Source organism: Bacillus sp. SD088 (assembly GCF_017355205.1).
In the GTDB taxonomy this organism is placed as follows: Bacteria; Bacillota; Bacilli; order Bacillales; family Bacillaceae_C; genus Lederbergia.
In genome coordinates this window covers 115,344-230,686 of the sequence record NZ_JADIJK010000001.1, presented here as the reverse complement: position 1 = coordinate 230,686, position 115,343 = coordinate 115,344, and the positions used below count along the sequence as shown (strand labels likewise).

The 115,343-nt window shown below is 39.6% G+C and carries 99 protein-coding genes, 2 pseudogenes and 1 riboswitch (2 of these 102 cut by a window edge); of the genes and pseudogenes, 85 read left to right on the top strand and 16 right to left on the bottom strand.

Annotation, left to right across the window (positions count from 1 at the left end; translation table 11 throughout):
• On the bottom strand, nt 1-327 hold the start of the coding sequence (locus IPU53_RS00940; RefSeq protein WP_207446473.1) for an AraC family transcriptional regulator. Its footprint begins 549 nt before the window's first position; the window shows 327 of its 876 coding nt (coding positions 1-327); its start codon is at nt 325-327; its stop codon lies off the left edge, out of view.
• Nucleotides 328-582: 255 nt separating this feature from the next.
• Between IPU53_RS00940 and IPU53_RS00935 the strand changes: the two genes are divergently transcribed.
• Nucleotides 583-1,896, top strand: a complete 1,314-nt coding sequence (locus IPU53_RS00935) for an ABC transporter substrate-binding protein (protein WP_207446472.1) — start codon at nt 583-585, stop codon at nt 1,894-1,896.
• A 219-nt stretch (nt 1,897-2,115) separates the two neighbouring features.
• Nucleotides 2,116-2,898 (top strand): YhfC family intramembrane metalloprotease, encoded by a 783-nt coding sequence (locus IPU53_RS00930; RefSeq protein WP_242697978.1) that lies wholly within the window; start codon nt 2,116-2,118, stop codon nt 2,896-2,898.
• A gap of 114 nt (nt 2,899-3,012) precedes the next feature.
• Here IPU53_RS00930 and IPU53_RS00925 read toward each other — a convergent pair whose 3' ends face one another.
• Nucleotides 3,013-3,336: a general stress protein gene (locus IPU53_RS00925; protein ID WP_207446468.1), complete on the bottom strand. Its 324-nt coding sequence runs from the start codon at nt 3,334-3,336 to the stop codon at nt 3,013-3,015.
• A 178-nt stretch (nt 3,337-3,514) separates the two neighbouring features.
• Between IPU53_RS00925 and IPU53_RS00920 the strand changes: the two genes are divergently transcribed.
• Both IPU53_RS00920 and IPU53_RS00915 read left to right on the top strand, forming a co-directional pair.
• Nucleotides 3,515-3,805, top strand: a complete 291-nt coding sequence (locus IPU53_RS00920) for a YwdI family protein (RefSeq protein WP_207446460.1) — start codon at nt 3,515-3,517, stop codon at nt 3,803-3,805.
• Between the two features lie 305 nt (nt 3,806-4,110).
• Nucleotides 4,111-4,482 carry a DUF423 domain-containing protein gene (locus IPU53_RS00915; RefSeq protein ID WP_207446458.1) on the top strand — a complete coding sequence of 124 codons (372 nt, stop codon included), beginning with the start codon at nt 4,111-4,113 and terminating at the stop codon, nt 4,480-4,482.
• A 92-nt stretch (nt 4,483-4,574) separates the two neighbouring features.
• Here the strand turns inward: IPU53_RS00915 and gerQ are convergent, their stop codons facing one another.
• On the bottom strand, nt 4,575-5,039 hold the full coding sequence (gerQ, locus tag IPU53_RS00910) for a spore coat protein GerQ (protein WP_396019874.1): 465 nt from the start codon (nt 5,037-5,039) through the stop codon (nt 4,575-4,577).
• Nucleotides 5,040-5,238: 199 nt separating this feature from the next.
• The gene (gene hemQ, locus IPU53_RS00905; RefSeq protein WP_207446456.1) at nt 5,239-5,988 is read right to left on the bottom strand and encodes a hydrogen peroxide-dependent heme synthase; all 750 of its coding nucleotides are present in this window, start codon (nt 5,986-5,988) and stop codon (nt 5,239-5,241) included.
• Between the two features lie 525 nt (nt 5,989-6,513).
• Here hemQ and pta point away from each other — a divergent pair.
• Both pta and IPU53_RS00895 read left to right on the top strand, forming a co-directional pair.
• Nucleotides 6,514-7,509, top strand: a complete 996-nt coding sequence (gene pta, locus IPU53_RS00900; RefSeq protein WP_242697977.1) for a phosphate acetyltransferase — start codon at nt 6,514-6,516, stop codon at nt 7,507-7,509.
• Nucleotides 7,510-7,899: 390 nt separating this feature from the next.
• On the top strand, nt 7,900-8,733 hold the full coding sequence (locus IPU53_RS00895) for a lipoate--protein ligase family protein (protein ID WP_207446454.1): 834 nt from the start codon (nt 7,900-7,902) through the stop codon (nt 8,731-8,733).
• A 443-nt stretch (nt 8,734-9,176) separates the two neighbouring features.
• On the opposite strand, the gene IPU53_RS00890 is transcribed toward IPU53_RS00895, so the two are convergent.
• The gene (locus IPU53_RS00890; RefSeq protein WP_207446452.1) at nt 9,177-9,893 is read right to left on the bottom strand and encodes an RsfA family transcriptional regulator; all 717 of its coding nucleotides are present in this window, start codon (nt 9,891-9,893) and stop codon (nt 9,177-9,179) included.
• 401 nt (nt 9,894-10,294) lie between these two features.
• On the opposite strand from IPU53_RS00890, the gene IPU53_RS00885 reads away from it, so the two are divergent.
• On the top strand, nt 10,295-11,596 hold the full coding sequence (locus tag IPU53_RS00885; RefSeq protein WP_207446450.1) for an HD domain-containing protein: 1,302 nt from the start codon (nt 10,295-10,297) through the stop codon (nt 11,594-11,596).
• Between the two features lie 53 nt (nt 11,597-11,649).
• Complete coding sequence (locus IPU53_RS00880; RefSeq protein WP_207446448.1) at nt 11,650-12,159, top strand: YwgA family protein; 510 nt, start codon at nt 11,650-11,652, stop codon at nt 12,157-12,159.
• Nucleotides 12,160-12,380: 221 nt separating this feature from the next.
• On the opposite strand, the gene IPU53_RS00875 is transcribed toward IPU53_RS00880, so the two are convergent.
• Nucleotides 12,381-12,569 (bottom strand): 2-hydroxymuconate tautomerase, encoded by a 189-nt coding sequence (locus IPU53_RS00875; protein ID WP_207446446.1) that lies wholly within the window; start codon nt 12,567-12,569, stop codon nt 12,381-12,383.
• Between the two features lie 153 nt (nt 12,570-12,722).
• On the opposite strand from IPU53_RS00875, the gene IPU53_RS00870 reads away from it, so the two are divergent.
• Entirely contained in the window at nt 12,723-13,388 is a 666-nt protein-coding gene (locus IPU53_RS00870) for a site-2 protease family protein (protein WP_207446444.1), read from the top strand.
• Nucleotides 13,389-13,397: 9 nt separating this feature from the next.
• Nucleotides 13,398-13,922 (top strand): YwhD family protein, encoded by a 525-nt coding sequence (locus IPU53_RS00865; RefSeq protein WP_207446442.1) that lies wholly within the window; start codon nt 13,398-13,400, stop codon nt 13,920-13,922.
• Between the two features lie 498 nt (nt 13,923-14,420).
• On the opposite strand, the gene IPU53_RS00860 is transcribed toward IPU53_RS00865, so the two are convergent.
• Entirely contained in the window at nt 14,421-16,421 is a 2,001-nt protein-coding gene (locus IPU53_RS00860) for a transglycosylase domain-containing protein (RefSeq protein WP_207446440.1), read from the bottom strand.
• Nucleotides 16,422-16,662: 241 nt separating this feature from the next.
• Between IPU53_RS00860 and IPU53_RS00855 the strand changes: the two genes are divergently transcribed.
• Nucleotides 16,663-17,106 carry a DUF1934 domain-containing protein gene (locus IPU53_RS00855; protein ID WP_207446438.1) on the top strand — a complete coding sequence of 148 codons (444 nt, stop codon included), beginning with the start codon at nt 16,663-16,665 and terminating at the stop codon, nt 17,104-17,106.
• A complete protein-coding gene (argS, locus tag IPU53_RS00850) occupies nt 17,103-18,773 on the top strand; it encodes an arginine--tRNA ligase (RefSeq protein ID WP_207446436.1) in 1,671 nt (556 codons plus the stop codon). Before IPU53_RS00855 ends, argS begins: the two co-directional genes overlap by 4 nt.
• A 358-nt stretch (nt 18,774-19,131) precedes the next feature.
• Here argS and cls read toward each other — a convergent pair whose 3' ends face one another.
• Nucleotides 19,132-20,328, bottom strand: coding sequence for a cardiolipin synthase (gene cls / locus IPU53_RS00845; protein WP_207446434.1), 1,197 nt, complete (start codon nt 20,326-20,328; stop codon nt 19,132-19,134).
• A 328-nt stretch (nt 20,329-20,656) separates the two neighbouring features.
• Nucleotides 20,657-20,835, top strand: a riboswitch (cobalamin riboswitch).
• Nucleotides 20,836-20,947: 112 nt separating this feature from the next.
• Between cls and IPU53_RS00840 the strand changes: the two genes are divergently transcribed.
• From IPU53_RS00840 to IPU53_RS00805, 8 genes are all read left to right on the top strand, one after another.
• Nucleotides 20,948-21,940, top strand: a complete 993-nt coding sequence (locus tag IPU53_RS00840; RefSeq protein ID WP_207446432.1) for an ABC transporter substrate-binding protein — start codon at nt 20,948-20,950, stop codon at nt 21,938-21,940.
• A complete protein-coding gene (locus IPU53_RS00835) occupies nt 21,903-22,958 on the top strand; it encodes a FecCD family ABC transporter permease (protein ID WP_207446430.1) in 1,056 nt (351 codons plus the stop codon). Before IPU53_RS00840 ends, IPU53_RS00835 begins: the two co-directional genes overlap by 38 nt.
• Nucleotide 22,959: 1 nt before the next feature.
• Complete coding sequence (locus IPU53_RS00830) at nt 22,960-24,192, top strand: ABC transporter ATP-binding protein (RefSeq protein ID WP_207446428.1); 1,233 nt, start codon at nt 22,960-22,962, stop codon at nt 24,190-24,192.
• A gap of 375 nt (nt 24,193-24,567) precedes the next feature.
• Entirely contained in the window at nt 24,568-26,682 is a 2,115-nt protein-coding gene (locus tag IPU53_RS00825) for a heterodisulfide reductase-related iron-sulfur binding cluster (RefSeq protein WP_207446426.1), read from the top strand.
• Nucleotides 26,683-27,232: 550 nt separating this feature from the next.
• Nucleotides 27,233-27,430, top strand: a complete 198-nt coding sequence (locus tag IPU53_RS00820; protein WP_207446424.1) for a hypothetical protein — start codon at nt 27,233-27,235, stop codon at nt 27,428-27,430.
• Between the two features lie 170 nt (nt 27,431-27,600).
• Nucleotides 27,601-28,788, top strand: coding sequence for an RNA-guided endonuclease InsQ/TnpB family protein (locus tag IPU53_RS00815; protein ID WP_207446422.1), 1,188 nt, complete (start codon nt 27,601-27,603; stop codon nt 28,786-28,788).
• 547 nt (nt 28,789-29,335) lie between these two features.
• Nucleotides 29,336-29,887, top strand: a complete 552-nt coding sequence (rpoE, locus tag IPU53_RS00810; RefSeq protein WP_242697976.1) for a DNA-directed RNA polymerase subunit delta — start codon at nt 29,336-29,338, stop codon at nt 29,885-29,887.
• 286 nt (nt 29,888-30,173) lie between these two features.
• On the top strand, nt 30,174-31,775 hold the full coding sequence (locus tag IPU53_RS00805) for a CTP synthase (RefSeq protein WP_207446420.1): 1,602 nt from the start codon (nt 30,174-30,176) through the stop codon (nt 31,773-31,775).
• Nucleotides 31,776-31,833: 58 nt separating this feature from the next.
• Here the strand turns inward: IPU53_RS00805 and IPU53_RS00800 are convergent, their stop codons facing one another.
• The gene (locus IPU53_RS00800; RefSeq protein WP_207446418.1) at nt 31,834-32,355 is read right to left on the bottom strand and encodes a DUF2529 domain-containing protein; all 522 of its coding nucleotides are present in this window, start codon (nt 32,353-32,355) and stop codon (nt 31,834-31,836) included.
• 166 nt (nt 32,356-32,521) lie between these two features.
• On the opposite strand from IPU53_RS00800, the gene IPU53_RS00795 reads away from it, so the two are divergent.
• The 40 genes and pseudogenes from IPU53_RS00795 to IPU53_RS00605 all read left to right on the top strand — a co-directional run bounded on the left by IPU53_RS00795 (nt 32,522) and on the right by IPU53_RS00605 (nt 69,369).
• Nucleotides 32,522-32,905, top strand: coding sequence for a response regulator (locus IPU53_RS00795; protein ID WP_207446415.1), 384 nt, complete (start codon nt 32,522-32,524; stop codon nt 32,903-32,905).
• A 147-nt stretch (nt 32,906-33,052) separates the two neighbouring features.
• Nucleotides 33,053-33,907: a class II fructose-bisphosphate aldolase gene (locus IPU53_RS00790; protein ID WP_207446413.1), complete on the top strand. Its 855-nt coding sequence runs from the start codon at nt 33,053-33,055 to the stop codon at nt 33,905-33,907.
• 368 nt (nt 33,908-34,275) lie between these two features.
• Nucleotides 34,276-35,562: a UDP-N-acetylglucosamine 1-carboxyvinyltransferase gene (locus IPU53_RS00785; RefSeq protein WP_207446412.1), complete on the top strand. Its 1,287-nt coding sequence runs from the start codon at nt 34,276-34,278 to the stop codon at nt 35,560-35,562.
• Nucleotides 35,563-35,792: 230 nt separating this feature from the next.
• Nucleotides 35,793-37,076, top strand: a complete 1,284-nt coding sequence (rho, locus tag IPU53_RS00780; RefSeq protein WP_207446932.1) for a transcription termination factor Rho — start codon at nt 35,793-35,795, stop codon at nt 37,074-37,076.
• A gap of 188 nt (nt 37,077-37,264) precedes the next feature.
• On the top strand, nt 37,265-37,471 hold the full coding sequence (rpmE, locus tag IPU53_RS00775; RefSeq protein WP_207446407.1) for a 50S ribosomal protein L31: 207 nt from the start codon (nt 37,265-37,267) through the stop codon (nt 37,469-37,471).
• Nucleotides 37,472-37,636: 165 nt separating this feature from the next.
• Nucleotides 37,637-38,248, top strand: coding sequence for a thymidine kinase (locus tag IPU53_RS00770; protein ID WP_207446397.1), 612 nt, complete (start codon nt 37,637-37,639; stop codon nt 38,246-38,248).
• Nucleotides 38,249-38,386: 138 nt separating this feature from the next.
• Nucleotides 38,387-39,457, top strand: coding sequence for a peptide chain release factor 1 (prfA, locus tag IPU53_RS00765; protein WP_207446395.1), 1,071 nt, complete (start codon nt 38,387-38,389; stop codon nt 39,455-39,457).
• Entirely contained in the window at nt 39,458-40,318 is an 861-nt protein-coding gene (gene prmC / locus IPU53_RS00760; protein WP_207446393.1) for a peptide chain release factor N(5)-glutamine methyltransferase, read from the top strand. It abuts the gene before it with no gap.
• Nucleotides 40,319-40,681: 363 nt separating this feature from the next.
• On the top strand, nt 40,682-41,482 hold the full coding sequence (gene spoIIR / locus IPU53_RS00755; protein WP_207446391.1) for a stage II sporulation protein R: 801 nt from the start codon (nt 40,682-40,684) through the stop codon (nt 41,480-41,482).
• 151 nt (nt 41,483-41,633) lie between these two features.
• Nucleotides 41,634-42,695: an L-threonylcarbamoyladenylate synthase gene (locus IPU53_RS00750; RefSeq protein WP_207446930.1), complete on the top strand. Its 1,062-nt coding sequence runs from the start codon at nt 41,634-41,636 to the stop codon at nt 42,693-42,695.
• A gap of 152 nt (nt 42,696-42,847) precedes the next feature.
• Nucleotides 42,848-43,426 carry a manganese efflux pump MntP gene (locus IPU53_RS00745; RefSeq protein ID WP_242697975.1) on the top strand — a complete coding sequence of 193 codons (579 nt, stop codon included), beginning with the start codon at nt 42,848-42,850 and terminating at the stop codon, nt 43,424-43,426.
• Nucleotides 43,427-43,644: 218 nt separating this feature from the next.
• A complete protein-coding gene (locus tag IPU53_RS00740; protein ID WP_242697974.1) occupies nt 43,645-44,079 on the top strand; it encodes a low molecular weight protein arginine phosphatase in 435 nt (144 codons plus the stop codon).
• Between the two features lie 33 nt (nt 44,080-44,112).
• Nucleotides 44,113-44,463: pseudogene (locus IPU53_RS25715) on the top strand (HAMP domain-containing protein); the annotation flags it as partial.
• Complete coding sequence (locus IPU53_RS00735) at nt 44,455-45,402, top strand: methyl-accepting chemotaxis protein (protein ID WP_441297446.1); 948 nt, start codon at nt 44,455-44,457, stop codon at nt 45,400-45,402. The pseudogene IPU53_RS25715 and the gene IPU53_RS00735, both read left to right, overlap by 9 nt.
• A 304-nt stretch (nt 45,403-45,706) precedes the next feature.
• Nucleotides 45,707-46,174 carry a ribose 5-phosphate isomerase B gene (rpiB, locus tag IPU53_RS00730; RefSeq protein WP_207446387.1) on the top strand — a complete coding sequence of 156 codons (468 nt, stop codon included), beginning with the start codon at nt 45,707-45,709 and terminating at the stop codon, nt 46,172-46,174.
• A complete protein-coding gene (locus IPU53_RS00725; RefSeq protein WP_207446386.1) occupies nt 46,171-46,719 on the top strand; it encodes a TIGR01440 family protein in 549 nt (182 codons plus the stop codon). The genes rpiB and IPU53_RS00725 overlap by 4 nt, the downstream gene beginning before the upstream one ends.
• Nucleotides 46,720-46,964: 245 nt before the next feature.
• Entirely contained in the window at nt 46,965-48,200 is a 1,236-nt protein-coding gene (gene glyA / locus IPU53_RS00720; RefSeq protein ID WP_207446385.1) for a serine hydroxymethyltransferase, read from the top strand.
• A gap of 181 nt (nt 48,201-48,381) precedes the next feature.
• A complete protein-coding gene (upp, locus tag IPU53_RS00715) occupies nt 48,382-49,011 on the top strand; it encodes a uracil phosphoribosyltransferase (RefSeq protein ID WP_207446383.1) in 630 nt (209 codons plus the stop codon).
• A 118-nt stretch (nt 49,012-49,129) separates the two neighbouring features.
• Nucleotides 49,130-50,272 (top strand): annotated as a pseudogene (wecB, locus tag IPU53_RS00710) (non-hydrolyzing UDP-N-acetylglucosamine 2-epimerase).
• Nucleotides 50,273-50,698: 426 nt separating this feature from the next.
• Complete coding sequence (locus IPU53_RS00705; protein ID WP_207446381.1) at nt 50,699-51,076, top strand: ATP synthase subunit I; 378 nt, start codon at nt 50,699-50,701, stop codon at nt 51,074-51,076.
• A gap of 22 nt (nt 51,077-51,098) precedes the next feature.
• Nucleotides 51,099-51,809 (top strand): F0F1 ATP synthase subunit A, encoded by a 711-nt coding sequence (atpB, locus tag IPU53_RS00700; RefSeq protein WP_207446379.1) that lies wholly within the window; start codon nt 51,099-51,101, stop codon nt 51,807-51,809.
• 62 nt (nt 51,810-51,871) lie between these two features.
• A complete protein-coding gene (gene atpE / locus IPU53_RS00695) occupies nt 51,872-52,084 on the top strand; it encodes a F0F1 ATP synthase subunit C (protein WP_057982634.1) in 213 nt (70 codons plus the stop codon).
• Between the two features lie 205 nt (nt 52,085-52,289).
• The gene (gene atpF / locus IPU53_RS00690) at nt 52,290-52,796 is read left to right on the top strand and encodes a F0F1 ATP synthase subunit B (RefSeq protein WP_207446377.1); all 507 of its coding nucleotides are present in this window, start codon (nt 52,290-52,292) and stop codon (nt 52,794-52,796) included.
• Between the two features lie 2 nt (nt 52,797-52,798).
• Nucleotides 52,799-53,335 (top strand): F0F1 ATP synthase subunit delta, encoded by a 537-nt coding sequence (locus IPU53_RS00685; protein WP_207446375.1) that lies wholly within the window; start codon nt 52,799-52,801, stop codon nt 53,333-53,335.
• Between the two features lie 32 nt (nt 53,336-53,367).
• Nucleotides 53,368-54,876, top strand: a complete 1,509-nt coding sequence (atpA, locus tag IPU53_RS00680; RefSeq protein ID WP_207446373.1) for a F0F1 ATP synthase subunit alpha — start codon at nt 53,368-53,370, stop codon at nt 54,874-54,876.
• 113 nt (nt 54,877-54,989) lie between these two features.
• Entirely contained in the window at nt 54,990-55,847 is an 858-nt protein-coding gene (locus tag IPU53_RS00675) for a F0F1 ATP synthase subunit gamma (RefSeq protein WP_207446371.1), read from the top strand.
• Nucleotides 55,848-55,880: 33 nt separating this feature from the next.
• Nucleotides 55,881-57,302, top strand: a complete 1,422-nt coding sequence (gene atpD, locus IPU53_RS00670; RefSeq protein WP_207446370.1) for a F0F1 ATP synthase subunit beta — start codon at nt 55,881-55,883, stop codon at nt 57,300-57,302.
• Between the two features lie 18 nt (nt 57,303-57,320).
• Entirely contained in the window at nt 57,321-57,722 is a 402-nt protein-coding gene (locus IPU53_RS00665; protein WP_207446369.1) for a F0F1 ATP synthase subunit epsilon, read from the top strand.
• 257 nt (nt 57,723-57,979) lie between these two features.
• Nucleotides 57,980-58,216 carry a DUF1146 family protein gene (locus tag IPU53_RS00660; protein ID WP_207446368.1) on the top strand — a complete coding sequence of 79 codons (237 nt, stop codon included), beginning with the start codon at nt 57,980-57,982 and terminating at the stop codon, nt 58,214-58,216.
• Between the two features lie 299 nt (nt 58,217-58,515).
• Nucleotides 58,516-59,214: a YwmB family TATA-box binding protein gene (locus tag IPU53_RS00655; protein ID WP_207446367.1), complete on the top strand. Its 699-nt coding sequence runs from the start codon at nt 58,516-58,518 to the stop codon at nt 59,212-59,214.
• 32 nt (nt 59,215-59,246) lie between these two features.
• Nucleotides 59,247-60,554, top strand: coding sequence for a UDP-N-acetylglucosamine 1-carboxyvinyltransferase (murA, locus tag IPU53_RS00650; RefSeq protein WP_207446366.1), 1,308 nt, complete (start codon nt 59,247-59,249; stop codon nt 60,552-60,554).
• Nucleotides 60,555-60,788: 234 nt separating this feature from the next.
• Nucleotides 60,789-61,814, top strand: coding sequence for a stage II sporulation protein D (gene spoIID, locus IPU53_RS00645; protein WP_207446363.1), 1,026 nt, complete (start codon nt 60,789-60,791; stop codon nt 61,812-61,814).
• 369 nt (nt 61,815-62,183) lie between these two features.
• On the top strand, nt 62,184-63,101 hold the full coding sequence (locus IPU53_RS00640) for a M23 family metallopeptidase (protein ID WP_207446361.1): 918 nt from the start codon (nt 62,184-62,186) through the stop codon (nt 63,099-63,101).
• Nucleotides 63,102-63,987: 886 nt separating this feature from the next.
• The gene (gene spoIIID / locus IPU53_RS00635) at nt 63,988-64,275 is read left to right on the top strand and encodes a sporulation transcriptional regulator SpoIIID (RefSeq protein WP_207446359.1); all 288 of its coding nucleotides are present in this window, start codon (nt 63,988-63,990) and stop codon (nt 64,273-64,275) included.
• 368 nt (nt 64,276-64,643) lie between these two features.
• Nucleotides 64,644-65,645 (top strand): rod shape-determining protein, encoded by a 1,002-nt coding sequence (locus IPU53_RS00630; RefSeq protein ID WP_207446358.1) that lies wholly within the window; start codon nt 64,644-64,646, stop codon nt 65,643-65,645.
• A 76-nt stretch (nt 65,646-65,721) separates the two neighbouring features.
• On the top strand, nt 65,722-66,507 hold the full coding sequence (locus tag IPU53_RS00625; RefSeq protein ID WP_207446357.1) for a flagellar hook-basal body protein: 786 nt from the start codon (nt 65,722-65,724) through the stop codon (nt 66,505-66,507).
• 31 nt (nt 66,508-66,538) lie between these two features.
• On the top strand, nt 66,539-67,360 hold the full coding sequence (locus IPU53_RS00620; RefSeq protein ID WP_207446356.1) for a flagellar hook-basal body protein: 822 nt from the start codon (nt 66,539-66,541) through the stop codon (nt 67,358-67,360).
• Nucleotides 67,361-67,511: 151 nt separating this feature from the next.
• Nucleotides 67,512-67,808, top strand: coding sequence for a DNA-directed RNA polymerase subunit beta (locus IPU53_RS00615; protein ID WP_207446355.1), 297 nt, complete (start codon nt 67,512-67,514; stop codon nt 67,806-67,808).
• A gap of 98 nt (nt 67,809-67,906) precedes the next feature.
• The gene (gene fabZ, locus IPU53_RS00610; RefSeq protein ID WP_207446354.1) at nt 67,907-68,335 is read left to right on the top strand and encodes a 3-hydroxyacyl-ACP dehydratase FabZ; all 429 of its coding nucleotides are present in this window, start codon (nt 67,907-67,909) and stop codon (nt 68,333-68,335) included.
• A 698-nt stretch (nt 68,336-69,033) separates the two neighbouring features.
• Complete coding sequence (locus tag IPU53_RS00605; RefSeq protein WP_207446347.1) at nt 69,034-69,369, top strand: hypothetical protein; 336 nt, start codon at nt 69,034-69,036, stop codon at nt 69,367-69,369.
• Between the two features lie 204 nt (nt 69,370-69,573).
• Here the strand turns inward: IPU53_RS00605 and IPU53_RS00600 are convergent, their stop codons facing one another.
• Nucleotides 69,574-70,611, bottom strand: a complete 1,038-nt coding sequence (locus tag IPU53_RS00600; RefSeq protein WP_207446345.1) for a metal ABC transporter solute-binding protein, Zn/Mn family — start codon at nt 70,609-70,611, stop codon at nt 69,574-69,576.
• A 350-nt stretch (nt 70,612-70,961) separates the two neighbouring features.
• Here IPU53_RS00600 and IPU53_RS00595 point away from each other — a divergent pair, with 350 nt between their 5' ends.
• The 3 genes from IPU53_RS00595 to IPU53_RS00585 are packed head-to-tail and all read left to right on the top strand — an operon-like array spanning nt 70,962 to nt 73,945.
• Nucleotides 70,962-71,939, top strand: coding sequence for a CobW family GTP-binding protein (locus IPU53_RS00595; protein ID WP_207446343.1), 978 nt, complete (start codon nt 70,962-70,964; stop codon nt 71,937-71,939).
• Between the two features lie 26 nt (nt 71,940-71,965).
• Nucleotides 71,966-72,967, top strand: coding sequence for a permease (locus IPU53_RS00590; RefSeq protein ID WP_207446340.1), 1,002 nt, complete (start codon nt 71,966-71,968; stop codon nt 72,965-72,967).
• A 9-nt stretch (nt 72,968-72,976) separates the two neighbouring features.
• The gene (locus IPU53_RS00585; RefSeq protein WP_207446338.1) at nt 72,977-73,945 is read left to right on the top strand and encodes a TIGR03943 family putative permease subunit; all 969 of its coding nucleotides are present in this window, start codon (nt 72,977-72,979) and stop codon (nt 73,943-73,945) included.
• A gap of 491 nt (nt 73,946-74,436) precedes the next feature.
• Here the strand turns inward: IPU53_RS00585 and IPU53_RS00580 are convergent, their stop codons facing one another.
• Nucleotides 74,437-74,877 (bottom strand): YwpF family protein, encoded by a 441-nt coding sequence (locus IPU53_RS00580; protein ID WP_207446336.1) that lies wholly within the window; start codon nt 74,875-74,877, stop codon nt 74,437-74,439.
• A gap of 233 nt (nt 74,878-75,110) precedes the next feature.
• On the opposite strand from IPU53_RS00580, the gene ssb reads away from it, so the two are divergent.
• Both ssb and IPU53_RS00570 read left to right on the top strand, forming a co-directional pair.
• On the top strand, nt 75,111-75,452 hold the full coding sequence (gene ssb / locus IPU53_RS00575) for a single-stranded DNA-binding protein (protein WP_207446918.1): 342 nt from the start codon (nt 75,111-75,113) through the stop codon (nt 75,450-75,452).
• 49 nt (nt 75,453-75,501) lie between these two features.
• A complete protein-coding gene (locus tag IPU53_RS00570; protein WP_207446335.1) occupies nt 75,502-75,693 on the top strand; it encodes a hypothetical protein in 192 nt (63 codons plus the stop codon).
• 91 nt (nt 75,694-75,784) lie between these two features.
• On the opposite strand, the gene IPU53_RS00565 is transcribed toward IPU53_RS00570, so the two are convergent.
• The 3 genes from IPU53_RS00565 to IPU53_RS00555 all read right to left on the bottom strand — a co-directional run bounded on the left by IPU53_RS00565 (nt 75,785) and on the right by IPU53_RS00555 (nt 81,011).
• Nucleotides 75,785-76,129: a hypothetical protein gene (locus IPU53_RS00565; protein ID WP_207446334.1), complete on the bottom strand. Its 345-nt coding sequence runs from the start codon at nt 76,127-76,129 to the stop codon at nt 75,785-75,787.
• A gap of 501 nt (nt 76,130-76,630) precedes the next feature.
• Nucleotides 76,631-79,444, bottom strand: coding sequence for a DEAD/DEAH box helicase (locus tag IPU53_RS00560; RefSeq protein WP_207446333.1), 2,814 nt, complete (start codon nt 79,442-79,444; stop codon nt 76,631-76,633).
• A complete protein-coding gene (locus tag IPU53_RS00555; protein ID WP_207446332.1) occupies nt 79,434-81,011 on the bottom strand; it encodes an SWIM zinc finger family protein in 1,578 nt (525 codons plus the stop codon). Before IPU53_RS00555 ends, IPU53_RS00560 begins: the two co-directional genes overlap by 11 nt.
• Before the next feature lie 328 nt (nt 81,012-81,339).
• On the opposite strand from IPU53_RS00555, the gene IPU53_RS00550 reads away from it, so the two are divergent.
• The 13 genes from IPU53_RS00550 (at nt 81,340) to IPU53_RS00490 (ending at nt 105,225) form a co-directional block, all read left to right on the top strand.
• Nucleotides 81,340-81,957, top strand: coding sequence for a YesL family protein (locus tag IPU53_RS00550; RefSeq protein WP_207446331.1), 618 nt, complete (start codon nt 81,340-81,342; stop codon nt 81,955-81,957).
• 21 nt (nt 81,958-81,978) lie between these two features.
• A complete protein-coding gene (locus IPU53_RS00545; RefSeq protein WP_207446330.1) occupies nt 81,979-84,240 on the top strand; it encodes a helix-turn-helix domain-containing protein in 2,262 nt (753 codons plus the stop codon).
• A gap of 644 nt (nt 84,241-84,884) precedes the next feature.
• Entirely contained in the window at nt 84,885-85,847 is a 963-nt protein-coding gene (locus IPU53_RS00540; RefSeq protein ID WP_207446329.1) for an ABC transporter permease, read from the top strand.
• Between the two features lie 14 nt (nt 85,848-85,861).
• Nucleotides 85,862-86,767: a carbohydrate ABC transporter permease gene (locus tag IPU53_RS00535; protein ID WP_207446327.1), complete on the top strand. Its 906-nt coding sequence runs from the start codon at nt 85,862-85,864 to the stop codon at nt 86,765-86,767.
• A gap of 177 nt (nt 86,768-86,944) precedes the next feature.
• Nucleotides 86,945-88,558, top strand: coding sequence for an extracellular solute-binding protein (locus IPU53_RS00530; protein ID WP_242697971.1), 1,614 nt, complete (start codon nt 86,945-86,947; stop codon nt 88,556-88,558).
• A gap of 313 nt (nt 88,559-88,871) precedes the next feature.
• A complete protein-coding gene (locus IPU53_RS00525; protein ID WP_242697970.1) occupies nt 88,872-90,482 on the top strand; it encodes an extracellular solute-binding protein in 1,611 nt (536 codons plus the stop codon).
• A 135-nt stretch (nt 90,483-90,617) separates the two neighbouring features.
• A complete protein-coding gene (locus tag IPU53_RS00520) occupies nt 90,618-92,225 on the top strand; it encodes an extracellular solute-binding protein (protein ID WP_207446325.1) in 1,608 nt (535 codons plus the stop codon).
• Between the two features lie 453 nt (nt 92,226-92,678).
• Nucleotides 92,679-94,088, top strand: a complete 1,410-nt coding sequence (locus tag IPU53_RS00515; RefSeq protein ID WP_207446316.1) for a sulfatase-like hydrolase/transferase — start codon at nt 92,679-92,681, stop codon at nt 94,086-94,088.
• 34 nt (nt 94,089-94,122) lie between these two features.
• Nucleotides 94,123-95,403 (top strand): sulfatase-like hydrolase/transferase, encoded by a 1,281-nt coding sequence (locus IPU53_RS00510; protein ID WP_207446314.1) that lies wholly within the window; start codon nt 94,123-94,125, stop codon nt 95,401-95,403.
• A gap of 164 nt (nt 95,404-95,567) precedes the next feature.
• The gene (locus IPU53_RS00505) at nt 95,568-96,956 is read left to right on the top strand and encodes an alpha-L-fucosidase (RefSeq protein WP_207446899.1); all 1,389 of its coding nucleotides are present in this window, start codon (nt 95,568-95,570) and stop codon (nt 96,954-96,956) included.
• 25 nt (nt 96,957-96,981) lie between these two features.
• A complete protein-coding gene (locus IPU53_RS00500; RefSeq protein WP_207446312.1) occupies nt 96,982-100,095 on the top strand; it encodes an alpha-mannosidase in 3,114 nt (1,037 codons plus the stop codon).
• 186 nt (nt 100,096-100,281) lie between these two features.
• Nucleotides 100,282-102,816, top strand: a complete 2,535-nt coding sequence (locus IPU53_RS00495) for a beta-mannosidase (RefSeq protein WP_207446310.1) — start codon at nt 100,282-100,284, stop codon at nt 102,814-102,816.
• Between the two features lie 180 nt (nt 102,817-102,996).
• Nucleotides 102,997-105,225, top strand: a complete 2,229-nt coding sequence (locus IPU53_RS00490; protein WP_207446897.1) for a glycoside hydrolase family 3 N-terminal domain-containing protein — start codon at nt 102,997-102,999, stop codon at nt 105,223-105,225.
• A 236-nt stretch (nt 105,226-105,461) separates the two neighbouring features.
• On the opposite strand, the gene araC is transcribed toward IPU53_RS00490, so the two are convergent.
• The gene (gene araC, locus IPU53_RS00485) at nt 105,462-106,292 is read right to left on the bottom strand and encodes an arabinose operon transcriptional regulator AraC (protein WP_207446307.1); all 831 of its coding nucleotides are present in this window, start codon (nt 106,290-106,292) and stop codon (nt 105,462-105,464) included.
• An 82-nt stretch (nt 106,293-106,374) separates the two neighbouring features.
• Here araC and IPU53_RS00480 point away from each other — a divergent pair, with 82 nt between their 5' ends.
• Complete coding sequence (locus tag IPU53_RS00480; protein ID WP_207446305.1) at nt 106,375-107,199, top strand: phytanoyl-CoA dioxygenase family protein; 825 nt, start codon at nt 106,375-106,377, stop codon at nt 107,197-107,199.
• Between the two features lie 221 nt (nt 107,200-107,420).
• Entirely contained in the window at nt 107,421-108,839 is a 1,419-nt protein-coding gene (locus IPU53_RS00475) for an alpha-L-fucosidase (protein ID WP_207446303.1), read from the top strand.
• Nucleotides 108,840-108,971: 132 nt separating this feature from the next.
• On the opposite strand, the gene IPU53_RS00470 is transcribed toward IPU53_RS00475, so the two are convergent.
• Complete coding sequence (locus tag IPU53_RS00470) at nt 108,972-109,196, bottom strand: hypothetical protein (protein ID WP_207446301.1); 225 nt, start codon at nt 109,194-109,196, stop codon at nt 108,972-108,974.
• 290 nt (nt 109,197-109,486) lie between these two features.
• On the opposite strand from IPU53_RS00470, the gene IPU53_RS00465 reads away from it, so the two are divergent.
• From IPU53_RS00465 to IPU53_RS00445, 5 genes are all read left to right on the top strand, one after another.
• Nucleotides 109,487-110,017, top strand: coding sequence for a GNAT family N-acetyltransferase (locus tag IPU53_RS00465; protein ID WP_207446299.1), 531 nt, complete (start codon nt 109,487-109,489; stop codon nt 110,015-110,017).
• A 1,437-nt stretch (nt 110,018-111,454) separates the two neighbouring features.
• Nucleotides 111,455-113,071 carry an extracellular solute-binding protein gene (locus IPU53_RS00460; protein ID WP_207446298.1) on the top strand — a complete coding sequence of 539 codons (1,617 nt, stop codon included), beginning with the start codon at nt 111,455-111,457 and terminating at the stop codon, nt 113,069-113,071.
• A 231-nt stretch (nt 113,072-113,302) separates the two neighbouring features.
• Nucleotides 113,303-114,232 carry an ABC transporter permease gene (locus tag IPU53_RS00455; protein WP_207446896.1) on the top strand — a complete coding sequence of 310 codons (930 nt, stop codon included), beginning with the start codon at nt 113,303-113,305 and terminating at the stop codon, nt 114,230-114,232.
• 30 nt (nt 114,233-114,262) lie between these two features.
• Nucleotides 114,263-115,159 (top strand): carbohydrate ABC transporter permease, encoded by an 897-nt coding sequence (locus IPU53_RS00450; protein ID WP_207446295.1) that lies wholly within the window; start codon nt 114,263-114,265, stop codon nt 115,157-115,159.
• Nucleotides 115,160-115,308: 149 nt separating this feature from the next.
• Nucleotides 115,309-115,343 carry the beginning of an extracellular solute-binding protein gene (locus tag IPU53_RS00445; RefSeq protein ID WP_207446293.1) on the top strand. 1,579 nt of this gene lie beyond the right edge of the window, so only the first 35 of its 1,614 coding nucleotides appear in the window; its start codon is at nt 115,309-115,311; its stop codon lies beyond the right edge, outside the window.

Here is a 115,343-nt window from a genome sequence, read left to right as displayed (position 1 = left end):
ATCACAATAGTCCATAAGCTCAGGATTAATTAATAATTTTCTATTAAATAGAATCGCATAATAATCGGGTGTTTCGCCGATTGCTTCCCCAGCATGGATGAGATTTTCACGAATGAAAAAAATATCGCCCCTAACCGCATGGAATGTCTGCCCATCTATTTGAAATTTTGCTTCTCCTTCTACCATGTAAATTAATTCTATAACTTGTTCGTGCCAATGGGGGTGAAAGAGAGTTAAAGGATTGTCTTTTGGCGGTTGATAAATAAAATATGGGAAGGATTTACTTTTTAATGTCGGAAACTCCTGATACTCAACTTGCTCATCCATGGAAGATCCCCCTAGTACTAGTCAATAAAAAGTGAAAGTATTGTTTAATTCTACTTTTATAAAAAGTCAAAAATCAAAATTGTGCGAAAAACAAGCAAGATAAGATAGAGAAAATCCTACTCTAGGCATGTATCATTAATATATTATTACAAACGCTTTCATCTTACAAGCTTTGGAAAGGAGTGGAAAATAAAGCAAAATATTATCCAAACTCTATCTAATTGGGCTACTAAATTCTTGAGGGGGTATCGTACGATGACTAAGAAGTGGTTTCGATGGATGATTGTAGGACTTCTATTTATTTTCATGACCGCTTGTTCTACGAATACACATAACGAATCGCGGGAGAAAAGGATGGAAACCGATCAACAAGATAACAAAGAAGAAAAATCAGATGAGCCAGTGACGATTAAAATTGCCATCGGTTGGGATGATCAAATTTTTGATTCTAGGTTTAAAGAAATAGAGAAGAAGTTAGGCAATATTAAGATTGAACGGATCCCTTTTGATACAACCTGGGGAAATTTAGAAGAAATCTTTGCATCTGGTGTCGTTCCAGATATTGTTGTGAGTATTCACTATGACACCATTAAACAATTACTAGATGATGATTTAATTTATCCACTTGATGATCTTATCGCACAAAGTGATTTTAACCTAGAGGACCTTAATCCAGCTTTAGTTTCCTATGCACGCTCTTATGACCCAGAAGGAAGATTGATAGGGATGCCAGATGGTGTAGGATTTAAAGCTCTCTTTTATAATAAGGATATTTTCGATTTGTTTGGAGTGGAGTATCCTATTGGTGAGATCACTTGGGATGAGGCCATGGAACTTGCGAAACAAATGACTGGAGAAAGAAACGGTCAAAAGTATATGGGACTGGTTTTTGATGAACCGAAAATCCCTATAGAACAGTGGGCAGTTAATCCTATCGATCCTGACACAGATGAAGTGTTATTGACGAAGGAGCCTGCTTTTAAAAAATATTATGAATTAATGGATCGATATTATAGTATTCCTGGCATTATGGATGTTGAAGAAGAAGGGGATTTATTTGCCCAAGGGTTTGCTGCAATGAATGCGGGGTGGCATCAAACATTGCTATATGATTGGGGCGATTTAGAAGGAACAAAGGAACATATTGATATCGCACCCTTGCCTACGTGGCCAGAAAAACCAGGTGTCCATCCTTATTTGACTACAACCCCAATGATGATTATGAAAGATAGTGAACATGTGGAAGAGGCCTTTGCGATTTTGTCAGAATATGTATCAAAAGAAAATCAGCTTAAAATATCCCGTGCGATGGCAAGTGGGACTGTTTTACTGGATGAAGAGATATATAGTCAAACAGGAGCAGAGGTACCTAGCTACAAAGATAAAAATATTGCTGCTTTTTATGAATTGACTCCTGCTGAATTAAAAAGTCAAAGCCAATGGGATCGATTAGTTGATTATAAATTAGATGATTTTGCAAAGTCTGATGATGATGTTGTTACTTTTTTACGGAAATTACAAGAAGAGATCGAAATTAATATTAAAGACGAGAAAGCAAAGCAGGAATAATGAAATATTGAGGGTGGGCTATCCTATAGGGTAGCCTATTTTGCAGAGAAAAATGATAAAACCTTAGAAGGAAAAGGTGAAAACGATCATTTTAGCTGGAGAACAATTCAGAAGAGTGAGGAAAAATGAATGGAATGAAACTTTTATTCCCTTTATTCGTATGCAATAGGAGATAAAAACAGAAATGGGGTCAAGTATCTAGAAAGGAGATGGTAAACGTTGGTTTCTACTTCTATGTTTGTTGCACTTATTGCATCCATGTTATTTGCAATCGGCTTACCGATTGTATTAGTCGTTTTATTTAAAAAGAAATTTGGTATTTCGTTATATGTTCTCTTAATTGGAATGGCGACCTTTTTGGTTTTTGCGTTAATACTAGAGAATATCCCCCATACTTATTTTCTAGTTGGAAATGCGACAACAAAAGAATGGTTAGAGAATCCTTGGCTGTATATGCTGTATGGTGGCCTAATGGCGGGTCTTTTTGAGGAAACGGGACGTTTGATTATGATGAAATATGTCCTGAAAAAATACCGTGACTGGAAAGATGGTCTTTCCTTCGGATTAGGGCATGGTGGCTTTGAAGCAGCTGTGTTGGTGGGGATATCGAGTATTAGCACTCTTGTTATGGCGATTATGATTAATAATGGCTCTTTTGATTCTCTTGCTTCGATGGAGCCATCGCTGCAAATGGCGAAGGATCAGCTAACAGGAAGTTCAGCTCTTGTATGGCTAGGCGGAATTGAAAGAGTTAGCGCGCTTGCGATTCAACTTGGATTATCGATCTTGGTGATGTATGGTGTGAAAAATAGGAAGATTATCTTCTATTTTCTCGCGATTCTTATCCATGCGATCATTGACTTTCCTGCAGCGCTTTATCAAACAGGAACAATTGAAAATATCCTCTTTGTGGAGATCGTTTATGCCCTTGTTGCCGTAATCGCGATTGTTTGGATTGTGAAATCAAGGAGATTGTATAAAGAGGCCGTACCAAAAGTATAGCTTAATTATGACTATTATGTTTTTCAAAATTAAAAGCCCAAGAATGCTGTTAAATCAGCAATCTTGGGCTTTAATGTTTTTATTTTCGAGTTTAATGATCACAGCCCTATTTGCCTAGTGTTGCTGAGCCACAATCACAACTTGTCCTTTATCTAGAATGCTTTCATACTTCTCGGCTTCCTGATGTGTCAGACCGACTGATTCGAATTTTGCTCGAAGCTCGTCTCCTTTTTTTCGAAAGACGTTTTTTACAGAATCCACAACACCTTCTTCTTGAAGGCCGACTGTTTCTACTTTAGTAGCATCCGCTAGATCTTCTGTTCGATCATCATCATGGGTAAATAAATAGATATCATCGTGAGAAAAACCTTGGGCTGTTAACTGAGTAATAATATTATTAGCTTCTACACCATTTTCACAAACTTCAATTCTATTCATTAACAATCATCCTCCTTAGAAATATGATCTGCACATTATGTATATTTCCGATTTTGAGTATTTCAAACATCTATTTGTTTTTCATTCTCATAGAAGGGGATTTTTTCAAAACTTGCGGATAAAATTTTTGCTTTTTCAATCGATAAACCCTAAGCTAGATGGATAAGAGGTGATTATAATGGGCGTTTCCTATGAAGTTTTATTAGCTAAAATGCAAGAGGAGATAAATAAGGCAAAACATGCGAGTGAGATGTCTACTAGAAAAGCTCATCTGTATACAGTGAAAACATTAGCGGAGCTTGGAATAGGGGGAGAGGAACTCAATCAGCATGCGGAAAAAAAGGAGAAGGTTTCTGAATTCACGCCAACTTTTACACAGCAAACCCAATCAAAGCCAATATCCATTCCGCAATCAGAGCCCATTAAAACAGAAGATGGAGCTAATGGGGATTCTATATTTGATTTTTAAAACAAACTTTTATAAAAGCGCCCGGTGGCAGATGCAAATTGCGACGTCCTGTCGCTTCCTCTGCACTAGTACCTCCTGCACGGCACAACGCTGTTCTGACCAACTACCCGTGGGCCTAATGGCTAATAGAAAGCGGTTATCTGCTAATAGAATGTAAATAATGGCTAATAGGATCCTGCAACGGCTAATAGAAAGCTTTTAACGGCTAATAGAATATAGTAGAAGTGTTTGTTCAGGTGGATTATTTTCCATATATAAAGATCTGTTAGATATGAATGAATTTTTAAAAAGGAAGGTTGGACATAATGAAAATTTTTATTATCTTAGGTGCTTTGAATGCCTTTTTAGCCGTTGCGTTAGGAGCTTTTGGCGCCCATGGTTTAGAGGGGAAGTTAGAGCCGAAATACTTAGAAGTTTGGAAAACAGGAGTTCAATATGAAATGTTTCATGCAATCGGCTTGCTCGCAATTGGGATCCTTGCTGGAAAATATCCGGCATCCTCTCTTTTGTCATGGTCTGGTTGGATGATGCTAATCGGAATTATCTTATTCTCAGGGAGTTTATATGTATTAAGTACATCGGGTATCAAGGTATTAGGGGCGATTACGCCTTTGGGGGGAATTGCCTTTCTCGTATCATGGGTTTTATTGGTTATTTTTGCGGTGAAACATCTATAGTTCTAAAAACATAAAAATGCACTGGGAAACAAAACTTGTTTCTCAGTGCATTTTTAACCAAGTGATTAGTGCTCCACCAAAGTCCTGCTGCCCTAACGCGGTGGTGCAGAGGCAAGGGGACCAGAACCAAAGGGATATTCATATTCGACGGGTTCATTAAATGTTACATAATCTACATAGACCATCGGAATTAAATACCTTTTTCCGGTTTCTGGATCACTTAGAATGACATGATCCCTTCCGGCAGCCTCAATAATACCTGTAAAAACTTTGGCGTTCCATTCCCGATTGTTTTCAAAGGTTGTGTAAACATCGACGAGTTTCCCTTTGTTTAGCCTCAATATATTCTCAATATAGGACTCTTCAATCGGGAGCATTCCTGGAACATTGTTACCAGCTTTTGCACCTGCATTCGGATTCGGCATTTGCATCGGCTGAGGTTGATAGAAATTTGGATTTTGTCCCTGTTGTGGACCATTCGGATTTGGCATTTGCTGCATGGGATACATAGGATAATAGCCGCCGGAATTCGCTTGGTATGGATTCGAATTTGCCAAGAGTCTCACTCCTTATAAATAGGTTCTCCATGAAATTTGTTGCTCTTTCATTTGTATGTATCCCTAAGCAGAGATATGCCTGTTAATTAAATGCCTGGTACGCCCCAGATTTTGTCGAATAAAAAATCCCTAACCTTGAAGATAAGGATAGGGATTGGAGCACAGTGTGGTTACTGTGTTTTTATTTGTTTAAATATGTTTATACATGCAAGAAGTGAGATAGGTCTTGGTCTTCTAGCAGGTTTCCGACAAAGAAGGCACCAAACTCTCCATAACGAGCACTCGCTTCATCAAAGCGCATTTCATAAACAATCTTTTTAAATTGGAGAGCATCATCGGAAAATAGAGTCACACCCCATTCAAAATCATCGAAACCAGCTGAGCCACAAATAAGCTGCTTGATTTTTCCAGCATATTTCCGACCGATTAAACCATGACTCCTCATAAGTTCTCTTCTTTCCTCCATTGGAAGCATGTACCAGTTATCATTTCCCTCCCGGCGTTTATCCATTGGATAGAAGCAAACATGCTGTGTTTTAGGTAATATTGGATAGAGTCGGCTACGGACATAAGGGTTTTGATAAGGATCTTCATCGGAATCGCCAGCGAGGTAATTACTTAACTCCACAACAGAGAGATATGAATAAGTAGGTAGGGTAAATTCTGTGATTGTTAATTTATTAAACTCATTCTCAATCTCATTTAATTCTCCTAATGTGGGTCTTAATACCATAAACATAAAGTCAGCTTTGTGGCCTAAAATTGTATAAAGCGCATGGCTGCCTTCTTTATGCTCCTGTACTTCATTTAATTTATCCAAAAATTGCTGGAATTCTTGGATAGCAGCTTGGCGTTCATCATTTGAAAGTAACTTCCATGAAGCCCAATCTATTTTTCTAAAGTCTTGAAGTGTATACCAACCATCTAATGTGACTACTGCTTCACTCATTTTATCCACTCCTATATGTAAAATATCTTATTAGAGGATGTTCAAAAAGTCCGGTAAAAATAACACTTCGGGATAAATGATCTTCGACTAAGCACCGACACGTCCTGTGTCGAACGTCGAAGTCACCACACACGCGCAAGTTCGTTGGCTTGCCTCTCCGCTGCTCAAGGCTATGCCGCCTCGAACTTTCGACGCACAGGATGTGCTAGTGTCGGCGTTGCTGACAGGACGTCAGTGTAGTCGCCGACTTGGTCCTTTTTATCCTCCTTTTTGAACACGCACTATTAATACTTAACCAAACTATATCATAGTTTTTCCAACTATTCAGTTTCCAATCAAAAATGTAGAAAAAACGACAAGAATATAAATATCATTATGTGTTACTGGGTAAAAAGGTATATGCTTAGGTGGAGACCAACAGGAAGTTAGTTGGTTACAAAGGCGTCGCCACGTACTAATGCTAGCGAAGCGATAGGATGTTGCGACTTTAACCTTTGATTCTTATTATGAAGATAGGAGGCTTTTATGATGGCTCAATCAAATCATGGTTTATTTGAAGAATTGAAAAGAAAAGTACAAGGATGGGATAGAAAAATTGTGTTCCCCGAGGCATTGGATCCACGGGTATTAGCTGCGGCGGGACGTCTCGCTTCAGAAGAAATTCTTACTCCTGTTTTAATAGGTGATATAAATGATATTCAAGATAAAGCAAAGGAACAAAAGATTTCCTTAGATCTAATGGAAATCTATGATCCACAAAATTATATTGAAATAGATAAAATGGTCGCTGCATTTGTGGAACGGAGGAAAGGAAAAGCAACAGAGGAAGATGCTAAGAAATTATTGCAAAATGAAAATTACTTTGGCACGATGCTGGTTTACATGGGAAAGGCAGACGGTTTGGTAAGTGGTGCAGCCCATTCTACAGCAGATACAGTTAGACCAGCTTTACAAATTATTAAAATGAAGCCTGGCCTAAGCAAAACGTCGGGTGTTTTTGTGATGGTAAAGGGTGAGGAAAAATACGTATTTGCTGACTGTGCCATCAACATTGCCCCAAACTCACAAGACTTAGCAGAAATTGCTGTAGAAAGTGCCAAGACGGCTAAAATGTTTGATGTTGATCCGCGTGTTGCTTTGCTTAGTTTTTCAACAAAAGGATCAGCTGTATCTGATGAAACGAAAAAGGTAGAGGAAGCCTTACAGTTGGCAAAAGAAATGGATCCAACACTTGTGATTGATGGGGAAATTCAATTTGATGCAGCTATCGTTCCTTCTGTAGCAAGTAAAAAGGCTCCTAATTCTCCTCTGCAAGGAGATGCGACCGTATTTGTTTTTCCAAGTCTAGAAGCTGGAAACATTGGCTATAAAATAGCTCAACGATTAGGTGGTTTTGAGGCAGTTGGACCAATTTTGCAAGGATTGAATTCACCAGTTAATGACCTCTCTCGCGGGTGTAGTGAAGAGGATGTTTATCATTTGGCTGTTGTGACAGCGATCCAATCAATGGAGAAAAACTAATAAAAGATGTTCAAAAAGTCGGTAAAAATGACACTGCGAGATAAAGGATTTCGACTAAGTACCGACACTTCCTGTGTTGAACGTTGAAGTCACCACGCATGCGCAAGCTCGTTGGTTTGTTTCTGCGCTGTTCGGAAAAGAAACACTTTTCCATCGTGCGGTGCGGATTGTGGGAAGTTTACCTTATGCTCATGTATCAGGATAAGGTTCTTCTACTAAAATCGCACGTCCTGTGGGCAACGTAGAAGTCAGCACACACGCACAAGTCCGCTCGAACTTATCGACGTACAGGTGTACTAGTATCGGTGTTGCTGACAGGACGTCAGCGCTTTTAGCCGACTTGGTCCTTTTTATCCTCTTTTTTGAACACGTATTAATAGGAGAAAAAGAATGTCAGAATTATTAAGGCAAAAGGAATGGCGCTTGATCGATCAATCAGGATATAATCCTTATTTTCATGCCATTCAATCGTTTGCGATGGATGATACTTTATGTAGGTCAGTGGGGAGCGGGGAATCCCCACCTACCCTACGTGCATGGGTGCATCCGTCCACATTAGTGTTAGGAATCCAGGATACAAAACTTCCTAATTTGCATGCAGGTCTTCGCTTTTTGCAAGAACAGAATTACACAGGGATTGTCCGTAATTCCGGTGGACTAGCAGTGGCTCTAGATGAAAATGTGTTAAATCTATCTTTAATTTTTCCGGACACGGAGAAGGGCATCGATATTAATCGCGGTTATGATGCGATGTGGGAGCTTGTCCAGTTAATGTTTGCTGATTTTGATTGTGAGATTGAAGCCAGAGAAATTGTTGGTTCTTACTGTCCCGGAAGCTATGATCTCAGCATTGGAGGAAAAAAGTTCGCGGGCATTTCCCAACGACGAATTCGAAAAGCGGTTGCTGTGCAAATTTATCTTTGTGTAGCGGGAAGTGGAGCAAAACGGGCCACTCTCGTCAAAGAATTTTACGAGCATGCTCAGTATCAGGCTTCTACAAAGTTTGCGTTTCCGAACATTCAAGTATATGTAATGGCTTCTTTAGCTGAATTATTGGGAGTGGAATTTTCCATCCAAGCTGTGATGCAACGTTTTCTTCAAGTGATGAATAACAAATGTGACAAACTATTCACGGGTCAACTTCGAGGGATGGAATTGGATTGGTTCCAAGAATATTATGAGCGGATGGTCAAGCGAAATGAACAGCTGATCATCAAAAAATAGAGCCTTGACAGGGGGAAGTCATGGCTCTATTTTTGCATCTATATGATAAAAACAATTATACGTAATCAGGCCCACAGGATGGGGCAGAGTGGTGTGTTCTTAGCTGTTCAACCTTATTATAAAAGTTTGTACAGCGCTGAACAGGCACTTCCGCTTTTCTCTGTCCAGCTGCAGGCGGTAGGGGATCGGGGTCAAATAACCCTGAACCTAACAAGGGGAAATTCACCCCTTTTCAGGTTCAGGAACATTTGCCTGTCGCCCCTAAGCAACCGCCTTCCGCTTTTCTTGTTGTCCAGCTGCAGCGCCTAGCGCTTAGCAAACTTTCAGCTTCTTCCTACGATAAGTCAACATCCATTCGCTTTCCAAGCTCATGGTGTTTCCTTTATCTCGTCAGAACCCTAAAAAGTTTGTACGTCGTTAAACGGGCGCTTGCGCTTTTGTTCTTACTCGGCCATTTTTTCTAGGTTGCCGTTTCGGTCCATTTTAAAGGATGTCGGGGGAGCTTCTTCTTCATCAAATAAGACTAATTTTCGAGCGCGATTTAAAATTTTCATTAGGGTCTCATAGTCTTCCTGCATTGTGACGGAGTTGTCCTCCAATTTGGCAACTTGTTTCTGAAGAGTATTATTTTCCGCCTCTACGTCGCGGAGCTGCTTTTTCAATCTCTCATTCTCTCTTTGTAAAATTTCTTGTTGGAAACCAGAATTTTGCAAAGTTTGTAGGTATGAGATGATCTTTTGCATATTCAGATCGCCAGTCGGTTCAACTGGTGCTGGTAAAAGATTTTCTTGAAAGTTAGTAGACTCTGCTCTCATTGACTCACCATTTAAGATTTCGAATGCTTCATCCATTTCCATATCTGCCTCATCGAGAAGCGTCATAGGTGGCTGGTAAAGCAGTTTCTTTTTGCCGCTTTGCTCTTTCCCCATAACACGATGACGTTGCTTGCGCTGTTTTTTAGCTAAATCCAATGCTTTTTCATATTGGTGACGAACAACAGCATTCCACCTGAATCCACATGCAGCAGAGGTGCGATTTAATTTATCCCCCACTTCTTCAAAAGCATTTAACTGTGTACTTCCTTCGCGAACATGTCTTAACACCGTTTCCGCTAGCAATAAATCATTCTCTTCTGTCCAAGCGTCTTGTCTTGTTTTCATTCTCATCATCTCCTATTTTTTTTCTCCCAAAATTAATTTTCCTTTTTAAGCATTTGCTAATTGTAAAAAGTTATGATTTAGTAGAAGTTATCTCGAGATTTGCTAACTTCATTTCTGTTAGAATAGACAAATGCTAACTTCTTTGATTAGTACTATCATGGACAGATCAAATCATTTTTATACAAGAATAAAAAATAATGATGAAAATAATTGTAAATCGTTTGCAATCCATGCGTGGTTATTAAAAAATCGAGAGGAAGTCTGGACAGTTGCGCAATCAATTCTTTGTTTTCAACCTAAATGGATATCTTGGATTATAAGTTGATAGGAAATCGGGACTTTATATAAGTATCTAAAGCCGCTATAATAAAATTATGCTAGATAGGAAGAGGGCCAAATCAATGGATCATTCCAATTTAAAATTAAGTGAAGAGAAGGTATTTAAAGACCCTGTTCATCGCTATGTTCATGTACAAGATCAAATTATTTGGGATTTGATTGGAACAAAAGAGTTTCAACGTCTACGACGAATTAAACAATTAGGGACGACTTATTTAACCTTTCATGGGGCAGAGCATAGTCGTTTTAATCATTCACTTGGGGTATATGAAATTGTACGTAGAATTGTGGATGATGTCTTTCAAGGACGTCCAGAATGGAACGAAAATGAAAGGTTGCTGTCATTATGTGCGGCACTTTTGCATGATCTTGGACATGGACCATTTTCGCATTCATTTGAGAAGGTGTATCATACAGATCATGAACAGTTTACAAAGCAAATTATTTTAGGTGATACAGAGGTCTATGCCGTTTTACATAAAGTAAGTGCCGATTTTCCGCAAAAAGTTGCGGATGTAATTGGAAAAACATATCCTGATAAGCTCGTCATTAGCTTGATATCCAGTCAAATTGATGCTGATCGTATGGATTATCTGCAACGAGACGCCTATTTTACAGGCGTAAGCTATGGGCATTTTGATATGGAACGAATCATGCGAGTTATGCGGCCAACAGAAGACCAAGTTGTGTTTAAAACAACGGGTATGCATGCAGTAGAAGATTATATTATGAGTCGCTATCAAATGTATTGGCAAGTGTATTTTCATCCAGTTACACGTAGTGCTGAAGTGATTTTGACTAAAATATTGCAACGAGCAAAGGCTTTATATCAGGATGACTATCAATTTAAATATTATCCTACTCATTTTGTCTCCTTATTTGAAGAAAAAATAGGTTTAGAGGATTATTTAAAATTAGATGAGCCGGTGATCCTTTATTATTTCCAAATGTGGGAAGAAGAGAAAGATGTGATTTTGCAAGATTTATGCTCTCGATTTATGAATCGGAAATTATTTAAATATGTGGAGTTTGACCCGTCAAAACAGTATAAACTGCTGGGACAGCTAGAGGAGCTATTTAAAAAAGCGGAAATTGATCCTGATTATTATTTGGCGGTTGATTCCTCCTCCGATTTGCCGTATGATTTTTATCGGCCAGGGGAAGAAGAGGAGCGTCTCCCCATCCATTTATTAATGCCTAATCAGGAACGCCATGAACTATCTCGGGAATCTGCTATTGTTGAAGCGATATCCGGCAAACTGCGGACAGATCATAAATTATATTATCCACGTGAACTCCTGCTAGATAACTCAAAGCACCGAGAAGTGAAGAAGCAAATCTTGTCCATCTTAGAAAAACATTGACTATCCTCTGAAAGAAAGATTGAAAAATAGAACCAGGAGTTGATTCGTTTGCCATGCTAAATGATCATCAAAGATTAATGAATGTATTTGCCTTATCTGGAGAAGTAACGGGACGGAAAAAATTACAAAAAATGATCTACATAGCGAAGAAATTGGGCTTTCCATTTCAGGAAAAATTTGAATTCCATTTTTATGGACCCTATTCTGAAGAATTGAGCTTACGTGTTGAGGAACTATGCAATTTTGGTTTTTTAGATGAAATGAAAGAAGATAAAGGTGGATATTCTCAATATAAATATAGAATGACTGAGAACGGTAGCGAATTTTTAGAAGAATACAATGTGGAAGTTCCACATTTAAAAGAGTGCTTGTCCAGTATGAATGAGCAAAGTGCCCGTTTTCTTGAGCTTGTCTCAACTGTGCTTTATTTTGAACAAGATCCACGTGAAGAGGTTGAGGAGAAAATTCAGACGCTAAAGCCAAAACAGGGGTACACAAGTGAGGAGATTGAGGAAGCCTATCAATATATTGCAATGTTAAGAAAGACAAAAATATCTTTGTGAAGTAAAAGAATAGCACTGTTATATTGAATAAGAAAAGACAGCAGGAAGCCATTAAGTCGAACTGCTGTCTTAAATTTTAAAAACGGTAGGGGGAGCATAAATAGCTTCAGCACCCTAGCAAACTTTTCGGTTTCTTCCTGCGATAATTCAACATCGACTCGCATTCTAGGCTCATCGTGTTTCTTTTACCTTTAAAAGTTTGTATGTCACTAAACGGTTTTCTAATCTTCATCACTTAAGCGTTTTCCGCCAACTGCATAATGATTTTTACTCATTTCTTCAATGAAGACGACAATCTTTTCTTTTGGAGCGTCAGCTGTCTCACTTACAGCAGCTGTAACCTTATCTACAAGGGCCTTTTTTTGTTCTTCTGTTCGACCTTCAAGCATTTTTACTGTCACATAGGGCATTTCGATCACCTCATCTCAAGTTATGTACACCTAAAAGTGTATTCCTTTTGTGATTTTGAATCAATACCCGGAACAGATTGTATGAGGTTTATCCAAAAATTTTGTATAATATGAGGCAAGCGTAGATATTCTTAATAATGAGGAGTTGGATATGTGGAAAGGTTTCTAGATAGTTTTTTGCGTTTTCCGCTAGAACAATTGCCACTGATTGTGGTGGTTTTATTGATAGCTTTTACAGTACATGAATTTGCCCATGCCTTTACAGCTTATAAATTAGGAGACAATACAGCGAAGGAGCAGGGAAGACTGACACTCAACCCGATTCAGCATCTAGATCCCTTGGGAACATTATTGATATTAATTGCTGGTTTCGGCTGGGCCCGTCCCGTGCCTGTTAATCGATATCATTTTAAGAATCCTCGTGTAGGTGGAATCTTTGTTTCCCTTATGGGACCAATTAGTAATTTTATCCTCGCGATTATCGGCACAGGTATTTTCTACATATTGGTTGTAACAGGGGTTGCCGGATCTTTACATCCACTTGTAATTCAGTTCTTTAATCTGTTTATTTATTTTAATGTATTATTATTTGTTTTTAATTTACTCCCGCTTCCACCTTTAGATGGGTATCGGATTTTGGAAGATCTTTTGCCAACGAAGGTGAGGGCAAAGATGACGCAATTCGAATCATTTGGCGCCCTTATTTTCTTAATTTTAGTGATTACGCCGTTAGGGAGATATACGATCTATCCGATTATTAATACGGCTATTCCCTTTTTCATTCAAAGTATCCAACGAATGTTTTCTATATTTTTTTAGGAGGTTTAAATGATGGAGCCGAATAAGCGCAAGGTTGAATTTAATATATTAAAAAACGATCCTGTTGATGGACATAAAGGATATGGAGTTGGATCGCTTAGTTTAGAAAATGTGACACCATTATTGATTGATGTGGCAGAAGGGGAAATTTGGATTGATCCTCAGGTTATGCATGCTCGCAGCAAAACAGAGCGTGGGGTGAGATATGTTCAATCATTAGAGGAGTTGCTTGCTCAATACCCTGAAGAAGACACGAAAAAATATTGGGTAATCTGGGTGGTTTTAGATCGGAAACCTGAGGGGCCTTGTTACTCAGGAGTGACTGCGTGTGAATTATATATCAATCGACCTGCACGCAGAGGATATAAATCAATGCCCCAGCACGTCAATTACATGGATAAGGCGATGAAAGGAAAAATTATCGTTGATCATATGGACCAAGAGTCGCGACACAAACTAGGGGAATTTTTAAAACAATACGATGCCGAGATATGGGAACGAACAGAAGAAGAAGTAAAGAACGCTTTTCTTTAAAAATAGAATCCTTGTTGAAATAAAATATTTCGCTTGGACCTAATCGTTTTTCTTGCCGTTTTTTACAAAAATCAGTAAACTAACATATGGTTTGCACAGCAAACTAGGACACAGCAAAGCGGAAGGCGGTTGCTTAGGGGCGACAAGCAAATGTTCTGGAAACGCGGAAGGGTGGTCTTTCCCTTCCGAGGTTCCAGGTTATTTGACCTCGAGCCCCTACCGCCTGCAGCTGGACAAAGAAAAGCGGAAGTCTCCGTTTAGCGGCGTACAAATTAAAAGCTTTCTGACGAGATAAAGGAAACACCATGAGCTTGAAAAGCGAAAGGATGTTGACTTATCGTAGGAAGAAAGTGTTAATTTGCTAGACGCTGGAGACAGAAGCTGGACAAAGAAAAGCGGAAGTCTCCGCTTTCGCAAAACAACCTCAAGGCCGCACACCTCGAGGTTGTTTTGTTACTCTATTTTATCATTCGGAAAAATCTGGGGCGTGCCAGACACCTAAAAAGGGCCTCCTAAAAGATGTTCGGTACAAACTTCCTCTGGTGCAGTGCCTTTGAGGAAGTAGGTGAGCCTGAAGGTTGGGCACATGTCGGTGGCCCATAGGCCATTTTCTGGATCCATTGGGACGGCTTCTACGCCCGAAGGAGGTTTGAAGACATGTTGTTCCTCTGATTGCTGGTCAATGGATTGTTCCATAAATTGAAGCCAAATGTTTTTGGCGTATAATTTATCAGCGGTTAGCGTGATTTCTTCCCCTTGGTCATAACCTGTCCAAACGACAGAGGCTAATCCTGGAGTAAAACCCGCCATCCAGTAATCCGTGTTCGTAGATCCTGATTTTCCTGCATAATCTCGACTCATTTTCCCTGTCATAGAGGCTCCCGTCACGGAGGCGTATCCGTTTAAACGATGATCGAACATGCCCATCATCATATGACTCATGACAAAGGCCAATTGCGGATTTAAGACTTGCTCCTGGTCAGGCTTCGCTTCATAAAGGATGTTTCCATTTCGGTCTTCTACCCTTGTAATAAAAATGGGATCCACCTTTTTGCCCCCATTTGCGAACATACTATAGCCATTGAGGAGCTCCGTTACTTTTAATCCAGATGTTCCTAAAGCTAAAGAAGGTACAGGCTTCATTTCAGACTTGATACCGAATTGTTTAACTGTATTGGCGAGAACATTCGCACCTAAAAATAAATGTGTTTTCACAGCATAGATATTATCTGAGACGGCAAGCGCCTGTGACATCGTAATTTCGTCATCCGCATAATGATTATTAAAATTATGAGGAGCATATTCGGATTGTCCATGATCATATTTAAAGGTTGTCTTCTCACTCCGAAGTTGAGTAGCAGGGGTGAAGCCATGCTCTAAGGCTGCGTAATATAGAAACGGTTTGATGGCTGAGCCTGGTTGCCGTATCGCTTGGGAAGCTCGATTAAATGAACTTTCATTGTAATCCCTTCCCCCGACCATGGCTGTTACGAATCCAGTTTGCGGATCCATTGCCGCAAACCCCACTTGGATATCCGATGAATCAGGAATCACCTTTTCGACCACATCTTCCGCTATTTTCTGTTGTTCCGTATCTAGAGTGGTGTATACTTGCAGGCCACCCAAAGCAATGACTCTTTCATCTAATCCAACCGTTGTTGATAACTCTTTTTGGACCATATCATAAAAATAGGGAGCCATATCAGCTCGATGATGTGGATGCTCGCCTACAAAAGTTAATGTTTCATTGAGCGCTTCTTTTTTCTCATCTGCTTGAATATAACCGTTTTCCTGCATGGCATCTAAAATAAGCATTTGCCGCTTTTTCGCTTTTTCTTCCGATTTTAATGGCGAATAAATATTGGGTCCTTTCGGAATACCCATTAACATAGAGGCTTCTGCAAGAGTTAACTCTTTTGAACTTTTGCCAAAATAAAATTGACTGGCAGACTCGATCCCATAAGCCCCATGCCCAAAATTGATTGTATTTAAATAGCCTTCTAAAATCTGATCTTTATCGTAATGGAATTCCAAACGTGCCGCATACATCGCTTCCGATATTTTTCGACTCCATGTTTTATCCATTGTTAAAAAAAGGTTACGAGCATATTGTTGCGTGATCGTACTGGCGCCTTGCACCTTTTGTCCTGCCTGTATATTGGCTAAAATGGCTCCAGCAATTCTTTTAAAATCAAAACCGTGATGTTGATAAAAGGTTTGATCTTCAATAGAGAGGGTCGCTTCCATGACAGCTGGAGAAATATCCTGGCTTCCCACCCAATATCTACGTTCCCCATTATGACTCTCACCAAAAACTGTTTCGTCTGAGGTGTAATATAAGGTTGATTGCGGAATTGTTAACGGTGGTGGTCCAAGGATTTTAAGATAAATAATAAAAGATAACCCCATAATTAAAATAAGGCCGACCATCAATAATACAATATAAGATAGCAACCGAATATTTCTCCACTTTTTCCGCACTTTTATTTCTGCTTCCATGAACCCACCTCCTACATTCTAGCAATCTCCTATCACCCAGTATGAGGAAAGTTTCCCAGTTTTATTCATGGAAAATGGATTTTTTTTGCAAATCCTAATCTTGTTAGTAGAATGGACTTTCACTAAAATCTTTCTTATAATAGAAAAGTTACTAATTACATGGAAATCAGGATGAATTAGGGAGGTACTTCAACCTAGTTAGTTCCTGTTACACAAAATGTATTTAAAGGTTGTGCTTTTCTTGCTAATTGACACACAAACACCGATAAAGATTCACCTAACGACGAAAATTAAACTGGATCAAGACGAAGAAACGTATGAACTGACAGTTTTTGGCCGCCATTATCAAAAAGGTGATACAATTTATTTAAAATATGATGAAATACAAGAACAAGGGACGGTCCATACTGTTGTAAAAATCACCAAGAATGAAGCATTCATTTTACGAACAGGCCTGCTTAAAATGCGTTTGAATTTTAAATTGAATGAAGAAAAAAGAGGCTCACATGAAAGTGAGCTAGGTACCTTGTTTTTAACAACAAATACAAAACAATTGACACATCATGAGACAAATGACCATTGTGACGGTCAGTTACATCTGGCTTATGAGCTTTCAATGCAAGATACGTTAGCGGGTTTTTACGAGATGAAGATTGTCTATGAGGAGGACGAAGTAAACAAATGAATATCGTAGAACAGATGCAAGAGAATTTAAAAAGCGAGATTCGGGCAGCTATCTTAAAGGCAGGACTTGCTGAAGCGGAGCAACTGCCAGAGGTGATGATCGAAGCCCCGAAAGACCAAGCACATGGGGATTATTCAACAAATATGGCGATGCAATTAGCGAGAATTGCGAAAAAAGCGCCAAGAATGATTGCCGAAGAGATTTCAGCTCATTTCGACCGCTCAAAGGCTTCCATTGAAAAAGTAGAAATTGCCGGTCCAGGATTTATTAATTTTTATATGGATAATCGCTACTTAACGGACATTGTGCCGCTTATCCTTAAGCAAAAGGATGAATATGGATCCTCTAATGCCGGGGGAGGGCAGAGTGTTCAAGTGGAGTTTGTCTCTGCTAACCCAACTGGGGATTTACATCTTGGCCATGCGCGCGGAGCAGCAGTAGGCGATGCTTTATGTAATATTTTCGATAAAGCTGGTTATCAAGTGACACGAGAATATTATATTAATGATGCTGGGAATCAAATTAACAACTTAGCTTATTCTGTGGAAGCTCGTTATTTTCAAGCTTTAGGACTGGAAAAGGATATGCCAGAGGATGGTTATCATGGAAAAGATATTATTGAGCTTGGACAAAAGCTAGCAGCAGAAAAAGGGCAGCAATATGTGCAAATGGATGAGCAGGAACGATTTGATGTTTTTCGTCAGTATGGATTGGACTATGAACTTGCGAAATTGAAGAAGGATCTAGAAGATTTTCGAGTAACTTTTGATGTGTGGTACTCGGAAACGTCTTTATACGAAAACGGGAAGATTCTCCCTGCTTTAGAAAAGTTAAAGGAAAAAGGCTATATATATGAAAAGGACGGGGCCACTTGGTTCCAATCGACTGCCTTTGGTGATGATAAGGATCGGGTATTGATTAAAAAGGATGGTAGTTACACGTATCTGATGCCAGATATTGCATACCACTTAGATAAGCTAGCTCGTGGATATGAGCAACTGATCAATATTTGGGGAGCTGACCATCATGGTTATATTCCGCGAATGAAGGCAGCGATTGAAGCATTAGGATATGAACCGGGTCGACTTGAAGTAGAAATCATTCAACTTGTTCAGTTATATAAAGACGGCGAAAAAATGAAGATGAGTAAACGGACAGGGAAGGCCGTCACAATGCGTGATCTTGTTGAGGAAGTAGGCCTAGATGCCACTCGCTATTTCTTTACAATGAGAAGTGCGGACACCCACCTTGATTTTGATCTCGATTTAGCAGTCGCTGAATCGAATGAGAATCCTGTTTATTATGCCCAATATGCACATGCTCGCATTTGCAGTATTCTTCGCGCTGCCGATGAGCAGGGTTTTACCTTTGATGAAGATACATCGGTTGAAATTCTTGTTAGTGAAAAGGCGATTCACTTATTAAAGCAGCTTGGGGAGTTTCCACAAATTATTGCCGATGCGGCTGAGAAGAGAATCCCACATCGAATTACGCATTATATTTATGAGTTAGCCTCTGTTTTCCATAGTTTCTATAATGCTGAAAAGGTGTTAAATAAGGAAAACAAAGAAGAAACAGTGGCAAGATTAGCTCTCGTGAAGGCTGTGCAGCTTACACTGAAAAATGCCTTAGCACTGATTGGCGTTTCAGCACCAGAAAAAATGTAATAAGAAAAGCGGAAGGCGGTTATTCAGGGGTGACAAGCAAATATACTGGACTCGCCTCCTACTGACTAAATATTAGCCAAATTAATGTTCATTCTTCTTCGATAAGTAGAAGCCCAGACAAGCACTCACGTCTGGGCTTTAAAAATGTGTCGCCATTTACATCGAGGTTGGGACAAAAGTGTTTTCATCAAAGAAAAAAACGAACTAATATGGTGTATATACTCGCTTCGGAAATATACTTTCGCCTTCCGAGGTCTTGCCGAACTCTCACATCCCGCAGGAGTCTACGTATATTTCCTTCGCTAAGGTAATACATTGTTCGTTGAAGCTTAACGTTTAGTTATGTCCCAGCCTGCATTTACATCAGTCCTTTCACTAGCCAACCAATCCCTTCCTTTATGCGAACGAACCAGCCTACTTGATTGAGTCCATGAAGGGAGAGCGCCTCTGATTGCTGAATATCCTGTTCAAATGTATCCTTTGCGTGTGCGATGAAAGGTTTATCGTAAATGAAGCAGGTCATCTCACTATTTAGAAAAAAACTGCGATTATCAAAGTTGGCTGTACCAATGCTACATAATTGTTCATCAATAATCATAATTTTTGCATGATAAAATCCTTTTTGGAATTGATAAACAGTAGCACCTAGGGATAAGAGCTGGCGTAAATAGCAAAAAGAGGCCTCTTTTACGATTGGGTGATCAGCTGTATTGGGAACAAGAACTTTTATCTGTACCCCTCTCATCAACGCTTTATTTAATTCAGTCAGAAGATCCTTAGGAGGAACAAAATAAGGAGTGCCGATTGAAATGGAGTGCTTCGCCTGTCTAATCAGTGAGCGCCATTTCTCATCCATTTTTACCCCTTCTGTAGGAAAAATTTGATATTTCATTGTCCCATTCGCTGTACGATTGTTAGAAACATGGGGGAGTGGTTGTCCAGTTGCTTTTTGCCAGTCAAAATAAAACTCTTGCTGCAAGTCCTCAATCCCTTTACCTTCTATCCGAATATGATAATCACGCCAAGGTGATAGTCCAGGTTTCTGATCAATGTACTCCATCCCGACATTATAACCACCTAAATAACTAATTGCCCCATCAATAATCGTTACTTTTCTATGATTACGTTGTTGAAGTGAATACAAAGGAAAGAGCCAGTTAGGTCGATGACAGAAGGCGACTTCTATCCCATGTTGTTTGGCCTCTTTGATCCAGCTTCGAGGGACCTTCCAACTGCCAAGACAATCTAAAAGAACTTGTACTCTAACCCCTTTATCAGCTTGTTGCTTTAATATATTAAAAAAGGTTTGGCTTAATGAGTCATCTTTCACAATATAAAATTGCACTTGAATGGTGGATTTGGCCTTTTTTAAATCGGCAAAATAAGTAAGAAATAAATTTGTTCCAGTGGTAATCAGCTGTATCCGGCCATGTCGGATGGGGTATTGCCTTATCTCGATCTGATTAAGAAAATGGCGTCTGCCTAAATAATAATTGATAAAGGCTAGGCCTATGAGAATAATAATAATGAAAATGCCTATCATTACAAAACTCATCGTATATCCCCCTTCGATTTCTTAATTTCCCCCTTTATGGGAAAAAGATGTTGGTTTTTAAAAAAAGATGTATAATGAATGGGGTAGAAAATTACATATTTAGTATCGGTGTCGAAAATAAACCTTGTGTGCTCGTGCGTTACTGAACAGGTGCTTGCGCTTTTGTTTTTGTCCAGCTCCAGGCGGTAGGGGCTCGAGGCTCGCGGGAGGCGAGTCCATCGGCGTTGCCACAGGACGTGGCGGCCTTAGCCGATGTTCCACGAAATAACTTTGAATCAAGGAAGGGGAAGATCGCCCTTCCTTGATTCAAGAACATTTGCTTGTCGCCCCTAGACAACCGCCTTACGCTTTTCTTATTTTCGACTTAATAGGGAAGTTGGTATGATTCCAACGCGGTCCCGCCACTGTAAATGGGAGCTGCTACAAAAACCACTGTGCATTTTGCATGGGAAGGGGTAGTAAGTGATGATCATAAGCCAGGAGACCTGCCGATGCTATTTGTCAATCAACCTACGCGGATGGGGAGAGAGGAAGTAGCGAAAAAATTTTGCTCTCTGCATAACTCAAAGCATCTCCAGTAGGCGATGTTTTTTTATTATTTTATATGGGGGAAATTTAGATGAGAAAATGGAATATCAATTTTATAGCCATCATTTTGCTGCTATTTACGTTACTAACTGGCTGCGGAACGAATGCAGAACCAAATACAAAAAATTCAGAAGGAAATAAGGAGCAAGTAACAGAGGAGCAGTCGACAGAAGAAGCTACTTATCCAGTGATGATTAAAGATGCAACAGGGAAAGATGTGGAGATCAAAGAGGAGCCGGAACGGATTGTTTCCTTAATGCCAAGTAATACGGAGATCGTATTCGCATTAGACAAAGGAAATGACGTGGTCGGTGCGTCTACTGAATATGATAATTATCCTGAAGAAGTGAATGAGATCGAAAAAGTGGCTGCTAATTTTGAATTAAATGTTGAGAAGGTACTTTCCTTGGAACCAGACCTTGTACTTGCTCATGGTACCAACCTTGCAACATGGGAAAGTGGGCTCAAGCAAATAGAAGATAGTGGGGTAACAGTATTGGTGATCGAGGACGCACAAAGTTTTGAATCAGTCTATGAAACGATTGAAACGATTGGTCAGTCGCTTGGAAAATCAGATAAGGCGAGCGAGCTTATTGAGAATATGCAATCACAGTTAGCTGAGATTACAGAGAAGTCGGCAGAGATTGCTGATGATCAGAAAAAAACAGTCTTCGTTGAACTTCAACCTGCACCAGAAATATTCACGACAGGTCAAGGTACATTCATGAATGAAATGTTAGAAAAAGTCGGTGCGATAAATACTGTGACAGAGGACGGGTATCCTACTTTAAACGAGGAAGCTGTCATTGAAAGTAATCCTGATGTGATCATTGTCAATTATAGTTATATTGAAGATGCAGTAGATCAGGTGTTACAGAGATCAGCTTGGAATGAGGTAACTGCGGTCAAAGAGGCACAAGTATATCAAGTGAACGAAGATCTTGTAAGTCGTTCAGGTCCGCGGATTATTGAAGGAGTAGAGGAGCTTGCTAAAACCATTTATCCAGAAATATACGGAGAATAAGCTAAGCATTTCATATTGCCTTGCGATCGTCTTTTTGGTGATTACATTATGTCTTGGTGTAAGTGTCGGGACAGTACAAGTTTCTTTTAAGGAGATGATGGTTATTTTTAGCCATCATCTTCTTCCTCTTTCCATTCAAGCTGATCCTTTGCTTGATAATATTGTCACCAATATTCGTTTGCCACGTGTCATGCTTGCCGGGCTGGTTGGAGCATCCCTTTCATTGGCAGGAGCTGCTTTTCAAGGATTATTGAGAAATCCGTTGGCTGATCCATATACTTTGGGGGTCTCTTCTGGTGCTTCGGTTGGAGCAGTCGTGGTGATTTTTTTTCAAATCAGTCTTCCATTTGTCGGGTTATTAACATTGCCAACCGCCAGTATTGTTGCGGCTTTTATTACGATTTTTATTGTCTTATTTTTTGCTCGTAAAATTGAACCTGGAATGCGAGTAGAGACGATTATATTAACAGGCATTATCTTTAGTTCATTTTTGGGAGCCTTCCTCTCCTTGATTATTGCTTTATCTGGACAAGAGCTAAGACAAATTATTGGCTGGCTGTTAGGAAGTGTCTCCATGCGCGGCTGGAGCTATGTTTGGATCATTCTTCCGTTTTTCCTTATTGGTGCTTGCTTATTGTTAGTAAATACCCGAGAATTAAATGCCATGTCATTTGGTGAGGAGCAAGCGCATCATCTAGGAGTTAATGTGGAAAAGCGCAAAATGCTTGTTTTATTTGCAGGGTCTCTACTGATTGGAGCGGCCGTCGCTGTTTCGGGCACCATTGGCTTTGTTGGTTTAGTTATCCCACATGTAACAAGATTATTATGGGGGCCTGATCATAAACATTTATTGCCGTTATCCATGTTTATCGGGGCAGGCTTTTTAATTCTAGCTGACTTAATCGCTCGGACGATTATCCAACCAGCGGAGCTTCCGATCGGAGTCATTACGGCTATTATTGGAGCACCTGTTTTTGCCATGATTTTGATGAGACGAAAAAGAGAAAGTAGAGGATAAAATGCTGAAAATTGATCATATTTCGGGTGGATATCCTGGCCATCAAGTATTAGCTGATCTTTCCTTTTCAGTAGAAAAAGGTGAGATCTTTGGTATCCTCGGGCCGAATGGAAGTGGGAAAACAACTTTATTGAAAATGATCAGTGGCTTGCTACATCCAAAGGAGGGAGAGATCCTTCTTCAAAATAGATCGCTTAAAAGCTTTACCGCGAAAGAGCTGGCGAAAAAAATGGCTGTGTTGCCGCAAATTCAATCTGAGGTTTTTGCATATACCGTAAGAGAGACGGTTTCATTGGGGCGCTATGCTCATCAAAAGGGGTTATTTCAAGCGACTGACCGAAAAGAGGATGAACGAATGATTGAGGAAGCAATGAAGGCGACCGGCGTTTACTCTTTTCAACATAAATTATTGCAGTCGCTCTCAGGTGGCGAACGGCAACGTGTTTTCCTTGCACAAGCCCTAGCACAGAATCCGGAAATTTTACTACTAGACGAGCCAACGAATCATTTGGACTTAGCTTTTCAAAAAGAACTATTGGATCAATTAAAAAAATGGGTAATTGAAAGAGGGCTGACTGTTCTTTCTATTTTTCATGATTTGAATATTGCAAGTCTTTATTGTGATCGTGTACTCCTAATGGACAAAGGGAACGTTCATGCTGTGGGGAATGTAGAAGAGGTCATTCAAAAAACGTCGGTTCAGAAGGTCTATCAAACAGAAGTAGAAGTACAGCCCCATCCTATAATCCCAAAGCCACAAATAGTTTTGCTTCCAAATAAATGGAGGAGCGAAAACGACGCGCTCATCAATGAAAAATGTGTGCAGTATAAAGAAAACACGCTCTGTATCGAAGCTCCTGTTCCACTGAAAGTAATGGGCCCAGATGGTAGAATAGGCTGGGAAAGCCAGTTCAAGATCGCGGAATGTCTATCTTCCCAAGATTTCCAATGCGGCACATATGGAAAATCCTTTATTATTACCTGGGCGAATTCAGGCAAACAGCTTTTTCATCATTGTATTTTTATAAATGGTTTCTTATCGGATGAAGGATATGTTCGAGCCGTGATGGCAGTGAGCGAAATAAAAACACTATTATTGGGAAAAATTGAAGGGGAGTTTATCATAGCATCTTCACAAAATGGACAATCGGTTGATCCGAGTGAGTTACGCTCCAGCTTACAAGAAGGGATCAAGCAGCAATTAGATTACTTTCTTCATTTTGATTCGTTATAGGCTTAAGAATAAAATGATAGAACATAAAATCAGAAGCAATTACTTTCTATAAGGAGGGATTGCTTTTTTTGAAAAGGTAAGAAAGTATAAATTTTGGCTAATGCTTGATCCAGCTCCAGGCGCCATCGGCTCGAGGTCAAATAACCTGAACCAATGAAAGGCAAAGAGCGCCTTTCTTTGGTTCAGAACATTTGCTTGTCGAAGGTAGCGGGCGCCTTGCGCTTTTCTTGATTTGGACATCCGCCTAGCAATTTGTGATTCTTGGAATAAAGTGATTGGTTACAACATAATTTGGATAGAAACAAAAGGCATTTACTGAATGATCATTCATTTTATATGATAAAGAGACTAAGATACAAAAAGGGAGTGCTAGGAATGAGTGCACTGTTTTGGCCTAATTGGATTGCTTTTCTATCTGTAACCGCCTACGGTGTTTATCTCTTCGTGTATGTCGTGAAGACAAGAATCGCTTATATGAAACTTGGAAAAAAGGCAGAATTCGATCGTGATGTGAAACAGAGACTAAAGAGAATCGCTGTTAATGTTTTCGGCCAAAAGAAGCTTTTGAAGGATAAAAAGAGCGGTCTTATTCATGTTGTGTTTTTTTATGGGTTTATTCTTGTGCAGTTCGGGGCCGTTGATTTTATTTGGAAAGGACTTGTCCCCACTTCTCATATTCCGTTAGGCCCCCTATATCCTGGTTTTAAATTCTTCCAGGAAATTGTCACACTTCTCATTTTAATCGCAGTCATTGGCGCTTTTTACCGGAGATATATTGAAAAGTTAGCGAGATTAAAAAGAGGTTTCTACGCAGGTTTAGTCCTATTGTTTATTGGTGGTCTGATGCTATCTGTCTTATTTGGAAATGCGATGTCCTTTATATGGCATCAAGATCCTGGAACATGGACAGAACCTGTTGCCGCAGGAATAGCAAGTATCTTTCGTTGGCTGGACCCTATAGTAGGAGCTGCCTTGTTTTATATTGCTTGGTGGGTTCATCTCCTGCTTTTGCTTGCCTTTCTTGTCTATGTCCCCCAATCAAAACATGCCCACTTACTTGCGGGACCCGCAAATGTTTATTTAAGCAATCTTGATGAAGGAAAGAAGTTATCAGCCATTGATTTCGAGGACGAAACGCAGGAAACCTTTGGTGTAGGAAAAGTTGATGAATTTACAGATTTGCAACTAGTTGATCTCTATGCCTGTGTAGAATGTGGACGTTGTACCAATATGTGTCCAGCATCTGGAACTGGAAAAGCATTATCACCTATGCATATTATGACGAAATTACGCGACCATCTCACGAACCATGGAGCAGCCGTAACGAGTAAGCAGCCGTGGGTTCCGACATATGCCTTTTCAGGAACTTTAGGGAATAAATTGGCGAAGGCTGGAGCGGGAAGGGGAGCGAAAGAAGCAGCTGCGTCAGTAGATTATCATCCAAGTATGATCGGTGATATTATTACAGAGGAAGAGTTGTGGGCCTGTACGACGTGCCGTAACTGTGAAGATCAATGTCCTGTCATGAATAATCATGTAAGTCATATTCTTGATATGCGCCGTTATCTGGTCCTAACGGAAGGCAAAGTCAATCCAGATGCCCAGCGTGCGATGCAAAATATTGAGAGACAAGGAAATCCTTGGGGATTAAATCGCAAAGAGAAGGAAGTGTGGAGAGAAGCTCGGGAGGATGTTCAGGTCCCAACTGTTAAGGAACTGAAAAAGGCGGGAGAAGAATTTGACTACCTGCTTTGGGTTGGCTCCATGGGCGCTTTCGATAACCGCAGTCAGAAAATTGCCTTATCCTTTGCAAAATTATTAAATGAGGGAAAAGTGAAATTTGCTATCCTTGGAAATAAAGAGAAAAACTCTGGAGACACCCCTCGTAGATTAGGAAACGAATTTTTATTTCAAGAATTAGCTGCAGCTAATATAAAGGAATTCGAAAAACACCAGATTAAAAAAATAGTGACCATTGATCCGCACGCTTATAATATTTTTAAAAATGAATATCCTGATTTTGGCTTTCAAGCGGAAGTATTTCATCATACGGAACTACTTTACCAACTGATTCAGGAAGGACGTCTAAAACCCAAATTTAATGTCGAGGAAAAAATCACTTTCCATGATTCTTGTTATCTAGGTCGCTATAATGAAGTTTATGATCCACCAAGGGAAATTTTAAAGGCGATCCCGGGAATTACATTGGTCGAAATGGATCGCAATCGTGAGAACGGGATGTGTTGTGGAGCCGGAGGGGGATTAATGTGGATGGAGGAAGATGTGGGGCAACGTGTGAATGTTGCGCGCACAGAACAAGCTTTAAAGGTAAACCCATCGATCATTAGTTCAGGATGTCCCTATTGCTTGACGATGTTATCAGATGGAACAAAGGCAAAAGAAGTGGAAGATGATATTGGCACCTATGATGTAGCAGAATTGTTGGAAAGATCAGTTTGCGGAAATCCTAAAAATGAAAAAATATCATAAAGTGAAACTTCAATCAGTGGGGGTTTTCTTTCATCCCCCACTGATTTCAGAAGATCAAAGGCTAAATTCGCGGCGTCCTGTCGGCAGGCTCAAAGCACGACATCCTGTCGTTTCGCCCGCACTAGTACGTCCTGTCCTGTACGTCGCAACGCCTTTGTGACCAACTTCTTGTCGGCCCGAACAAATCGGGCTTTTACTGGCTGTTGATCCCCCACTTACAATTCTAGGTTTTCCACGAATTCTTGAAGTGGGGGTCTTACAGCCAGTTAATGCGGGATAAGCGTACTAGCTCATTCATAATCTAAATAAATGTAAGGAAAAATTCTTCGAAATATGTGAAAATAGATGAGGCTGGGACATAACTAAAATGCTAAGCTCAAAGACGAACAACGCATTACCTTAGCGAAGTATATTTCCGGAGCGGGGTATATGCACCTAGTAGTTCGGTTTTGTCTTGAATGAAAACACTTTTGTCCCAGCCTCCTCTATTTTTTTAAACAATTTTTATGAGGAGTTACTGAACAAACCTCGATGAACAGGGTGTGGATGTATGAAAATAGCACTTTATATAATGGTCGGGAGTTTATTCTTGATCGCCAGCTTTTTTCTTTATCAAAATTCGCTAGGGGCCATCCCATTCTTGATTGGATCGATCTTTTTATTCTTTTTAGTACATAAAAGCCAATTCGTATCCAAAAAGGAAGAAGAAACCTCAATAAAAAATGGAGATCCTAACAAAAATCAATAATAAATCAAAAACTGTAGCATAAAGGAATTTAACGGTCTTAGGCAGAAGTTTCCTTCCTCAACAAGATGTAGGTGGGAGATGAATGCTTGATCCTATTTCTCTTATTTTTTTACGAACAATCGTTTCTATATGTGGTATAATTAAGTGTATCATCATATGGAGGGATAGAAATGATTCGTTGTATGAAGACGCCGTTCCGGGCCAGCAAAGAAACCATTGACCGTCTGTTCCAGTGTAACCGAATTTCAGGGGAAGTTTGGAATCGATGTCTAGAACTTGCGAAAGAAACCCATTTGAAAACGGGGAAGTGGATCACCAAGAGTGCGTTACAGAAAGGGACAAAGGGGATTTTCCCGCTTCATTCTCAATCCGTACAGGCTGTTTGCCATAAATATCTGTTTGCACGTGATGCGGCATTAAAGGCCAGGAAAGCAGGACATAAGAATAAATACCCGTACAAACGGAAAGGCTATTTCAATACGAAGTGGGCCAACAACGGTTTCAAAGTCTTTGAAAATGGGAAAATCCAATTATCAATGGGTGACTTTGAAGGCAAAAGACAAATACCACTTATTCTTTGGATAAAAGAAGTACCAAAAGGCCCAATCAAAGAAATCGAACTGATTTTTGACCGACAGCTGCAATTGTCCATTGCTTATGAAGATGGACAAGAAGTGAAAGAAAATTCCTTTGTGAACCGTTCAGCTATTGATGTTGGGGAGGTTCATACGATAGCGGCCGTTGCGGAGAATGGTGAAAGCGTCCTCATCACAGGTCGTAAAATCCGTTCCATTCATCGGCTACGTAATAAAAAACTGGCAGAACTGCAACGAAAAATGAGTAAGTGCACAAAAGGTTCGAAGCAGTGGAAAAAATACAATCGAGCGAAACGCTATGTTCTCTCGAAAAGCAACCGACAACTTCAAGATGCCCTTCACAAAACGACGAAGCAATTTGTCGATTGGTGCATTGAAAATGAAGTAAAAGAAGTGGCTTTTGGCCATGTAGATGGGGTTCAATGCAACACATCCCGCCGTAAAAAGAAAAGGGTTCGTCGTAGAACAACCAATCAGAAACTATCCAATTGGTCTTTTGGAAAAGTCTATGCCTACCTTACCTATAAACTAGGGGCAACAGGAATTTCAATCAACAAATATGATGAAAGCTTTACAACGCAACAATGTCCTTGTTGTTCGAAGAAACGAAAAGTATCTTCGAGAAATTATACATGTACTTGCGGATATTCGAACCATCGCGATATTCACGGGGCGTCCAATTTCTTCGCCAAAACATTTTACGGAGAAATCAAGGTGCTTGATTTCAGCCTAAAAAATACAAAGTATCTACGGATTGCCTAATGGCAGGAAGTAGTAGATGGTCAGTTCCGACCCTGCTTATCTTTAGATAAGTAGTTGCCTAATGCAGTTAATGAAAACGACTCCTACGAGAGCTCGTAAAAAGAGAGTGTCACCCACTTTCTTTGTTGGAGCGCTTCCATTAATTTGTTAGGAAACCCCCACTTCAAAAACGGAATGTTTTAAGTGGCGGGAGGTTCATTTTGTTTATAATGAGAAAAGCGGAAGCGCCTGTTCAGCAACGTACAAACTGGCTGATAAGGATGAACGGCTAAGGGCGCGCCGTTTTGGCGCAGCGCCGTTCTGACCAGCATCCTGCTGGCCTAAATTTAAAGGCTTCTGACGAGATAAAGGAAATACGATGAGCCCAAAGGTCGAATCGATGTTGACTTATCGTAAGCAAAAGCCTTAAAATAGCTAGATAAAGAAGAATACAGCTGTTTGTTAGCAAGGGAAACTAAGTTAAATAGGAAATCTTGCTGTGAAAATGATCTTATCGCGGATTTACGTACATAAAACTGTAAATATCTATAAAGGGAGCGAATTTTCAATGTTGCAACGATCGAAGGAAGAATTACAGGAAATGTCACTCATTGAGGTTGCTTTTCAAATTTTTGAGGAGAGAGGGGCAGCTATTTCCTTTCAAGAATTAATCGATGAATTGGGAGCTAATCTAGGATTATCCAAAAATGAAATGCAAGAAAAAATGGTGCAATTTTATACAGATTTAAATATAGATGGAAGATTTATGACACTTGGTGAGAATCGTTGGGGCCTTCGTGAATGGTATCCGATTGAACAAATTGATGAAGAAGTGGTCATGCCAATAAAACCTAAGAAGAAAAAGAAAGCGAAAAAAGTGGTCAAGGAAGAAGAAGATCCGCTTGAGGATCTGGAAGAAGAAGAACTTGAATATGACCTCGAGGATGAGGAGGAAGTTCTAGATGATGAGGAAGAAGAGGACGAAAGCTTAGAAGCTCTTCGCGAGGAAGAATTTGAAGAAGATGATGATTTTGATGACGACCTTCTCGATGACGATGATAAGGAATATGAATTAGATGATGATGAGGAAGAAGAGGTAGAAGAAGAGGAGGAAGAATAATTCACTTGACTTCCTAAATACGAATATGTATTATCTTATTTGGGCTCCTTGAAAAAGGACTGTTTTTTATAAACCAACACGCTCCCATTACATTTGTAACGGGGGCGTTTTTTCTGTTTATAAAGGAATATGGTAGAGCTCACTATCTCTATTTTGCTAATATGGAGTTTTTTCCTATTATCAATTGGAAGAGCTTTGCTCGTACTGCCTTCACTATGTGTACTACTTTTTTATATCGGGTTGTTGATTTTGAAAAAGAGTAGAAGGTAAAGAAGGAGGAAGAATTGTGTCTAAATTTATATTTATTACCGGTGGGGTAGTTTCATCATTAGGAAAAGGAATCACTGCATCATCCCTTGGGCGACTTCTAAAGAATCGTGGGTTAAGTGTGACGATTCAGAAATTCGATCCGTATATAAACGTGGATCCGGGAACGATGAGTCCTTATCAGCATGGAGAGGTTTTTGTTACAGATGATGGGGCGGAAACGGATTTAGACCTTGGACATTATGAACGATTCATTGATATTAATTTAAATAAATATTCTAATGTGACGACAGGTAAGATTTATTCAGAGGTGATCAAGAAAGAACGACGCGGGGATTATCTAGGCGGCACTGTTCAAGTGATTCCACATATTACAAATGAAATTAAAGATCGTATTTATCGCGTTGCTGAAAAAACAAAAGCAGATGTTATCATTACTGAGATCGGTGGAACGGTTGGAGATATTGAGTCACTTCCGTTTTTAGAGGCGATTAGACAAATGAAATATGATGTCGGACTTGATAATGTAATGTACATTCATTGTACGCTCATTCCTTATCTACAAGCAGCTGGAGAAATGAAAACAAAACCGACTCAGCACAGTGTAAAAGAACTTCATAGTTTAGGAATTCAGCCAAATATTCTTGTTGTTCGTACGGAAAGACCAATTTCGGAAGAGGTAAAGGACAAGCTTGCTTTATTCTGCGATATTCATAAAGGATCTGTTATTGAGGGGCTTGATGAAAGTACTCTATATTCCATCCCATTATCTTACCAAGAACAAAAAATGGATCAAATTGTCTGTGAGCATTTGAAATTAGAATGTGGCGAGGCAGATATGACAGAATGGAAAAAGCTCGTTGAAAAGGTACAGGGACTTGAGCATACAACAACGATTGCCCTTGTTGGAAAATACGTGGAATTACCAGATGCCTATATTTCTGTAGTAGAAGCTTTAAAACATGCCGGATACCCATTCAATTCGGAAATCAACATTAAATGGTTAAATGCTGAACAGATGACAAGTGAAAATGTAGAAGAGGAACTGAAAGAGGTAGATGGTATTCTCGTTCCAGGTGGATTTGGGGACCGTGGGATTGATGGGAAATTAATTGCCATTCAATATGCTCGTGAAAACCGTATTCCATTTCTAGGGATCTGTCTTGGTATGCAGTTGGCTTCTGTAGAATATGCTCGCAATGTGCTTGGGATAAAAACGGCCCATTCTGCAGAGATTCAACCAGATACGAAGGCTCCGATTATTGCTTTATTACCTGATCAAGAGAGCGTAGCGGATCTTGGTGGAACATTACGTTTAGGCGGATATCCATGTAAATTAACCCCTGGCACAAAGGCTTATGAAGCATATGGAGAAGAAATCATTGAGGAACGCCATCGACACCGTTATGAATTTAATAATGCGTATCGAGAAAAAATGGAAGAGAATGGTTTTGTCTTCTCAGGTATTAGTCCAGATGGACGTCTTGTAGAAATCGTTGAATTACAAGATCACCCTTGGTTCGTGGCAAGTCAGTTCCATCCAGAATTCAAATCACGTCCAACACGCCCGCACCCATTATTTTATGGTTTTGTAGAAGCAGCTATGAAGACAGAAAAATAATCTAAGCTGAAAAAACAGCCTGTTTTGTTCACTTCAATTGGGCAAAACAGGCTGTTGTCTATTCGTTTTCAGTTAAAATCTCATCTAAAATAAATTTTATGCATGTATAAATATAAAGACCTGCTATTAAAGTAGGGAATCCAGCTCTTTCTCCATCTTCATTGGGAATAAGTGGCTTCAATACAAATGTATTAATATGAACATCAGCTACATCAGGAAGATGGTGTTCAGTTGTTTTTTTAACCCCTGAGACGGCTACAAAGGAAATGCCCTTTTCTTCCAGCTGTTTTGCGAATTCATTGGCCTTATGATCATCAGAGAAACGTGTAAATAGCAACACTCGATCAATCGGTTTAAGGTCGGCAACATCCTTTAGGACTCGTGCATTTTCTAAAGGTTCCGGACCATGGATGGCCTCTAGCACAACCCCTTCCATTTCTCCAAAGCCTTTTATATAAATGACTCCCTCACCAGCAGAAGCTTGCGCTAATAATCTGGCTCCATCTTCAATCGAATAAGCTTCCTTATCCATAATGCGGGTAAAAAGTCCTGATAATTGGGTGGTAAACATTTTCTGCATTTTTAAAAATTTGCTCCTTTCCCTATTCCTTCACTCATTATACTGTTGAAATATGAAGAAAAAAAGGGATTTTTGAAGGACTAAGTAAAATAAAAATAGAATATTAACAAGTGTTACTGGATTTATATTTTACTATTCTAATTAACAATATTGAGAGGGAGATAAAATGACAAAGAAAATATTAATTGTCGATGATCAATTTGGTATTCGTATTTTATTAAACGAAATTTTACAAAAAGAAGGCTATCAAGTTTATCAAGCGGCTAATGGACCAGAGGCACTATCTATCACAGAAGAGCATGATCCTGATCTAGTATTATTAGATATGAAAATTCCGGGTATGAGTGGTCCGGAAATTTTGGCTGAAATGAAAAAGATGAAGACTAATATTGGGGTGATGATAATGACGGCATATGGTGAACATGAATTAATTAAAAATGCCAAAAAATTAGGGGTTATCACTCATTTTTCAAAACCATTTGATATTGAAGAAGTTCGCAGTGCTGTTAAAAAATATTTATTTGAAGGAAATACAGACGCTCCCTCATAGAGTCTGTCTGGTATATCATCCCATTGGTAAAATCGTTGGTAATAAGTAGGTGAATTTGGTATGATAAGAAAGGAAGAAAACTAACCGCTAGGATATAGTCCTAAAATAGCACACCAGTGCGCAGTTTACCCCAGAGGAGGAAAAGCAATGCCATTAGTTTCTATGACCGATATGCTTAATAAAGCAAAAGACGAAAAATATGCAGTAGGACAATTTAATATTAATAACTTGGAGTTTACACAAGCAATCCTTCAAGCTGCAGAGGAAGAAAGTTCACCTGTTATTCTTGGTGTTTCAGAGGGTGCGGCTCGCTATATGGGTGGTTTTAAATTTGTAGTGAAAATGGTAGAATGTTTAATGGAAGAATATGAAATTACTGTACCTGTGGCAATCCATCTAGATCATGGCTCTAGTTTTGAAGCATGTGCCAAAGCTATCCATGCTGGATTTACATCTGTAATGATCGATGCTTCTCACGATCCATTTGAACAGAACATTGAAACAACCTCTAAGGTCGTTGAACTTGCTCATTTCCATGGGGTATCGGTTGAAGCTGAGCTTGGTACTGTTGGTGGACAAGAAGATGATGTATCTGGAAGCATTATCTATGCAGATGCAAAAGAATGTGCGGAGTTAGTAGAACGCACAGGTATTGATTGCTTGGCACCAGCATTAGGTTCTGTTCACGGCCCTTACAAAGGTGAGCCAAATCTTGGATTCAAAGAAATGGAAGAGATCGGAGAATTGACAGGAATGCCATTAGTTCTTCATGGTGGTACAGGTATTCCAACGAAGGATATTCAAAGAGCGATTTCTTTAGGGACAGCTAAAATTAATGTGAATACAGAAAACCAAATTTCTTCTGCCAAAGCAGTTCGTGAAGTTTTAGCAGAAAAACCTGATCTTTACGATCCTCGTAAATATCTTGGACCAGCACGTGATGCCATTAAAGAAACGGTGATTGGCAAGATGCGTGAATTTGGTTCCTCTGAAAAAGCATAATTTTTTAGAAAAAGCATAAATGATGGTGGCCGCTCGTTTTCATGGGCGGTTTTCACTGTCGCCTTACGCTTTTTTTGTTCTCCTTCAATGTCACTACTCCTATTTTATGATCTACAAAAAAATATAAAATATCTATTGCTTGGGCCTCATATAATGATTTGATTACACAAATGTTAAAAATTACTACTTTTTTACATGTTTCGCCAAAATTCGTATATAATATTGTATAATTAGGCCTGCAGAAAGCAGGTCACAAAGGCGTTGCGACGTACAAGACGTATTATTGCAGGCAAAACGTTTGAGTCTGTCAACAGTAAGTCGCTAAGTTAGCCTTTTATTCTTATTATTTCCCAGAAAGGACGACTAAGATGGAAAAGCTTAAAATTGCAGGTGGTTATCCTTTAAAAGGGACGATTAAAGTAAGTGGGGCTAAAAATAGCGCCGTTGCCTTAATCCCTGCTACACTCTTGGCTGAGTCGCCTGTGACAATCGAGGGCCTTCCTGATATTTCAGATGTGCATATTTTAAAAGCATTGCTAGAAGAAATTGGTGGAGACGTTCACTTTGATCAGGGGAACATGACAGTGGACCCTACGAAGATGGTTTCAATGCCCTTACCAAATGGAAAGGTAAAAAAATTAAGAGCCTCTTATTATATGATGGGGGCTATGCTTGGCCGATTCAAAAAGGCAGTTATCGGTCTTCCGGGTGGCTGTCATTTAGGTCCTCGTCCCATTGATCAGCATATAAAAGGTTTTGAGTCTCTTGGAGCAAAGGTTACGAATGAACAAGGGGCTATTTATTTACGAGCAGATGAACTTCGAGGTTCTCGTATTTATTTAGATGTTGTGAGTGTTGGGGCTACTATTAATATTATGTTGGCTGCCGTCAAAGCAAAAGGACGTACCATTATTGAGAATGCGGCTAAAGAACCAGAAATTATTGATGTAGCAACACTTCTAACCAATATGGGAGCCAAAATCAAAGGTGCAGGGACAGATGTTATCCGTATTGATGGTGTCGAAACATTAAATGGCTGCCGTCATACGATTATACCGGACCGGATCGAAGCAGGTACATACATGATACTAGCGTCGGCAGTAGGAGAAGGTGTTCTGATTGATAATGTGATCCCACATCACCTCGAATCACTAACAGCGAAGTTACGAGAGATGGGCGTTCAAGTAGATGTTGGGGATGACCAAATTTTTATTGGTAAGGGAGATCAGTTTAAACCGATTGATATAAAAACACTTGTCTATCCTGGTTTTCCAACTGACTTACAGCAACCACTTACTGTATTGTTAACAAAGGTAGAAGGTTCATCCATCGTAACAGATACCATTTATTCTGGACGATTTAAGCATATTGATGAATTAAGAAGAATGAACGCAAATATCAAAGTAGAAGGCCGTTCAGCTATTATTAATGGTCCATCCGAATTGCAAGGTGCAAAAGTGAAAGCCTCTGATTTACGAGCTGGAGCTGCTTTAGTTATAGCCGGATTACTTGCAGACGGTATTACTGAGGTATCAGGTCTAGACCATATTGATCGTGGATATAGTGGCTTGGTTGAAAAGCTAAATGGACTTGGTGCGACGATTTGGCGTGAAAAGATGACAGAGGAAGAAATGGAACAAATAAAGAACGTATAGGTCTATAGGACTCAGTACGATCGATTGAATATATAGAGTATAAATAAACATAAAAGCGGGGAGTCTGAAGGATAAAATAGACTCCCTTTGCAAGTTTTCCCATTTCCGTGTAATATAGAGACATCTTCAAAGCTCCAACTCTTCATTGCGCAGCTAACTAGCATCCTTCCCGTATTTTAACAAAGCTATTATTTTTATATTTTTTGAAATTAAAAAAGTGTGGTGTCATGATGGCGGATTTAAATATTTCATTACTTGAAGATATGAAATTAAAAGAATTATATGAATTAGCTAAGGAATACAAAATTTCTTACTACAGTAAATTGACGAAAAAGGAATTGATTTTTTCAATTTTAAAAGCTCGCGCTGAACGAGAAGGCTTTTTCTTTATGGAAGGTGTCTTGGAGATCATTCAATCTGAAGGGTTTGGGTTTCTAAGGCCAATTAATTATACGGCTAGCTCGGAAGATATTTATATTTCCGCTTCACAAATTCGTCGTTTTGATTTAAGAAATGGTGATAAAGTCTCCGGTAAAGTTCGGCCTCCGAAAGAAAACGAACGTTATTTTGGATTGCTTCATGTCGAAGCGGTCAATGGAGCAGATCCTGAAACTTCAAAGGAACGCGTTCATTTCCCTGCGCTTACTCCTCTGTATCCTGACCGTCAGATAAAATTGGAAACGACCCCAACCAATCTATCAACAAGAATCATGGATTTGGTTTCACCTGTAGGCTTTGGCCAACGGGGATTAATTGTTGCCCCACCGAAAGCTGGAAAAACAATGCTATTAAAGTCAATTGCTAATTCTATCACAACGAATCATCCGGAAGCAGAGTTAATTGTTTTATTGATAGATGAACGTCCTGAAGAAGTAACGGATATTGAACGATCCGTTGACGCAGATGTGGTTAGCTCGACTTTTGATGAGGTACCAGAAAACCACATTAAAGTGGCGGAGCTTGTGTTAGAAAGAGCGATGCGACTAGTGGAACATCGTCGTGATGTTGTCATTTTGATGGATAGTATTACACGATTGGCGCGTGCTTATAATTTAGTTATACCGCCAAGCGGTCGAACTCTCTCAGGAGGGATAGACCCTGCTGCATTCCACCGTCCGAAACGCTTTTTTGGTGCGGCGCGAAATATTGAAGAAGGCGGCAGTTTAACGATTCTAGCAACTGCTCTTGTGGATACAGGTTCAAGAATGGATGACGTGATTTATGAAGAATTTAAAGGGACTGGGAACTTAGAACTGCATTTGGATCGCTCGCTGGCAGAAAGAAGAATATTCCCTGCTATTGATCTTCATCGTTCTGGTACAAGAAAAGAAGAACTACTCATACCAAAAGAGCAACTGGATAAACTTTGGAAGTTGCGTAAAGCGATGTCTGATACTCCGGACTTTATGGAAAAGTTCATGCGTAAATTGCGGAAATCTAAAACCAATGAAGAATTTTTTAATATGCTTGCAGAAGAAACCAGAGGAAGGGCAAACAGTAAAACGTTAGTCTAATCAATGCTATTTTTTTCTGTAGCAAGGAAGATATTTCCGATAGAATTTCTATTAAAATAATTGCAATCTAAATATAGAGTTGTTATAATTAAACTTGTGCTTTTATTGCATGATACGAACACAAACGATTTCTAGTGTATTTTTACTCTGTTTCAGCAAATGATTCAGGGCATAAGGAGATGAAAAGAATGAAAGCAGGAATTCATCCAGCATATAAAAAAATTATGGTGAAATGCGCATGTGGGAATGAATTTGAAAGTGGTTCTGTAAAAGATGAAGTGCGAGTTGAAATTTGTTCAGAATGTCATCCATTCTATACAGGCCGTCAAAAATTTGCTTCTGCAGATGGGCGTATTGATCGCTTTAATAAAAAATACGGCCTTAAAGAAAAATAAGAATAGGCTGAAAAAAACAGGCATGTATAATTGCCTGTTTTTTTAATGCTTGAAATTGGGTTTGCGCATGTTGTGCCGACTTCTACGTTATCCACAGGACATGGGTAGCTTTAGTAGAAGATCATTACTCTGATACATGAGCACAGAGGAAGGAGTTATTGCTTCATGGAAATGATGAAACAACCAGGGTGGATAGAAGTGATTTGTGGAAGCATGTTCTCAGGAAAGTCTGAAGAACTGATTCGACGTGTAAGGAGGACCATTTTCGCTAATCAATCGGTTTTGGTATTTAAACCTCAATTAGACGACCGTTATAGCGTAGACGAAATTATCTCTCATAATGGAACTGCGATTATGGCAGAACCAATACTTTCCTCTGCGAATATACTTCAGAGACTCAATGAAGAGGTAGACGTTATAGCGATTGACGAAGCGCAATTTTTTGATGAGGGTCTTGTGGATATTGTGCAACAGCTGGCTAACCAAGGCTATCGAATCATTATTGCTGGTTTAGATCAGGATTTTCGTGGAGAGCCATTTGGTCCAATGCCTACATTAATGGCGATTGCGGAACGAGTAACAAAACTTCAAGCAGTCTGTGTTGTTTGTGGATCACCGGCTAGTCGTACCCAACGTTTAATCAATGGTAAGCCAGCCTGTTATGAAGATCCAGTTATTATGGTAGGTGCTGCGGAGAGCTATGAAGCACGTTGTCGACATCATCATGAAGTTCCTACAAAGTTAACCTCGACTATCACACAAATGGAAAATCCATGAAGAAACACCCCCTTCTTAGCGAACGTTTATTCTTGGGGTAGTTAGTAAAATTTCCTTTTTTTCGCAGAATGGTTTGCTTTGAAGGGAGCCAACGTTATAATATAGTAATCATGGAAGCCAACTTTTGAGGTGAAAAGCATGTTTGATAAATTGCAATCGGTTGAAGAACGTTATGAGAAGTTAAATGAATTATTAAGTGATCCAGAAGTGGTCAGTGATTCCGATAAACTAAGGGAATATTCAAAGGAACAATCCAGTATTGCAGAAACCGTAGAAGTATACCGAGACTACAAGATAGCACAAGAAGAATTTAAAGGTGCTAAAGATATGTTAGATGAAAAATTAGATGAAGATATGCGAGAAATGGTCAAAGAGGAAGTCAATGAGCTTCAAGAAAGACTAGAAAAGCTGGAAGAGCGTTTGAAAATTCTCCTTATCCCGAAAGATCCCAACGATGATAAAAACGTCATTATGGAAATTCGTGGTGCTGCTGGAGGAGATGAGGCAGCTTTATTCGCGGGTGATTTGTATCGCATGTATAGTCGTTATGCGGAGGCGCAAGGCTGGAAAACAGATGTCATTGAAGCAAATTCTACAGGTCTTGGAGGATTTAAAGAAATTATTTTTATGATTACAGGAAATGGTGCCTTCTCAAAACTTAAATATGAGAATGGGGCTCACCGTGTTCAACGTGTGCCTGAAACAGAATCAGGCGGGCGAATTCATACCTCAACTTCCACTGTGGCTGTGCTTCCTGAAGCAGAAGAGGTAGAAGTAGATGTTCATGAAAAGGATATCCGTGTAGATACATTTGCCTCTAGTGGTCCAGGGGGGCAAAGTGTTAATACAACGATGTCTGCTGTTCGTCTAACGCATGTTCCAACAGGGATTGTTGTTTCCTGCCAGGATGAAAAGTCGCAAATTAAAAATAAAGAAAAAGCGATGAAGGTGTTACGGGCACGTATTTATGATAAATTCCAGCAGGAAGCCCAAGCGGAATATGATGCCAATCGGAAATCAGCTGTAGGTTCTGGAGATCGTTCTGAACGAATTCGCACATATAATTTCCCGCAAAATCGGGTAACGGACCATCGAATTGGTTTGACGATTCAAAAGTTGGATCAAATTCTCGAGGGCAAGCTTGATGAAGTAATCGATAGTTTGGTGATTGAGGATCAATCGAAAAAGCTTGAGAGCGTGGAAGAATAAATGTTAGCGAAGAAAGTGTTTGAGGCCCTGAAATGGGCTTCTTCTTGTTTAAAGGAACATCATCGTGATGAGAATGCTGGGGAATGGCTGCTTCTGTGGATTTTACAGATAGATAGATCTACGTTGTTAGCAGAACAAAGAATGTCACTAACAGAGGATCAATGGAAACGTTTTGAACAGGCGGTAAAGCGGCATATAACAGGCGCACCCATTCAACACATTATTGGGTATGAAGAATTTTACGGACGAAAATTTATCGTAAATGAACATGTATTGATTCCTCGTCCAGAAACAGAAGAGTTAATCGAGGCTGTTTTGCGGAGAATACATAATGTATTCCCTGTAGACGAGCATTTGAAGTTAGTAGACATTGGGACTGGTAGTGGAGCGATTGCGATTACCATGAAGCTAGAATCTCCAAATATGCAGGTGATGGCAACGGATATATCTCAGGATGCATTAAAAGTAGCAAGAGACAATGCAAATGCATTGAGAGCAACGATTCATTTTCAGCAAGGAGATTTACTTGAACCGCTTATACAGGCCGGCGAAAAAATGGATATTATCCTTTCTAACCCACCTTATATTCCTGTTGATGATATTCTAGATGAGGTTGTTCGAGATCATGAGCCTTCTTTGGCCTTATTTTCTGGAGAGGATGGCCTGGATTTTTATAGGAGATTTGCCTTGGGCTTACCGAAAATCGTTCAGAGAAAAGCGTTGATCGCCTTTGAAATTGGAGCAGGCCAAGGGGAAGCGGTCGCTTCTTTAATGCAGCAGGTCTTCCCAACAGCGCTTACGGAAATACTATTTGATATTAACGGGAAAGATCGAATCGTCATCATTCAATGCAGAGAGTGATGATTTTAAAGTCGTCTGCGCATTTCGTGTGTCTAGCTCCAGGCGTTAGGGGCTCGAGGTCAAATAACCCCGAACCTATGAAGGGAAAGAGCGCCCTTCATAGGTTCAGGAACATTTGCTTGTCGCCCCTGGCAAACGCCTTCCGCTTTTCGTGTGTCCAGCTCCAGCTCCTAGCTGCTAGCAAACTTTCGGTGCCTTCCTACGATAAGTCAACATCCATTCGCTTTTTAAGCTCATGGTGTTTCCTTTATCTCGTCAGTCCCCTAAAAAGTTTGTACGCAGCTGATCAGTCGCCTGCGCTTTTCGTGTGTATATGATTCTATTTTTCTGTCTATACTGCTTTTGTAGAGGGGGCGGTTAGATATGAAGAAGGAATATATGAAAAAAAGATTCTATCAAAAAAATATTGCGTGGATATATATATTGGTTTTAGTGATTGGGTCTGCGGTAAGCTTAATTTTACCTAAGATGGAAGTTGCGCAGGCAACAGATCCTTTCGTTATACCAGATGAAGCGATTCGTTTACGGATATTGGCGAATAGTGATAAGGATAAGGATCAGGCGATTAAGCGAGAAATTCGGGATGCTGTAAATGAAGAGATTAATGAGTGGGTGGCTGAATTAACCTCACTTGATGAAGCTAGACATTTGATGAGGTCACGTTTAGACATTATTGAAGAGATTGCCAATCAAAAACTAGAAGAAGCAAACATAGAGGATACGGTACAAGTTGATTTTGGTGAAGCGCAGTTTCCAACAAAACTTTATGGTCAATATCTTTATCCGGCAGGAACATACGAGGCGATTGTGATTACAATTGGAGAAGGCAAAGGAGCGAATTGGTGGTGTGTGCTTTTTCCACCATTATGTTTTCTAGATTTCTCTAATAGTTTAGCCATAAGTGAAGCGGCAGAAGATACAGAAGAAACTGTAGATCAAGAGCATATAGAATCCAAAGCAGAAGAGGATTTGCAAGAACGGGAAATACAAGAAAAAGATAAAGTAAAGAATAAAGAAGAGAAGAAAGCAGAGGCTGATGTAGAAAAGCCTAAGGATAACGGAGAAACTGTGGAACATGAAGTAAAAGCGGATATGGTAGTCAACCAAGAAGACGAGGTAGAAGTAAAGTTTTTCCTGGTTGAATTATGGGATAAAATTTTTTGAATCCTTATTCACAGAATTAACAGGGGTTATCCACTGGGAGAGAACTAGTTATCCACAAATGTGGGTAACTAGTTCGCCTTTTTGATATTTATCAACAGATAAAGCCAAATATAACGGACTTTTTATATTGAATAGAAATGGGGAACAAATGATGAACACAATTCACTGGTCTGTGGAAAAAGTTGTGGATAATTTAGAAACCTATCCACAGATTCAAGAAGCTGCACAGTACATTCGGGATAACGAAATAGTGGCCTTTCCAACTGAGACGGTATATGGATTGGGGGCAAATGCAGGTTCAGACGAGGCTGTAGCGCGAATATTTGTGGCGAAAGGTCGACCATCTGATAATCCACTTATTGTCCACATTGCTGAATATCAACAGTTAGAAAAACTAGTAATGGAGATATCAGAGCAAGTCAAGTTGTTGATAAGTGCTTTTTGGCCGGGACCACTTACGTTGATTTTTCCCAAAAAGCCTGGAGAATTATCAGAATATGTGACTGCAGGATTGGATACAGTAGCGATTCGAATGCCGAGTCATCCCGTTGCTCTCGCCTTAATTCGCGCCTCAGGTCTTCCAATTGCTGCCCCTAGTGCGAATCGTTCAGGTAAGCCAAGTCCGACTACTGCGAAGCATGTTGAACAGGATCTTAATGGGAAAATCGTCGGGATTTTAGATGGAGGAGCGACAGGTGTTGGCCTTGAATCTACGGTTTTAGATTGTACTGGCCAGGTTCCAATCATTTTGCGACCAGGTGGAATTACGAAGGAAGAATTAGAAAATGTGATATCAGATAAAATTAAAGTTGCATCTAATACTATAGAAAAGAAGAATACACCACGAGCACCTGGAATGAAATATACTCATTATTCCCCAAGTGCCCCGCTTTATTTAGTCGATGGGAAAGTGGACTGGATCCAAGATTTAATTGATGAGAAGCACAAGGAGGGACTTAAAGTAGGCATGCTTGCTTCAGCAGAAACAAAACGAAAATATAAGGCTGACCTTGTATTGGATGTCGGCAGTAAACATAAGCTTGACCACGTAGCTCATCGACTCTATAACAGTTTACGTGAATTTGATAAATCGAATGTTGAGATTATTTATTCGGAGATATTTCCTCAAACGGGTGTAGGGGCAGCGATTATGAATCGACTTGAAAAAGCAGCCGGGCATCAGTGGATAATTCAAGGGGAAAAAGACTACTGATATTATAACAGTTCAACTAGCCCGCTCCAAGAATACGAGGGAAAACAAGAATGATAAGTGAGGGTCGCAAACTTTTCGCTGATTGAAGTTTCATTTTATCTCTTAACTAACTTCTAGTCTTATAGTTTCCTGCATATGTTTCCCTTATAGGCATGTCCGAAGGGAAAGGGGATAGTGGGTTGCTTGCGGAGATTGTGACGGTTATGATCATGGCTTTTGCGGTAAGTATGGATGCTTTTTCGCTCTCTCTTGCTATAGGTGCATATAAAATAAGATTAAGACAGATCTTTTATATTGGGCTTGTTGTCGGCATATTTCACTTACTAATGCCTTTATTAGGAATGTTTGCCGGCCATTTATTATCAGGTACTTTTGGAGATATTGCTAATTATATTGGTGGAATCTTACTTATTATACTAGGATTGCAGATGGTGCTGATGATCTTTCGAAAGGATCGTGGTTCGACTTTTCTCCCTGTTGGATGGGGCGTATTACTCTTTTCCTTTTTAGTTAGTATTGACAGTTTCTCAGCAGGTTTAAGTCTGGGAATTTTTGGCGCGAAGGCTGCAGTCGCTGTTATTTGTTTTTCGGCTATGTCGATTGGCATGACATGGAGTGGTCTGTTAATCGGTCGGAAAATGCAAAATATGTTAGGGATATACGGTGAATTATTAGGAGGCATTATCTTAATTGCCTATGGAATAAAACTGTTAGTTCCGTTTCCATGGTGAAAAGTAACCTTGAAATGAGGAGAAGATAAAACAAGTGCTTTTTTCTATATTTAGCTACGCCCAGCAAATATAGGACGTTAAACAGGGCTGCTACTTTTGTATGCGACAGCTGGAAAAAGCTGTCTTTTTTTATGGAAGTATGGCATAATTTTTACAAAGTAACATGCGGTCTTTCGACCTATATGTGAAAACGCGAAGAATATGGAGGCGATCATACATTGAGCGGTTGGAGGGTGCTTTTTGTTTGTACTGGTAATACTTGCCGAAGTCCGATGGCTGAAGCGATCTTCAATCATAATTGGAGAAATAGGGGGATAGCGAAATCAGCTGGTTTATTTGCTATTGAAGGAGAAAATGCTGCCTGCAATACGATACAAGTTTTACAAGAAAAAGGAATTGATTGTAAGCATCTATCTAAAGCATTGAATAAGGATGATATGGATTGGGCTACTCATGTTTTTACAATGACAACTATGCATAAAGATATGGTTATGAATACCTATCCAGCTTATGCTGATAAAATTTTTACGCTAAAAGAGTTTTTAGGAGAATATCCGCTAGATATTGCAGATCCGTATGGTGGCGATGAAACTGTCTATCAAAGGATGTTTGCTGAATTAGATGAGTTAATTAGCAGGATATTCACAGAATAAAAAGGGATTCTTACTATTGACAGGAGCAGGAATATGACAAAGAAACAGCGATATCGTTTTGGCTTACAGAAAAAACTAGTTGTTTTCACAACGACATTGGCAGTGGTTACATTTTCAACAAGTGCTATTTTCTTGTATTTTATTTATCCATTTGTTGATCAATATATAAATGAGCAGGCGTTTACTATTCTAACTTTATTATTAGGTATTATCTGGTCCGGGATTCTTGCTTATTTAAGCGCCACCATCATGACAAAGCCACTTCAAAGTTTAAAAGAGGCGGCTTCGAAGGCTGGGGAAGGTGACATCGGTACTGATGTTATGGTAGGAAAAACAGATGACGAGATCAGATCTTTAGGTCTTGCCTTTAATCAAATGTTAGGTAATTTACGTGAAATCGTGCAACAGATTGAAGGAAGCATTACTCAAACGAATAAAAATGTGGTTTCAATTTCGCAAAAGTCTAAAAAGGTGTCCGTAGAGGCAGAAAGTGTCGCACATACGATCTCTGAAATATCTTCTGGTGCTGAAAGCTCTGCCGCTGCTATCCAGGCCACAGCGGAATCGGTAGAAGATATCACAAGACTTGCACAACTGGTGCAGGACAAGGCTAGAAAATCGGAAGACATCTCTCAAGAAATGCTAACAGAATTAAAAGAAAGCCAGAAGGTAGTAGACTCCCTTGTCGTTGGCATTGGACAATTAGCTGATCGAAATGATCAATCTCTTAAGTCTGTTAAAAGATTAGAAGATAATGCCTCTAAGGTAGAAGAAATTATTCATCTTGTTGGGGATATTGCCAATCAGACCAACTTGTTAGCGTTAAATGCTTCCATCGAAGCGGCCCGGGCAGGGGAACAAGGAAAAGGATTCGCAGTCGTTGCAGAAGAGGTTAGAAAACTAGCGGATGAAAGTGCAAATGCTGTGCACGGGATTACAGAACTCTTACAAAATATTCAAATGGAAGTTAAACAGGTAGTCGAACAGATTACAGACCAAGTGACGTCTGCTAAAGAAGAGGTAGATAGAGGAAAACAAACCAATCTTGTTATCGGGAAAATGACGGAAACCATTCATCATTCAGCCACCTCTGTTGCTGATATATTACAGCTGGTGGAGCGACAATTGGAGAATGTCCAAGAAACCTCTGGACAAGCAGAAGAAGTTGCGGCGATTGCTGAAGAAACATCGGCAGGATCGGAAGAAGTGGCACGGGTTGCGAGCAAACAAGCTCAAGATATGGAAGAAATCGACCAATTAGCGATTGCTTTAGAAAAACAAGCCAGCAAATTAAAAGACACAATTGCCCGTTTTTATTTATAATAGTAGTATGATTATCAGACCGTTCAGATAAATGTGTGTTTAAAAAAGGAGGATAAAAAGGACCAAGTCGGCGACTACGCTGACTTCCTGTCAACAACGCCGACACTAGTACATCCTGTACGTCGAAATTTCGAGGCGGCGAAGCCTTCGAGCAGCGGACTTGTACAGGATGTACTGACTTCTACGTGCCCACAGGACGTGTCGGAACTTAGTCGAAGATCCTTTATCTCGCAGTGTCATTTTTACCGGACTTTTTTAACATCCTCTATAAGAACGGTCCTTACTTTTAAGGAGGCAATTTAAAATGAAGGTAGCACTAGCATCAGACCATGGTGGGATTCAAATCCGTGAAGTGATTCGGGAATTATTGGAAGAACTGGGAATAGAATATCAGGATTTCGGTTGTGACTGTGAAACATCTGTTGATTATCCTGATTATGCAATGCCTGTTGCTGAGAAAGTAGCGAATGGTGAATTTGACCGTGGGATTCTTATATGTGGAACAGGAATTGGCATGAGCATATCAGCCAATAAAGTAAAAGGAATTCGCTGTGCGCTTGTTCATGATGTGTTTAGTGCGAAAATGACTCGACTCCATAATAATAGCAATGTATTAGCTATGGGAGAGCGAGTAATTGGTGCAGGATTAGCGAGTGAAATTGCTAAAACATGGCTATTAACCGAATTTGAAGGTGGCCGGCATCAACAAAGGGTTGAAAAGATTAACAACTATGAAGAAGAGGCGGCTTCTGGAAGTGAAACGGAAAAATGAACGAACCGAAAAAGTGGAAACAGGAAGTGAAACAACTTATTCAAGGATGTAAAGAACATTTTCACCTTGCACAAGGAAGCATACTAGTAATTGGGTGTTCTACATCAGAGATTATAGGAGCAAAAATTGGAACATCCGGAACAATGGAAGTTGCAAAAGTATTATTTGAAGCGCTCCATAAATATGCAGATGAGCAACAGTTATTTCTAGCATTTCAATGTTGTGAACACTTAAACCGAGCCTTGGTGCTCGAAAAGGAGATTGCGAAAAGAAAAGGCTGGGAACAAGTCTCCGTCATCCCGGCTCCGCATGCGGGCGGTTCCATGGCAACCTACGCTTTTCAACATTTTGAAGAGGCTGTCGTAGTAGAAACGATTCAAGCGGATGCTGGTATTGATATAGGAGATACATTTATTGGTATGCATTTAAAACCTGTCGCTGTTCCGATCAGAATGGAGCAAAAGCAAATTGGCTATGCCCATGTCACGAGTGCCATCACCCGACCAAAATTAATTGGTGGAGCACGCGCTATTTATGAACAGTAAATCATTTTATCAAGAAAATCTCTAAGGATTAAGGCAGAATGGTACTGGATGGTAATCACCCCTTAATTGCCATTTCTCTTATTAAGACGTCTTCTGTAAAAGCTGAACATTATTTTAGATTTTGACGAGAATGTTAAGAAATAACAAGAAATAATCTGAATTTTGTTTGCAAGGAATTTTCTACATGGTAGAATAAGAATGAATTTACAAAAGTCGATACAGTCAAATAATAGGGGGAATGAGAAATGAGCATCATTGCCGAACAAGATCCACAATTGTACGAAGCGATTCAAAATGAATTAAAACGTCAGCAAACAAAGATTGAACTCATTGCATCAGAAAATTTTGTGAGTCCTGCTGTTATGGAAGCGCAAGGCTCTGTTTTGACGAATAAATATGCAGAAGGATATCCAGGTCGTCGCTATTATGGTGGCTGTGAGTATGTGGATGTTGCCGAAAATCTAGCGCGAGATCGTGCGAAGGAAATCTTTGGAGCCGAGTATGTCAATGTGCAACCACATTCAGGAGCACAGGCCAATATGGCTGTCTACTTTACTATCTTAGAGCCAGGTGATACGGTACTTGGAATGAATCTTTCACATGGTGGTCACCTCACTCATGGAAGCCCAGTTAATTTTAGTGGAGTTCTATATAACTTTGTAGAATATGGTGTGGATCAAGAAACTCACTATATTAATTACGAAGATGTCCGTCAAAAAGCGATAGAACATAAACCAAAATTGATTGTTGTCGGAGCTAGCGCTTATCCTCGGACAATTGATTTTAAAAAGTTCCGTGAAATTGCCGATGAAGTAGGAGCTTATGTAATGGTGGATATGGCGCATATTGCAGGCCTAGTTGCGACTGGGCATCACCCAAATCCGGTTCCTTATGCCGACTTTGTTACAACGACCACTCATAAAACATTGAGAGGTCCGCGTGGTGGAATGATTTTTTGTAAAGAAGAATTTGGCAAGAAGATCGATAAATCTGTTTTCCCTGGCATTCAAGGTGGCCCGCTTATGCATGTGATTGCCGCTAAAGCTGTAGCCTTTGGTGAAGCAATGACAGACGAGTTTAAAGTATACAGTCAGAATGTGATTGATAATGCAAAGCGTCTTGGCGAATCCTTACAAAAAGAAGGATTAAAACTAGTGTCGGGAGGAACAGATAATCATTTGGTTCTTCTTGATGTTCGTTCAGTTGGATTGACAGGAAAAGTAGCAGAAAAAGTATTGGATGATATTGGAATTACAGTGAATAAAAATACAATTCCTTTTGATCCAGAAGGTCCATTTACGACAAGTGGTATTAGAATTGGTACACCTGCAGTAACTTCCCGTGGTTTTGGACTGGAAGAAATGGATGAAATTGCCTCATTGATTGGATTGGTCTTAAAGAATCATGAAGATGAAGCTAAACTTGAAGAAGCACGCGAGCGTGTCGCGACTTTAACAGCAAAATTTTCTCTATATGAATAAACATTTACAATCCGCTCCTCACATTGAGGGGCGGATTTTTTTGAAATACAAATTTTAGATAATAAGATTCCAATTATTTCTCTTGCTCTACTATCTCCTTTTCTGTAGAATAATCAAAGGAATGTTGAGTTAAGCTGATAAATGATATGGTTACGTACTTAAATTTTAAAGGAGAGATACCATGGCTAAAGTATATGTGTTCGATCATCCTCTCATTCAACATAAACTTACATATATTCGTGATAAAAATACGGGGACAAAGGAATTTCGTGAGCTTGTAGATGAAGTGGCAACTTTGATGATGTTTGAAATTACAAGAGAAATGACTTTGCAGGAAGTGATGGTAGAAACACCTGTTGCTTCAGCAAAAGCGAAGGTGATATCTGGGAAAAAGCTTGCCATTGTGCCAATTCTGCGCGCCGGAATTGGAATGGTGGACGGAATACTTAATCTTATTCCGGCTGCAAAGGTAGGTCATGTTGGTCTTTATCGTGATCCCCAAACACTTAAACCTGTAGAATATTATGTGAAATTGCCAAATGATGTTCACGAACGGGAGTTAATTCTAGTGGATCCAATGCTAGCAACCGGCGGTTCAGCGATCGCTGCGGTTGATTCGTTAAAAAGCCGTGGTGCAAAAAATATTAAGTTTATGTGTCTTATTGCTGCTCCAGAGGGAGTCGAAGCAATGAAGGAGGCTCACCCAGATGTAGATATATACATCGCGGGATTAGACGAAAAGTTAAGTGAAAAAGGCTATATTATTCCGGGATTAGGAGATGCTGGAGACCGGTTATTTGGTACGAAATAATGAGTTTAAAAATTAATCCAGGTGGAGAATCGCCCGGGTTAATTTTTATATAGAGATTTGGAACCGCTTGAATTATCTCACCCATAATTGGGAATTGGCTGTAGGAAGTGATATGAAAATGGAGAAGAAAATTAAAGTGATGTCTGTGTTTGGGACAAGACCAGAAGCGATAAAAATGGCTCCCCTCGTACTGGAACTGCAAAAAAATCCGGATTAATTTGAATCTACTGTTGTAGTGACAGCCCAGCACCGGCAAATGCTAGATCAAGTTTTAAAGATATTTGCTCTCCGCCCTGACTATGATCTGAATCTTATGAAGGATCGGCAAACGTTAATAGATGTTTCCACACGTGGGCTAGCAGGATTAGACCGGATAATGAAGGAAGCACAGCCGGATATCGTTCTTGTTCATGGGGATACTTCGACAAGTTTTATTGCTAGTTTAGCTGCCTTTTATAACCAGATAGAGGTAGGACATGTAGAAGCGGGCTTGAGGACTTGGAATAAGCATTCTCCATTTCCTGAAGAAATTCATCGCCAATTAACAGGAGTATTAGCCGATTTGCATTTTGCCCCAACAAAAGCTGCTGCCAACAATCTATTGTAGGAAAATAAGCGGAGAGAGGGCATTTTTATTACTGGGAATACAGCGATTGATGCTTTGCAAACAACTGTTAAAAAGGAATATCACCATGAAGTGCTTGAAAAGATCGGACAGGATCGTCTTCTTCTTGTAACTGCTCATAGACGGGAAAATTTGGGCGAACCAATGAGACATATGTTTCAAGCGATAAAAAGGATTGTTCAAGAACATCCCGATGTACAAGTTGTCTACCCTGTCCATCTTAATCCCGTTGTTGGGGAACTAGCTCAAGACGTATTAGGGGAAAATAAACGTATTCATTTAATCGATCCCTTAGATGTCATTGACTTTCATAATTTTGCGGAGCGAGCATACTTAATTCTGACAGATTCTGGTGGCGTCCAGGAAGAAGCTCCTTCCCTAGGTGTTCCAGTTCTAGTACTTAGAGATACAACAGAGCGACCAGAAGGCATTCAAGCGGGCACATTAAAACTTGCAGGAACAGAAGAAGAACAAATTTATAAGCTAGCAAGTGAATTACTTACGGATCAAGAGAAATATAACAGAATGGCTTATGCTTCTAACCCTTATGGTGAAGGGCATGCTTCTGAGAGAATTTGTAAAGCCATTTTATATCATTTTAATCAAAGCTCAAAAGGGCCAAATCCCTTTGAATAAAGGGATTCTGAGTGATGTTTTCAGAGGATCAAAACAAAGAAAGAATTTTATGGTAATTTTGTGAACAAATTTAGAAAAAAATAAAAATCCTCTGTAATAAATTAATAGGAAATCAATTGACTTTGATATAGTGCTATTGTATGCTAAAAAAGGCTGTGGATAACCGGTCAAATCCACGTAATACATAGAAACGGGCCCAATTACATATAAAGGTTTGTTTTATGCGAAAAAGGTCATAGTTTTTCCGCACATTATGTCGTAGTATGTCTAATCAGAATCTCAGTTAAATGCGATCTTTAATTTCAATTTTACTAAGTAAAAATAGCAGAAGATCCAAGTATCGTTTTTCTGGTCGTCATGCTGTCGCCATTCAGCTGTTTGTCCTACAGATTAGCCTCCAAGTATACGACTTTGGGAGATATCTAAATGTCAGAAATTCAACAACTATTTATTAGACACTGTAAATATATGCTCTACTTTCTAGCCATATATGTGTTGGGCTGGGGATTTACAGAATATAAAACTATATTTATGGGGCTAATTTTGGGAACCGTCGTGAGTCTTTACAATCACTGGAATCTTTATCGGAAGACAAAAAGACTTGGATTGGCTGTCACAGAAGGAAAAAAAGTATACGGAATGGGAATGCTAATACGAATGGCTGCGGTCATATTAGCCGTTTATGTGGCTATGGAATTCCCCGATGTATTTCATTTAGGAAGTGTTATAATTGGAATAGTGACTGCTTATGCAGTTATTATGATAGATTTTATGATCCAGCAAATTTTCAAACCCCGAAAGTAATCGGAAGAGAGGTGAATCTGATTTGGAACATGAAGCGCCATTAAGAGAGATAGCGGGGCTTACGTTTAACCTTTCCAATGTGCTAATGATTACCGTTACGGCTCTCATCGTCATTCTTATTGCTGTTATTGCCACAAGGAAGCTTGAAATGAAACCAACCGGCATGCAGAACTTCATGGAATGGATTATGGATTTCGTAAAAGGCATTATTAATAGCAACATGGATTGGAAGACAGGTGGTAACTTTCATCTGTTAGGGATCACGCTACTCATGTTTATTTTTGTAGCGAATATGCTTGGGTTACCAATGGCAGTCATTGTCCAAGATGATCTTTGGTGGAAATCACCAACCGCTGACCCTGTAGTAACCTTAACATTATCTGCGATGGTAATCGCTTTATCACATTATTACGGTGTGAAAATGAAAGGATTCAAGGAATATGGTAAGGATTATTTCAGACCAGTAGGATTTATGTTTCCTTTTAAAATTATTGAAGAAGTGGCCAATACAATTAGCTTAGGGCTACGTCTTTACGGTAACATTTATGCTGGAGAGGTCTTAATTACTTTGTTAGCATCAATGGCCGCAACAGGATTTATTGGTACAATCGGTGGATTTTTACCGTTAATGGTATGGCAAGGATTCAGTATTTTTGTAGGTGCACTGCAAGCCTTTATTTTTACAATGTTAACGATGGTTTATATCTCACATAAAGTGAGTTCTGACCATTAATATATACCCGTTTTTAATAGCGGAAAACATACTTTTTTATATAAACGAGGAGGAAAATAATAATGTATGCAATCTCAGCAGCAATCGCAATTGGTTTATCAGCTCTAGCAGCAGGTCTTGGTAACGGTATGATCGTTTCAAAAACAGTTGAAGGAATGGCTCGTCAACCAGAAGCTCGTGGAATGCTTCAAACAACAATGTTTATCGGTGTTGGTATCGTTGAGGCGATTCCAATCATGGGTGCCGTTATTGCATTTATGCTTCAAGGAAGATAATAAAGGCTCCATTTGCCGATGTGGCGGTCCATTTACATAATGTAGTAGGCGCCTATCTTTCAGTTGGCGGAGTTTATTACTAGATGAAAATGGCGAAGCTTACTTAAAAACTTCGCCATTGCTTTATTTACTAAATGTAAATGTTTGTTTTTTATCATGTTTTTGAAAAAAAGTTGCCTTGATTTTGAAGGGAGTGAAGCATACCGTGCTTGCAAATAGTTTAGTGCTAGGACAGGCTTTTAATGGTGGAGATATTGCATTCACCTTGATAGCGTTCTTAGTATTATTGTTCATACTTAAAAAAGTTGCTTGGGGCCCATTAATGGGTGTTATGATCAAGCGTGAAGAATATATTGCCACTGAAATTGAAGAGGCTGAAAAAAGTCGAGTTGAATCCAATCAACTATTGGAAGAACAAAGAGAATTATTAAAGAAGGCTCGTCAAGAAGCACAAGAAATGATCGAAAACTCCAAACAGCATGGAGAAGTACAACGTGAGGAAATCGTTCAACTAGCGAAGCAAGAAGCTGAACGATTGAAGGATTCCGCACGTATTGAAATTGAGCAAGAGAAAGAACAGGCGATTACTGCATTGCGTGAACAAGTAGCCTCATTGTCTGTTATGATTGCTTCCAAAGTTATTGAAAAAGAATTGAATGAAGAAGATCAACAAAAACTAATTGATGAATATGTTCAAAGGGCAGGAGAATAAGTATGAGCAAAAATGTTGTTGCTGAACGTTACGGTTTAGCCTTATATCAACTAGCCAAAGAACAAGACCAAGTGAAAAAATGGGAAGAAGAAGTTCGTGTTGTACGAAAATCAGTGAAAGACAATCCAGATTTAATTACACTACTTTCCTCTCCTAATCTCACGATACAGCAAAAGAAAGATGTTGCGAAAGAAGCTTTTGCTAAACTATCTCCAAGCGTAGTCAACACCATTATGCTTTTAATTGATCGAAATCGCCAAGAGCACATTGTAGATGTGGCTAGCTCTTTCATTAATTATGCGAATCAAGATCATGGGATAGCAGAAGCAACGGTTTATTCTGTTCGAGCATTAACCGCCTTGGAAACAGAAGCCATTTCAGCAACATTTGCAGAAAAAGTAGGTAGACGTTCGTTAAACATTGAAAATATTGTCGATTCTGAGCTTCTGGGTGGGATTAAAATAAGTATAGGAAATCGCATTTTTGATGGAAGCCTTCGTGGGCAATTAGATCGTCTTGCGAAAACATTAACGACTTGATGAAGTCTTTTGAAAAATGAGGGGTGAAATTCATGAGCATCAATGCTGAGGAAATCAGTGCACTGATAAAAAAGCAAATTGAGAATTATCAGGCTGATATGGAAGTAAATGATGTTGGTACGGTCATCGAGGTCGGGGATGGTATTGCCCGCGTGTATGGACTGGACAATGTCATGGCAGGAGAACTGATTGAATTCTCTACTGGCGTCATGGGAATGGCGCAAAACCTTGAAGAATCGAATGTTGGGGTAGTAATTTTAGGTCCTTTTACAGATATTCGTGAAGGTGATGAGGTTAGACGGACTGGACGGATTATGGAAGTCCCAGTCGGGGAAGAATTAATTGGTCGTGTCGTGAATCCACTTGGGCAACCTTTAGATGGACTTGGCCCGATTAATACAACGAAAACACGTCCAATCGAATCACCAGCACCTGGTGTTATGGATCGTAAATCGGTTGATGAGCCACTACAAACTGGGATTAAGGCCATTGATGCACTTGTTCCAATTGGACGTGGACAACGTGAATTAATTATCGGGGACAGACAAACAGGGAAAACAACGGTTGCCATTGATACGATTTTGAATCAGAATGACCAAGATATGATTTGTGTATATGTGGCGATTGGTCAGAAAGAATCAACTGTCCGTGGAACAGTTGAAACTCTGCGTAAGCATGGAGCATTAGATTATACCATTGTCGTAACTGCTTCGGCTTCCCAACCAGCACCACTCTTGTATTTATCAGCTTATACTGGAGTTACAATGGGAGAAGAATTCATGTATAACGGTAAACATGTACTTGTTGTATATGATGACTTATCCAAGCAGGCAGCTGCTTACCGTGAGCTTTCACTATTACTTCGCCGTCCACCAGGTCGTGAGGCATATCCTGGGGATGTATTCTATCTCCACTCTCGTCTATTAGAGCGTGCTGCGAAGCTTAGTGATGCTAGAGGCGGTGGTTCATTAACAGCTCTGCCATTTGTTGAAACACAAGCAGGCGATATTTCTGCTTATATTCCAACAAACGTAATTTCGATTACAGATGGGCAAATTTTCTTGCAATCTGATCTTTTCTTCTCTGGTGTACGTCCTGCGATCAATCCAGGATTATCCGTTTCACGTGTAGGGGGATCTGCCCAAATTAAAGCTATGAGAAAGGTAGCAGGAACTTTACGTCTTGACCTAGCTTCCTTTCGGGAATTAGAATCATTTGCTCAATTTGGTTCAGATCTTGACAAAGCAACCCAAGATAAATTAGCACGTGGTCAACGTACAGTAGAAGTATTAAAACAAGATCTAAATAAACCAATTAAAGCAGAAAAGCAAGTAATGATCCTATATGCATTAACAAAAGGATTCCTTGATGATATCGCTGTTCATGATATTCTTCGCTTTGAAGATGGCTTATCAGCTTGGCTGGATCATAACCGTGCAGAACTTTTAGAAGAAATTCGTACGACTGGAGCACTTCCAGATGAGCAAAAAATGGCTGATGCCATCAATACATTTAAAAACACATTTGCGAAAAGTGAATAAGAGAACTATTTAATGTTCGAAACATGACTCTATTTATAAGTGGACCATATTGATCAATAGCGTGATCTACTTATAAATGAGTTTTAAATACTGGGAAAGGATGGTGAACTTAGATGGCCTCCTTACGAGATATTAAATCTCGCATTACCTCCACTCAAAAAACGAGTCATATTACAAAAGCTATGCAAATGGTGGCTGCTGCTAAACTTAACCGTGCAGAAATGAACGCAAAGTCGTTCGTTCCCTACATGGAAAAGATTCAGGAAGTGGTCGCAAGTATTGCTTTAGGTAGTAGCGATGTGACTCATCCGATGTTAGAATCACGTCCAGTGAAAAAAACCGGGTATTTAGTGATTACTGGGGATCGTGGATTATGTGGTGCCTACAATAGTAGTATTTTGCGCGCCGTTAATACTAAAATCCAAGAGCGTCATAAATCAAAAGATGAGTATGCCATCATTGCGATTGGACGAATGGGGCGAGACTTTTTCCTGAAGAACAATATGAATGTTGTCCTGGAGATCAATGGATTGCCAGACCAACCTAATTTTGCTGATATTATGGAGATTACTAACAAAACAGTTGCAATGTTCTCTGATGGCACCTTTGATGAGTTATATATGTATTACAATCATTTTGTAAGTGCCATGACCCAGGAAGTAACGGCTAAGAAAATTCTTCCACTTAATGAAATTGCTACCTCTACAAAATTGATGACATATGAATATGAACCATCTCCTGAAGCCATTTTGGAAGTATTGCTTCCTCAGTATGCTGAGAGTCTAATTTACGGGGCACTTCTTGATGCAAAAGCGAGTGAACATGCAGCAACGATGACTGCTATGAAGAGTGCCACAGATAATGCATCTGACCTTATCGATGATTTAACATTATCTTATAACCGAGCTCGCCAAGCAATGATTACTCAAGAAATCACTGAAATCGTTGGTGGAGCTGCAGCTTTAGAATAATATTTTACATGAACCCAGGTAGGAGGGGACAAGATGAACAATGGACAGGTTCTTCAAGTAATGGGACCGGTCGTGGATGTGAAATTCCCAAGCGGCCAACTCCCTGACATCTATAATGCGCTGAAAGTATCGTATAAGGCGCAAACAGAATCTGAAGTAAATATTGATTTAACATTGGAAGTAGCCCTTCATCTAGGCGATGACGCTGTCCGCGCAATTGCCATGGCATCTACAGATGGAGTACAGCGTGGTATGGAAGTTGTTAACACGGGCGCACCTATTTCTGTACCTGTTGGTGATGTAACACTCGGACGAGTTTTCAACGTGCTAGGAGAAAACATCGACCTTGATGAAGCACTTGCCAGTGATGCACGACGGGATCCAATTCACCGTGATGCACCGAAATTTGATCAATTATCAACAGAAGTTGAAATCCTTGAAACAGGAATTAAAGTAGTTGACCTACTTGCTCCTTATATTAAAGGTGGAAAAATTGGTCTATTTGGTGGAGCGGGAGTAGGGAAAACCGTTTTGATCCAGGAACTTATTAATAATATTGCGCAAGAACATGGAGGAATTTCCGTGTTTGCTGGAGTTGGCGAGCGTACGAGGGAAGGTAATGACCTTTACTACGAGATGAAGGACTCTGGAGTTATTAATAAAACAGCAATGGTCTTTGGACAAATGAACGAACCACCAGGTGCACGTATGCGTGTAGCTCTAACTGGCCTAACGATGGCAGAATATTTCCGTGATGATCAAGGACAAGATGTTCTGTTCTTTATTGATAATATTTTCCGTTTTACTCAAGCAGGCTCAGAGGTATCAGCACTTCTAGGCCGTATGCCATCAGCAGTTGGTTATCAACCAACACTTGCAACCGAAATGGGGCAATTGCAAGAGCGAATTACATCAACCAATGTGGGGTCTGTTACATCTATCCAGGCCATTTATGTTCCTGCGGATGACTATACTGATCCGGCACCTGCAACAACTTTTGCTCACTTGGATGCAACGACAAACCTGGAAAGAAAGCTTTCCGAAATGGGGATTTATCCTGCGGTGGACCCGCTTGCATCTACTTCACGTGCCCTTTCTCCTGAAATTGTTGGGGAAGAGCATTATGAAATTGCACGTCAAGTTCAGCAGACGCTTCAGCGTTACCGTGAGTTGCAAGATATTATTGCGATTCTAGGGATGGATGAGCTGTCTGATGAGGATAAATTGATTGTTGCTCGTGCTAGAAGGATTCAATTCTTCTTATCGCAAAACTTCCATGTTGCGGAACAATTTACAGGTCAACCTGGTTCTTACGTTTCTGTTCAAGATACGGTAAGAGGTTTTAAAGAATTGTTAGATGGTAAATATGACCACTTGCCTGAAGATGCGTTCCGTCTTGTTGGACCAATTGAAGACGCAATTAAAAAAGCACAAGAAATGGGCGTAGAAGTTTAAAAATAGGGAGGGAAAGTTATGAAGACATTGCAAGTTCATATTGTCACTCCCGATGGCCCAGTTTTTGATGGCGATGTTGAAATGGTCACCACAAAGGTAGAATCCGGAGAGCTAGGTATTCTTCCTGGTCATATTCCAATGGTTGCGCCCTTACAAATTGGTGCCGTCCGCCTCAATAAAGGCAATGAAACAGAATTTGTTGCGGTCAATGGCGGTTTCGTTGAAGTACAACAAGAGAAAGTTACGATCTTAGCGCAAACGGCTGAAAAAGCTGACAGCATCGATATTGCCCGTGCGGAGGAAGCAAAGAAGCGTGCCGAAAGACTTCTACAAGGAAACCAGGATGATGTGGACTTTAAACGTGCGCAGTTGGCATTGAAGAAAGCGATGAATCGTATTGATGTTTATAAACATCATTAAAGAGCGTGTTAAAAAAAGGAGGATAAAAAGGACCAAGAAATTCGAGGCGGCGTAGCTTTGAGCAGCGGAGAAGCAAGCCAACGAAGAAATTCCCAGTGTCATTTTTACCGGACTTTTTGAACATCCACTTAAAATTTAATTTAACACCTTCTGATCGCTTGATTGGAGGGTGTTCATTTTTCCGATTCTTCACTTTGGTCATATCTGTTTAACTGGATAGACATAAAAGCGCCCAATATGTAGAGGAGGTTGAGCTTTTGCTTGAGAATTTAGGTCAACAGGCGTTGATCAATATTATTTCACATTTGTTTTTCATTGGCATAGCCTTCATTGCCTTACAAGCTCTTCATTTTGATAAATTACTCAGAGGAGGAAATCGTGTATTCCAAGCACGACTACTATATGTCCTTTTAACGATTGTGATTGGCTCGACAGTGAGTAATTTTTTTCTTGATTATTTGGATTGGTCAAAACAATTACAATTGCTTTTTTAAATCTAAAATCTTGTCCATTAGTTGATGTTGAATTACTGCCTCATGGTTTACCACACATTTTTTAATCCATCATGACAATCATTTTGTCAACAAAATATGTCTGAATTATAACAAATAAATAAATTTATTATAATAATGGTGCTTTTTACCTGTTTGCAAACCGGGAACTTTTGTATAATATGTGTATTGATGTGTGCGAATTTTGTCGGATATAAAGTCATTGTTCGTCTGATTTTGCGTTATATTATTTGTATGTCTTTCCCCCTAAAGGAAACAATGTTAGTAAGGGGGAATGGGACATGAAAACGAACTTTTACAAGCTTACGACTATGGCCGGCTTATGTGTTTTTTGTTTTATCTTAATGTTTAATGGGAATAAGTTTAGTGCGAGGACAAATATAGAAGATCTTCAACAAATAGCGAATTCAGTTGAACAAGCAGATGGAACAATAATTGAATGGTCTCTGTATGCAAGAGAAGCTGTTCAAGATTTGGATGTGGATCAATATATACTTCAATATCCAGAAATGGAATGGACGGTTAGTGAGGATTCCGTGGTAGGAATCTTAAACACTGATACATATAATGAAACCATTCAGATCATGAACAATCAACAAAAAGATACTCCATTTATTTCATACGAGCTAACAGGTACAGACTGGGACGAAGCTACTGGGATGCGGGCTTCGAAAATCGCTAGCCTTCGTATGAACACCCTTTTTAATGGTGAACCAAATTTGTTCTCTTGTATTAAAGGCGAATTCAATAATTCTATCGATGAATTTACCAATCATATTATGCAATCTTTACAAGCAAAAGAAATTGAATCCATTAAAGAACATAAATTTCGATCCATTTCAGCATATTCTTCTCTTTTTACCCAAACTTTAGCATTAACAGACCAACAAATGAATGTACAATTGGGATTAAGAAACAATGATTTGGGCAATGGAACGACTTTTGTGATCGGCACACCCATCTTGACGATTGAATATTAATATAAGGACTACGGACGCGGAGGGGAATTCTCTTGGAAAAAATCATCGTCCGCGGGGGTAACAGATTGAACGGTACAGTAAAAGTTGAAGGTGCTAAAAATGCCGTTCTACCTGTGATCGCCGCATCATTATTAGCAAGTGAGGGAAAAAGCATCATTCGGGATGTTCCATCTCTCTCCGATGTATATACAATTGGCGAAGTGTTACGCCATCTCAATGCTAATGTAGAATTTGAAAATAAACTAATTACAGTAGATGCCACGGATCACCTTAATATTGAAGCTCCATTTGAATATATGCGTAAGATGCGAGCTTCAGTACAGGTAATGGGACCATTATTAGGTAGAATTGGTAGAGCAAGAGTTGCTTTACCAGGAGGCTGTGCGATTGGCTCAAGACCGATCGATTTACACTTAAAAGGCTTCGAAGCAATGGGAGCAAAGGTGAAGGTAGATAATGGCTTTATTGAAGCGACAGCTGATCGTTTAGTAGGAGCAAAAATCTATTTAGACTTCCCAAGCGTTGGAGCAACGCAAAACATTATGACTGCAGCTGTGTTGGCAAAAGGTGAAACCATTATTGAGAATTGCGCAAAAGAACCAGAAATTGTGGATCTTGCCAATTTCCTAAATAAGATGGGGGCTAATGTTAAAGGTGCAGGCACTGGCACTATTCGTATTGTTGGAGTCGAAAAGGTCTATGGTGCGGATCATACGATTATACCTGACAGAATTGAAGCAGGTACTTTCATGGCCGCTGCAGCCATTACAGGTGGAAATGTCTTTATTGAGGGCGTGGTTCCTGAACATTTATCTTCTGTCATAGCAAAATTGGAAGAAATGAATGTGAAAATTATTGAGGAACTAAACGGCATTCGAGTCATTGGACCTGACCGTTTAAAGGCTGTTGATATTAAAACAATGCCACATCCAGGCTTTCCGACAGATATGCAGTCGCAGATTATGGCATTGCTTTTATGTGCGGATGGCACAGGCCTTATTACGGAAACGGTATTTGAAAATCGGTATATGCATGTGGAAGAATTCCGAAGAATGAATGCTGATATTAAAATTGAAGGTCGCTCTGTGATCATTACAGGCCCTTGTAAACTGCAGGGGGCAGAGGTCTCATCAACTGATCTACGTGCCGCTGCAGCGCTAATTTTGGGTGGTCTTGCGGCTGACGGCTATACCCGTGTTACGGATTTACATCATTTAGATCGTGGCTATTTAGATTTCCACTTGAAATTGAAGGCCCTTGGTGCCGATATTGAAAGAGTTGCGGATCAAGTAGAAGCAAAGGAAGAAGAAGTTACTTCAGCAAATGTAACAGAAATTTAATAATACTAAACACGAAATAAGCCTGGATTCTAGAGAAAGCTCACTGGATTCAGGTTTATTTTACTTTTTCCTCCTGTACATACCTGTGTAGGCGCCTAATAATATGCGAATCAATTCATCGCCTTCCTGATACATAATGTTCATTCGATAAAATGACATAATTGCTTGTCCTAGCCCATATACATGGAGTTGAACGAACAGTTTTTTTACAATATGGATATGGAGGAATTTCAAATGAAATCAATCAAGCCTATTTTTATTTCTGCTACACTTCTCATTACTCTAACATTCATCATCCCCTCCTTACTTGTGCTATTTTCAAAAGATGAAAAAACCGTAGTTCGGGAAGAGGAAAAAGTCGAATCCGCTAAAGAAACAGCGGAGGCACCAGAGGAATCAGAGCCAGATGTGGCGGTGTTTCGCGATGAATCTAAAGAAATTGAGACCTTCCCTTTAGAGGAATATGTAACGGGAGTAGTGGCGATGGAGATGCCTGCTAATTTTGAGGTAGAAGCTCTTAAAGCACAAGCTTTAGCCGCAAGGACATATGTTGTGAATTTTTTACTGCAAACAGATGAAGAATCCGTTCCAGAAGGGGCAAATATTACCGATACAGTAACCCATCAGGTGTTTAAAAATCAAGATGAGTTGAAAGAACTGTGGGGAAAAGACTTTGACTGGAAATATAAAAAAGTTTCCGAAGCTGTTCAAACGACAAAAGGAGAAATCCTTACTTATAAAGATAAGCCGATTACTGCCTCCTTTTTTTCAACCAGCAATGGTTACACGGAAAATGCAGAGGAGTACTGGAAGGATAAAATCCCCTATTTGAAAAGTGTTGAAAGTCCATGGGATAGCAAAGCGCCTAATTTTGAGAGTGAGAAAAAAATACCAGTTGAGGAGTTTGAAACATTGCTAGGAGTGAGCATCGGCAGTGAAAAGGAAGTTGGAGAGATTACTGGCAAGACTTCAGGAAATAAAGTAGCGACGGTTAAAATTGCTGATAAAACATTCTCTGGACGGGAAATAAGGGAGAAACTTGATCTTCGCTCAACTGACTTCCGGTGGGTTAGGGATGGTGATTCAATCACCATCACAACAAAAGGCTATGGACACGGCGTTGGGATGAGCCAGTATGGTGCGAATGGAATGGCCCAAGCAGGGAAGGATTATCGAGAGATTGTGGAACATTATTACCATGATATCCACATATCTGAAGCCAACCAATTATTTGAAAAGCAATTTGCATTTAGTTCTTGAGAGAAATCGATTTGGGCAAATGCCTTAACTGGCCGTTCCCGTCTCAGTAGGAAAGTGAAAAAGGGGCATGGCGAGTCACAGGCCGTTCCCTTTTTGGTTGGAAAGTGAAGAAAGGGGCACGGTGCAGCCACAGGCCGTGCCTGTTTTGGTTGAAAAAGTGAAAAAAGAACAGCGCATAGTTTGACCTCTTCAATTCTTAAAAAGGTAAAAGAAACAGATTAGCCAACTTGGGAGGCGTCTGGTATTTTTATCCAATTACAAAATTAATGCATAAAAAAATAGATTTGTCGAAAAATAACTGGATAATTTGTTTGGGACAAGTATAATATTTTCATTTTCTGTTCAGAATGATTGACAGAGGTGATGAAAATGAGAGAGGAAGAAAAGAATCAATCTTCTCAATGGAAAAAAGTCCTAAAAAAGCGGTGGGTATATCCAGCAATTTATCTTGCCAGTGCAGCCTTGATTATATCTGGAATTTTCTGGTTCCAGGCGGCGAATAAAGATGTAGCAGATCCGCCAAGTGTAACTGAAAATAATACAGATGATTTACTAGGTAGCAACAACAATGAAGATGCAGTAGAGGTTACACAATCACTTGAAAATGTAGACATGCCTGTAGCAAATGCAGATGAAGTGGAGTACGTCACGGAATTTTTTGATATTAATGCATCTGAAGAGGAGCAAGAAGCAGCACTTATTGTGGATGGGAACAGATATCATCCTAATCTAGGAGTCGATATTGCTAAAAAGGATAATTCAGAGTTTGATGTTCTTGCGGCTCTAAGTGGAAAAGTTACAGCCGTTCGTGACGATTCTTTGTTGGGAAATGTCATTGAAATTGAACATGACAAAGGTGTTACAACTATATATCAATCTGTAAAGAATATGAAAGTTCAAGTAGGAGACTCCGTTAAACAAGGAGATGCACTCGCAACGTCTGGTACAAGTCAACTAAATAAAGATGCAAAAACCCACTTGCATTTTGAAATTAGGAAAGACAATCAAGCTGTGAACCCACAAAGCTATTTTGGGCAGTCAGTTACATCTCTTGAGAAAGATTCTAAGGTTGAAATGCAAGAGAAAGAACAAGCTGATGAAAGCTCAAAAACAGATGAAGAAACCGATTCTGAAAGCCAAACAGGCTCTGATATCGAAGACTCCGATTCTGAAAGCCAAACTGGTTCTGATGTGGAAGAATCCGATGATCAAGCAAAAACAGATGATCAAACGAATACAGATGATGAGACGATGGAAGAAACTTCAAATTTACAAATTCAAGAGTAACGCACATAAAAAAAGGCGAATCCAATTCTATTAGGATTCGTCTTTTTTTTATGGAAAATATCATTTCTCGGGAAATAATGCAATTTGTTTTGCAGAAAATAGCAGAATGAACCGACTTTTGAGGATCTTTATTGCTATTCAAGTTGTCATAATGTATACGAGCATCAAAATCAGTAGGAAGCCTGCCAAAAGAAAATTAGATCATGAGACCACCGGTTTTTTATTTTTAAGAAAACCATAAAATTCTTGGCTTGTGGATAACTAGCTTATGTTGCGGTCGGCATCCAGCTCCAGCTCCTAGCCCCAAGAGGCTCGTAGGATGCGAGTCCATCGGCGTTGCGCCAGGACGGCACGAATTTAGCCTTTCTTCCTAGATTAAGGCGCTTGCGATTTTGTTCTTGCTTAGGAAACTATAAAAATGTCGCTTGTGGATAACTGTTTACATTGCGGTTGGTGTCTAGCTCCAGGCGCCATCGGCTCGAGGTCAAATAACCTGAGCCAATGAAAGGCAAAGAACGCCTTTCTTTGTCTCAGAACATTTGCTTGTCGCCGATAGGCGGGCGCCTTGCGCTTTTCTTGTTGCGTGCCTTTAACTATGAATATTATGAATTTAGGCATATATTTACCGTTTAGCCAATAAGTATATACAAACTGTACAAAACATTGTGAGTGTTTGAGGTGAGTGATCGTTCATTGGCAGCCATATTTCGTTGAATACATGCTTAAGTCCAGAAAAAGAGAAGACTTTCAAATAAAAAATTACACTAAACAAATACCAGTTGCGAAAAGGGTGAGATTAACCTAACGCGAGTAGATCTAGAAATGATATAAAAAAGACGAGTCTCATTTCACACTCCTCACATCCAATTTGGGGAGGGCGAGAGGTGTGCACGATTACATCAAAGAGCGAACAATCAAGATAGGTAAATATATCGTGGAGACAAGAAAAACGGTTCGTGTCATTGCGAAGGAATTTGGAGTATCAAAAAGCACTGTTCATAAAGACCTAACAGAAAGACTGCCGGATATTAATCCTGACTTAGCCAATGAAGTGAAGACTATTTTAGAGTATCATAAATCAATTAGACATTTACGAGGAGGAGAGGCGACAAGGCAAAAATATAAAAAGGAAGATGAACAGGAAGAACTATCAAAGCTGGAAGTCATGAAATAAGGATATTGTCCAATTATTTTATTGGAATTAGGCGGATGGAGAGCGCAGTACTATCTCTATCCGCCTTTTGTCTATTCGCTTGTTGCTGAGGAAATTATAAAATTTTAGCTTGTGGATAAACTCTAATTGTTTAAAATCCGAATGAATTATTTCTAAAAACCTACGTATTTAGTATAGGATTATGGTAAAATAAACAATTAGGGAATATTATATGGTGAGACTTTTTACCTGTTTACTCCATGAACAAATCCTAACGGCACATTATCACCGTAAAATAGGAACTTAATCTGCTTTTTTGAACTTAAAATATACACGAAAAATGACAAATAGCCCATACGAGGGATTGAACTTAGAAAGAAGGGAATAGAATGTTTGCAAAGGATATTGGAATCGATTTAGGAACAGCAAATGTATTAATTCATGTTAAAGGACAAGGGATTGTTTTAAATGAACCCTCTGTGGTTGCAATTGACCGTAATCAAAATAGAGTATTAGCTGTCGGAGAAGAAGCGAGACAAATGGTCGGAAGAACCCCGGGAAATATTATGGCGATTCGTCCATTAAAGGATGGAGTGATCGCAGACTTTGATGTAACTGAAACGATGCTCAAGCATTTTATACATAAACTGAATGTAAAAGGCTTTTTATCAAAGCCAAGGATCTTAGTATGTTGTCCAACAAATATTACGAGCGTTGAACAAAAAGCCATTAGGGAAGCGGCAGAAAAAAGTGGCGGAAAAAAGGTTTTTCTTGAAGAGGAGCCGAAAGTAGCAGCAATTGGTGCGGGAATGGATATTTTCCAACCTAGTGGGAATATGGTCGTGGACATTGGCGGTGGAACGGCTGATATTGCTGTACTCTCTATGGGGGATATTGTGACTTCTTCATCGATCAAAATGGCCGGAGATAAATTTGATCAAGAAATATTAAATTATGTGAAAAAACAGTATAAATTATTAATTGGAGAACGTACAGCGGAAAATATTAAGATTAATATCGGGACTGTGTTTCCAGGATTGCGTAAGGAAGAAATGGATATCCGGGGGCGTGATATGGTGTCTGGGCTTCCAAGAACGATTACGATTTATTCTAAGGAAATCGAAGAGGCTCTTCGTGAACCTGTAGAGACGATTGTTCAATCGGCTAAAATGGTTTTAGAAAAAACTCCACCAGAGCTATCCGCTGATATTATTGATAGAGGAATTATGTTGACTGGTGGCGGTGCCCTCCTTCACGGAATGGACCAACTACTAGCAGATGAACTAAAGGTACCTGTGCTGATTGCAGAACATCCGATGGATGCAGTAGCGATGGGAACCGGCATAATGCTTAAAAATATGGATCTTGTGACACGCCGAGCGCTCATTTAACAACATTAAGGAATGTTTAACTTGCCGATATAAGAAGTAGAGAAAAATGAACGAATAAAGGTGTGTGAGGGTTTATATGTTAAGAGGTTTATCGACAGCAGCATCCGGAATGTACGCACAGCAACGTAAGACAGATTTAATCACGAATAATCTAGCCAATATGAATACGCCTGGCTACAAAGAGAGCCAATCTGCCATACGAGCATTTCCAGAAATGCTACTCCAAAAAGTAGGTGGAATGGAAAAGCCTAATCTACCTAGGGAAGTAGGATCCATCAATACAGGTGTGTACATGCAGGAAACAATGCCAAAATATGTACAAGGTGACCTTCATGAAACGAATCAAAACACTGATTTAGCTCTTACAAATGGACCAAATGGTTCTGTGTTTTTTACAGTTGAAGATCAAAATCAGGTTAAATATACGCGAAATGGTCGCTTTGTTTTAGATGGAGATGGAGTATTAACGACATCTGAGGGCTATCCTGTCCTGGATCGACAAGGGAACCAAATTACTTTAGATAGTGATCAATTCACGGTTACAGCAAATGGAACGATTATGGAAAATGAGAACCAAATTGCCCAGTTAGGGATTACATTAGCAACTGACCCTCAAGAACTTATCCAAGAAGGCACCGGCCTTTTACGCATAGAAGAAGGGGCTGTAGACCTTCCATTTGCCGATCAGGAGCCTTTTAGTGTGTCACAAGGCTTTTATGAGCGCTCAAATGTGGACTCGTCTCGAGCGATGACTGAGATGCTTAGTGCCTATCGATCGTTTGAAGCCAATCAGAAAATTGTACAAGCCTATGATAGGAGCTTAGATAAAGCCGTGAACGAAGTTGGCAAAGTGAATGGATAAAATGATATTTAGAGCTAAGGAGAGGCCATAGATGAGTCATATGATGACAACTGCAGTAAATACAATGAATCAATTGCAAAAACAATTTGATTTGATTAGTCATAATATCAGTAACTCCGATACAACGGGTTATAAAACACAAAATGCTTCATTTGCAGAATTAATGGTTCAATCCATTAATAATCAGTCTGCTCAAGAAAAAGAAACCGGAAGAGTATCAGCCTTCGGCATTCGCCAGGGAGTTGGAGCAAGGGTAACAAAAATGCCGATTAGCTTAGAGCAAGGCTCGCTAAAAACGACTGACCGTCCCTTGGATATTGCATTCACAAGTCCAAAGCAGTTTTTGAAAGTCTCTGATGACAATGCACTGCGGTTTACTAGAAATGGTGCTTTATACCTAATGCCGCTAGAGAACCAACCAGGCACTCAGCTGGTAAACCAAGATGGCCTTCCCATTTTAGACGAGAACAACAATCGAATTATTTTGCCAAATGAAATAAGCAATATCCAAATTAATGATCATGGTCAGTTAACGGCAGAAGGATTACTAGATCCCATTCATTTAGGGGTGATTGAAGTCAAGAAGCCGCAGTTACTTGAACAAAAAGGGGATTCTTTACTTGGTCTTCCAGATGACCCCAATGTCGAGCCGGGGGAGATCTACACGGATTTAACGAATGCCGCTGGACTTCGAGGAGATATTGGTATGCAGCAACAAACACTCGAGAATGCGAATGTTGATATCGGAGTTGAATTATCAAATATGACGATGGTGCAACGTGCTTTACAATTTCAATCAAGATCTATTTCAATATCAGATCAAATGATGGGAATTATCAACAACATTCGTTAAAATATGATATGATAAAGTGGAACTTCTATTAAACTGGGACAACATATATAGATTGTGTTAGAGTGTCCGTATAGAAGTCACTGAACACTTAGCAAGTAAATTTTTCGTTTTAATTATTCTTACTAATTAAAACAAAGGAGTTTTTCGCAAGATGGCCAATCAAATCAGCCAAGAGAAAGTTCAGTCAAAAGAAGAACGGACAAAGAAAAAACATGATAAGAAGATTGAAAAGCAAGCAAGTAAAGAGGAGAAGCGGTCTAAACAACGAGTTCGTATTAGGCTTATTCCGATATGGCTTCGCTTGGTTTTAATCATCATTCTTTTTTCGGCTAGTCTTGCAAGTGGACTGATGATTGGTTATGGAGTCATGGGCGATGGAGTTTCTAAGGATGTTTTTAAAAAGAAAACGTGGACCCATATTATTGACTTAGTAAAAGAAGACAAGTAAAGGAAGACTCGAAACATATATGAGCAAGCTGGCGTAATGTTTGTGTTGCGCTTTTAGCTAGCTCTTCCATACATAATTGAATAAAAGGAGATGGCAGAATGTTAGATATTCAACAAATTAAGGACATTATTCCTCATCGCTATCCTTTTCTGTTAGTAGACCGAGTGTTGGAAGTGGACGCGGGAAAAAAAGCGGTTGCCATCAAAAATGTGACTGCAAATGAGCCCTTTTTCAATGGTCATTTTCCAGAATATCCTGTCATGCCAGGCGTTCTAATTGTGGAAGCTTTAGCGCAAACAAGTGGTATCGCGATGATGCAAACTTCAGAAAATGAAGGGAAGCTTGGCCTATTTGCAGGGATTGACAAGTGCCGATTTAAGCGCCAAGTTGTACCTGGAGATCAACTAAAGCTTGAAGCAGAAATTACGCGTATGAGAGGTTCGATCGCAAAAGCAAATGTGAAGGCAACCGTAGATGATGAATTAGTCTGTGAAGCGGAAATCATGTTTGCGATTCAGAAAATCTAATAGTAGAAGAGGCTGAGACATAACTAATGCTAACATTCAAAGCCGAACAATGTATTGCCTTAGCGGAGGAAATATACGAGACTCCAGCGGGAAAAAAGACATCGGTGAGATCCCGGAGTGCGAATGAGGATCAAAGGCTAAGTACGCGCCGTCCTGGCGCAACGCCTTCGTGACTTACATCCTGTATACCTGAGGAAGCTCACCAGCCGCCCGCGGAAAGCGAAGTATATTTCCGAAGCGGGGATATGCATCTAGCAGTTCGGTTTTATCTTGAGTGAAAAACTTTTGTCTTAGCCTCTTTATTTTCTAACCAACTTTTTATAAGTCTCAACTGCAAAATCTTTGTAAGGATTGTCGGGAAATGTCTTCATATTTTCTACGGCATATTTTGTTAGCTCTTTAGCGTTTTTCAAGGCCATCTATTATAAGAAAGGCACATCCAGAATTGGAAATAAGTAAGGCTAAAGCGACAGAAAGTTCTGTTTAACAAAATGTTGAATGAGCATTAAAATGAAGTAAGTTTTGTTCGCTTCTTTAAGTGGAAAAAAGGTTACCAAATTTTGTAGAAAGTTTTTTGCAAGGTTTTACCGATTTTGGGAAAGCTAATATCAGGCTACGGGCGATGCTATATTTTATGGATATAACAAAGCCAAAAAAATTCCGCTTATATGGGGCAAATCTGAAAGGAGCTTACCAAAATGAATATGAAATGGACAAAGTTTTTAGGAGCAGCGGCATTGGCCTCGATATTATTAGTAGGATGTGGGAATAATGATAATGATCAAAATCCTCCACCTCCGACAAATGATAACGAAGTTGATGACAATGGAATGAATGACAATGGTGTTAACGACGACAATGGAATGGAAGATAACGGTGTCAATGACAACGGCGTCAACGATGATAATGGTGTCAATGATGATACGGATATGAATGATACGGACATGGATAATGATTTAGAGGGAAATGACAACATCAACAATGATAATGATATGAACAATGATAACAATATGAAGGATGACGATAAGAGGTAAACAAAGCAGGGGGAATTTCTCCTGCTTTTTCCTTTGGGGTTTGGGAATGTATATCTGGCGGCTAGAAAATTCACAATAATATTTTGGGAAGTCGAAGGAATATTACCGAAGAATAACTCATATAGAGCAACGGGCTCCGCCCACTTATATAGCAAAAGGGACGTCCTAGTCATCTGTAGGCAGCGACTAAGACGTCCCAAAACATCAAGGGGCAAGAATTTCTTTCAAGCTTTCGATATTTTTATTCATAATGCTAAAATAATCTTCTTTATTTTTTACGTCATCTTCTGTTATATACTCCAAGTTATGAAGTGTTACAATTGTCGTCCCTGTTTCTTTTTGGACAATATCAGCAATTTTTGTGAGAGGAGTTTGATCATAGACAATATAGTTAATATCATGTTCATCAGCTGTTTCGATAATGTTTTGCAACTGTTTTTGCGATGGCTCATTTTCCGGGCTTAATCCTGAAATGCTAATTTGCTCAAGGCCATAACGGTGCTCCCAATATCCATAAGCAGCATGGGAAACTAAGATTTCCGGGTGTTCTGCACCTTCAACCGTTGTTCTCAACTCATCATCGAGATTCTCTAAATCTTGTTTTACAGTTTGATAGTTTTCTTCAAAATCCTCTTTGGCGGAGGGCATTGCCTCTATTAGAGCATTTTTTATATTTTCTGCCATGCTGATCGCATGATTTGGATCTAGCCAAATATGTGGATCATGGTCGTGGTTATGATCATGTTCTCCCTCATGATGATCATGATCTGCGTGTTCATCTTCATCCCCATCATCATGTCTATGTTCCCCTTCATGATCTGTATGCTCATCTTCACCATCATGATGGTCATGTCCATGACCTTCCAATAATTTGATTCCTTCTGAAGCTTCTACTAAAGTGACATTTTCATTTGTAAAGATGTCCTTAGATTTATCAATGAAAGGCTCTAGGCCAGATCCGTTAAAGATAAATAAGTCTGCATCGGCTATTTCCATCATCTTTTTCATCGTCGGTTCAAAAGTATGAGCATCTGCTCCGACGGGATAGACACTTTTCACTTGAACATGTTCTCCGCCAATTTTCTTTGTGAAGTCTTCTATTGCAAAGATCGTAGTAAATACTGTTAAGGGCTTATTCTCTTTTTCTGTGGCCTCTGATTTAGTAGAAGAAGCTGTCTGACAACCACTAAGAAAAATGCCGATCAACAAAACCAATATCAAAAAAATGGATTTTCTTTTCATATATCCTTTTCCTTTCTAACATTTGTAAAATAAAATTGGTATTTTTTTCTTCTAAGAGAATAGATTTAAAGTAAATAGTAACTATTACGATTTATTTAGCATTAACAGGGATTAAGTCTCCACTGATTAAAGTTTCACTTTATAAAGTGTTGCGGTCCTATGAATATACTAACTCTGATTCGGATAAGACCAATTCATAAGTAATGTCTAATAGAAAGCAAAGGGCAATTTTTCATAGCAACAACCGTAATCATTACGATCTGTATCGTATAATAAAAAAACTAAATTGGCAAGTACTTTTTTAGCAATGGAAAAAATTTATAAAAAATAGCGAAAGGATGGAGAGACAAATGAAATTGAAAACAAGCATGAAAACTGATAAAAGAATCCCTGTCTATGTGTTAGGTGGTTTTTTGGGAAGTGGAAAAACGACCGTTTTATTACATATGCTTCAATACTGTGAGCAAATGGGCTGGAAGCCGGGGGTTATTTTAAATGAATTAGGTGAGGCCAATGTAGAGGGGCATCTATTTCATAATAAAAAAGTATATGAGTTATTAAATGGATGTATTTGTTGTACAATTCAAGACGATTTAAAGGAAACGATGGATACTCTTATTTCTGAGATTACACAGCAGCCATTAGATATCTTATTTATTGAAGGAACAGGGGTGGCCAACCCTCTTGAGATCCAAGAAGTCATGTCAAGTACACCCTATATCGATCAATTTCAACTAATGTCGATTATTACGGTAATTGATGCGAGTCATTTTTTAGAATATCAAAGTATTTTTTCGAGTTCTGCAGAAGTTCGTCATTTGTTAGAGGAGCAGATTGTTTGTGGGAGCTTATTATTACTTAATAAAACAGATGTTGTTTCGATTGAGCAGCTTAAAAAGCTAAAACAAAAGGTAATGAAAATAGCTGGAGATAAAAAGGTCATAGTGGAGAGTGCATATGGAGAAGTGGATCCGGCTCTTCTCTTTGAGCAACGAATTCAATCTATCGTGTTTGACAATAAGGCAACACACAATGCTCATCATCATCATTCTAGCGTGAAGGCGATTAAGTTAGATGAGCTTCCTGCCTTCAACCAGAGGAAGTTTGAGAAATGGATAAAGCAATTACCTGATGGTGTTTTACGTGGAAAAGGGTTTATCAAACTTGAAGGATCTGATGATCTCTTCAGCTTTCAATATGCAGCAAAAAAGGTAGCATTTGCTCCAATTTCGGCTTCGTTAGAACGAGAGGCTGTAATCAATTTAATTGGCATTGGAATAGAAGAAAAACAGATTCAACAATCCTATAAGAAATTAATCACACAGTGAAAATAACTAAGGATAGGAGTGTAAAGATGCGTGCACATGTAAATGGATGGGTAAGAGATGGAGTCGAGATCGTGCTTATGGGAGTGTTGATATGCATATTTTTATTCGCAGATATGATGAATATAGAAGAAACCATTTCGAAATCAATGTTGAATGTAAATACAATTTTCTTAAGCATTGTCTTAGAAGCTCTTCCATTTGTGCTGATTGGTGTATTTGTGTCAGCTTTGATTCAAACCTTTTTATCAGAGGAAATGGTGCAGAGGCTCATACCAAAGAACCCTCTGCTCGCTATTTTGCCTGCAGTCCTTGTGAGTGCGGTTTTCCCTGTATGTGAATGCGCGATTATCCCTGTTGTCAGAAGGTTAATGAAAAAGGGGATGCCATTACATGTTGGCGTTATTTTTATCGTGGGAGCACCAATATTAAATCCGATTGTCTTTGCGTCTACTTATTATGCTTTCCAAACTACCCCAAGCATTGCCTATGCGAGAATGATCTTGGCGTTTGTTTTAGCTATGATCATTGGGTTAGTAACCTATCTATTTTTTCGGAATCGTAACCAATTAAAATGGACAAGGAATGAGTTGGTGGACAAGCTGACAGAATCAAGGGGAGTCCAAACGAATAAACTAAAATCTACCTTTTATCATGCAAGTGATGAGTTTTTTGATATGGGGAAATATCTAATTATCGGTGCTCTCATTGCTAGTCTTTTTCAAACGTATTTAGATCGAGAGGTGTTAATTCAATTAGGGACCAATGATGTGTCTTCTCCATTGGTGATGATGGGACTTGGTTTTATATTATCCTTATGTTCCGAAGCAGATGCATTTGTCGCTTCCTCATTTTCTCATACTTTTTCGACTGGATCATTGTTAGCTTTTTTATTATATGGCCCGATGTTAGATCTAAAGAATACGATTATGTTATTTGCCTATTTTCGAGCAAGATTCGTCATTGGCTTCATGATCATTGTGACAATATCCGTTTATCTTATCATTTTAGGCTATCAATTGTATGTGTGAGGTGTGTTGATGCAAAAAAGAAGGGATTTTAGTTATCATATTCTATTTCAGGGAATTATTCTGATCGGCTTTTTTCTATTAATATTTAAATTGATTGTCACCGGAAATATCCACTATTTTATAGCACCCAAGATGGTGCCTTTCGCCTATTTTTCCGTAATAGTTTTGTTTATATTAGGTGTGATCCAAATATGGAGAGGAACATCAGGGAAAATTGAGGACGTCTATTGTGGCTGTGGTTTCATCCATGATCAAGGGAGTTCTTTCCTACATTCACTAGTTGTTTACACATTGTTTATTTGCCCGGTTTTAACTGGTCTGATATTTCCCAATACAGCGTTAGACAGTTCTGTTGCAGCAAATAGAGGGATCAAATATGGATCAGGATTATACACGAAACCACCTGAAGTGAAGGGAAACTTAGCAGAGGAGTATTTACAAGGCCCTGAAGCATATATGGAAAATTCAGATGGAAAAATTGATGAACAGGGTGCTGATCAAGAGATAGGATCGAATGATCATGTTGAGATGGAAAATAATAATGTAGTGTACATGACAATAGAAGAAATGGATCAATTAGCAAAAGAACTTGAGAACAGCGAAAAAATCACTCTAGACGAAAAACGCTATCTTGCCATTATGGACCTTTTACACACAGATCCCCAATTGTTTATCGGGAAGGAATTGGAACTAGTTGGATTTGTCTATAAAGAGCCAGATTTTGAAGAAGATCAATTTGTCGTTGCGCGATTTGCTGTTTCTTGCTGTGTTGCAGATGCTTCCGTCTATGGTTTAGTTGCCTCGATTACAGAAGCCTCCTCATTACACGTTGATCAATGGGTGAAAGCAACCGGAACATTAGACACCATAAAATTGGATGGGTGGGAACTTCCATTTCTCCGGATCACACAGTTAGAAAAAATTGACCAGCCAGATAATCCCTATGTGTATGAAGTTTATACTCAGCTGACTGAATAATGGCTTTCTACAGGACGAGAGTAGCATTACCTGCTCGCAGGAATGCTACTCTCGTCCTGTAGATCAGGAGTATATCGGGAATTTAGCTTGTGGACAGAATATTGGTAAGCGCAAGGGGCGGGGGTGGCTGTGACGAAAATGAGAGGCCTGCTCAAAAATCGTAAGGGCGAAGGGCTTGGCCGTGACAAAATAGGGAGGGGTGCCAAAAAGCGTAACGGCACGAGCCTCTGCCGTTCCCGAAAGTCGGAGAAGTCGGAAAAAGCGTAACGGCGATGGTCTCCGCCGTTCCCGAAAGTCGGAGAAGTCGGAAAAAGCGTAACGGCGATGGTCTCCGCCGTGCCCGAAAGTCGAAGAAGTCGGAAAAAGCGTAACGGCGGGAGCCACCGCCGTTCCCGAAGCCGAAGAAGTCAGTAAAAGCGTAACGGCCTGCATCCTCGCCATCCTTAATGCTTCTTATCCAAACAATAAAATTTCCTCAGCAAAATTCAGACCTAGCTCCTCAATTTTTCATTATCTTTACTCGCCTTTTTTGTCCTCATGCGGTTTTTAAATTCAGCTCTTAAAGCCTCACCATTGTAGCCTTCCTTGATCAATTCATTTAACAGCAGCTCTAAATATTCAATGCGCTTTTTGCTTAGTTTACCTTTTAACAACACACTAATATGCTGATCCAATTCTTGAATGGAATGAACTTGTACTGTAAACGGTGCAGGATCATTTCCTGAATGTGTAATCACGACTCTAATTTCAAAGGGATCCTGGTTTTGATATTTCTCCTGAAAGCTTTGTCTAAATTGCTTATCAATGTAAGCCTCTATAATCCATTCTCCATCTTCACTTTCCATATTAATCACCAATCCATCTGTTAAAGGAATTTCGATGGCTTGCTGTTGATCCATTAGTTGAAGAGCTATAATTTTAAAGCTTTTCAAACCAATCCCCTCCATTCGGGCCTTTCCTAAAATTATAGCATGATTTTTGCGATTTTTAAAAATTCCTTAGAAAAGAGGCTTTCATTTTAAATGAAGTGGCAAAATTAGCTTTTTGGTGGATAAAACTCAATTTTTTACCGGAAAATAGGGCGAAAAATTGCTTTTTGCTGATTTTACGAAGGGAACAATGTCCGCTATGATATGAATATCTTGTCGAAAAGGAGGAGGAAATGGTGATTAATCAGGTAACCTTGGTCGGGCGATTAACGAAAGAACCTAGTCTTCGCTATACAATGGAAGGAAAAGCTGTGCTTAATGTGACAATTGCCCTCAATCGGATATTTAAGAATGCTCAAGGAGAGTATGAAGCAGATTTTGTTCTTTGTACATTATGGGGGAAAACCGCTGAAAATACATCGAAGTTTTGCAAAAAAGGTTCCCTTATTGGCATTACAGGAAGAATTCAAACAAGACATTATGAAAACCAAGAAGGAAAGAGAGTCTATGTCACAGAGGTATTGGCCGAGTCAGTAAAATTCATGGATAAAAAGTCAACTCAAGAAAAGGCCTTTTAGAATAGCACGCCCCGGAATTTGTCGAAACAAAATACTTGGAGGTGAACACTTGGTTAGGGAAAATGAGAATCATTCGGTGGAGATGATGGTTGGTGATCTTATTTTGAAGTTAGGAAAAGCTAATCACGAATTACATGAATTAAAAGCTCGAGTGGCTCACCTGGAAAGTCTCCTGCAGAAACCGCATATAAAGAGTTCCCCAAATTCCACCCCCAATGTAGAGAGAAAAATGGCACAATAAATTACTCCTTATGTGCCAATTACTAATCCTCATAATACCCTCATGGAAAAAGACTGTACCAAGTGGAATGGCGCAGTCTTTTTTTTATACATTAATGGGTATTATCTTTGATGAGCTTTGTTATGAAAGCTTTTGCTTGTGCATCATTCATAATATCTGAGGCATCTCCATATAAAAGCTTTGCTGCCTCTGAAAGAAGTGCTGATAAATTTCCGTCGGCTGCACTTATCGCATTCCAGCGTAGATGCAGAGGCAACCATGTTTCTGGGAATAAAGCCGGGTCTTCTAATAGTCCATCCACTTCTTTTTCACAGATACCACGTACGAGAAAATCAGCTCGTATTTCTTGTTTTTCTTGCTGAAATTGTTTTTCTCTTTCTTTTAACGCTGTTAGAAACTCAGTCATTTTTTCTTGGTTCAAAGAATCACTAGACATAGGAAGGACCTCTTTCTTAAGTCTACAGGACGTAGGGTACAAAGGCTTGCAACAGGATATCGATTGAGACTGGATGTAGACGTCATCTCGCTCCAGCGCCTAGCCCCGAGAGGCTCGCAGGCCGACGCGCGAACTTAGCTTTTCTTCTATATCATGGCGCCTTGCGCTTTTCTTTCATGCAGCTCCAGCGCCCAGCAAATTTTCAACTTCTGCTTGCGTAAGTCAACATCCATTCGCTTTCCAAGCTTATGGTGTTTCCTTTATCTCGTCAGAAGCTTAAAAAGTTTGTACACTAAACGGGCGCTTGCGCATTTGTTCTTGTTTAGAAAACTATAAAATTGTAGCTTGCGGATAAATTGCTTATCTTGCAGTTGGTGTCTAGCTCCAGGCGCCATCGGCTCGAGGTCAAATAACCTGAGCCAATGAAAGTCAAACAACGCCTTTCTTTGTCTCAGAACATTTGCTTGTCGCCGATAGGCGGGCGCCTTGCGCTTTTCTTGATTAAGCCAAGGATAGTAAGGAACGTAATTCATCATTCGATAATTCTGTTACCCATTGATCACTGCGAATAATCTCTTCATTAAGAGCTTGCTTTTTCTCTAGCATCATATCGATTCGTTCTTCCAGTGTTCCTGTTGTAATAAATTTATGCACATGAACAAAGCGATCTTGACCAATTCGGTAGGCACGGTCGGTCGCCTGATTTTCAACGGCAGGGTTCCACCAGCGATCATAATGGATCACATGATTGGCTGCTGTTAAATTCAGCCCTGTTCCACCAGCTTTTAAGGATAAAAGGAAGAAAGGAAATTCTCCTGCTTGAAATCGAGCGACATATTCATCTCTTTTTGCTTTTGGCATACTTCCATTTAAGAAAGGGACCTGAATCGAAAATCGTTGCTGCAAAAGGTGACGAATCATTTCTCCCATTTGAATATATTGAGTGAAAATAATTCCGGCTTCTCCTCTTTCCACAACCGTATCAGCTAACTCGACTAATGTCTTCATTTTATTTGAGCGATCAAGCGTCCTTTCGGGCGGAGTTTCTTTTAAATACAGAGCAGGATGATTACATAATTGCTTTAAGCGATTTAACATCTGTAAAATTAGCCCCTTACGCTCAAAAAAGCTCAAGGTTTCAATTTTTGAGAAGGTTTCTTGTACTAGATCCTCATACAGGGCAGCCTGTTCTGCTGTTAAGGCACAGTATTCCTTTTGTTCTAGCTTTTCTGGTAGATTTAATTCCACTTCTGGATCTCTTTTTGTTCTCCTTAATAAAAAAGGCTTAATCAATCGCTGTAATTCCTTGATTTTTACTTCAGAATTATCCTTTTCAATCGGAGAAATATACTTCTTTTGAAATTGACCAAAGGTTCCTAGATAGCCATGATTAATAAAGTCAAAGATGGACCATAATTCAGCTAATCGATTTTCCATTGGTGTCCCTGTCAAGGCGATATGATGAACACCTTTTAATTTCCGAATTGCTCGAGATTGCTTTGTTTCGGCATTTTTAATATTTTGTGCCTCATCAAGGGCAATGGTTCCCCAATCAACCGTTGAGAATTCTTCAAAATCAAGATGGGTTAATCCATAACTGGTTAGCACCACATCGGCATTTTGAATGCTATCAGGGAAAGCATTATCCTTTGGGCGATTTGGTCCATAGTGAAGAACAACCTTAAGACTAGGAGCAAACCTCTCTAATTCGCGTTGCCAATTCCCGAGCACTGTTGTTGGGCAAATAATCAGGGCAGGTTGCTTGCTTACAAGCTCATTTTTCACGTGAAGCAAATAGGCAATAAGCTGAATTGTCTTCCCTAATCCCATATCATCGGCTAAACAAGCTCCAAATCCAAACTGACGTAGAAAGGCAAGCCAATCAACGCCAAGCCTTTGGTAAGGTCGTAACGCCCCCAATAAATGAGGTGAAATCTGAATAGAAGGAATATCATCTAATGTATGAAGTTGTTTGAGCATTTTTTTAAGTGATTGATTGAGTTCGATCTTAATTTGAGCAAAGGCACGTGGATCGAATTCCTCCTCTGGAGTAGAAGCAAGTTCCTCCTCAGCCTCCATGGCAAAAATGTCCTGCATTCGTAAGCCTTCTTTTTTTGCTTGGGTCATCAATGCTTGAAGATGGGCAATCATCTTTGGATCAAGCTTCACCCAGCGACCGCGAACTTTCACGAGTCGACGTTGTTCTTGAACAAGCTTCTGAAATTCTTCTTCTGATAGTTCAGCTCCATTCATGGAAAAACGCCAGTTAAAATTAAGCATGGCATCTAAGCCAACAAAGGAAGGCCGATATTGTGTACCTGTTTGTTTTATACGTGCTTTCACAGTTAAATTTGCTTCTCGCATGGCTTCCCACCAGCTTGGTAGAAGAATGTCAACACCAAGCGAAAGCAATTTTTCACTCGCCTCCGTTAAGAAATCCCAAGCTGCAGCTTCTTCAAGGCTTTTTGTAATTCCTTGCTCACCTTCTAACCAAGGGAATAGCTGAATCCAACGCTTCTCTTCCTTTGCTACATTTTCTAGATAAGGTTGCCAACGCTTGGGAGGCTTCTCATCAGTCGTATAGACTTTTTCTGGATTTTTTACATCTCGAAGGACGGTCTCCAATCCCCATGGTTCCTCATCTGTATCAGGTTCTACTAAACGAAGTCCGATGGAGAAAGGCAGGTTCTCCTCAGAAAGATTGGCCCATTCACTCCATTTTTCTTCGTCGAAATACGTATTTAACTCTTCCGCTACTAATGGCCCATCCTGCAAGGTGGACAATTTTTCCGCTAGCTGTGGATGACGATAGCCATTCTCTAGGTATTGAGTTAAAGCATAATGATAAAACCTTGAAATGAAGGATTGAATCGATTCATCAAATAAAGTTTGCTCCCAAAAGCTATCTTGAAATTCATCCCAAACAAGGGAAGGGACTTTCCATGTAAATAAAGCCTCTTCCTCGTCAGAAAAATGAGGATTCCAGTGTCCACTTTGGATCGCTTCAAGGATAATGGGGGCTACATTTAGTAATGCTTCTTCTGGCTCCTCCCAGATCCACTGAATAAACGGACTAAAACTCTCTCTTCCTAATAATGTTAAAAGTTCATAACTAGTTAAGTGAATGCCCTCTATATGATTAAGGGTTTCTATATTTAAAAAAGAACCGTAAAAGCTTTCCTCATGCCAAAGAAAGAGGTTAGGCTGCCAGTCAGTGACATCCACCCCTTCACCCTGTTGATTTTCAGCATAAAGAAAGAAAGCATCATCAGCGAGTGGTCGGATATGCAGTTGCCATTGATCATTATTCCTCATGAATTAACTTTCCTTTCCGGCACTCTTCTTGAAAAGCACGTAATCGTTTTGTTTTCTTTAATAAAGTAGATAAGTAAAACTCCCACTGATCTAAATTCTTTTCTTTTCGATAAACGGTTCGTAACTTTTTTAAGTAACGGACTGCTTTTTTATATGAATCCCGGTTACGGAGATCAACTTGTTCGATAACCGCAGCATGGTAAAGTGGTTTAATGGCAGCAGGATCTTGCTTGGCTACAGTTTCTAGTGTAGCACGATCAATAAAATCAATTGTATCGCCCATATACACCTGAAGCGCGACCCATTTTCGGTAATCCTGTTTGTTGAGCAAATATTCATTATAGCGAAAGCGACTATAGGGCAGTAAAGTTGTATATAGTCGTTCGATTAGCGAAGCATCTATTTTCGTTAAAGTTTCCTCATCCATTGTTTCGTATAATGTACGAGTAAACTGAATTTTTTCCTGTGGTAACGTTAAGCTTGTAATATACTGCTCAATTTGCCGAATAAATTCTGGAATAAATGGTGCGATTCGTTCCTTTGGCAACCATTCAAAGCAGCTCAATACATATGGTGCAATATTGGCGCCATAACTTTTTATTCTTTGCAGGGCTAATTCATCTTTTTCCAATAAAATTGATAAGTGAATAAGCCCAATTTGTATCCGCGGCCGTTCTAGATCACTATTATGTTGAAGGTGATTCCATTCTTCCGCTCTTTCTTGCTTCTTCTTAAACAGCGATGTCCAAATTAATAAGTACATAAGCGTAAAGCTTGCGTCAAAAGCTGTTTCCTTTTCTAATAATCGGGTGCTATGACTGCGTAAATAATGTAAGTACTCATCAAAGGCAAATGGAGAAGCAGTTGCTGACAATGTGGTGATTGCTTCTTTTGCTTCTTCCACCATTTTTTCCGAGAAAAATGACATTTCATCCATTCTGGCGGAATTTGTGGCAAGAGAATCGATCATATTTAAGGATTCAAAAGCAGCAAACAGTTGAAATAACGGCCGCCATTCCCGTTCAATCGGTGCAAGGCCAAGCAAACGCTGGTAACGAGTCCGGACCCATTCCTGCAATTGATAGATATTTTGTGGAGGAACATCAGAATAAGCTTGTTGAACACGCTTGACCCATTGTGTTGGACCACTTTCTGGATTGGGTGATGGCTGTTGTAATAGATCCGAGCCACGCTTTAAGCTAGAAAGGATATCTTCCACTTCCCAATGAGCCTTCCATTCCTGAGTCCATGTAAAAATATTTTGTGCTTTACTTAAAATCGCAAAAAATAGGGCGAGTTGATGACGGCATATGCCTTGCTCTGGACAAGTACATGTATTTCGTTCCATTTCCTCAAAATAAAGTTCGACTGAAACGGTACTAACATCGCGGACATTGCCGACCATCTTTTTATGGCTAAACTTGACGTTATATACATTTTGCTCGCGAAAAAGCATCATCCCTCTTTGGACCATTCGTTGATGCACGTCTGTCCTCGGATCCAGCTGATTCTGTAATTCTTTACTATATGATTGTATAGATTTTAACAAGCCCTGATTATATATCATCACAAACCTCCAAATCCTTATTATACCGTGATTTGAGAAAATAAAAAAGAGGGGGGGAGATTAACGCTAACATGCATGTCATTGACAAAGAAAAAAACTATTTCTATGATAGAATTAAGAGGATGTTCGAAAAGTCTTGTAAAAATGTCACCTCGAGATAAAGGATCTTCGACTAAGCACCGACATGTCCTGTGAACAACGACATCAGCGGTTCTAGCCGGATTGGTCCTTTTTACCCTTCTTTTTGAACACGCAATTCAAGAGAAAAGGAAAACGATTGATCGAAAATTCGTAAGAAACAGTCGGTTTTTGAAAGGAATTAAAAAAGATGGAACATGTATCAGGTTTATTTAGGTGGATATATGAAATAGGCGATGGGTTAGCGAGGTTGATTTATTTACATATCCTTTGGGTGCTTTTCACCTGTTTAGGACTTGGTGTTTTTGGTATTTTTCCGGCAACCGCGGCCATGTTTTCTGTCATTCATAAATCAATCGAAAGAAAACGGGGAGAATCGATCTTCCGAACCTTTTATTCGAGTTATAAGAGTCAGTTTTTAAAAGCCAATGGCTTTGGATTCATTATTACAGCATTTGGTCTCTTTTTATATTGGGATGTCACCATTTCAAAACAGGTAATTCAATCTGCTATTTTGCACGTAATTCTACTTGTTTTTTGTTTCTTCTATTTTATTACGGTCCTCTATTTCTATCCTGTTTTTGCGCGTTATGAATTGAAAGGCTTTCAGTATATAAAACAAGCTTTTCTCATCGCCATCAGCAGGCCGTTTGAGACGATCGCTATTATTCTTTGCTTACTTATTCTGTATTATGTTTTTGTTTTCATTCCCGTTTTATATGTATTCATGGGGGCGGCAATGTTGGCCTATCCTGTGATGTGGTTCGCTATGCGTGCTTTCATGGGAATTGAAAGGAAGAAATCGTGAAGTGGAAAGAGGGAATGAAATATGCTTGGAAAAATAGAAAAATCAAGCCTCATCTATAAATATATTATCTCTTATTTATTGGTGTTTTTAATTCCCTTTGTCTTTATGAGTGTGTTTATTTATTATAATTCTGTTTCAAGCCTGCGTACGGAAATTGAACAATCCAATATTAATAAATTAGAGCAAGTTGAAAATATGACAAATGAGCGGATCAAAGAATTGGAAAAGATTGCATCAAGCATTGCCTATGATCCGCGCTTAACTCCCTATATGATGAAACATGGGTATTATGGGAAAGAAGCACAGGATGAATTAAGAAAATATAAAGATAATAGCTCCATTATTCAAGAGCTCTTTGTGTATTTCCATAATCAAGGTCAATCGATTTATTCTTCTAATGGACTGTATTCTTTTACTACGCTTACCCAAAGAATTTATCAATTTGATACATGGGAAAAAGACAGCATGGTGCAACAGTTACACTCAGCCCAACCACTCATCCTGCCTGTTGGAGATGTAACTTTAAAAAATGGTGTAAGGGATCGGATGATTGCTTTCATTTTTCCGATTGCCCCAAACAATCCTAATCCATATGGATCTGTGATGTATTTTATCGAAGAATCGACTTTAACTGATATGATTGAAAATATCCTCGCTGATTTTAAAGGGAATACTTATATTTTAGATGAAAATCAGCAACTAATCGTCTCAGCAGTAAAGGGCGAAGAAATCTCATTCTCACAGCTTGATCCATCGCTCATCGAAAAAAAGGGAGTTCAGACGACGCGCATTAATGGACAGAAATATTCTTTGGTGACGGTCACTTCCGATATGAGTGGCTGGACTTTTGTGACACTGATGGATTCGGACCAGTTTTTCGAACGGGTTATTCATCGCGCAACATTTATCATTGTGCTGTTGATCATCATACTTCTAGTTGGTTTAGCTGCCGCTATTTTATTGGGGAAAAAGCAATATCGGCCGATTCAAGGCCTATTTGAATTTGCTAAAATGGGCAGTACAAAGACGTCAAATTGGGGTGGAGAAAACGAACTGGAAGCGATTCGTCAAACAATTACCACTATTTTTAAGGATCATAAAAGCTTATCAGAAACAGTAGATTTACAGAAACCGTATGCCAAAGAACAATTATTGACAAAAATGCTAAAAGAAAGTTTTCCGAATGAGCAGGAAATTGAGTCGATGCTGCGAGCCTTAAATATGACAATGAATGAAGGGCCTCATTTTGTAGCGATCGTTGAATTTCAAAAGGGAGAATATGAAGGGAACCAACAAAATTGGGAGCAATTCATTGATTCTCTGTCCCAACTTACATTACCAAATGCAACAGTAAACGGCGTTGATTTACTATACCAACAACATACTCTGGCATTTATTATAAGTCTAAAGGAAAAAGATGACCTTGAACAACAACGGCGTATGCTTGTGGAAACTCTTCAGCAGTTTATTCAGAAGCACTCACCGTTAAAAGTGCTAATTGTGACAGTAGGGACGAGTTACGAAAAGAAAAATCATATTAATCGTTCTTATATTGAGGCTTTGACTGTCTTAGATTATCAGTTTGCCGTCTCAGAGGGAAGGCTTGTATTTTTTGAAGAGTTAGGATCCCCAGGGGAGAAAGCGCTTGGCTACCCGAGGGAGGATCAAATGAAGTTGGCGCAAAGCTTGAAACAAGGAGATCAGGTAGTTGCCTTGGAAACCTTGCATACGATGCTATCGAATTTGGCTAAAGCAGAAATGTCTATTCAGGCATTAAAATATATTTGTTTCGACATTATCAACACCGTGATTAAGACAGCTATGGAGCTGCAACTAACGCTAAATTTGGACGATTATAAGGAACTGGGAGAATTTCAATCTGTCGAACAGCTTAGTCAACACCTTAGTCCCCTTATTTTAAAAATATGCCAAACAGTAGAAGATAAGACAGAAAACCGTAGTCAGCATCTACGTCGAGAGCTGCTGGAATATATTCAGGAGCATTATACAAGCTATGATTTAACTTTAGAAGGCATTGCCTATCATTTTGATTTATCCGTTCCATACCTAAGTAAATTTATCAAAGAACAAACAGGTGAAACCTTTACCCAATATGTTTTAACTTTACGTATGGAAGCAGTAAAAAAACAATTAAGGGAAACCAATCAACCGATTAAAGAAATTGTATCGAATGTTGGCTACAAAGATGTGGCCAACTTCACGCGGCGTTTCAAACAACTAGAAGGAGTCACCCCAGGACAATACCGAAAATTAAACCGGTGACAAGAAAAGCGCAAGCGCCTGATCAGCGACGTACAAACTTTCATAATAAGGATGAACGGCTAAAGACGCGCCGTCCTGGCGCAACGCCGTTCTGACCCACATCCTGTGGGCCTGAGATAAAGGAAACACCATGAGCTTGGAAAGCGAATGGATGTTGACTTATCGTAGGAAGAAACCGAAAGTTTGCTAGGGACAATCATGGCCTTGAGATCCCGCATCCCGCAAGGCGCGCAGCGACTGAGGAAGCTCAAGCCTTGCCCCGCGGAAAGCGTGCCCTGAAACGGAAGGCAACCGCACACCAACTTTTACATGCCTAGAAGAAGGGCTGTCACAGAAAAGCTTAGTTTTTACTGACTTTCTGGACAGCCCCTATTTTTTGTCTAAAAGCAAAGGGGAGGTAATATATCTACCAAGATTCGACATTATTTCCTTTAGAATAAGCCTTTCTAGGTGAAGCAAAACGCACATATTAGATTAACTTGTACATATTCGCGCGTTGTGAGCCCTTCTATTATCAAGGTTTGTCCTATCAAAAGTTTAATAGGTGGAACGCTTCCATTAAAATCGACATATTGTGTACAAGTTGTCGAAAAAATAGAATAAAGGCAAGCTGAAAACACTTTCACTTAAAAGGAGGCAATCGAATGAGCTCGAATACAACCACAGAGACTCAACAAAAAGTACAGCTGAAAAGTCGGCCTGTCACAACCAAATTTCGTAAGGCCTTACAGAATTGGCAGCTATATGTATTTGTTCTACCTGCTTTTTTATACTTTTTGATCTTCCATTATGTACCGATGTACGGAGTTCAAATTGCATTTAAAGATTTCATTCCTACACTCGGGATTTGGGGGAGTGAATGGGTAGGGTTTGAACATTTTACTAGATTCTTTGAATCCTACTATTTCTGGGATTTATTAAAAAATACATTAGGAATTAGTGTATATGAATTAATTGTTGGTTTTCCATTACCGATTATTTTAGCCTTAGCTTTGAATGAGGCGAAGGACGGTATATATAAGAGGTTTGTACAAACGGTTACATATGCGCCTCATTTTATTGCCGTTGTCGTTATTTCTGGGATGATTATTTCCTTTCTCTCACCAACGACAGGAATTATCAACCATATTATTGGCTTTTTTGGCATAGGACCTATTCCGTTTATGGAAGACCCTAAATGGTTTAAAACGATCTACGTTTTGTCGGGAGTTTGGCAAAGCACTGGTTGGGGAACGATTATTTATTTGGCAGCCCTTGCAGGTGTTAGCCCGCAACATCACGAAGCAGCAATTGTCGATGGGGCAACGAGATTGCAACGAATTTGGCATATTAATATACCAGCGATTCTACCGACAATGGTCATCCTGATGATTTTAAATGTCGGTAATATATTGGCCATGGGTTTCGAAAAAATCCTACTTTTGCAAAATCCATTAAACCTAGAATCTTCCAATGTAATCGCTACGTTTGTCTATGAATCTGGTTTATTAAATGCCCAATATAGTTTCTCTGCCGCTGTCGGTCTATTTAACTCGGTGATTAACGCCATCTTGTTAATCGTTGTGAACAAAATTGCTCAAAAAACAAGCGAAACCAGTCTTTGGTAAGGAGGTAGATTAATTTGGCATCAGTGATAAAAGATACGAAGGCTGATAAGATATTTAAGGTTTTTAACTTTCTCTTTTTAACATTAGCAATGCTTGTTGTTCTTTATCCTTTGATTTATATCGTTAGTGCGTCGATAAGTGATCCAAAAGCTGTTAATTCAGGAGATATGTGGTTATTTCCAAAAGGGGTTACATTTGAAGGCTATAAGCTAATTTTTGATAATCCTGATATTTGGAAGGGTTATCTGAATACGATTTTTTATACCGCTCTAGGTACAGTAATCAATTTAGCGATCACCATCCCTGCAGCTTATGCACTGTCACGACGGGACCTTTCAGGACGTGGTCTATTAATGGGGATGTTCGTATTAACCATGTTCTTTAGTGGTGGATTAATTCCAACTTATTTAGTTGTTCGGAACTTAGGGTTAATCGATACGGTTTGGGCGATGGTCTTACCGAATGCAGCTGCTGTCTGGAATATCATTGTAGCACGTGTATTTTTCCAAACCTCGATTCCAACAGAATTGGAAGAAGCAGCGATTATTGACGGTTGCACCAATTTCAAGATGTTTGCCAAAATTATTTTGCCTTTATCAGCTCCGATTATTGCTGTCATGGCTTTATTCTATGGCGTTGGGCACTGGAACGGGTACTTTAATGCGTTAATTTATTTGTCTGATAAGCAACTATATCCATTACAACTTGTCCTAAGGGAAATACTAGTGTTACAAGAAATGTCCTCTAATTCAACGGAGATTTCGAGTAGCTTAGCAGAAGCCATGAATAATAAGCAACAGTTGGCGGCAGTCATTAAGTATGGGGTAATGATTGTTTCAACATTACCAATTATTATTGTCTATCCATTCCTACAACGCTATTTTGTAAAAGGGGTGATGATTGGATCATTAAAAGGATAACAGGAATGAGTTTCTCATAGGAAAAATGGGTTGTTTTGTTTAGAAATGGGTTTTATCTGAGGAAAATGGGGTTCTCTGTTCGAGAATGGGCCTTTTAAGGTAATAATAGCGCTCTCCGTCCCGTTTTCCAAAATATGGTCTAATGATCAATTTCAAAATAAGAAAGGGGTTTTTATCTTGAAAAAGTCATTTAAGTTAGCTTTAACGGGCATATTATCAGCGACCTTGCTGTTGAGTGCCTGTTCATCATCATCAGGAAGTGATGGAAAAAAGGAACCTGCACGAAAAGTGAAGGATGTTGAGGTTCAAAAAGAAGGATTTCCGATTGTCGATGAGAATATCACCTTAAGGATGATGGCACCAGGAACAGGCCTGGCAGAATGGAAAGATATGCCGACATTGCAGGAATATGCAGAGAAGACAAATATAGAATTCAAATACAATACACCACCGCTAAGTGATTTCCAAACAAAATTGAACTTAGCCTTTGCAAGTGGTGATATTGCGGACGTGGTGTATGCTGCTGGAACTAATAATTTAACTCCCGGAATGGAAGTGGATTACGGGGAACAAGGCGTGCTGATTCCGCTTGAAGACTTGATTGATGAATATGCACCAAATCTAAAACAATTGCTTGAAGATAGACCAGATGTTAAAAAATCAATTACAACACTGGATGGTCATATTTATTCTTTACCTACAGTAAACGAACTGACAACAGCTTCCTGGTATATTGGACCGAATTGGTATAATGGCCAGTGGTTAGATGCATTGGACGTAAAAGAGTTACCGAAAACAACGGATGAATTTTATGAATTGCTAAAGCGGTTTAAAGAGGAAGATCCGAATGGGAATGGAGAAGCAGATGAAATTCCTTTGACAGATGTTAAACTGAATTCAATGCGTCCATGGTTACTCGCTGCATTTGGTATGAAAGAATGGGATATTGAAGAAATCGATGGTAAAGTAAGATATGCACCAATTACCGATAATTATAAAGAGTATTTGACATTTATGAACAAACTCTATAAGGAAGAATTGCTTGATCCAGAAACCTTTTCGCAATCTGATGAACAAAAGAAAGCGAAAGGCCAAGATAATCGTTTAGGTGTATTCACGGATTTCTATTCCTTCTTTACAACAGGAGAAACGGAAGAGGAATCAATGAACAACCCAATGTATTATCCATTGACAAGCTCAGTTTCACCTGAACCAATACTTCCAAGAAATCCAGCTATCCAAAGAGGAACATTCTCGATTACGAAAAACAATCCATATCCAGAAGCAACTGTGCGTTGGGTTGATTATTTCTATTCACAAGAGGGCTACGAATTTTTGAACCAAGGGCCTGAAGGATATCTTTGGGAAGAAGGGGAAAATGGCGTGAAGGAGTACCTAGAAGATCCACCGAAAGAGTTTAAATCAATGGAAGATTATCGTGGTACACTCACACCTGCTTACGGAATAGCGGCTCCTGCCCTTGAGAGACCAATCGAAGGAAAAGATGAATCTGAGTTTGATCAATTTATTGAGAAGGAAACAAACGAAAAAATTGAACCATTTGCAGAAGTTCCCTTTCCTCTCGTTTATTTAGAGAAAGATGAGCAGAAACAGATCAATAATATCCAAGTGGATTTAAAATCCTATGTTGAGCAAATGGAGGCGAAATTTATTACAGGCGTTGAGCCATTAGAAAATTGGGATAAATACGTACAAACAATTGAAAATATGCAAATTGAGGAATATGTAAAAATTCATCAAGATGCTTATGATCGCTGGAAAGAGAGTTAAGGACAAAAGCGCAAGCGACTTGACTTAAGAAGAAAGGCTATGAGCGCGCCGTCTTGGCATAATGCGCACGCTACCTTCTCCAAGCAAGTGTCCTGGTCCGATGAAAGGCATTCATTGCCTTTCATCGGACCAGGTTAGAAAAAGCATGCCGTCCTAGCCGCGTCGTCGTAATGCTGATGCTCTTGCTGAAGTGTTTGAAGCAAGATATCGCCTGAGTTATTCATAGGTTGAAAATTGTACAGTCTTGGAGAGTAGTAAGAAAACAAATCAGTGGGATAGGCAACATATCCTGACTAATAGAAGGAGTATTATATTGAGAAAATCACTTAAATTGGCCTTAACGGGTGTATTATCAGCGACACTTTTACTAAGTGCCTGTGCATCCTCAGGAAATGATGGCAAAAAGGGAACAGCCTCAAAAGCAAAAGATGTGGAAGTTCATAAGGAAGGATTTCCGATCGTCGATGAAAAAATAACTTTAAGCATGATGGCACCAGGAACAGGACTTGCAGAATGGAAAGACATGCCGACACTACAAGAATATGCAAAAATGACAAATATTGATTTTAAATACAATACACCACCTATCAGTGACTTTCAAACAAAATTGAATTTAGCTTTTGCGAGTGGAGATATTGCTGATATCATTTATGCAGCTGGTACAGAGGATCTAACACCAGGAATGGAAGTCGATTATGGGGAACAGGGTGTCTTGGTTCCGCTTGAAGATTTAATCGATGAATATGCACCAAATATTAAACAATTGCTTGAAGATAGACCAGATATCAAAAAATCGATTACGACTATTGATGGACATATTTATTCTATTCCTAGAGTGGCTGAAGGTCCAACTTCTTCATGGTATAGAGGACCGATTTGGTATAATGGCAAATGGCTTGAAGCACTTGATGTGAAAGAATTGCCAAAAACAACAGATGAGTTTTATGAACTATTAAAACGGTTTAAAAATGAAGATCCAAACGGGAATGGAAAAGCAGATGAAATTCCTCTGACAGATGTGAAACTAAATGCGATGCGCCCATGGTTACTTGCAGCCTTTGGCATGAAAGAATGGGGCATTGAGGAGATTGATGGGAAAGTAAGATATACACCGATCACAGAAGATTACAAAGAGTACTTAACTTATATGAATAAGCTTTATAAAGAGGAACTACTTGATCAAGAAACGTTCTCTCAATCGCCTGAACAGAAGAAGGCAAAAGGCCAAGATAACCAACTAGGCGCATTCACAGACTTCTTTTCCTTTTTCACAACGGGTGAAACAGAAGAAGAAGCGATGAACAACCCAATGTTTTATCCATTGACAAGCTCGATTTCACCTGAAGTCGTTATTCCAAGAAATCCGGCTATTTCAAGAGGAACATTCTCGATTACCAAAAACAATTCGTATCCTGAAGCATCTATGCGTTGGCTTGATTATTTTTATTCAAGTGAAGGCTTTGAGTTCTTGACGGAGGGACCTGAAGGACATTTATGGGAGAAAGGGGAAGACGGGAAGAAGGAATACTTGGAGGAACCACCAGAAGGTTTCAAGTCAATGGAAGATTACCGAGGATCCATCACGCCTAATTATGGTATCTCAGCTCCCGCTCTTACTGGCCCAATTGAAGGAAAAGAGCAGTCTGACTTCGATAAGTTCATTGAAGAGGAAACAAATGAAAAAATAGAACCCTTTGCAGAAGTTCCTTTTCCTCTCGTATATTTAACCAAAGAGGAACAGAAACAGGCTAATAATATTCAAGTAGATCTAGAATCTTATGTCGAACAAATGGAAGCGAAATTTGTCACAGGCGTAGAGCCACTAGCTAATTGGGATAAATATGTAAAAACAATTGAAAATATGCAGATTGAGGAATATGTGAAAATTCATCAAGATGCTTACGATCGTTGGAAAGAGAGCTAAAGAGAAAAGTGCAATCCGCCTGGAGCAAGACATCGATTGAGACATGGTGGAGAGCTGTTCATAGGTTGCAATTCCGAGAGCATCAAAAAAATCGGTGGGAAAGGTAACTTATCCCACTGATAAGGGGGGTCACTCATGAGAAAATCATTTGCATTCGTCCTCACAGGTGTAGTAGCAGCGACACTGCTACTAAGTGCCTGTGCATCATCAGACAACGATAAACAAAAAGACACATCTTCAAAAGTAAAAAATGTTGAGGTAAATAAAGAAGGATTTCCGATTGTCGATGAAAATATCACATTAAGCATGATCGCACCAGGAACGGGTCTGGCGGAATGGAAAGACATGCCGACTTTGCAAGAATATGCAAAAATGACCAATATTGACTTAAAATACAGTACACCGCCACTAAGTGATTTCCAAACAAAGTTGAATTTGGCATTTGCGAGTGGTGATATTGCGGATATCATTTACGGTGCAAGCTCCAGTAACTTGACCCCAGGAATGGAAGTGGATTATGGGGAGCAAGGTGTTTTAATTCCGCTTGAAGATTTAATTGATGAATATGCGCCAAACATTAAAAAGTTATTTGAAGAAAGACCAGATGTTAAAAAATCAGTGACAACACTTGATGGACATATTTACTCCTTGCCAAGAGTACAGGAAGGCTCGACTTCTAGCTGGTATTTAGGGCCGATTTGGTACAATGGCCAATGGCTTAAGGCACTTGGTGTAGAGGATGTGCCCAAAACAACAGACGAATTTTATGAATTGCTAAAAAGATTTAAAGAGGAAGATCCGAACGGAAACGGAGAAGCAGATGAAATTCCATTGACAGATGTGAAAATGAACACCCTTCGTCCTTGGTTACTCGGTGCTTTTGGTATGAAAGAATGGGAGATTGAAGAAGTAGATGGAAAAGTAAGATATGCACCGATCACCGAGAATTATAAAGAATATTTAACCTTCATGAATAAATTATATCAAGAGGGACTACTTGATCCAGAGGTATTCTCACAATCAGATGAACAAAAGACAGCAAAAGGACAGGATAATCGTTTAGGTGTGTTTACATCTTGGTATTCATATATGTTAACAGAAGAATCCGAAGAAGATGCTGTAGATAATCCGATGTATTATCCATTAACAAGTTCGGTATCGTCTGAACCGATAATCCCAAGAAACCCTGCAATTCTAAGGGGAACATTCTCGATTACAAGCAATAATTCCTATCCGGAAGCAACCATGCGTTGGATCGATTATTTTTACTCTAAGGAAGGCTTTGAATTCCTAAATGAAGGGCCTGAAGGCTATTTATGGGAAGAAGCGGAAGACGGAACAAAAAAAGACCTTGAAATCCCATCAAACTACAAAACGCGGGAAGACTATCGCGGTACACTTACACCGGATTTTGGGATTAATGCACCAGCCCTTACTGGTCCTATTGAGGGAAAAGAGATAACTGAATTTGAAAAATTCATTGAAAAGGAAACAGAGGAAAAAATTGAGCCATATGCAGAAGTACCTTTCCCACTTGTTTACCTAACAAAAGAAGAACAGAAAAAAGTAAATGATATTAAAGTGGACTTACAATCGTATGTCGAACAAATGGAAGCAAAATTTGTCACAGGTGTAGAACCACTAGCAAATTGGAATAAATACGTAAAAACAATTGAAAATATGCAAATTGAGGAATATGTGAACATTCATCAAGATGCCTATGATCGTTGGAAAGAGAGTTAAAAAGCAGGAGGAATCATAGGGAAAACGGTTTCCAATTTACAGGAATCCACTTACAATTCCTGCAAGGCATGATAAACTAAAGTGGAAATCGACAATCAGTGAGAAAGGCAAGCCCTCTCACTGATTGCTATTTCATTTTACCTAACGGTTAGGAGTACCTAGTTGAAATTATGGGTCAACACCAAAATCTATGGTTGGAATGAGTGGGTCAAAATGGTAATAGTAGACTAGCCAGCGAAGAAAAAACACGGAGACTCCTATGGGAATGCGCAGTGTGAAGCCCCATAAAAAAAGCGCTCTTCTTTTTCAAGGAGGCTGAGGACAAGCCCACGGAAAGCGTAGTTTTTTCGTAGCGGCTGCTTAGCTTATATCAATACGACATCTGATTTGTCAACCATAGATGTTGATTAAGATCCGAAATTATTTTGCGTGAAAAAGCGAAGGAGGATTCAGATGCCTAGTAAACAACCGAATATTCTTTTTATTTTAACAGACCAACAACGTGTGGATACATTAAAGGCTTATGGTGGAAAGGTGTGTCAAACACCTAATATTGATCAGTTAACAGCTGAAAGCATTGTTTTTAATAATACATACGCTAGCTGTCCAGTGTGTACACCAGCGCGCGCATCTCTGCAAACAGGGTTGTATCCACATAATCATGAAATGAGAAATAACACCTCAGAACCAGCATGTAAATATGATAGCCTGCCGAATTCTAGTGAGTTGCTTAGCAACAGACTAAAGGAGCAAAACTACAGTGTTGGTTATACGGGCAAATGGCATCTAGGCTGGGGGCCCTCAAAGGTAGGCTATGAGGGAGATGACTTTCCGGGCCATGGTGCTGGAGGACATGGTTATGAGCAATACCATGATTATTTAAAGGAAAAGGGACTAGAAGTAAAGCTTGAAAATAAAATGTCAGGACATTATAAAGGTCATTGGGCAGCAGAGGTTGTCTCACCTGTTGAAACAACCGTTGAATACTTTTTAACCGATCAGGCCATTCATTATATCGATCAATTCCGACAAAGAGAAAATCCTTTTTATTTTCAACTAAACTTTTGGGGACCACATGAGCCTTATGTAGCACCAACAAAGCATTTAGATCTCTATCGTGATCTCGATATTGAACCATGGGCGAATTTTACTGATGAATCGACAAATAAGCCGGCTATTCATAATTTAAAAAGAGCCAAGTCTACTGACTGGAAAACGTTTGAACCTTATGTGAAGCATTATTTTGCTAATGTAAGTCTGATTGATGAACAAATTGGCCGATTAGTCGACTATTTAAAACAGCATGATTTATATGAGAATACGATCATTATCTTTTCTGCTGATCACGGCGAGTCACTTGGAATCCATGGGGGATTATGTGATAAAAACTTCTTTATGTATGAAGAAACATGCCGAATTCCCTTGATTGTGAAGCCGCAAGAAAAGTTACCGGAAACAAAATATGAGGATCGATTTGTGGGCACCTGTGATTACTACTCCAGTATTTTAGATTGGGCGGGAGTAGATCAAGCCGAAGTATCCCGTGATGGCAGATCTTTTGTACCCCTTATCAATAATGAAGATGTGAAAGATTGGCCAGATCATGTAGTAACAGAAGGTAATGGTCTTGCTGAAATTTTGTATACTCAACGGATGATTCGCCAGGGACAAATGAAATATATTTTTAATTGTGGAGATACCGATGAATTATACGATTTGGAAAAGGATCCACATGAGCTCAACAACGAAATTGACAATAGCGAGTATCAAGAGACTCTTACAAAGATGAGAGAATTATTGGCGGTTTGGATGGAAGAACATAATGACCTTGCTTTAGGACAATTCAAAGATCTACGTTTTTAATGAACAAATAGTATGATTCGGAAGGTGATTTATTTTGTCGAAACCCAATTTTATTATTTTTTATTGTGATGACCTAGGATATGGTGACTTAGGATGTTATGGATCAGAGCATGTGAAAACACCAAATATTGATAAGCTTGCAGAAGAAGGGATTCGATTTACGAATTGGTATTCCAATTCCCCGGTATGCTCACCTTCTAGAGCCTCTTTATTAACCGGGAAGTATCCTGCTCGTACAGAGGTCGATCAAATTTTAAGTGGGAAAAGAGGGGCAGCTGGATTATCAGCGGAACATGAAACCATTCCTGCTAAATTGAAAGCGAATGGTTATCGCACGGCGATGTTTGGCAAATGGCATTTGGGTACGACGCCAGAGACGCGTCCCAATGCTCATGGTTTTGATGAATTCTATGGTTTCCATGCGGGATGCATAGATTACTATTCCCATATTTTTTATTGGGAAAACCCACCTGTTCATGACCTTTGGCATAACAAGGATGAAGTCTGGAACAATGGCGAATACATGACAGAATTAATCACAGAGAAAGCCGTTGAATTTATTCAAAATGAGCGTGAAGAGGAACAACCATTCTTCTTGTATGTTCCTTATAATGCGCCTCATTATCCAATGCATGCCCCAGAGAAATACATGGAGCGATTTGCTCATTTACCATGGGACCGCCAAGTCATGGCTGCAATGATTTCGGCTGTTGATGATGGGGTCGGAGAAATTGTCAACGCCCTGAAAAGACTAGGAAAATATGAAGACACGATGATTTTCTTTTCCAGTGATAATGGCCCATCGGCAGAAGTGCGCAATTGGCTAGATGGTACAGAAGATAAGTATTATGGTGGAAGCGCTGGAATTTTTAGAGGCCACAAAGGAAGTTTATTTGATGGAGGAACCCGGGAACCTGCGATTTTAAGTTGTCCGTCTCTTATCCCAGGAGGACAGGTTTCCGATGAAATTGGCGTGATGATGGATATCCTTCCAACCTTTATGTCCTTTGCCGATATTTCCTTTGAAAATGAAGCGATAGATGGCGATTCGATTGTCGAAATGATCACAAAGAACGGAAAAAGTCCCCATGACCAAGTATTTTGGGAATACAATGACCAACTTGCGGTTCGTCAAGGAAAGTGGAAGCTCGTTTTAAATGGAAAGCTAGATTTTGATAAAGCTATAGAGGATACGGTTCATCTCTCCAATCTTGAAGAAGACCCTAGTGAGCGAACCAACCTAGCTGCACAACACCCTGAATTGGTAGAACAAATGACAACCGATCTGCACGAATGGTATGAAAGTGTGAAATAGATAGGAAGTAAGAGACTAGTCTATTTTTTAGACTTATAATGGGAAACTCAACTTTGCTTTTGGAATAATCTCCACTGAGCAAAGGTGGTGTTTCCTTTATAAGTTAAAAACAAGTTGGAAGCGTTGTATAGTTGAACATTTGAGGAGGAATAAAATTGACAAACATACATGATGAAATAAAAGAGACGGAACAAAAGGAAGAAGTTGAAAACGGTGTTCACCACTTTAGTAATGAAAAAGGCTGGGTGAAGCCGGAAGATCCAGCCCTTTTAGAGCAATTGGAATGGTTTAAGGACCAAAAGCTCGGCTTTATGATGCACTGGGGTCCATATTCACAATTAGGGTTAGTCGAGTCATGGGCGCTAAGTGATGATGATGCTGACTGGTCACGGGAAGATATTGATTGGGAGTCAGATCCAGAAGTTTTTAAGCGCCAGTATGTGGACTTGAATAAAAGCTTCAATCCTATTCGATTCCAGCCAGAGGAATGGGCTGAGTTAGCACAAGAGGGAGGATTTAAATATTTCCTCTTTACGACGAAGCACCATGATGGCTTTTGTATGTGGGATACAAAGACAACCGATTATAAAATAACCGATCCAAGCTGTCCATTCCATACACATCAATATGCAGATATTGTCAAACATGCATTTAACGCATTCCGAGATAAAGGATTACCAATCGCTGCCTATTTCTCTAAAGCGGATTGGCATACACCGACATACTGGGCACCGAATATGGAGCGAGGGACAGAAATGTGGAGGGGGCCTTCCTATGATCCGGAAAAGCATCCTGAATTATGGGAGAAATTCGTGCAATTCACACACGAGCAAATGCAGGAATTACTAACGAATTATGGACGAATTGAAGTACTTTGGTTAGATGCAGGTTGGGTATCTGCAAAGAGTAAGCAAGACATACGTCTTGGAGAAGCAGTGGAACGTGCCCGTGAAAAACAACCATGGTTACTTTCTGCTGACCGATTAATTGGCGGGCCCTATGAAAATATTATCACGCCTGAGCAAGCAGTGCCTGAAAAACCAATGGATGTACCATGGGAAAGCTGTATTACAATGGGATCAGCCTTTTCGTTTAGATATGAAGATGACTATAAGACAACAAGAGAATTGATTCATTTATTAGTAGAAGTCATTTCGAAGGGTGGAAACTTAGCTTTAAACGTTGCCGCTCAACCGGATGGACGTTTGCCACGGACAGCAATTAAAAGAATGAAAGAAATGGGCGCTTGGTTAAAGGTGCATGGTGAAGCTGTGTACGGCACAAGAATGTGCGCTCCCTACTTCCAAGGAAATAGTGCTTTTACCAAGAAAGACAACACGGTTTACTGTTTTTATATGTATGAGAATGAGGATACTCCTGTAGAGCAGGAAATCTTTATTCCTTATCCCGAAAAAGTGAGCAGCGTAGAAATGGTTGATGGAGATAGAAAAGTAGACTTTAGTCAAGCGGAAAAAGGTTTATCGATTATCTTGCCTGATTCTGAAAAAGGGCAAACAGCTCCAATCGCACATGTCTTTCGTTTTACTGAATAGTGGGTACTGAAAGGAGTCAATATAAGTGTACGAGGTTCGACGATTTATCCAGCATTTACAAGATCATCTCGCTTTAGATTCCGTTGTCCTTGAGGAATGGAAAGCAAAGCGTGCAGAATATACTGAGCCTGTCCAATATACCTATAAAGACATAGAGTCGGTCAAAATCAATGTTGGAGATCATTTAATCGTTTCTGGGGAGACGATGTTTCTTGAAAGTGACATTACCGTTCCATTAGAATGGGCGGATCAATCTGTAGGATTAGAATTTTTAGTTGGTCAGCCTAATGTAAAAACAAACCATGAGGCTTTATTATCCATTGACGGGGAGCCCTATCATGGGATTGATCGTAACCGAAGCTTTGTACCGTTTCCGGAAATAAAGAAAGAAAAACTTACGTATCATGTGCAAATCGAATTATTTAACCCTGTTGCACAAGTTGTCGATCGACTAAACTTTCAAAATGAAACGGCTGAACATAGCCCTGCTCCATTATCGCTTTTACAGAGTAAACTCGTTTGTATGAATATTGCGGTAGAGAAGCTTCTATATACCGTAAAAACTTATGATGAAGCGGCGAAGCTACTTCCAGATGGAGATTTAAGAAAATCTTCGATCATAAAAGCATTAACGACAGCAGCCGATAAAATTCAAAATGGATCTCCTGAACAATTAAGGAATCAGGAATGGATTTACACAATCGAAGCGGAATTACGGAAAGAATTAGACATGCCAGCAGATCCATCAGCTGGCAAAATACATATGGTTGGTCAATCGCATATTGATCTTGCTTGGCTATGGCCAGCTAAAGAGGCGGTTCGGAAATGTTCTCGAACCTTTTCTACGATGAGCACCTTATTGGACCAGTTTCCGGATTTTGGTTATGTGCAAAGTCAACCACAAGCTTTTGAGTTTATGAAAGAACATTATCCTGTTATCTATGAGCGGGTGAAACAACATATTGCTTCTGGGAGATGGGAGCTTGTTGGAGGAATGTGGGTAGAACCGGACTTGAATATTCCTTCAGGAGAATCGCTCGTTCGGCAACTTTTATATGGAATGAATTTTTACCAAAAGGAATTTGGCCTTAAGCCTCGCATTGAATGGCTTCCAGATACTTTCGGTTATTGTGCTTCCTTACCACAATTACTGCAAAAAGCAGGACTTGAATATTTCATGACAACGAAAATGAATTGGAATGATACAAACCAATTTCCATATGATCTTTTCCATTGGGTAGGCATTGATGGGACAAGTATTCTCTCCTATTTAAATCATGGTGTGAATGAACATACACATCCAAAGGAAATCAAGGATCATTGGGATAGTTATAAGCAGAAAGCCGAACATCCAGAACAAATGCTATTGTATGGCCATGGGGATGGCGGCGGTGGTGTCACAAGAGAAATGATACAGTATGTAGAACGCTCTGAAAATTTGCCAGGTCTGCCTAGTGCAACATTTGGTACTGCCCATGAGTTTTTTGATGGAGTTAAAACGGCGAATCCTTCACTCCCTACCTGGCATGGCGATATGTATCTTGAACTCCATCGTGGGACCTATACAACTCAGGCTCATAATAAACGGTGGAATCGAAAAGCAGAGGTTCTCTATCGAGATGCCGAAATTTGGAGTAGTTTTACTTCTAATTTGGGAGAAAGTCAATCGACTTTACATGATGGTTGGAAGTTATTATTATTCAATCAATTCCATGATATTATCCCCGGCACTTCTATTCCGGAGGTGTATGTGAAATCGGCATCTGACTACAAGGAAATTTTCCAAATCGGTCACAAGATAAAGGATCAGGCTCTGCAAAGTTTGGAGAAGCAAATCGACACAAGCGGCGCTGGAATCCCGATTGTCGTTTTCAATAGTCTATCTTGGTCAAGATCTGAAACAGTGATGATTCAAGGTGGAGCTGAATTGAAGACGCTGGGGGCCTACGATGAACACGGAAATAGGTTGGAAAGTGACGTTCGCCTTTTAGGAGAGAATCAAGTGGAATGCTCTATCTATGTTCCAGCTATCCCAGAAATGGGCTATCGCACAATTTGGTTAAAAGAAAGCCGTTTACATGGCCAATTGGAAAGTCCTACTTTTGAAGGACACTGGGAGACCGAATATTATCAAATAGAATGGAATGACCAAGGAGAAATTTCCCGTTTATATGATAAACAAGCAGATCGGGAAATCGTAAAACCAGGAGAAACCGTAAATCAATTTCAATTTTTTCATGATCGCCCCCCTTTATGGGATGCATGGGACATCGACCCGCAATTTGAAGGACAAATAGCAGATCAAGTGAAATTACAAACGGTTGAAGTCATCCAAGAAGGTAAAACAAAGGATATTTTACGATTCAAATGGTCTGTATCGAACTCTTTTATTGAACAGGATATGATTCTGTACCATCATTCGCAACGAATCGATTTTGACACTCAGGTAGATTGGAAGGAAGAGCATAAACTATTGAAGGTGGCATTTCCTGTCGATATTTTAACAGATAAAGCAACGTTTGAAATTCCATTTGGAACAGTGGAAAGGCCGACTCATAATAATACAAGTTGGGAATCTGCCCAATATGAGGTATGTGGGCATCGGTTTGCCGATTTATCTGAGGGGAATTATGGAGTCAGTCTCTTGAATGACTGTAAATATGGATATGACGTGAAAGGACAGCTGATAAGACTATCGTTATTGCGTGCACCGAAATGGCCTGATCCACAAGCAGATATAGGTCACCACCAATTTACCTATTCTCTTTACCCGCATCGTGGAAACTGGCGGGAAGCTAATATCACAAGAAAAGGGTATGAGTTAAATCATCCTATTTCTGTTATCCAAACAGAAGCTCATCCTGGTGATTTGCCAAGCCATCATAGCTTCGTGAAAACTCAAGCCCAACATGTGGTGGTCGAAACGATTAAACCAGCTGAAGACGAGAATGGATTGATTGTGAGACTATATGAAACGTCTGGTGGAAGAGAGCGGGCAACATTGCAATTATCTCAACCTGTTGACACAGTAGAAGAAACAAATCTATTAGAAGAGCCTGTTGCAAATTTGAACATCACAAACGGACAGGTAGAAACAGACTATAAACCATATGAAGTGAAAACCATGCGCATTAAGTGACTGTTCAATAAGGAGGATGAAAAAGGACTAAATCGACTAAAGGGATTGACGTCAATCGTCGGGGGCCGACACTAGTACATGTCGTTCCTTAGTCGAAGGTCCTTTATTTCGAAGTGTCATTTTCATTGGACTTTTTGAACATCCCCTTTAAGTGATCAATTAAAAAATGAAATAGAGGAGATTCCAATGAACTATTCTATGAGTCTAGCAGAAAATTGGCGTTTTAGGCAGAAAGGCGAGGGGGAGTGGCTTCAAGCTAAAGTACCAGGGTCTGTCCATACTGATTTAAGGGCAAATCGCAAAATAGAGGATCCCTTTTATGGAAAAAATGAATTGGCTATGCAATGGATTGATAAGGAAGATTGGGAATATGAAACAATCTTTGATCTAACGGAAGAGCTATTTCAGCAAAAAAATTTGGAAATCTTCTTTGAAGGCTTAGATACGTATGCAGATGTTTTTTTGAATGGTCAACGCATTCTGTCTGCAGATAATATGTTTCGCACATGGAAGGCAGATATAAAGCCTTACGCGAAACAAAAGGAGAATCATTTGCTCGTATCCTTCCGATCGCCTATAAAAGAAGATCTTCCGAAGCTAGAAAGTCTTGGCTATGATTTACCAGCTTCTAATGATCATTCAGAGGATGGGGGATTAGGCGAGAAGAGATTGAGTATTTTTTCGCGTAAAGCTCCATACCATTATGGTTGGGATTGGGGACCGCGTTTTGTCACAAGTGGAATTTGGAAACCTGTACAAATCCAAGCTTGGACGGACATCCGTATTACAGACCTCTATATTCGCCAAGATCATGTTACAACTCAATTGGCGCGATTGACAGCAGAAATTGAAATAGAAGCAGATCAAGATTGGGCAGGAAAGGTACGGATTGCCACAGAAGGGCTTAGCTTGGAAAAAGAAGTATCGATCCAAAAGGGAAATCATGCGATTGAGCTAGCATTAGAGCTTGAAAACCCTAAGCTGTGGTGGTGTAGAGGACTTGGAGAAGCGAACCTTTATCAATTTATAGTCAGTTTCTCAAAGGCTGGTAAGGCGGTTGCTGAGAAGAAGGTAAGAACAGGATTGCGTACGATTCGCTTAGTTAGAGAAAAAGATGAAGCGGGAAAAAGCTTTTACTTTGAATTAAATGGCGTTCCCGTCTTTGCTAAGGGTGCGAATCATATTCCAAATGATAGTTTTCTAACAGATATCTCCTATGAACGTTATCGTCATGAAATTGCTAGTGCTGCAGAATCAAATATGAACATGTTACGTGTTTGGGGCGGTGGCATCTACGAATATTACATGTTTTATGAATTATGTGATGAATACGGGATTATGGTTTGGCAAGATTTTATGTTTGCCTGCAGCATGTATCCTGGAGACCAAGCTTTTCTGGACAATGTGAAGCGCGAAGCTGAAGAGAATGTAAAAAGATTGAGAAATAACCCTTCGCTTGCATTATGGTGTGGCAATAATGAAATGGATTCAGCATGGGCTCATTATATTGAAAACAGAGGATGGGGTTGGAAGGAGGCCCATACGGCAGAAATCCGCGAGAAAATCTGGGCTGATTATGAGGAAGTCTTCCATCAGATTTTACCAAAAGTTGTTACGGAGCATTCACCTGCGGTAGATTATTGGCCATCCTCTCCAATGAATGAATTAACAGGAGATGAACACCAGCATGCAACATACACATCAACAAGTGGTGATATGCATTATTGGGATGTATGGCATGGAGCGAAACCATTAGAGGATTATAAGAAAGTCGTCGGCCGCTTTATGAGCGAGTATGGCTTCCAATCCTTTCCAGAGCTAAAAACGGTTCAAACTTATGCGGAAGAAACAGAGCTTGAATTAGAATCGCCTGTGATGCTCCATCATCAAAAAAATGGGCGTGGCAATCAACTCATTAAAGAGTACATGGATCAGTATTACCAAGAACCGAAAGACTTCCCTGCATTTTTATATATGAGCCATATTCTCCAAGCAGATGCGATCAAAACTGCCATTGAAGCGCATCGTGCCCAAAAGCCTTATTGTATGGGGACTTTATATTGGCAAATGAATGATTGCTGGCCTGTTGCATCATGGTCCAGTATGGATTATTACGGAAGATGGAAAGCATTGCAATATACAGCTAAGAACAGTTACCAGGATGTTATGGTAATTTTAGATCAAGCGGATGAAGAGTTGAATCTTATGGTTGTATCTGATCTTGTTCAAGATAGTGAAGGGAGGCTGCACTTGACATTATACGACTTTTCAGGGGAAAAGCTATGGACTTATGAGCAAGGGATTCAATTGAAGAGCAATGCAGTGGCGATGGTTGATAAACTAGAAGTGAAAGATATCATACAGAATCATAAAGCAAACAATGTTGTGTTACATGCTTCATTGGAAACAAATGAGCAAATAATAGATCAAAAAGTACATTATTTTGCAAAAATGAAAGAAATAGACTTGGAGATACCGAATATTTCAGTCGAACATGTGGAAGGACAAGACTACGCTTTCGTCCTAACGACTAATGTGTTAGCCAAAAATATTTGGTTGGATGCCGAAAAAGAAGGGATTTTCTCAGATAATTATTTTGATTTAATTCCGGGTATTCCAAAAAAGATCACATTTTCGGCGCGGAGCAATGGTCAATCTGCCTTTGTGTTAGAGAACCCGGGCGCTATAAAAGTTCGTTCCATGGCTGATTTCGTAAAGTGAAACTTACATCAAGGGGGGCTTCATCTCCTCCCTGATGGTATGCGAGACTTATCAAAGTGTTACGGACGGAAAAAGGCTCATAATGAGCAATGGAAAATCAATTGAAACGGATGTGAGTTAGTGAAATATAAAGACACTTCACTCCCTACAGAGGAACGGGTAGAAGATTTATTGCAAAGAATGACAGTAAAAGAAAAGGTTGGCCAGCTTAATCAAAAAATGTACGGATGGGAAGCTTACCGAAAAACAGAAAATGGTATTGAGCTAACAGAAGCGTTTAAAGAGCAAGTGGCATTGGGAGATGGGATGGGGGCGCTTTATGGCCTGTTTCGTTCTGACCCTTGGTCTGCGGTCACCTATGAAAATGGCATTCCTACTCATGAAAATGCAAAATGGGCCAATAAAATTCAACGCTATGTAATGGAGAATACCCGTTTAGGGATTCCTGTTTTATTATCGGAAGAATGTCCGCATGGACACCAAGCTTTAGATGGAACCTTAATCCCGACAAACATTGGAGCGGGAAGCACTTGGAATCCTGACCTAATGAAGAATATCTATCAACATGTTGCAGCAGAAGTCCGCTCTAGAGGCGCTCATTTAGGCCTTATCTCCACATTAGATATTTTGCGTGATCCAAGATGGGGGCGCTCGGAAGAATGTTTCAGTGAAGATCCTTATCTGGCCGCAAATATGACTGAGGCCGCTGTAAAAGGACTACAGGGGGAAAGCAGAGAAGAATTAGCTCAAGATGATAAAATTGTTGCGGTATTAAAGCATTTTAGCGGCCAAGGAGAAGGACAAGGGGGCCATAATGCCGGTCCAGCCAATATCGGTGAAAGAGAATTAAGGGAAATCCACTTACCTGGAATGAAGGCTGGGGTAGAAGCTGGTGCACTCGGGTGTATGGCCGCCTATAATGAAATTGATGGGATCCCATGTCACGCAAATACAACTTTACTGACAGACATACTTCGTGAGGAATGGGGTTTTGAAGGAATTGTTATGGCGGATGGAGTGGCCATTGATCGCTTAAGGCTGCTTGCGGGTGACTATGAATCAGCTGCTGCTTTGGCGCTTTCCGCAGGTGTTGACCTTAGCCTATGGGATACAGCCTTTACAACTCTAGAACAGGCCGTTGAAAAAGGAAAAACAACCGAGGATCTGATCGACCGTGCCGTGCGAAGAGTTCTTCATTTGAAATTTGCTCTCGGCTTATTTGATCAGCCCTATACAGATGAAGAAAAAGCTTTGCAGATAGTTGGGAATGAATCGTTTAGAAAAGCCAATCTTCAAGTCGCCCGTGAGTCGGCTGTATTGCTGAAGAATCAAGATCAACTTTTACCGTTAAGCAAGCAAACAGGGAAAATTGCCGTGATCGGTCCGAATGCGGATCAAATTTATAATCAGCTCGGGGATTATACAGCCATTCAGCAGGATGGAAAAGGAAGCACCGTCCTTCAAGGGATAAAGGATATAGCTGAGGGAGACGTTACCTATGTAAAGGGTTGTTCTGTACGAGGAAATTCGAAAGAAGGTTTTCCTGAAGCGATTGCTGCTGCTGAGAATGCGGATGCCGTAATTCTTGTATTAGGTGGCAGCAGTATGCGGAATTTTGATCTCGAATTTGATTCCAATGGCGCAGCAATTGTCTCCGGCAATCCGACCGATATGGATTGCGGGGAAGGTGTGGATGTCGCGGATTTAAGACTGGGCGGTGTCCAGGAACAATTGGTGAAGGAAGTGGCTGCCACTGGAAAACCCATTATCACGGTGCTGATTCAAGGACGCCCCCATGCTATCGCCAATATTGTAGATCATTGTGATGCGATCCTGTGCGGCTGGTATCCCGGTCAGGAAGGCGGACAGGCCTTGGCAGAAATTTTATTTGGTGATGTTAACCCGAGCGGGAAATTGTCCGTTTCCTTACCGCGCTCATCCGGTCAACTGCCTGTTTACTATAATCACAAAGAGCGAGTCCTGCAATATACCGATTCACCTGGAACACCGTTATTTCCATTCGGCTATGGCCTAAGTTATACACGATTTGAATTCAACCATCTTCAAATCGGGCCCTCATACATTTCGTTAGAACAAATAAACGAGGGTGCAGCTGTTGAAGTCCAGGTGGTAGTAAAAAATACAGGAGAGCTAGCAGGTGCCGAAGTGGTACAGTTATATATAAAAGATATGGAAGCAAGTATTACAAGAAGAGTAAAAGAATTAAAAGGATTCCAGAAGATCTGGTTAGAGCCAAATGAACAGAAAATGGTGACCTTGCAATTAAAGAAGGAAGACTTAGCCATTTGGAATCGCGAAATGAATTTTGTGGTTGAACCTGGGAATATCAAAGTGATGGTAGGGGCGAATTCTACCAATACGTTAGAAGCGACTTTGGCGTTGAAATAATCCTGACTATAATAGTTCTCGAAGCTAGAATTTACTGTGTACCAGAAGGTTTCATGGAAGTTAGCCTTAAGAGGCTAAGACAAAAATGCTCTTACCAACTGCTTCAGAAATATACTTCGCTTTCCGCGGGCGAGTGGCAAGCCTCCTCAGGGGGACTTGCCGAACTCTCAATTCCCGCAGGAGGCTAAGATCATCTTTGGAGCTTAACGTTTTCATATTTCCAATCCTCCCATTTCTTATATTCTAGCGGCTTGCGCCCGATAAGCAGTGGGACTCATGCCATAAACCCTAGAGAATTGTTGACTGAAGTAACTGGTTGATTGGAACCCACATTCTTCTGCAATTTCCGTTATAGGGTGAGAAGTAAATTGAAGAAAACGTGTTGCATGCCTTAAACGAATGGTGATAAGCATCTCAATAATGGACTGTCCAACTTCTTCTTTAAATAAATGAGCTAAGCGTGATGGGGATAAACAAGCCATCTTAGCTAGTTCGGCTATGGAATGGTGCTGGTTATAATGATGTGTTAAGTATTCTACGATGTCTTGTATACGTGGATCTCGAATGTAATTATACAATGGGTTGCTTTTCTGATAGATAAGTAGAATGATTTCTTCAAGAGCATTAAGGGCCAGTTCTCTAGAAATACGATTAAATGGTTGATTGTCTCCGATTAATCTGAAAAATGCAGTTGTCAACCTATTCTGCAAGGTTGGTTGGTTTGTATGGATCGATAATAACCCTGTTTCTTGTTCTGGTAACTGTAGCCATGGTTTCCAATCTAGGCGAGGGATAAAATGGACCCAAAGAAAATCCCAAACCTCTTCTTTTCTTGTATAATAATGATGCGGTGTTCCTGGTTTTAATATGATAATATCACCAGGTTGACACATGAGGTCAGCATCTCCAATTTGGAAACCGCCTTTTCCTTTCAGTGTGTAGGTCAGAAGCCAATCATGTGTCCCTTCTGAACGAACGGTTTCATACCCAAATGCTTTGGAAAAATGGCCTGAAACGAGGACATTAGGAAAATGATATGTAGCAGGATCATGATAATGATTAGCCATTTTCTGTATTCCTTTCGTTTTCTCCCTATTATACAATGCAAACGTAACCATTCCTATGAAAATATAAAATGGAGGGGACAATATGGAGAAAAGTGTAGAAAGTAATATGTTAGATAAGCAACTTGTTCAGCAGTTTCACGATGAAGGGTTTGGGATCGCTAGAGGTCTTCTTACTGAGCAAGAAATCGATGAAATAAAAAAGACAGCAATGAATATGCACGCTGGAGGTCCGATCAAGGGGTGTTTCAATCCCGCTCCAAAAGAGGAAGCAGGGAAGGACCCTCTGAAGCTTTATCCAAGGATGATCCATCCCCATAAGGTGAATGGCACGCTGAAAGAGTATATGCTTCATCCGAATATCAAACGAGTCCTAGCAAATTTATTTAATGAGGAACCGCTTGCGGCCCAAAGTATGTTTTACTTTAAACCACCAGGATCAAGGGGGCAGGCGCTCCATCAAGACAATTTTTATTTGAAGGTTGAACCTGGGACTTGTATCGCCGCCTGGGTTGCGGTAGATGATGCAGACGAAGAAAATGGTGGGCTTGTTGTTGTCCCAAAAACGAGTGAACTGGATATTATGTGCCCACATAAAGCAGATATTAAAGAGTCTTTTACAGCTTTAGAAGTGGAGGTTCCCGAAGGTAAGTCTGTCGAACAGTGTAATATGAAAGCTGGAGATGTGCTATTCTTTAATGGGAGTGTCATTCATGGATCTTATCCTAATCAATCGAAAGACCGCTTTCGTCGCTCCTTTATCTGCCATTATGTAGGAGAATCGACAAGTCGGATCGGTCATGGCTATGCGCCCCTATATCGATTTGACGGAACACCAGTCGACACGAATGCGAATGCGGAAGGTTTGCCATGTGGGATTGACTGGGAATATGAATTTGAATTGCATTAACTGGTTAGGTTGAAGAGTTTTTTTAAAAATAAATCATTCTATATTTGTTGTCAACCTTTCCAGTAATGCTTTAAATCAGGAACAAAAGCTAAAAAAGGGGCTGGGACATAATTAAAACGTTAAGCCCCAAAACGAACAATGCATTACCTTAGCAGAATTCGGCTTTTTCTTTGATGAAAATACTTATGTCCCAGCCTCTCAACATGGAAGGGGAGATAACGATGGAAGAGATTATTCATTATGCAGCTCATGTACAACCGACAGAAAGACAAGTGAAGCATCAAGAACTTGAGTTTTATGGCTTTATTCATTTTGGCATTAATACCTTTACCGATCAGGAATGGGGGAGCGGAAAAGAGGATCCCGCCATTTTTCATCCTGAGGAATTGGATGCGGAGCAATGGGTACAGGCCTGTAAAAGCGCTGGAATGAGAGGGCTAATTCTCACATGTAAACATCATGATGGCTTTTGCCTATGGCCAAGTGAGTATACGGATTACTCAGTGAAAAATAGTCCGTGGAGAAACGGTGAAGGCGATCTTGTGAAAGAAGTATCCGAGGCCTGTCAAAAAGAAGGCTTGAAATTTGGGGTTTATTTATCTCCATGGGACCGCCACGAGCCTACATATGGAGATTCTCCTCGCTATAATACATATTTCAAGAATCAATTACGAGAGCTATTAACGAATTACGGTGAGATTTTCAGTGTTTGGTTTGACGGTGCTTGTGGAGAAGGTCCGAATGGAAAGCGCCAACAATATGATTGGGATTCTTATTATGACCTTGTGCGCCAATTGCAACCAAATGCCAGCATGTCTGTATGTGGACCAGATGTGCGCTGGTGTGGAAATGAAGCAGGACATTGTCGAGAATCGGAATGGAGTGTCGTTCCGATTGAATTAAGAGAAACGGAAAAAATTGCTGAAGAATCTCAACAAACGGATGATCGCGCGTTCGCTCAAAAATATGAGGCAGTTGATCAGGATTTGGGAAGTAGAAAGGTGATTCAGCAGGCAGATGAACTGGTCTGGTACCCAGCAGAAGTCAATACATCCATTCGACCAGGTTGGTTTTACCATGCCACAGAAGATGATCAGGTTAAATCATTAGATGAATTGTTACATGTTTATTATGGATCAGTTGGCGGCAACGCCATGTTCTTATTGAATTTGCCACCAGATAAACGGGGGCTTATTCATGAAAATGATGTCAAACGTTTAGAAGAACTTGGGGATCGGATATGCGAAATCTTCCAAGAAAATCTGGCGACTGAGGCGACAGCAACTGCAACAGAAGAACAAAGCGGACATGAAGCAAATGCCATGTTTGATGATAATAAAGACACATTTTGGGCCCCTGAAGAAGGAACTGAACAAGCCCAGGTTGAAATTGATTTACAAAATGAACAGGAATTTGATCATATTGTTTTGCAGGAATATCGTTACGGGCAGCGAGTTGAAAAATTTGAACTCGAATATAAAGCGGGTGATGAATGGAAGCCATTGTTTGATGGAACGGTGATTGGCTATAAACGCATTTGCCGTTGCGATGAGACAAAAGCTCGCTTTATTCGACTCACGATTTCAGCATCGAGATGGTGTCCACAGATTTCTTCCTTTGCGGTTTATAATAGTAAATAATAAGGAACATGACTAAGGCTGTTATAAAAGTTATTCAATGACTTTTATAACAGCCTATTTCTTGTGGCCTAGTAAATTATAAAATTGTAGCTTGTGGATAATTGTTTACGTAAAACCATCTAATGGGTTCGATTATAAGAGAGAGTTCCTACGCCTAATCCAATTGCTAATGCAATTTTTGCCCGTTTTTTCCTTTTTCATTTGGATCATAATTAAAACTACGATTGTATAAATGATCGCTCGAATTACAACTCCTTGAATTAAGCTTCCAGCAGCACTTGAATCGTTCTGTAATGAGTTCGTGATCGCAATAAGATGTATTAAATTGGGAGTTAATAATGACTTCATTATATTCATTTTGTACCTCCCCAATTGCCAATCTAAAGTAAACCTCGAGTGACTTTCTGCTCTTGTGTCCTGAATAGGATTGAATTAGCGTATCGTCCACACCTTGCTTTTTTAGACAAGTTAGTAAAAAGTGGCGTAGTTCCACGCTATCTGGAAACGATAGTGGAGGATCTCCAACGCGGCTACTCCTTTTTTCGTTATTTGAAGTAATGGACAGTTACGTTAAGGAGGTAATATTAGTAAAATAAGCTTAGGTGTTTGTAATTCAACTTTAATATGGTTTTTAGGAGTGAATATCCATGCTTACAATAAGTGCTATACAAATTGAAGATGTTTTACCTGGGATGCTAGATTCTTTTGAACGTTTTCAAAGAACAACAAGAGTGCTATTCAATGATCAGGGAACATTGATTGAGAACGAGGATTTGTTTGAAGACAATTGGACCTTGGAAAAGAAACGACAGATTGTCGAGCATTTTAAACAAACGATTAAAAAAGGCGGTGCTGTAGTAATTGCAAAACAAGAGGCACAATTGATTGGATTCGCTGTTATTGAAGCAGTACCATTTGGAAGCGAGTCTATTTATCGAGAGTTATCTTTTCTCCATGTAACTCGCCCCGCCCGAGGACAGAAGATTGGTGAGTATCTTTTTCTTAAGGCAAAAGAAGCTGCAAAATTATTAGGTGCGGAAAAACTGTATATAGGTGCACATCCATCAGTGGAAACTCAAAATTTTTATCATAAAATGGGTTGTGTTCTAGCGGCAGAGATAAATGAGTTTATTTATAAACGAGAAATTAGTGACATTCAATTAGAGGTGATGCTATAGCAAATGGGCTTATTAAGCTGATGGGCACGTTAGTTTAACAACAGGCTGCAATTGGTACATTTATCCTGCATTAACGGGCAGTAATTCCCCCATCTCAAGGCTTTAGAGAATACGGAGAAGCATAGGTGAGGGATACACTGCCCTAATCTAGCTTCAGCGACTAGTGACTAGCAAATTTACGGTTTCTGTTTGCGTAAGTCAACATCGATTCGCCCTTTGGGCTCATCGTGTTTCCTTTATCCCGTCAGAACCCTTTAAATTTGTACGTCGCGCTTCCGCCTCTTCGAGTAAAAGCCCGATTGGTTCGGGCCAACAAGATGTTGGTCGCAAAGGCGTAGCGACGTATAGGATGTACTAGTGCAGACGAAGCGACAGGATGTCGCGATTTTAGCCTTTGATCCTCTGAAATCAGTGGGGGATGAAAGAAAACCCCCACTGATTGAAGGTTCACTTTATCACTCCTAAAAGAACTCTCCAGACCAAATGCGGAGGGTTCTTATACTTTTACCCATGTCAGCTACGCTGGTATTACCCCTAATAACCATTTTTTTGCGAAGATATGACAAAGCATGTAAAGCGTTCTGGCAGTAGGCGTTTAAAAAGACAATTTTACACGTTGGGTTGTGATATAATGTCATGACAAAGGGACATTATAGTATAGGAGGTATATCATGTATATTCTTTTTCAGAAATACAGGTAAGGAAACAGGTATACAGCGGTTATAAAGAGGTCATAGACAAGTATTCACACCCGAGTCAATGTCATAACAATAGAATGTTATACTACTATGAACGAAAGCAAGTTGTTAGAACGGCTTGTCAAACGTTGAATCCAAGTTATATCAAACAAGCATTTGAACAATTTTATTCATCTCAAAAAATATAGAATGGTTCAAATGAATGTTAGGGATGAGCAGTATCTCCACTTTCATTGAAAAAGGTAGGATCGTAAAAAATATGGTTTGCCGTCGGATGGCTTGAATTATCAAAACTAATCTTTAGATGGTACAATCGAAGATTATTTATCTGCAAACGATTTGAAAACGGTTGCCAGAAAAATGAGCATGAAAAAAGCGAATGGATTAGCACTCTTCAGAGCTTCGAAAATTCAATTAATTCATTAGAACGGCTGTAAAACGCAATGTACAATCCTTCCAAACAGATTGTATCGTTTTTCGGTGGATAAATTCGAGGAAGCATGTGGTGGCAGATGGAGCCGAGCATTCAGGTGAGAACCATTAGCAATAAAGATAAAGGCAAGTGGGAAAGGAACGCTTAGTACATGTAAAGGCTTAGTGTTTTTAAGCTTGTCATTATGAGGCTGTTATATAAATGGTATTACTTCTAACGTTTTTTGAAAATACGAGAAATTCGGTATCTAGGATGCTACTGCGTTCTTTAGATATAAAAAAGAATTCTACATTTAGGAGGAGTAAGATGAAAAGGCTCTCATGGTTAATATTGGTTTTGCTTCTAACTTTTTCAATGATATTGACTGCTTGTTCAGGTGGCAATTCCGAAGGAGCAAGCAAAGAAAGTGATAAGACAAAAGATGGTAAGTTATCGTTACACTTTATGAAGAGGGGCTTTGGCAGTATTCACCCACCGGCAGATGAGTTATGGATGTGGAAAAAGATGGAGGAAATGACAGGGATCCACATCGATTGGGAGGAAGTTCCCGATGAGAGCAGAGGAGAGAAAAAGAATGTCATCATGTCATCCAAGGAATTACCGGATGCGTTCTATGGATCTTTCGGATTTTCAGCAGACGAGGTGGCAAAGTATGGACAAGAGGGCTTGTTTATCCCGCTTGAAGACTTGATCGCAGAGCATGCACCAAACTTAACAGCATTATTTGAGGAAAATCCGTCAATTAAGCAAGCGGTCACAATGCCAGATGGACATATTTACTCTCTACCATATGTAGATTTTTCAGGTCCAGAGCGTTCTTTAAGATATAACATTAATGCAAAATGGTTAGAAAACATTGGTATTGATGATCCTACATCAATCACAACATTAGATCAATTTACGGATGCACTTCGTAAATTTAAGTCAGAAGACGCCAATGGCAATGGCGATGCCGACGATGAAGTCCCGATTTCCATAGCGCCGGGTCAAATTGGTATGTTCGAGGAGCAAATGCTTGGAGCCTTTGGCATGGGGAATGGTGGTCTAAAGGCTGCTGGGATGAAGCTATATTTAGACGAAAATGATGAGTTACAATTGACGCTTACGGATGAGAAGTTCAAAAGTCAATGGTCATATTTTAATATGCTGTGGGAGGAAGAATTATTCCACCCGCAAACATTTTCTGATATGGAATATGAAGAATGGGTAACAGAAGGTACTCAAGATAAAGTCGGTGTTTTCTCATGGGCAGTTCCTGACTATCTTGGAAGTAAGGTTGCAGAGAACTTTGTTGGGTTGCATGCCTTTGAAGGAGAAAATGGTGACAGGGTATTAAACTGGATTGACCATCCAGCCCGTGGTACTGCTCAATTTATGATTACGAAAGATAATCAGAGTCCTGAAGAAACAATTAAGTGGGTAGACTTTTTCTACGGTGAAGAAGGTTCTAATTTTGGCTACTTCGGAATCGAAGGGGAAACATATGAAATGGTGGATGGAGCTCCACTCTATAGTGATGAGATTTTAGACTATGACGGTGGTGTGCAATTAGGGGCATTCCAATTTGTGGATAACGTGTATGGTGCATTCTACCCATACGTTGAACCAGATCCAGAATGGCGTGCAAAAGCTAGAGGGGTAGAGATTGATGATATATATAACGCAAATACTGAAGAAATTGAAGCATTAGAACCAGAAACCATCCTGCCTCAATTCCAAAGTACTGCGGAAGAAAGTGCCGAAATATCTGCCATCATGACAGATATTGACACATATGTTGAGGAGATGCGTGCAAAGTTTGTAACAGGTAAAGCAGATATTGAAACAGATTGGGAAGAGTATGTAAACAGCTTGAAGAAAATGGGGATTGAGCGTTATTTAGAAATCAGACGTGCTCAATTTGAAAGAATTCAAAATCAATAATCCAAATCCTTTTGGTGTATTTATCCTGATGTAACCGTCCATAAGTCCCCTGCTTTCAAATTATGAGACTTCAAAGAAGCATAAGCGGGGGATAAAGGGCGATTAGTCAAAGTTTTTATCTAAGAGACAAGATTTTGGAAGGTGGTGAAAGACAAATCAAAATATAAACATAGTAGAAAAAGAGGAGGGAATTACGTGAAAAAGCAACAAACTGTTAGTCAAACGCCACTAATGAATGTTCAAAATAAAAGTCGTTTACAAGAAGTGAAGAAAAAGCTTAAAAAGAATATTCCGCTGTACATTATTATCGCACCAGCAATCATTTATTTTATCATTTGGCACTATTGGCCGATGTATGGAGTAATCATTGCCTTTAAAAACTTTTCACCTGCATTGGGGATATTTGACAGTCAATGGGCTGGATTGGCTCACTTTGAACGATTTTTTAATTCCTTCCATTTTTGGCGACTTTTGAAGAATACATTAGGGCTGAGTATTTATAGTTTAATAGTCAGTATACCTGCTCCTATTATTCTTGCATTATTGTTTAACGAACTAAGATCAAAGGTTTTTAGAAATGTCGCACAAACAATAGCTTATGCCCCTCACTTTCTATCAGTCGTGGTCGCAGTAGGAATTTTATTTTTCTTCATTTCACCTAATAACGGTATAATCAACGCGATTATTGAAACTTTTGGAGGAAAACGTATTGACTTTCTAGCGAATCCAGATAATTTTTGGCATATCATGGTATGGTCAGGAACCTGGCAAGGGGTTGGATGGGGATCACTTATCTATACAGCTGCAATGGCAGGAATCCCACAGGATCAATATGAAGCAGCCTATATCGATGGAGCGAGTAAACTGCGAAGGATATGGCATATCACCCTGCCAGGAATACGCCCAACCATTGTCATTCTTGCCATCTTAGCAGTTGGAGGAATAATGGGTTCAGACTTTCAAAAAATCTTACTACTTCAAAATGGACTAAACTTGGAAATGTCAGAGGTTATCGCAACCTATGTTTATAAGAGTGGTATTGTCGAAGCCCAATATAGTTTCTCCGCAGCCGTAGGATTATTTAATAATGTAGTAGGTTGTATCCTTCTCATTACAGTGAATTGGATTGCCAAAAAGGTAAACGAGACGAGTCTTTGGTAATGCATGCGTTTGCAGAAAGGGAGTGGCATTATGTTAAATCAAATTAAGAGGACAACAGGCGAAAAAATATTGGATGGTTTTATTTTCATGGCAGTCATCCTGATCCTATTCATATTTTTGTATCCGCTGATCTTTGTGTTATTTGCTTCGTTTAGTGATCCGAGGTTAATTTATGAAAGTCCACTACTTATTTGGCCCAAGGGCTTTAATGTAACAAGTTATATAGAAGTCTTTAAAAACACGGAGATTTGGATTGCTTTTAAAAATACAATTATCTATACAACGATAGGAACAGTTATAAATATTGTTATGACAATCTTAGGGGCTTATCCATTATCGAGGGATCGCTTTTATGGAAAGAACCTTATTACATTTTTTATAGTACTGACGATGTTCTTTAGCGGTGGATTAATTCCGCTCTATCTCGTAAACCAACAACTAGGATTAATGAATACGATGTGGGCACTTGTTCTTCCACCAGCAATTAGTGTTTTTAATCTCGTTATTATGAGGACGTATTTCCAAACAAATCTTCCAAAGGAAGTAGAGGAAAGTGCCTTTATGGATGGTGCTTCGGAATTTCAATTGCTATATAAAATTGTATTACCCCTTTCTACACCAATCGTTGCCGTATTGATATTATTTTATGGGGTAGCGCACTGGAACTCTTACTTTGAAGCTTTAATTTATTTAACAGATCGAGGGAAATTTCCATTACAACTTATTTTAAGGGAGATTTTGGTACAGAACTCGATGGAACAAATGCTTCAAACAACGGTGGATGCAGGGTATGCAGACCGAATGATTGAAAAACAAAGCTTGAAATATGCAGTAGTAATCGTATCAACCTTACCTTTGTTAATTCTATATCCATTGTTATCGAAGTTTTTCGAAAAGGGCATTATGGTGGGTTCATTAAAAGGATAGGTTTATCACTAAAGGGACTATTTATCAAACATTACCGAGAAGAGTTAAGCAGGCAACTTCAAATTTCTTGAAAGTATAAAAAACTTGATATCTTGGATGCGACTGCATTCTTCAGATATAAATAGAATTTTCCATTTAGGAGGAGTGAGATGAAAAAACTCTCATGGTTGGGATTGGTTTTGCT

Excerpts from the sequence above, each read along its gene's own strand:
- IPU53_RS00800 (WP_207446418.1), bottom strand. The coding sequence starts at position 32,355 with ATGCAGAAAATGTTTACCACCCAATTATCAGGACTTTTTACCCGCATT.
- IPU53_RS00885 (WP_207446450.1), top strand. The coding sequence starts at position 10,295 with ATGGATCATTCCAATTTAAAATTAAGTGAAGAGAAGGTATTTAAAGAC.
- IPU53_RS00925 (WP_207446468.1), bottom strand. The coding sequence starts at position 3,336 with ATGAATAGAATTGAAGTTTGTGAAAATGGTGTAGAAGCTAATAATATT.
- IPU53_RS00935 (WP_207446472.1), top strand. The coding sequence starts at position 583 with ATGACTAAGAAGTGGTTTCGATGGATGATTGTAGGACTTCTATTTATT.
- IPU53_RS00895 (WP_207446454.1), top strand. The coding sequence starts at position 7,900 with ATGTCAGAATTATTAAGGCAAAAGGAATGGCGCTTGATCGATCAATCA.
- IPU53_RS00460 (WP_207446298.1), top strand. The coding sequence starts at position 111,455 with ATGAAAAGGCTCTCATGGTTAATATTGGTTTTGCTTCTAACTTTTTCA.
- rpiB (WP_207446387.1), top strand. The coding sequence starts at position 45,707 with ATGAAGGTAGCACTAGCATCAGACCATGGTGGGATTCAAATCCGTGAA.
- IPU53_RS00815 (WP_207446422.1), top strand. The coding sequence starts at position 27,601 with ATGATTCGTTGTATGAAGACGCCGTTCCGGGCCAGCAAAGAAACCATT.
- IPU53_RS00560 (WP_207446333.1), bottom strand. The coding sequence starts at position 79,444 with ATGAGGAATAATGATCAATGGCAACTGCATATCCGACCACTCGCTGAT.
- spoIID (WP_207446363.1), top strand. The coding sequence starts at position 60,789 with ATGAAATCAATCAAGCCTATTTTTATTTCTGCTACACTTCTCATTACT.
- IPU53_RS00785 (WP_207446412.1), top strand. The coding sequence starts at position 34,276 with ATGGAAAAGCTTAAAATTGCAGGTGGTTATCCTTTAAAAGGGACGATT.
- IPU53_RS00860 (WP_207446440.1), bottom strand. The coding sequence starts at position 16,421 with ATGGAAGCAGAAATAAAAGTGCGGAAAAAGTGGAGAAATATTCGGTTG.
- IPU53_RS00875 (WP_207446446.1), bottom strand. The coding sequence starts at position 12,569 with ATGCCCTATGTGACAGTAAAAATGCTTGAAGGTCGAACAGAAGAACAA.
- IPU53_RS00595 (WP_207446343.1), top strand. The coding sequence starts at position 70,962 with ATGAAATTGAAAACAAGCATGAAAACTGATAAAAGAATCCCTGTCTAT.
- IPU53_RS00450 (WP_207446295.1), top strand. The coding sequence starts at position 114,263 with ATGTTAAATCAAATTAAGAGGACAACAGGCGAAAAAATATTGGATGGT.
- prfA (WP_207446395.1), top strand. The coding sequence starts at position 38,387 with ATGTTTGATAAATTGCAATCGGTTGAAGAACGTTATGAGAAGTTAAAT.
- pta (WP_242697977.1), top strand. The coding sequence starts at position 6,514 with ATGATGGCTCAATCAAATCATGGTTTATTTGAAGAATTGAAAAGAAAA.
- argS (WP_207446436.1), top strand. The coding sequence starts at position 17,103 with ATGAATATCGTAGAACAGATGCAAGAGAATTTAAAAAGCGAGATTCGG.
- IPU53_RS00705 (WP_207446381.1), top strand. The coding sequence starts at position 50,699 with ATGTCAGAAATTCAACAACTATTTATTAGACACTGTAAATATATGCTC.
- atpA (WP_207446373.1), top strand. The coding sequence starts at position 53,368 with ATGAGCATCAATGCTGAGGAAATCAGTGCACTGATAAAAAAGCAAATT.
- IPU53_RS00620 (WP_207446356.1), top strand. The coding sequence starts at position 66,539 with ATGAGTCATATGATGACAACTGCAGTAAATACAATGAATCAATTGCAA.
- IPU53_RS00565 (WP_207446334.1), bottom strand. The coding sequence starts at position 76,129 with ATGTCTAGTGATTCTTTGAACCAAGAAAAAATGACTGAGTTTCTAACA.
- IPU53_RS00515 (WP_207446316.1), top strand. The coding sequence starts at position 92,679 with ATGCCTAGTAAACAACCGAATATTCTTTTTATTTTAACAGACCAACAA.
- IPU53_RS00750 (WP_207446930.1), top strand. The coding sequence starts at position 41,634 with ATGAACACAATTCACTGGTCTGTGGAAAAAGTTGTGGATAATTTAGAA.
- IPU53_RS00890 (WP_207446452.1), bottom strand. The coding sequence starts at position 9,893 with ATGAAAACAAGACAAGACGCTTGGACAGAAGAGAATGATTTATTGCTA.
- IPU53_RS00550 (WP_207446331.1), top strand. The coding sequence starts at position 81,340 with ATGGAACATGTATCAGGTTTATTTAGGTGGATATATGAAATAGGCGAT.
- IPU53_RS00465 (WP_207446299.1), top strand. The coding sequence starts at position 109,487 with ATGCTTACAATAAGTGCTATACAAATTGAAGATGTTTTACCTGGGATG.
- IPU53_RS00665 (WP_207446369.1), top strand. The coding sequence starts at position 57,321 with ATGAAGACATTGCAAGTTCATATTGTCACTCCCGATGGCCCAGTTTTT.
- cls (WP_207446434.1), bottom strand. The coding sequence starts at position 20,328 with ATGAGTTTTGTAATGATAGGCATTTTCATTATTATTATTCTCATAGGC.
- IPU53_RS00630 (WP_207446358.1), top strand. The coding sequence starts at position 64,644 with ATGTTTGCAAAGGATATTGGAATCGATTTAGGAACAGCAAATGTATTA.
- IPU53_RS00745 (WP_242697975.1), top strand. The coding sequence starts at position 42,848 with ATGTCCGAAGGGAAAGGGGATAGTGGGTTGCTTGCGGAGATTGTGACG.
- IPU53_RS00735 (WP_441297446.1), top strand. The coding sequence starts at position 44,455 with ATGTTAGGTAATTTACGTGAAATCGTGCAACAGATTGAAGGAAGCATT.
- IPU53_RS00470 (WP_207446301.1), bottom strand. The coding sequence starts at position 109,196 with ATGAATATAATGAAGTCATTATTAACTCCCAATTTAATACATCTTATT.
- IPU53_RS00475 (WP_207446303.1), top strand. The coding sequence starts at position 107,421 with ATGGAAGAGATTATTCATTATGCAGCTCATGTACAACCGACAGAAAGA.
- fabZ (WP_207446354.1), top strand. The coding sequence starts at position 67,907 with ATGTTAGATATTCAACAAATTAAGGACATTATTCCTCATCGCTATCCT.
- IPU53_RS00615 (WP_207446355.1), top strand. The coding sequence starts at position 67,512 with ATGGCCAATCAAATCAGCCAAGAGAAAGTTCAGTCAAAAGAAGAACGG.
- IPU53_RS00605 (WP_207446347.1), top strand. The coding sequence starts at position 69,034 with ATGAATATGAAATGGACAAAGTTTTTAGGAGCAGCGGCATTGGCCTCG.
- IPU53_RS00555 (WP_207446332.1), bottom strand. The coding sequence starts at position 81,011 with ATGATATATAATCAGGGCTTGTTAAAATCTATACAATCATATAGTAAA.
- IPU53_RS00790 (WP_207446413.1), top strand. The coding sequence starts at position 33,053 with ATGCCATTAGTTTCTATGACCGATATGCTTAATAAAGCAAAAGACGAA.
- hemQ (WP_207446456.1), bottom strand. The coding sequence starts at position 5,988 with ATGAGTGAAGCAGTAGTCACATTAGATGGTTGGTATACACTTCAAGAC.
- prmC (WP_207446393.1), top strand. The coding sequence starts at position 39,458 with ATGTTAGCGAAGAAAGTGTTTGAGGCCCTGAAATGGGCTTCTTCTTGT.
- IPU53_RS00655 (WP_207446367.1), top strand. The coding sequence starts at position 58,516 with ATGAAAACGAACTTTTACAAGCTTACGACTATGGCCGGCTTATGTGTT.
- upp (WP_207446383.1), top strand. The coding sequence starts at position 48,382 with ATGGCTAAAGTATATGTGTTCGATCATCCTCTCATTCAACATAAACTT.
- IPU53_RS00770 (WP_207446397.1), top strand. The coding sequence starts at position 37,637 with ATGGAAATGATGAAACAACCAGGGTGGATAGAAGTGATTTGTGGAAGC.
- atpD (WP_207446370.1), top strand. The coding sequence starts at position 55,881 with ATGAACAATGGACAGGTTCTTCAAGTAATGGGACCGGTCGTGGATGTG.
- rpmE (WP_207446407.1), top strand. The coding sequence starts at position 37,265 with ATGAAAGCAGGAATTCATCCAGCATATAAAAAAATTATGGTGAAATGC.
- IPU53_RS00600 (WP_207446345.1), bottom strand. The coding sequence starts at position 70,611 with ATGAAAAGAAAATCCATTTTTTTGATATTGGTTTTGTTGATCGGCATT.
- IPU53_RS00480 (WP_207446305.1), top strand. The coding sequence starts at position 106,375 with ATGGAGAAAAGTGTAGAAAGTAATATGTTAGATAAGCAACTTGTTCAG.
- IPU53_RS00725 (WP_207446386.1), top strand. The coding sequence starts at position 46,171 with ATGAACGAACCGAAAAAGTGGAAACAGGAAGTGAAACAACTTATTCAA.
- IPU53_RS00675 (WP_207446371.1), top strand. The coding sequence starts at position 54,990 with ATGGCCTCCTTACGAGATATTAAATCTCGCATTACCTCCACTCAAAAA.
- IPU53_RS00820 (WP_207446424.1), top strand. The coding sequence starts at position 27,233 with ATGAAAATAGCACTTTATATAATGGTCGGGAGTTTATTCTTGATCGCC.
- araC (WP_207446307.1), bottom strand. The coding sequence starts at position 106,292 with ATGGCTAATCATTATCATGATCCTGCTACATATCATTTTCCTAATGTC.
- IPU53_RS00880 (WP_207446448.1), top strand. The coding sequence starts at position 11,650 with ATGCTAAATGATCATCAAAGATTAATGAATGTATTTGCCTTATCTGGA.
- IPU53_RS00915 (WP_207446458.1), top strand. The coding sequence starts at position 4,111 with ATGAAAATTTTTATTATCTTAGGTGCTTTGAATGCCTTTTTAGCCGTT.
- IPU53_RS00490 (WP_207446897.1), top strand. The coding sequence starts at position 102,997 with ATGACAGTAAAAGAAAAGGTTGGCCAGCTTAATCAAAAAATGTACGGA.
- IPU53_RS00825 (WP_207446426.1), top strand. The coding sequence starts at position 24,568 with ATGAGTGCACTGTTTTGGCCTAATTGGATTGCTTTTCTATCTGTAACC.
- IPU53_RS00545 (WP_207446330.1), top strand. The coding sequence starts at position 81,979 with ATGCTTGGAAAAATAGAAAAATCAAGCCTCATCTATAAATATATTATC.
- IPU53_RS00495 (WP_207446310.1), top strand. The coding sequence starts at position 100,282 with ATGAACTATTCTATGAGTCTAGCAGAAAATTGGCGTTTTAGGCAGAAA.
- glyA (WP_207446385.1), top strand. The coding sequence starts at position 46,965 with ATGAGCATCATTGCCGAACAAGATCCACAATTGTACGAAGCGATTCAA.
- IPU53_RS00455 (WP_207446896.1), top strand. The coding sequence starts at position 113,303 with ATGAATGTTCAAAATAAAAGTCGTTTACAAGAAGTGAAGAAAAAGCTT.
- IPU53_RS00840 (WP_207446432.1), top strand. The coding sequence starts at position 20,948 with ATGAGAAAATGGAATATCAATTTTATAGCCATCATTTTGCTGCTATTT.
- IPU53_RS00585 (WP_207446338.1), top strand. The coding sequence starts at position 72,977 with ATGCAAAAAAGAAGGGATTTTAGTTATCATATTCTATTTCAGGGAATT.
- IPU53_RS00920 (WP_207446460.1), top strand. The coding sequence starts at position 3,515 with ATGGGCGTTTCCTATGAAGTTTTATTAGCTAAAATGCAAGAGGAGATA.
- spoIIR (WP_207446391.1), top strand. The coding sequence starts at position 40,682 with ATGAAGAAGGAATATATGAAAAAAAGATTCTATCAAAAAAATATTGCG.
- IPU53_RS00795 (WP_207446415.1), top strand. The coding sequence starts at position 32,522 with ATGACAAAGAAAATATTAATTGTCGATGATCAATTTGGTATTCGTATT.
- rpoE (WP_242697976.1), top strand. The coding sequence starts at position 29,336 with ATGTTGCAACGATCGAAGGAAGAATTACAGGAAATGTCACTCATTGAG.
- IPU53_RS00540 (WP_207446329.1), top strand. The coding sequence starts at position 84,885 with ATGAGCTCGAATACAACCACAGAGACTCAACAAAAAGTACAGCTGAAA.
- IPU53_RS00640 (WP_207446361.1), top strand. The coding sequence starts at position 62,184 with ATGAGAGAGGAAGAAAAGAATCAATCTTCTCAATGGAAAAAAGTCCTA.
- rho (WP_207446932.1), top strand. The coding sequence starts at position 35,793 with ATGGCGGATTTAAATATTTCATTACTTGAAGATATGAAATTAAAAGAA.
- IPU53_RS00685 (WP_207446375.1), top strand. The coding sequence starts at position 52,799 with ATGAGCAAAAATGTTGTTGCTGAACGTTACGGTTTAGCCTTATATCAA.
- IPU53_RS00865 (WP_207446442.1), top strand. The coding sequence starts at position 13,398 with ATGATGGAGCCGAATAAGCGCAAGGTTGAATTTAATATATTAAAAAAC.
- IPU53_RS00590 (WP_207446340.1), top strand. The coding sequence starts at position 71,966 with ATGCGTGCACATGTAAATGGATGGGTAAGAGATGGAGTCGAGATCGTG.
- IPU53_RS00830 (WP_207446428.1), top strand. The coding sequence starts at position 22,960 with ATGCTGAAAATTGATCATATTTCGGGTGGATATCCTGGCCATCAAGTA.
- IPU53_RS00520 (WP_207446325.1), top strand. The coding sequence starts at position 90,618 with ATGAGAAAATCATTTGCATTCGTCCTCACAGGTGTAGTAGCAGCGACA.
- IPU53_RS00625 (WP_207446357.1), top strand. The coding sequence starts at position 65,722 with ATGTTAAGAGGTTTATCGACAGCAGCATCCGGAATGTACGCACAGCAA.
- atpE (WP_057982634.1), top strand. The coding sequence starts at position 51,872 with ATGTATGCAATCTCAGCAGCAATCGCAATTGGTTTATCAGCTCTAGCA.